Origin of the sequence: Aminobacterium sp. UBA4908, assembly GCF_002398115.1 — a bacterium.
GTDB classification, from domain to species: domain Bacteria; phylum Synergistota; class Synergistia; order Synergistales; family Aminobacteriaceae; genus Aminobacterium; species Aminobacterium mobile.
This window is the reverse complement of the sequence record NZ_DHCG01000004.1, coordinates 193,282-305,793: the sequence shown is the minus strand read 5'-3', so window position 1 is coordinate 305,793 and position 112,512 is coordinate 193,282. Positions and strand designations below refer to the sequence as shown.

94 protein-coding genes (1 of these 94 only partly in view) are annotated in these 112,512 nt (G+C 43.5%); 35 read left to right on the top strand and 59 right to left on the bottom strand.

Annotation, left to right across the window (positions count from 1 at the left end):
* Positions 1 to 91: 91 nt before the first annotated feature.
* The 6 genes from B4J50_RS06010 to B4J50_RS05985 all read right to left on the bottom strand — a co-directional run bounded on the left by B4J50_RS06010 (position 92) and on the right by B4J50_RS05985 (position 9,390).
* The gene (locus B4J50_RS06010; RefSeq protein WP_286847054.1) at positions 92 to 1,285 is read right to left on the bottom strand and encodes a glycine C-acetyltransferase; all 1,194 of its coding nucleotides are present in this window, start codon (positions 1,283 to 1,285) and stop codon (positions 92 to 94) included.
* A gap of 171 nt (positions 1,286 to 1,456) precedes the next feature.
* Positions 1,457 to 2,410: an NAD-dependent epimerase/dehydratase family protein gene (locus B4J50_RS06005; protein WP_286847052.1), complete on the bottom strand. Its 954-nt coding sequence runs from the start codon at positions 2,408 to 2,410 to the stop codon at positions 1,457 to 1,459.
* A gap of 83 nt (positions 2,411 to 2,493) precedes the next feature.
* Positions 2,494 to 3,744 (bottom strand): dicarboxylate/amino acid:cation symporter, encoded by a 1,251-nt coding sequence (locus B4J50_RS06000; protein ID WP_286953989.1) that lies wholly within the window; start codon positions 3,742 to 3,744, stop codon positions 2,494 to 2,496.
* 302 nt (positions 3,745 to 4,046) lie between these two features.
* Positions 4,047 to 5,297 carry a glycerate kinase type-2 family protein gene (locus tag B4J50_RS05995; protein ID WP_286847046.1) on the bottom strand — a complete coding sequence of 417 codons (1,251 nt, stop codon included), beginning with the start codon at positions 5,295 to 5,297 and terminating at the stop codon, positions 4,047 to 4,049.
* 155 nt (positions 5,298 to 5,452) lie between these two features.
* Positions 5,453 to 6,109: a response regulator gene (locus B4J50_RS05990; RefSeq protein WP_286847043.1), complete on the bottom strand. Its 657-nt coding sequence runs from the start codon at positions 6,107 to 6,109 to the stop codon at positions 5,453 to 5,455.
* A gap of 17 nt (positions 6,110 to 6,126) precedes the next feature.
* The gene (locus B4J50_RS05985; protein ID WP_286953987.1) at positions 6,127 to 9,390 is read right to left on the bottom strand and encodes a sensor histidine kinase; all 3,264 of its coding nucleotides are present in this window, start codon (positions 9,388 to 9,390) and stop codon (positions 6,127 to 6,129) included.
* Between the two features lie 343 nt (positions 9,391 to 9,733).
* On the opposite strand from B4J50_RS05985, the gene B4J50_RS05980 reads away from it, so the two are divergent.
* The 3 genes from B4J50_RS05980 to larC all read left to right on the top strand — a co-directional run bounded on the left by B4J50_RS05980 (position 9,734) and on the right by larC (position 13,294).
* Complete coding sequence (locus tag B4J50_RS05980) at positions 9,734 to 10,918, top strand: NAD(P)-dependent malic enzyme (protein WP_286847037.1); 1,185 nt, start codon at positions 9,734 to 9,736, stop codon at positions 10,916 to 10,918.
* A gap of 272 nt (positions 10,919 to 11,190) precedes the next feature.
* Positions 11,191 to 12,018: an ATP-dependent sacrificial sulfur transferase LarE gene (gene larE, locus B4J50_RS05975; RefSeq protein ID WP_156923311.1), complete on the top strand. Its 828-nt coding sequence runs from the start codon at positions 11,191 to 11,193 to the stop codon at positions 12,016 to 12,018.
* Between the two features lie 25 nt (positions 12,019 to 12,043).
* A complete protein-coding gene (gene larC, locus B4J50_RS05970) occupies positions 12,044 to 13,294 on the top strand; it encodes a nickel pincer cofactor biosynthesis protein LarC (RefSeq protein ID WP_286847034.1) in 1,251 nt (416 codons plus the stop codon).
* 97 nt (positions 13,295 to 13,391) lie between these two features.
* Here larC and B4J50_RS05965 read toward each other — a convergent pair whose 3' ends face one another.
* The 3 genes from B4J50_RS05965 to B4J50_RS05955 form a co-directional block, all read right to left on the bottom strand.
* Positions 13,392 to 14,522: an alanine racemase gene (locus B4J50_RS05965; protein ID WP_024821401.1), complete on the bottom strand. Its 1,131-nt coding sequence runs from the start codon at positions 14,520 to 14,522 to the stop codon at positions 13,392 to 13,394.
* Between the two features lie 79 nt (positions 14,523 to 14,601).
* Positions 14,602 to 15,801, bottom strand: a complete 1,200-nt coding sequence (locus B4J50_RS05960; protein WP_286953985.1) for a M20 metallopeptidase family protein — start codon at positions 15,799 to 15,801, stop codon at positions 14,602 to 14,604.
* A 15-nt stretch (positions 15,802 to 15,816) separates the two neighbouring features.
* Positions 15,817 to 16,998, bottom strand: a complete 1,182-nt coding sequence (locus B4J50_RS05955) for a membrane protein (protein WP_024821399.1) — start codon at positions 16,996 to 16,998, stop codon at positions 15,817 to 15,819.
* A 441-nt stretch (positions 16,999 to 17,439) separates the two neighbouring features.
* Between B4J50_RS05955 and B4J50_RS05950 the strand changes: the two genes are divergently transcribed.
* The 3 genes from B4J50_RS05950 to B4J50_RS05940 all read left to right on the top strand — a co-directional run bounded on the left by B4J50_RS05950 (position 17,440) and on the right by B4J50_RS05940 (position 18,420).
* Positions 17,440 to 17,664: a DUF3343 domain-containing protein gene (locus tag B4J50_RS05950; RefSeq protein ID WP_024821398.1), complete on the top strand. Its 225-nt coding sequence runs from the start codon at positions 17,440 to 17,442 to the stop codon at positions 17,662 to 17,664.
* A gap of 75 nt (positions 17,665 to 17,739) precedes the next feature.
* Positions 17,740 to 17,904, top strand: coding sequence for a hypothetical protein (locus B4J50_RS05945; protein ID WP_156923309.1), 165 nt, complete (start codon positions 17,740 to 17,742; stop codon positions 17,902 to 17,904).
* Between the two features lie 120 nt (positions 17,905 to 18,024).
* On the top strand, positions 18,025 to 18,420 hold the full coding sequence (locus B4J50_RS05940) for a hypothetical protein (protein ID WP_024821397.1): 396 nt from the start codon (positions 18,025 to 18,027) through the stop codon (positions 18,418 to 18,420).
* Between the two features lie 62 nt (positions 18,421 to 18,482).
* Here B4J50_RS05940 and B4J50_RS05935 read toward each other — a convergent pair whose 3' ends face one another.
* The 4 genes from B4J50_RS05935 to dnaK form a co-directional block, all read right to left on the bottom strand.
* A complete protein-coding gene (locus B4J50_RS05935) occupies positions 18,483 to 19,829 on the bottom strand; it encodes an FAD-dependent oxidoreductase (RefSeq protein WP_286847028.1) in 1,347 nt (448 codons plus the stop codon).
* 129 nt (positions 19,830 to 19,958) lie between these two features.
* Positions 19,959 to 21,350, bottom strand: a complete 1,392-nt coding sequence (gene pepV / locus B4J50_RS05930) for a dipeptidase PepV (RefSeq protein WP_286847026.1) — start codon at positions 21,348 to 21,350, stop codon at positions 19,959 to 19,961.
* Positions 21,351 to 21,384: 34 nt separating this feature from the next.
* A complete protein-coding gene (locus B4J50_RS05925) occupies positions 21,385 to 22,269 on the bottom strand; it encodes a DUF2156 domain-containing protein (protein WP_024821394.1) in 885 nt (294 codons plus the stop codon).
* Positions 22,270 to 22,405: 136 nt separating this feature from the next.
* Positions 22,406 to 24,295, bottom strand: a complete 1,890-nt coding sequence (gene dnaK, locus B4J50_RS05920) for a molecular chaperone DnaK (RefSeq protein WP_286953984.1) — start codon at positions 24,293 to 24,295, stop codon at positions 22,406 to 22,408.
* 235 nt (positions 24,296 to 24,530) lie between these two features.
* Here dnaK and B4J50_RS05915 point away from each other — a divergent pair, with 235 nt between their 5' ends.
* Positions 24,531 to 25,337: a hypothetical protein gene (locus B4J50_RS05915; protein WP_286847024.1), complete on the top strand. Its 807-nt coding sequence runs from the start codon at positions 24,531 to 24,533 to the stop codon at positions 25,335 to 25,337.
* Here B4J50_RS05915 and B4J50_RS05910 read toward each other — a convergent pair.
* The 9 genes from B4J50_RS05910 to B4J50_RS05870 all read right to left on the bottom strand — a co-directional run bounded on the left by B4J50_RS05910 (position 25,334) and on the right by B4J50_RS05870 (position 37,583).
* Positions 25,334 to 26,131 carry a putative hydro-lyase gene (locus tag B4J50_RS05910; RefSeq protein WP_286847022.1) on the bottom strand — a complete coding sequence of 266 codons (798 nt, stop codon included), beginning with the start codon at positions 26,129 to 26,131 and terminating at the stop codon, positions 25,334 to 25,336. The genes B4J50_RS05915 and B4J50_RS05910 overlap by 4 nt on opposite strands.
* Positions 26,131 to 26,901, bottom strand: coding sequence for a LamB/YcsF family protein (locus B4J50_RS05905; RefSeq protein ID WP_286847020.1), 771 nt, complete (start codon positions 26,899 to 26,901; stop codon positions 26,131 to 26,133). Before B4J50_RS05905 ends, B4J50_RS05910 begins: the two co-directional genes overlap by 1 nt.
* Positions 26,902 to 26,916: 15 nt before the next feature.
* Positions 26,917 to 27,999, bottom strand: a complete 1,083-nt coding sequence (locus tag B4J50_RS05900; RefSeq protein WP_286847019.1) for a biotin-dependent carboxyltransferase family protein — start codon at positions 27,997 to 27,999, stop codon at positions 26,917 to 26,919.
* Positions 27,996 to 28,745 (bottom strand): 5-oxoprolinase subunit PxpB, encoded by a 750-nt coding sequence (gene pxpB, locus B4J50_RS05895; RefSeq protein ID WP_286847017.1) that lies wholly within the window; start codon positions 28,743 to 28,745, stop codon positions 27,996 to 27,998. Before pxpB ends, B4J50_RS05900 begins: the two co-directional genes overlap by 4 nt.
* Positions 28,746 to 28,786: 41 nt before the next feature.
* Positions 28,787 to 29,974, bottom strand: a complete 1,188-nt coding sequence (locus tag B4J50_RS05890; RefSeq protein ID WP_286847130.1) for an NRAMP family divalent metal transporter — start codon at positions 29,972 to 29,974, stop codon at positions 28,787 to 28,789.
* A gap of 226 nt (positions 29,975 to 30,200) precedes the next feature.
* Positions 30,201 to 32,327: a methyl-accepting chemotaxis protein gene (locus B4J50_RS05885; protein ID WP_286847015.1), complete on the bottom strand. Its 2,127-nt coding sequence runs from the start codon at positions 32,325 to 32,327 to the stop codon at positions 30,201 to 30,203.
* Positions 32,328 to 32,451: 124 nt separating this feature from the next.
* Positions 32,452 to 33,138 (bottom strand): HTH domain-containing protein, encoded by a 687-nt coding sequence (locus tag B4J50_RS05880; protein ID WP_286847014.1) that lies wholly within the window; start codon positions 33,136 to 33,138, stop codon positions 32,452 to 32,454.
* A gap of 12 nt (positions 33,139 to 33,150) precedes the next feature.
* Positions 33,151 to 36,285: an AAA family ATPase gene (locus B4J50_RS05875; protein WP_286847012.1), complete on the bottom strand. Its 3,135-nt coding sequence runs from the start codon at positions 36,283 to 36,285 to the stop codon at positions 33,151 to 33,153.
* Positions 36,273 to 37,583, bottom strand: a complete 1,311-nt coding sequence (locus B4J50_RS05870) for a metallophosphoesterase family protein (protein WP_286847010.1) — start codon at positions 37,581 to 37,583, stop codon at positions 36,273 to 36,275. Before B4J50_RS05870 ends, B4J50_RS05875 begins: the two co-directional genes overlap by 13 nt.
* An 85-nt stretch (positions 37,584 to 37,668) precedes the next feature.
* Here B4J50_RS05870 and B4J50_RS05865 point away from each other — a divergent pair, with 85 nt between their 5' ends.
* Positions 37,669 to 38,916 carry an SLC13 family permease gene (locus tag B4J50_RS05865; RefSeq protein ID WP_286847008.1) on the top strand — a complete coding sequence of 416 codons (1,248 nt, stop codon included), beginning with the start codon at positions 37,669 to 37,671 and terminating at the stop codon, positions 38,914 to 38,916.
* Positions 38,910 to 39,884 carry a DUF2284 domain-containing protein gene (locus B4J50_RS05860; RefSeq protein WP_286847006.1) on the top strand — a complete coding sequence of 325 codons (975 nt, stop codon included), beginning with the start codon at positions 38,910 to 38,912 and terminating at the stop codon, positions 39,882 to 39,884. Before B4J50_RS05865 ends, B4J50_RS05860 begins: the two co-directional genes overlap by 7 nt.
* Here the strand turns inward: B4J50_RS05860 and B4J50_RS05855 are convergent.
* A complete protein-coding gene (locus tag B4J50_RS05855; protein ID WP_286847005.1) occupies positions 39,840 to 41,009 on the bottom strand; it encodes an MFS transporter in 1,170 nt (389 codons plus the stop codon). The genes B4J50_RS05860 and B4J50_RS05855 overlap by 45 nt on opposite strands.
* 193 nt (positions 41,010 to 41,202) lie before the next feature.
* On the opposite strand from B4J50_RS05855, the gene B4J50_RS05850 reads away from it, so the two are divergent.
* Genes B4J50_RS05850 through nudC form a run of 7 tightly spaced genes read left to right on the top strand, consistent with a single transcriptional unit; the run spans position 41,203 to position 49,661 of the window.
* Positions 41,203 to 42,828: a sensor domain-containing diguanylate cyclase gene (locus tag B4J50_RS05850; protein WP_024821379.1), complete on the top strand. Its 1,626-nt coding sequence runs from the start codon at positions 41,203 to 41,205 to the stop codon at positions 42,826 to 42,828.
* Between the two features lie 59 nt (positions 42,829 to 42,887).
* Complete coding sequence (locus B4J50_RS05845; RefSeq protein ID WP_024821378.1) at positions 42,888 to 44,225, top strand: MATE family efflux transporter; 1,338 nt, start codon at positions 42,888 to 42,890, stop codon at positions 44,223 to 44,225.
* Between the two features lie 22 nt (positions 44,226 to 44,247).
* Positions 44,248 to 44,718: a MarR family winged helix-turn-helix transcriptional regulator gene (locus tag B4J50_RS05840; protein ID WP_024821377.1), complete on the top strand. Its 471-nt coding sequence runs from the start codon at positions 44,248 to 44,250 to the stop codon at positions 44,716 to 44,718.
* An 8-nt stretch (positions 44,719 to 44,726) separates the two neighbouring features.
* Complete coding sequence (locus tag B4J50_RS05835; protein WP_024821376.1) at positions 44,727 to 46,361, top strand: glucan biosynthesis protein G; 1,635 nt, start codon at positions 44,727 to 44,729, stop codon at positions 46,359 to 46,361.
* Between the two features lie 18 nt (positions 46,362 to 46,379).
* Positions 46,380 to 46,742, top strand: a complete 363-nt coding sequence (locus B4J50_RS05830; protein WP_024821375.1) for a hypothetical protein — start codon at positions 46,380 to 46,382, stop codon at positions 46,740 to 46,742.
* A 19-nt stretch (positions 46,743 to 46,761) separates the two neighbouring features.
* Positions 46,762 to 48,861, top strand: a complete 2,100-nt coding sequence (gene mdoH, locus B4J50_RS05825; protein WP_024821374.1) for a glucans biosynthesis glucosyltransferase MdoH — start codon at positions 46,762 to 46,764, stop codon at positions 48,859 to 48,861.
* Entirely contained in the window at positions 48,828 to 49,661 is an 834-nt protein-coding gene (gene nudC, locus B4J50_RS05820; protein WP_051461083.1) for an NAD(+) diphosphatase, read from the top strand. Before mdoH ends, nudC begins: the two co-directional genes overlap by 34 nt.
* Here the strand turns inward: nudC and B4J50_RS05815 are convergent.
* Positions 49,658 to 50,836 (bottom strand): HD-GYP domain-containing protein, encoded by a 1,179-nt coding sequence (locus B4J50_RS05815; protein WP_024821372.1) that lies wholly within the window; start codon positions 50,834 to 50,836, stop codon positions 49,658 to 49,660. The genes nudC and B4J50_RS05815 overlap by 4 nt on opposite strands.
* A gap of 194 nt (positions 50,837 to 51,030) precedes the next feature.
* On the opposite strand from B4J50_RS05815, the gene tpx reads away from it, so the two are divergent.
* Positions 51,031 to 51,549, top strand: coding sequence for a thiol peroxidase (gene tpx / locus B4J50_RS05810; RefSeq protein WP_024821371.1), 519 nt, complete (start codon positions 51,031 to 51,033; stop codon positions 51,547 to 51,549).
* A gap of 110 nt (positions 51,550 to 51,659) precedes the next feature.
* Here tpx and B4J50_RS05805 read toward each other — a convergent pair whose 3' ends face one another.
* From B4J50_RS05805 to B4J50_RS05795, 3 genes are all read right to left on the bottom strand, one after another.
* Complete coding sequence (locus tag B4J50_RS05805; RefSeq protein ID WP_024821370.1) at positions 51,660 to 52,064, bottom strand: hypothetical protein; 405 nt, start codon at positions 52,062 to 52,064, stop codon at positions 51,660 to 51,662.
* Between the two features lie 12 nt (positions 52,065 to 52,076).
* Positions 52,077 to 52,370, bottom strand: a complete 294-nt coding sequence (locus tag B4J50_RS05800) for a hypothetical protein (RefSeq protein ID WP_024821369.1) — start codon at positions 52,368 to 52,370, stop codon at positions 52,077 to 52,079.
* 173 nt (positions 52,371 to 52,543) lie between these two features.
* Positions 52,544 to 52,975, bottom strand: coding sequence for an FKBP-type peptidyl-prolyl cis-trans isomerase (locus B4J50_RS05795; RefSeq protein WP_024821368.1), 432 nt, complete (start codon positions 52,973 to 52,975; stop codon positions 52,544 to 52,546).
* A 119-nt stretch (positions 52,976 to 53,094) separates the two neighbouring features.
* Here B4J50_RS05795 and deoC point away from each other — a divergent pair, with 119 nt between their 5' ends.
* Positions 53,095 to 53,772: a deoxyribose-phosphate aldolase gene (gene deoC, locus B4J50_RS05790; RefSeq protein ID WP_024821367.1), complete on the top strand. Its 678-nt coding sequence runs from the start codon at positions 53,095 to 53,097 to the stop codon at positions 53,770 to 53,772.
* 25 nt (positions 53,773 to 53,797) lie between these two features.
* Here the strand turns inward: deoC and B4J50_RS05785 are convergent, their stop codons facing one another.
* From B4J50_RS05785 to B4J50_RS05750, 8 genes are all read right to left on the bottom strand, one after another.
* Positions 53,798 to 54,724 carry a dihydrodipicolinate synthase family protein gene (locus tag B4J50_RS05785; protein WP_024821366.1) on the bottom strand — a complete coding sequence of 309 codons (927 nt, stop codon included), beginning with the start codon at positions 54,722 to 54,724 and terminating at the stop codon, positions 53,798 to 53,800.
* Positions 54,725 to 54,822: 98 nt separating this feature from the next.
* The gene (locus tag B4J50_RS05780) at positions 54,823 to 55,980 is read right to left on the bottom strand and encodes a pyridoxal-phosphate-dependent aminotransferase family protein (RefSeq protein ID WP_024821365.1); all 1,158 of its coding nucleotides are present in this window, start codon (positions 55,978 to 55,980) and stop codon (positions 54,823 to 54,825) included.
* A 39-nt stretch (positions 55,981 to 56,019) separates the two neighbouring features.
* Positions 56,020 to 56,769: an IclR family transcriptional regulator gene (locus B4J50_RS05775; RefSeq protein ID WP_024821364.1), complete on the bottom strand. Its 750-nt coding sequence runs from the start codon at positions 56,767 to 56,769 to the stop codon at positions 56,020 to 56,022.
* Between the two features lie 194 nt (positions 56,770 to 56,963).
* On the bottom strand, positions 56,964 to 58,031 hold the full coding sequence (gene buk / locus B4J50_RS05770) for a butyrate kinase (RefSeq protein WP_024821362.1): 1,068 nt from the start codon (positions 58,029 to 58,031) through the stop codon (positions 56,964 to 56,966).
* A 77-nt stretch (positions 58,032 to 58,108) separates the two neighbouring features.
* Complete coding sequence (locus B4J50_RS05765) at positions 58,109 to 59,041, bottom strand: bifunctional enoyl-CoA hydratase/phosphate acetyltransferase (protein WP_024821361.1); 933 nt, start codon at positions 59,039 to 59,041, stop codon at positions 58,109 to 58,111.
* Between the two features lie 49 nt (positions 59,042 to 59,090).
* Positions 59,091 to 59,999: a bifunctional enoyl-CoA hydratase/phosphate acetyltransferase gene (locus tag B4J50_RS05760; protein ID WP_024821360.1), complete on the bottom strand. Its 909-nt coding sequence runs from the start codon at positions 59,997 to 59,999 to the stop codon at positions 59,091 to 59,093.
* The gene (gene buk / locus B4J50_RS05755) at positions 59,996 to 61,090 is read right to left on the bottom strand and encodes a butyrate kinase (RefSeq protein WP_024821359.1); all 1,095 of its coding nucleotides are present in this window, start codon (positions 61,088 to 61,090) and stop codon (positions 59,996 to 59,998) included. Before buk (B4J50_RS05755) ends, B4J50_RS05760 begins: the two co-directional genes overlap by 4 nt.
* Positions 61,091 to 61,144: 54 nt before the next feature.
* On the bottom strand, positions 61,145 to 63,694 hold the full coding sequence (locus tag B4J50_RS05750; RefSeq protein ID WP_286846991.1) for an ABC transporter substrate binding protein: 2,550 nt from the start codon (positions 63,692 to 63,694) through the stop codon (positions 61,145 to 61,147).
* 322 nt (positions 63,695 to 64,016) lie between these two features.
* On the opposite strand from B4J50_RS05750, the gene B4J50_RS05745 reads away from it, so the two are divergent.
* Positions 64,017 to 64,829 (top strand): aminotransferase class IV, encoded by an 813-nt coding sequence (locus B4J50_RS05745; protein WP_286846988.1) that lies wholly within the window; start codon positions 64,017 to 64,019, stop codon positions 64,827 to 64,829.
* Between the two features lie 107 nt (positions 64,830 to 64,936).
* Here B4J50_RS05745 and B4J50_RS05740 read toward each other — a convergent pair whose 3' ends face one another.
* A complete protein-coding gene (locus tag B4J50_RS05740; protein ID WP_286846987.1) occupies positions 64,937 to 65,800 on the bottom strand; it encodes an EamA family transporter in 864 nt (287 codons plus the stop codon).
* 174 nt (positions 65,801 to 65,974) lie between these two features.
* On the opposite strand from B4J50_RS05740, the gene phrB reads away from it, so the two are divergent.
* Positions 65,975 to 67,318, top strand: a complete 1,344-nt coding sequence (gene phrB / locus B4J50_RS05735) for a deoxyribodipyrimidine photo-lyase (protein WP_286846984.1) — start codon at positions 65,975 to 65,977, stop codon at positions 67,316 to 67,318.
* 118 nt (positions 67,319 to 67,436) lie between these two features.
* On the opposite strand, the gene B4J50_RS05730 is transcribed toward phrB, so the two are convergent.
* From B4J50_RS05730 to rsmG, 7 genes are all read right to left on the bottom strand, one after another.
* Positions 67,437 to 68,003, bottom strand: coding sequence for a biotin transporter BioY (locus B4J50_RS05730; protein WP_286846982.1), 567 nt, complete (start codon positions 68,001 to 68,003; stop codon positions 67,437 to 67,439).
* Between the two features lie 102 nt (positions 68,004 to 68,105).
* A complete protein-coding gene (locus tag B4J50_RS05725; RefSeq protein ID WP_024821353.1) occupies positions 68,106 to 68,744 on the bottom strand; it encodes an IMPACT family protein in 639 nt (212 codons plus the stop codon).
* The gene (locus tag B4J50_RS05720; protein ID WP_024821352.1) at positions 68,741 to 69,232 is read right to left on the bottom strand and encodes an HIT family protein; all 492 of its coding nucleotides are present in this window, start codon (positions 69,230 to 69,232) and stop codon (positions 68,741 to 68,743) included. Before B4J50_RS05720 ends, B4J50_RS05725 begins: the two co-directional genes overlap by 4 nt.
* 43 nt (positions 69,233 to 69,275) lie before the next feature.
* A complete protein-coding gene (locus B4J50_RS05715; RefSeq protein WP_024821351.1) occupies positions 69,276 to 69,500 on the bottom strand; it encodes a hypothetical protein in 225 nt (74 codons plus the stop codon).
* 15 nt (positions 69,501 to 69,515) lie between these two features.
* On the bottom strand, positions 69,516 to 70,409 hold the full coding sequence (locus B4J50_RS05710) for a ParB/RepB/Spo0J family partition protein (protein WP_286846978.1): 894 nt from the start codon (positions 70,407 to 70,409) through the stop codon (positions 69,516 to 69,518).
* A complete protein-coding gene (locus tag B4J50_RS05705) occupies positions 70,382 to 71,158 on the bottom strand; it encodes a ParA family protein (protein WP_024821349.1) in 777 nt (258 codons plus the stop codon). Before B4J50_RS05705 ends, B4J50_RS05710 begins: the two co-directional genes overlap by 28 nt.
* Before the next feature lie 4 nt (positions 71,159 to 71,162).
* Positions 71,163 to 71,852, bottom strand: coding sequence for a 16S rRNA (guanine(527)-N(7))-methyltransferase RsmG (gene rsmG, locus B4J50_RS05700; RefSeq protein ID WP_024821348.1), 690 nt, complete (start codon positions 71,850 to 71,852; stop codon positions 71,163 to 71,165).
* Positions 71,853 to 71,948: 96 nt separating this feature from the next.
* Here rsmG and B4J50_RS05695 point away from each other — a divergent pair, with 96 nt between their 5' ends.
* The 8 genes from B4J50_RS05695 (at position 71,949) to mprF (ending at position 84,705) form a co-directional block, all read left to right on the top strand.
* Positions 71,949 to 72,683, top strand: coding sequence for a Rossmann-like domain-containing protein (locus tag B4J50_RS05695; RefSeq protein WP_286846975.1), 735 nt, complete (start codon positions 71,949 to 71,951; stop codon positions 72,681 to 72,683).
* The gene (locus B4J50_RS05690; RefSeq protein WP_024821346.1) at positions 72,680 to 73,486 is read left to right on the top strand and encodes a thermonuclease family protein; all 807 of its coding nucleotides are present in this window, start codon (positions 72,680 to 72,682) and stop codon (positions 73,484 to 73,486) included. The genes B4J50_RS05695 and B4J50_RS05690 overlap by 4 nt, the downstream gene beginning before the upstream one ends.
* 291 nt (positions 73,487 to 73,777) lie before the next feature.
* Positions 73,778 to 77,437, top strand: a complete 3,660-nt coding sequence (locus B4J50_RS05685; protein ID WP_024821345.1) for a hypothetical protein — start codon at positions 73,778 to 73,780, stop codon at positions 77,435 to 77,437.
* Between the two features lie 79 nt (positions 77,438 to 77,516).
* Positions 77,517 to 79,133 carry a PucR family transcriptional regulator gene (locus B4J50_RS05680; RefSeq protein WP_024821344.1) on the top strand — a complete coding sequence of 539 codons (1,617 nt, stop codon included), beginning with the start codon at positions 77,517 to 77,519 and terminating at the stop codon, positions 79,131 to 79,133.
* A gap of 222 nt (positions 79,134 to 79,355) precedes the next feature.
* Positions 79,356 to 80,087 carry a DUF5058 family protein gene (locus B4J50_RS05675; protein ID WP_024821343.1) on the top strand — a complete coding sequence of 244 codons (732 nt, stop codon included), beginning with the start codon at positions 79,356 to 79,358 and terminating at the stop codon, positions 80,085 to 80,087.
* A gap of 17 nt (positions 80,088 to 80,104) precedes the next feature.
* The gene (locus B4J50_RS05670) at positions 80,105 to 80,794 is read left to right on the top strand and encodes a hypothetical protein (protein WP_286846971.1); all 690 of its coding nucleotides are present in this window, start codon (positions 80,105 to 80,107) and stop codon (positions 80,792 to 80,794) included.
* Positions 80,795 to 80,842: 48 nt separating this feature from the next.
* Positions 80,843 to 82,051, top strand: coding sequence for a M20 metallopeptidase family protein (locus B4J50_RS05665; protein WP_286846969.1), 1,209 nt, complete (start codon positions 80,843 to 80,845; stop codon positions 82,049 to 82,051).
* A 110-nt stretch (positions 82,052 to 82,161) separates the two neighbouring features.
* Positions 82,162 to 84,705: a bifunctional lysylphosphatidylglycerol flippase/synthetase MprF gene (gene mprF, locus B4J50_RS05660; RefSeq protein ID WP_024821341.1), complete on the top strand. Its 2,544-nt coding sequence runs from the start codon at positions 82,162 to 82,164 to the stop codon at positions 84,703 to 84,705.
* Here the strand turns inward: mprF and B4J50_RS05655 are convergent.
* The 11 genes from B4J50_RS05655 to B4J50_RS05605 form a co-directional block, all read right to left on the bottom strand.
* A complete protein-coding gene (locus B4J50_RS05655) occupies positions 84,668 to 85,486 on the bottom strand; it encodes a metal ABC transporter permease (RefSeq protein WP_024821340.1) in 819 nt (272 codons plus the stop codon). The two genes, mprF and B4J50_RS05655, sit on opposite strands and share 38 nt — an antisense overlap.
* Positions 85,479 to 86,279 (bottom strand): metal ABC transporter ATP-binding protein, encoded by an 801-nt coding sequence (locus B4J50_RS05650; RefSeq protein WP_024821339.1) that lies wholly within the window; start codon positions 86,277 to 86,279, stop codon positions 85,479 to 85,481. The genes B4J50_RS05655 and B4J50_RS05650 overlap by 8 nt, the downstream gene beginning before the upstream one ends.
* Positions 86,276 to 87,145, bottom strand: coding sequence for a metal ABC transporter solute-binding protein, Zn/Mn family (locus B4J50_RS05645; protein ID WP_024821338.1), 870 nt, complete (start codon positions 87,143 to 87,145; stop codon positions 86,276 to 86,278). The genes B4J50_RS05650 and B4J50_RS05645 overlap by 4 nt, the downstream gene beginning before the upstream one ends.
* Before the next feature lie 114 nt (positions 87,146 to 87,259).
* Positions 87,260 to 87,463 carry a hypothetical protein gene (locus B4J50_RS05640; protein WP_024821337.1) on the bottom strand — a complete coding sequence of 68 codons (204 nt, stop codon included), beginning with the start codon at positions 87,461 to 87,463 and terminating at the stop codon, positions 87,260 to 87,262.
* A 16-nt stretch (positions 87,464 to 87,479) separates the two neighbouring features.
* On the bottom strand, positions 87,480 to 87,965 hold the full coding sequence (locus tag B4J50_RS05635; RefSeq protein WP_024821336.1) for a hypothetical protein: 486 nt from the start codon (positions 87,963 to 87,965) through the stop codon (positions 87,480 to 87,482).
* Position 87,966: 1 nt separating this feature from the next.
* Entirely contained in the window at positions 87,967 to 90,816 is a 2,850-nt protein-coding gene (locus B4J50_RS05630) for a hypothetical protein (RefSeq protein ID WP_024821335.1), read from the bottom strand.
* 11 nt (positions 90,817 to 90,827) lie between these two features.
* Positions 90,828 to 91,661, bottom strand: coding sequence for a hypothetical protein (locus B4J50_RS05625; RefSeq protein ID WP_156923307.1), 834 nt, complete (start codon positions 91,659 to 91,661; stop codon positions 90,828 to 90,830).
* Positions 91,658 to 92,143, bottom strand: a complete 486-nt coding sequence (locus tag B4J50_RS05620) for a hypothetical protein (RefSeq protein WP_024821333.1) — start codon at positions 92,141 to 92,143, stop codon at positions 91,658 to 91,660. Before B4J50_RS05620 ends, B4J50_RS05625 begins: the two co-directional genes overlap by 4 nt.
* Before the next feature lie 94 nt (positions 92,144 to 92,237).
* Positions 92,238 to 92,786, bottom strand: a complete 549-nt coding sequence (locus tag B4J50_RS05615) for a hypothetical protein (RefSeq protein ID WP_024821332.1) — start codon at positions 92,784 to 92,786, stop codon at positions 92,238 to 92,240.
* A gap of 306 nt (positions 92,787 to 93,092) precedes the next feature.
* Positions 93,093 to 93,743 carry a response regulator gene (locus tag B4J50_RS05610; RefSeq protein ID WP_286846962.1) on the bottom strand — a complete coding sequence of 217 codons (651 nt, stop codon included), beginning with the start codon at positions 93,741 to 93,743 and terminating at the stop codon, positions 93,093 to 93,095.
* Complete coding sequence (locus B4J50_RS05605; protein WP_286846960.1) at positions 93,724 to 95,742, bottom strand: PAS domain-containing sensor histidine kinase; 2,019 nt, start codon at positions 95,740 to 95,742, stop codon at positions 93,724 to 93,726. Before B4J50_RS05605 ends, B4J50_RS05610 begins: the two co-directional genes overlap by 20 nt.
* A 266-nt stretch (positions 95,743 to 96,008) precedes the next feature.
* Between B4J50_RS05605 and B4J50_RS05600 the strand changes: the two genes are divergently transcribed.
* Both B4J50_RS05600 and B4J50_RS05595 read left to right on the top strand, forming a co-directional pair.
* Positions 96,009 to 96,920 carry a MurR/RpiR family transcriptional regulator gene (locus B4J50_RS05600; RefSeq protein ID WP_286846959.1) on the top strand — a complete coding sequence of 304 codons (912 nt, stop codon included), beginning with the start codon at positions 96,009 to 96,011 and terminating at the stop codon, positions 96,918 to 96,920.
* Positions 96,921 to 96,977: 57 nt separating this feature from the next.
* Entirely contained in the window at positions 96,978 to 98,780 is a 1,803-nt protein-coding gene (locus tag B4J50_RS05595; RefSeq protein ID WP_286846957.1) for an aldehyde ferredoxin oxidoreductase family protein, read from the top strand.
* A 73-nt stretch (positions 98,781 to 98,853) separates the two neighbouring features.
* Here B4J50_RS05595 and B4J50_RS05590 read toward each other — a convergent pair whose 3' ends face one another.
* The 3 genes from B4J50_RS05590 to B4J50_RS05580 form a co-directional block, all read right to left on the bottom strand.
* Positions 98,854 to 101,031 (bottom strand): methyl-accepting chemotaxis protein, encoded by a 2,178-nt coding sequence (locus tag B4J50_RS05590; RefSeq protein ID WP_286846955.1) that lies wholly within the window; start codon positions 101,029 to 101,031, stop codon positions 98,854 to 98,856.
* A gap of 195 nt (positions 101,032 to 101,226) precedes the next feature.
* Positions 101,227 to 103,281, bottom strand: coding sequence for a methyl-accepting chemotaxis protein (locus B4J50_RS05585; RefSeq protein WP_286846953.1), 2,055 nt, complete (start codon positions 103,279 to 103,281; stop codon positions 101,227 to 101,229).
* A 219-nt stretch (positions 103,282 to 103,500) separates the two neighbouring features.
* Positions 103,501 to 104,190 carry a response regulator gene (locus B4J50_RS05580; RefSeq protein WP_286953981.1) on the bottom strand — a complete coding sequence of 230 codons (690 nt, stop codon included), beginning with the start codon at positions 104,188 to 104,190 and terminating at the stop codon, positions 103,501 to 103,503.
* A 236-nt stretch (positions 104,191 to 104,426) separates the two neighbouring features.
* Here B4J50_RS05580 and B4J50_RS05575 point away from each other — a divergent pair, with 236 nt between their 5' ends.
* A complete protein-coding gene (locus tag B4J50_RS05575; RefSeq protein WP_286847694.1) occupies positions 104,427 to 105,836 on the top strand; it encodes a hypothetical protein in 1,410 nt (469 codons plus the stop codon).
* Between the two features lie 123 nt (positions 105,837 to 105,959).
* Here the strand turns inward: B4J50_RS05575 and B4J50_RS05570 are convergent, their stop codons facing one another.
* Positions 105,960 to 107,870, bottom strand: coding sequence for a S9 family peptidase (locus tag B4J50_RS05570; RefSeq protein ID WP_286953980.1), 1,911 nt, complete (start codon positions 107,868 to 107,870; stop codon positions 105,960 to 105,962).
* A 157-nt stretch (positions 107,871 to 108,027) separates the two neighbouring features.
* Between B4J50_RS05570 and B4J50_RS05565 the strand changes: the two genes are divergently transcribed.
* Positions 108,028 to 108,819 carry an SDR family oxidoreductase gene (locus B4J50_RS05565; RefSeq protein WP_286847696.1) on the top strand — a complete coding sequence of 264 codons (792 nt, stop codon included), beginning with the start codon at positions 108,028 to 108,030 and terminating at the stop codon, positions 108,817 to 108,819.
* A gap of 137 nt (positions 108,820 to 108,956) precedes the next feature.
* On the opposite strand, the gene B4J50_RS05560 is transcribed toward B4J50_RS05565, so the two are convergent.
* On the bottom strand, positions 108,957 to 110,102 hold the full coding sequence (locus B4J50_RS05560) for an aldo/keto reductase (RefSeq protein ID WP_286847697.1): 1,146 nt from the start codon (positions 110,100 to 110,102) through the stop codon (positions 108,957 to 108,959).
* Positions 110,103 to 110,269: 167 nt separating this feature from the next.
* Here B4J50_RS05560 and B4J50_RS05555 point away from each other — a divergent pair, with 167 nt between their 5' ends.
* The 3 genes in view from B4J50_RS05555 to hutI are tightly spaced (at most 25 nt apart) and all read left to right on the top strand, a layout consistent with a single transcriptional unit that may run on beyond the window.
* A complete protein-coding gene (locus B4J50_RS05555; RefSeq protein ID WP_286847698.1) occupies positions 110,270 to 111,022 on the top strand; it encodes an IclR family transcriptional regulator in 753 nt (250 codons plus the stop codon).
* Between the two features lie 25 nt (positions 111,023 to 111,047).
* Entirely contained in the window at positions 111,048 to 111,968 is a 921-nt protein-coding gene (gene ftcD, locus B4J50_RS05550) for a glutamate formimidoyltransferase (protein WP_286847699.1), read from the top strand.
* A protein-coding gene (gene hutI, locus B4J50_RS05545; RefSeq protein ID WP_286847700.1) for an imidazolonepropionase crosses the window boundary here: on the top strand, positions 111,965 to 112,512 show its 5' end (the start). The gene runs 697 nt beyond the window's last position; 548 of the gene's 1,245 nt are visible here — the first part of the coding sequence; its start codon is at positions 111,965 to 111,967; its stop codon lies beyond the right edge, outside the window. The genes ftcD and hutI overlap by 4 nt, the downstream gene beginning before the upstream one ends.

Genomic DNA, 112,512 nt, shown 5'->3' with positions numbered 1-112,512 from the left:
GCGGGCTATGATATCGGCTATAGCTGGGTCTGTCTTTACCAACACTTCCCATGACTTCTCAAACATAGAAACCTCTCCTTTCTCTCTGGTGCTACTTGCGTGATGAAATAATTTTCATTTCCTCGCCTACCATCTGGAATTTCTCCAAAGCAAAATCAAGATCTTCCTGAGTGTGGGCAGCAGAGACCATAACACGAATCCGAGCGGTACCCATGGGGACAGTGGGGAACGTAATAGCTCCTGCAAAAACTCCCTCGTCGAAAAGTCTGGCACTGAAACGCTTTGCGTCCAAGGCCTCGCCGATGATAACAGGAGTAATTGGAGTTTCGCTATGCCCTATATTAAATCCAAGATTTTTCAAACCTTTTTTAAGGTAACGCCCATTCTCCCAAAGACGATTGACTCTCTCTTCGCTGACAGACAGTTCCTCAAGAGCCGCAAGGTTAGCAGCTATATCAGGAACAGTCATAGCGCTGCTGAAAAGATTTGGACGGGCTTTCTGACGCAAATAGTCTATAAGTTCCACACTGCCGGCAACGAAGCCACCGACAACACCGAAAGCTTTGGAGAGGGTTCCCACTTCTACATCAACACGGCCATGGAGATTAAAGTGGTCTACAATTCCTCGACCGCCACGCCCTAATACCCCTTCGCCATGAGCATCGTCCACCATAACCATGGCACCATGCTTTTCGGCTACCTCTACAAGCTGAGGCAGTGGGGCTATATCTCCATCCATGGAAAAGACCCCGTCAGTAATAACAAGTTTCCGGCAATTATGATCGTCATAGAGAGAGAGCTGAGCATCCAAGTCTGATGGGCTCGCATGCTTAAAGCGCACGACTTCAGCGCGACTCAGGCGGCACCCATCAATAATAGAAGCATGGTTCAACTCATCGCTAAAAATCAAATCTTCTTTCCCTACAAGGGGTGGTATGGCAGAAAGATTAGCGCAAAAGCCGGACTGGACCAGCATCGCTGCCTCAGCCCCTTTAAACTGAGCGAGTTTCTTCTCAAGTTCGACGTGAATAGCCAAAGTTCCCGCAATGGTCCGGACAGCTCCAGGACCAACTCCCCACGTATCTACATATTTTTTTACTTTCTCTATGAGAGATGGATCATTACAAAAACCCAAATAGTTGTTAGAACAGCAGGAAAGATATTTTTTACCGCCAATTTCAACCCATGCTCCCTGAGGGCTGGAAATTACAGGAATATTTGTGTAAAGTCCCTCTTGTTTAAGTCGGGCCAATTCTTCTGTAATAAATGTTTTCTTCACAGTCATATCTCTTCCCCCTTTATAAAATTGGAACACTCCTCTTTATTGCCGCCCCCTGTTTTTTCTCATATGGGGAATACATCTCCCATTACAGGGCCCACCATTACTGGCTATACTGGATGAAATTACTATGGGGCGACTAACAGCCTTGTGACACAAAAAATAAATCCCAAATTTTTATTTTTTAAGCAGTTTTTCTTTCAGGTGCTTTAACATATCCTCTGTCATTTTATCGAGGTCATACTGAGGATTGAATCCCCACTCCTCTTTTGCCGCACGTACATCCAGAGAATTGGGCCACGACTCAGCAATAGCCTGTCGTACCGGATCTACTTTATAGCCCATAGTGAAATTGGGCATGAATTTTCGAATGGAGGCCGCAATTTCTTCCGGCTCAAAACTCATGGCGGAAATGTTGAAAGCATTGCGGTGCTTTAACTTCGCGCCATCAGCTTCCATGAGCTGAACCACAGCATTGATGGCATCTGGCATGTACATCATATCCATATATGTTCCTGCCGCGATAAAAGAATCATAATGACCATCTGTAATAGCCTTATAATAGATATCCACTGCATAATCAGTCGTACCACCGCCGGGCTCTGTTTCATAAGAGATGAGTCCTGGGAAACGAACACCTCGAGTATCAAGGCCATATTTCAGATGGTAGTAATCGCACAACAGCTCTCCTGTTACCTTTGTAATCCCATACATAGTGGCTGGGCGCTGGATCGTATCCTGGGGAGTATGGTCTAAAGGCGTTCCTGGACCAAAAGCCGCGATAGAACTTGGGAAAAATATGGCCGTTCTCTTCTCTCGCGCCACTTCAAGAACATTAAAAAGTCCACCTGCATTGATCTGCCAAGCGAGCTGGGGCTTCATTTCACCCACAGCTGAAAGCAAACCCGCCAGATGCATAATTGTATCGATATTATATTTTTCAACAAGCCCTGCAATAGTTTGGCTTTCTCGAACATCAAGTATTTCGAAAGGGCCATCGCCTAGCTTTTCTACGCCAGTTGTCTTTACATCAGAACCAATAACATGGTCAGCACCATATCCCTTACGAAGTTTTTTTACCAATTCTGTTCCTATCTGACCTAAACAACCTGTAACTAAAATATTTTTCACTACCCATGCCCCCTTCACAATTTACTGCGGAAAACATTTTTCCAAAAATATGGAGGACCTCCGAAGAGGTCCTCCTCTTTATGCTAATGTGTATAAGCCTCTGACGTCGTAGTTGTTGACGTCGTAGTTGTTGACGACGTAGTTGTTGACGACGTTGATGTTGATGAGCTGCCTGTCATTTTGTCTACAATCAAAGCGATGGCTCCGTCACCTGTAATATTACATGCTGTGCCAAAGCTATCTTGGGCCAAATAGAGAGCGATCATGAGGGTCAGCATATTAGGATCGAAATGCAACATGGACTCCAACACACCAAGGGCTGCCATAACAGCTCCGCCAGGTACGCCAGGAGCTGCGACCATGGTGATACCCAGCATAATGATAAAAGGAAACATGGAAGCAAAAGAGAACTGCATTCCGTGAAGCATCATAACGGCAATGGCACAACTCGTAAGGGTAATAGTGCTGCCCGACAAGTGGATAGTGGCGCACAAGGGAATAACAAACTGTGCTACCCGGGGAGAGACCTTATTTTCTAGTGTCTGACGCAGGGTTACAGGGATTGTAGCAGCAGAAGACTGAGTTCCTATAGCTGTAAGGTACGCTGGAATCATATTTCTAATAGCTTTAAAGGGATTTACTTTCGCTACTGCTCCAGCAACAGTGTACTGGAAAAGAATAATCGCAAAATGAAGAGCAATGATAACGACATACACTTTCAAGAACACCGACATAATCATCTGAACTTCACCAGCATGGGTCATGTTAGCAAAAATACCACAAATATGGACTGGGAGCAGGGGGATGATAACAGCACTGATCAGTTTCTCTACTATCGACTGAAATTCGTGCATAACGCTGTTGAGGCTTTTGCTATTGATAACGGCCATTCCGATGCCAAGAATAAAGGCAATGAGCAAGGCACTCATAACACCCATCAGAGGTGGCATATCGATTTTGAAGTACGGTGCCAACAACGCCTCCTCAGGATTTGTCGCTGAAGCCAACATGCTGCCTTCCTGTATAATTCTAGGGAAAATCGCCGTATCTACTGTATATGCAACAGTCCCTGAAATAAGGGTAGAAACATACGCAATCACCACCGTAAGGAAGAGGATCTTCCCTGCGTTGTTTCCGAGATCTCCAATGCCTGGGGCCACAAATCCGACGATAATGAGAGGAATAACAAAACCGAGGAAGTTCCCAAAAATACCATTAAAAGTAGCTAGACTTCTAACTACTACTTCCGGCATATAAGCCCCAAACACTATTCCTAAAACAATTGCAATAATGAGACGTGGAAGAAGACCGAGCTTTTTTTTCTTTTCTTGCATTCGACTGCACCCTCCTTCGTTATTGTACTGCCAACATCACATTTTAGGTACAGCCACCATAGAGTACTATCAGCAAATAGCTGAAAATACATCCTTTAAACGCTACAAAGGATGATGTTTCTCAGTAAATCAGGAAGATCAAGATGATACTTTAGACCTAGATATCATTGTAGGGTCTCTATAGTTACATGTTTTAAATTATAAATTTTTCTCTTAAAAAACCTGGGAACATTTCTACAAGAAAACATTTTATCAAAAAAAGGATGAAACAAAAGAGGGGAAATACGTACCTGGTCAGCCCGTTACAGCTTCTTTACGAGCAACACTGTAAGATCGTTCACATTCGTGCCAGTTGGACCTGTTTTTATGAGGCTGTTCGCCATGTGTAAGGCGTGGTAGGCATTGTTGTTTTCAAGTAGGGTGTAGGGATCTGCTCCTCTATGATATATTTTTTCAACTGTCTTCCCATCCACTATACCTCCAGCAGCATCAGTAGGCCCATCGGTGCCATCAGATCCAACAGAAATAAGAGCAACGCCAGGCATATTCTGTATCTCCAAAGCCGCAGCCAAAGCCAGTTCTTGGTTACGGCCCCCTTTCCCCTTCCCTTTCAAGTGAACAATTGTCTCTCCACCCAATATAATGGCGCAAGGAGGCTCAAGCGGACGAGAATAGGCTCTTTCTTCTCTCGCTATCGAAGCTAAAAAAGTCCCCGCTTCTCTTGCTTCGCAGTTAAGTGTTGTCGTCAAAATAAAAGTTTTATATCCGAGATCATGAGCCTTCTCCGCAGCCTTTTCACAGAGGGTTTTTACGCTCCCTGAAATAAATGTTTCTACATTGCTTACTTTTTTCGGCGTCTCCTCTTCAAGGATCTTAAAGAAACAAGGTTTCATGGAGAGATTGTAACGAGAAACAATTTCTAAAGCTTGTCTAGACGTAGTGGCATCAGGATAAGCCGGACCAGAAGCGATGCTATCGAGGCGATCTCCTAAAACATCAGAAAGGACAATAGAGTAAATATGAGCTGGAGCTACCCATTGGGCAAATTGCCCACCTTTTACAGCGGAAAGACGTTTACGAATTGCATTTATTTCCACAATATTGGCGCCACAACGGAGCATTTGATCTGTAATTTCTATAAAATCTTCAAGGGTTACTCCTTCTTTAGGTTTCTCAAAAAGAGCGGAACCACCTCCAGAAACAAGAAAGAGTACCTGATGGTCTGCAGAAAGGTTTTTGGTAATTTTCAGCGCTTCTGATGTAGCCTTTAAAGAATTTTCATCTGGCAGAGGGTGCCCCGCTTCCCAAATAGAGAGGTTAGCAAGAGGGCCACGGCTGTGATGATACTTTGTAATGACGATACCTCTTTCTATCTGATCCCCTACCTCATCTACAGCGGCTTTTGCCATGCGCCAGGCAGCCTTCCCTATAGAAACAAGAATAATTCGCCCCTTACAAGGTTTCTTCCGAAGCTGCTCCCGTACCGCACGCTCTGGTAAAACAGCGTCGATAGCATACTGAACAATATTTTTCGCGTCTCTGTGAAGAGTCATAACCGAACCCCTTGTCGCAAATGGACACGACTCCCTATAATGAAATTTTCTTTCCCAAATGCTCCTGCCTTCGCTTCGGATCTGTACTCTTCTTGTCCTTCGGAAGTTTCTCTGTATAACATCCTTCGCTTCACCCTTCCCCTCACAAGCTTTAACTACTGTTGATCTGAGGAAATAAGACCTTCTCTAATAGCATATTTCACTAAATCTGCTATGGTCTCAAAGCCAAGTTTTCGCATGATGTTTTGCCGATGGGTGCCGATGGTTTTTACGCTCAGGTGGAGAAGATCTGCTATCTCTCTATTGGTCTTCCCCTCTGCTAGATGTATTAATACCTCCCGCTCTCTGGCTGTAAGTTTTTCCTCTCCCGGAGACGTTCCCTGCTGTACAAAATGCACGTACATGCGCGCTACTATTTTCGATACGCTTGGTCCAAGGTATATTCGTCCTTCATAGACTGTCCTTATGGCTTCAACCAACTCGGTAGAGGCACAATCTTTTAGAAGAAACGCTTTCGCTCCTGCCCGAAGCATTTCAGAAATAAAGTTGCGATCTGCATACATAGAAAGAGCTACCACTTTCGTTTCAGGAGCCCGAATCTGAAGCTCTTCTGTTGCCTCGATTCCATCCATTCCAGGCATTTTTATGTCCATAACTACAATATCAGGGCGAAACGACTCTGCCAAAGCCACTGCTTCAAAACCATCCCCAGCTTCGGCAACAACAGAAATATCTGGTTGCCGTTCAATGAGAAGACGTAATCCTTCCCGCACTATTTGATGATCATCGGCAAGTAAGATGCGAATTGTCATGCCGTACACTCCTCTCGTTATTTAAAGGAATTAACTGGCACAAATATAGTTATACGGACGCCTTTCCCTTCCTTCGAGGTGATGACCAAGTGCCCACCCAGAGAACAAAGGCGCTCTCTCAAGCTGAAGAGACCAAAAGTTTGTTTTTTAGAGATCCCGTCATCAATTGAGTGAGCATCGAATCCTTTTCCCGAATCAGACACCGTGAGACAAATGGTTCCGGCAGAACAAGACGTTTTAACATGAGCCTGCCGAACTCCGGAATGCTTCACTACATTCATAAGAAGCTCTCGTAGTGCCCTGAAAAGAAAGGCTTTTAAGTCATCATTCATTTTTTCGGGAAGGCCGCGGTTTTCGTACGATACCTGGAGGCCATAGTTTTCTTCCATCTTTTCAGCAAGCCATTCCACAGAGGCTGGAAAACCTAAACGGTAGAGCACTGGTGAACCTAACTCAAAGGTCAACGTTCTCGTACTTTGAATAGAGCCCTCAAGTGTTTGTAAAATACCATTAATATCATCTTTTATCTGCCTCTCTTCTACACACTCTGAGAGTAAGGCAAGTCGAATCTTTGTTAAAGCCAGATTTTGACCGATAGAATCATGTACCTCTTCTGCAATACGTCGACGTTCTTTCTCCTCTGCCATAGAAAGGGCTGAAGCTAAGCCCCTTAATTGATCGCGATATGCCTCCTCCTGCAAACGAGCCTTTTCAAGTTTCGTATTAATACAACGAAGCTGTTCATTATTTTTTTCCGTAACAAGCCGCAACCTTCGTTCCGTCTCCTTCTCTTGTCGGTTCTTGAGATATTTCTGTACAAACCAGAAGAGAATAACGGTCAGAAACATATATCCAACATAGGCCAACGGAGTCTTCCACGGCGGCGGAACTACATACAAAAGCAATGATGTTCCCTCTTTGTTCCAAACATCATTATTATTTGAACCCATAACTTTAAACGTATACCTTCCAGGAGGAAGATTGGTGTAATGAGCATAATGTCGATTCCCTGCCGAAACCCAGTCCATATCAAAACCTTCCAGTTTATAGCGGTACTGATTCGACTCAGGATGGGTGTAGTCAAGAGCTGAAAAATCTATGGAAAGGAAGTTATCTCTATAGCTGAGGATAGCCCACGGCTTCCCATCTTTCGTACGGTAGGGCTGAAGCGGTTTATTCATAACCAATACTCTGTTGATGACAATAGGAGGAATGTGGGAGTTTTCCCAGACATCAGTGGGGAAAAAGCTGTTACAGCCATTAATGCCCCCAAAATACATGCGGCCGAAAGAATCTTTAAAAGTAGCAGTTGCGTTAAATTCCTTTGCCTGGAGCCCATCCCCCAGATTGTAATTTCGAACAGCGCCTGTCTTAATATCATATTGGGAAAGACCGTTTCCAGTGCTGATCCACAAATTTTTATAATTATCTTCCAAGATTCCTCGAATGGAGTCGCTCACAAAGCCATCTTTTGATGTGAGGAGGGAAAAGGTCTCATACTTCCTATCGAAACGACAGAGTCCCTCAGCTGTCGCTATCCAAAAAGTCCTGTCACGGTCTTCATAAATAGAAAAAACTCTATTCCCCGGAAAGCTTTGAGAATTGGTGGGATCATAGAAATAGTGTTTTACACTGTTATTTTGAAGATCAATGCAATAAAAACCATTGCTTACAGTCCCTATCCACAAGGTCTTTTGGCTATCTTCAAATAAGCAGGAAATAAGATCTTTCTTTAAAACATCTGCTATGGGAGACGACCATGGGATAGAATAAAAAAGACCTTCTTCCTGAAGGAAACGATACAAACCTTCCATTGTGCCAACCCAGAAAGTACCGTTTGAATCTTCCAATATGGAAGTTATTTTGTTACTTCCACTAAGAGAGGATTCAGAAAGCTGATTCAGAAAGAGAGTAAAGTCTTGATTTGATCTGTTGAAACGACAAAGGCCATTATCTGTTCCAACCCACATTGTTCCCTCTCTATCGCGGAAAAAGGCAAGCACTCGATCGCTGGATACGCTTTGAGAATTATCTGGATTATGGCGATAATGCTGAACGGTTCCATTATTCATGATAACCTTGATCCCATTTCCATAGGTACCTACCCATAAAGAATCGTACCCCTCTTTATAGACCGCATACACATTATCACCCGACACTTGACGGATAAGAAAAGACTTGCCATTGTATCGTTGGAAGGGGCGCTTCAGATGAAATTTCTCTACCCCTCCGGAATGGGTGCCCAGCCACACGATACCTGTAAGATCTCCCAGAAAGATCGTATCTTTTCTATCGCCATAAATGGCCCGGATCTTATTATCCCGCAAGGAATGAGGGTTGTCTCTTTCTATCTGATAGGTCAGGACCTGCTTCGTTCCTCGGTCATACCGAAGAAGTCCCCCTCCATCTGTGACAATCCACAGGTCTTCAAAGATATCTTGATATAAACCCGTAATGGTACTTGAAGAAACAACTCTGTTGTTTTCATCTACAAGAGGAATATACTCAAACCATTTTTCCCGCGTGTGGAGGAGATAGAGTTGACCAGACTCCGTCCCAATCCAGAGATTCCCCTTTCGCCCATCAGTAATAGCCGTAATGGCAACGTAGGGAAAGACAGTCGGTCGATAGGTCTGGAAAATATCATTCCCTTTATACTCACTCAGCCCTCCATCAGTCCCTACCCACAACGTTCCTGTTGTATCAACAAAAAAAGCAGTGATCTTATTCCCGCCCAGCCCTGATTCATCGTCACTTTTAAAGATACTCCACGTGTTGTTTGAAGGATTGAAACGTGCAAGCCCCTTTTGGAATGTTCCTACCCAAATATTTCCTTTTTTGTCTCCAATTACTTTAGAGATCAGGTCTATAGGAGGAAACGTTTTCGAGTTAGGTGGATAATGATACACACGAAAAGTTTCGGTAACAGGATCAAAACGATTCAGCCCACCACCGAAAGTTCCCACCCATAAAAAACCCTCTGCATCTTCATATAAAGACGTTACAATATTGTTCGACAGGGATGTAGTGGAAAAGGGCTCATGTCGAAACACCCGAAATGTATAACCATCGTAGCGGTTCAACCCACCATCAGTTCCAAACCACATGTATCCACGGTGGTCTTTCAAAATGGCATTCACGGTGGTCTGTGATAAGCCTTTCTCCAAGGAAAGATGCTCAAACACAATTTCATCCCGTCCCGAAGCAAAAGCTGGAATGTGTGCGAGAATAAGAATGAAAGAGCACAGAAGTATAATTTTTCTTTTGTTGCCGACCACCATGTCACCTCCGTAAAAGCTCTTTCGATAATTGTATCACGGAGATTTTAAAGACAAAAAGGAGCCCGGGGAAACAGAGGATGTTCCTGTAACTTAACTGATCGGGTAATGGCTGTTAATCCTTTTCGGGGAGATCTACAGGAACGTTTAGAAAAAGCAAACCCTCCTGTAGAGGGATGCTCACGAATTACAGCAAATATCAAGAAAGATTACGGGAAATCCTGTCCCATTAACCCGAGACGAAAAGGTGGTTGGACAAGTAGAATATTGAGATGGGGAGATCATCGACACTATTCGTCGAGTTTTGTAACTTTCTCTCACAAAGAACACCTACAAGGAGGACACAATGAGAAAAGAAGAAATCTATGCACAAGCACTGGAAGCACATCGTCGGACGAGAGGAAAAGTAGCAATCACGAGCAAACTTCCCGTGGAAAGTATGGCCGATCTATCCATTGCCTACACTCCTGGCGTTGCGGAACCTTGCAACGAAATTAAACGGAATCCCGACGCTGTTTATGAAGTAACCTCCAAAGGAAATATGGTTGCCGTTGTTACCGATGGGTCTGCAGTTTTAGGGCTGGGAAATATTGGGCCAGAAGCAGCTCTTCCCGTTATGGAGGGCAAAGCCGTGCTCTTCAAGCGATTTGCCGGAGTTGACGCTTTCCCCATCTGCATTAAATCTCAAGATCCTGATGAGATAGTACAAACAACAGCTCTTATCACTTCTTCTTTTGGCGGCATAAACCTCGAGGATATTTCAGCTCCACGCTGTTTTGAAATTGAACGGCGTCTTAAAGAAATATGTGACATCCCTGTTTTCCATGATGATCAGCATGGTACCGCTGTTATTGTTCTTGCAGGTATCATCAATGCCTTGAAGATAGTGAAGAAAAAGATAGAGGACGTAAAGATCGTAATGAGTGGTGCTGGAGCAGCGGGAATCGCTATCTGCCGGTTCCTTCTCTCTGCTGGAGCGCAAAATGTTATTCTCTGCGATCGCGGCGGTGCTATTTACGAAGGACGACCCAATAATATGAACTGGGCCAAAGAAGAAATCGCTCAGCACACAAACCCTTCAAAAGAGAAAGGGAATCTGGCTGATGTCCTTAAAAATGCCGATATTTTCCTTGGTATCTCCGCTCCTGGCGTTATTACCACTGAGATGGTAAAAACCATGGCTCAAGATTCTATTATCTTCGCTATGGCCAACCCCACTCCCGAAATCTATCCCGACGAGGCCAAAGCCGGAGGAGCCGCTATTATAGCCACAGGACGCAGTGATTTCCCCAACCAAATCAACAACTGCCTCGGATTCCCCGGTATTTTCCGTGGCGCTCTTGACGTTCGAGCAAAGGAGATTAACGAGGAAATGAAACTGGCTGCCAGTCATGCCATAGCAGCCCTTATTTCTGATGATGAACTTTCTCCAGAACGCATTATTCCTGAAGCTCTGGACCCTCGCGTCGCCTCCGCTGTAGCGGAAGCAGTTGCCCGAGCCGCGAGAAAAACAGGAGTTGCTAGAATCTAAAATTCATAACACAGGGTATTCTTAAAGCGAGAGAAAGACGATGGAATCGTCGCCTCAGATTGCAGACAAAGCTCCTTGGAAAAGTTTTTCTGAGGGGCTTTGTCTGCTTTTATAAAGAGCTGACGAAGCCTCTCCCTCATTAATTCGATATTTCGGCCATAGATCCCCCCTTAACATCCCTAGGCGACGAGGAAGAGTTTTTATCTATTCTCCCCTTTTAGATTTTTTTCATTTCTGGATGGTACAATCATGAAATGTAATTGAGAGAGCAGGTGAGAGATTTGAGTCGTGATGTTATAAGCAAATACCTAAAAAAGGACATTTTGGAGAAACTGGAGAAGAGTCGTTGTTGTGTCATCTCATTTTCAGGGGGAATTGATAGCTCAGTTCTTGTGGGCATTATGGCGTCTCTCATCCCCCCACAAAAAATACACGCCGTTATGTTCAGGTCCTTCCTCCATTTTGCGGAAGAAATGGAACGAGGCATTCAATATTGTCACAGTCTCGGGGTCACGCTAAAGCCTCTCCCAGGCCCAGAACTTTATATAGAAGAGGTTATGAAAAACAGCGCGGAGCGATGCGGGTACTGTAAAAAAGCCCGTGCCACAGAACTTTTAGACGTAGCCCGCTCTCTTAAAGCAGACCTTATCCTTGAAGGTTCCAACGCCGATGACCTGAAAGATCCTTCCCGTTTGGGAACAAAAGTCTTACAGGGCATACCCCAGATATTCTCGCCTTTAGCGCAATCAAACATAACGAAACAAAAAGTACGCGAACTCGCTAGGGATTTAAGAATATCATGGTGGAACGAGGAACCAACAGCTTGTCTGGCCACAAGATTTCCGGAAGGGCATGAACTGCAAGCTTGGGAATGTGCCCAGGTAGCTAAGGGGGAATGGAATCTACGAAAGGCAGGATTTCGCCAAGTTCGAATACGAGTTTTTAAAGATATAGCCTGCCTACAGGTTCCACTGCCTCAACTTGAGCAGATTTTGTCCAAAAGGGAAGAGGTTATAGGGATAATAAGAGATGCAGGTTTTAAACAAATCTTACTCGATCTGGAAGGATACGAGTGGGGGCGAAAATGGATTGTAGAATGAACAGAATAGGAAGGATGGACAGCCAATGAAAATTCTTTACTTAGACTGCTTCTCCGGCATTTCAGGAGACATGTTTCTCGGAGCTCTTCTCGACCTCGGCCTAGATAGAGACGAGTTTTTGAGGAAGATGAGCACACTGCACATTCCTCATGGACATTATCACGACCATGGGCATGAACATGTCCACCATCAGGGCGAAGGGTATAACATTCTCGTTTCTGATGTAGTTCGGAAAGGGTTTTCCGGCATCAGCGTGAAGATAGAAAGTAGCGAAGATCACCCCCATCGAGGTCTCATGGACATATGGGAGATTATCGATAAAAGCAGTCTTTCCCAAGAAGTAAAAGACAAGAGTAAAAAGGCTTTTCTCCTTTTGGCCACAGCGGAAGGGAAGGTTCACGGCCTTCCGCCAGAAAAGGTACACTTTCACGAGGTAGGGGCTGTCGACTCCATTATGGATATAGTGGGGGCCTGTGTACTTATAGAGATGCTCTCTCCAGATAAAATTGTATGTTCTCCTCTTAACGTTGGGAGTGGCACCGTGGAATGTGCACATGGAATCCTTCCTGTGCCAGCTCCAGCAACGGAACAGCTTTTGGCGGGCATTCCTATTTATTCTGCGGGAAGTCCTATGGAGCGAGTTACACCCACGGGAGCTCTGCTCGTAAAAATGTTTGCCCACGAATTTGGGAACATACCTGAGGGAATTATTCTTCGCAGTGGACGAGGCCTTGGAGAACGGGAAAGTGATCTTCCTAACTTCCTGCGAGCCATTCTTCTTGAAAGAGAGAACGAAGGAAAATCTTCCACCGCTACTAAGGAAGAACCTTTTTTACGAGATGAGGGGATCGTGTTAGAAACAAATATCGATGACATGAATCCCCAATATTACGAGCCAGTAATGGAGCGTCTTTTCTCTGCTGGGGCTATGGATGTATGGCTTGATCCTATTATCATGAAGAAAGGCCGCCCCGCTATTCGGCTTTGCTGCCTCGTGTCGGAGAATATGGAAGAGAAGGCTGCCGAAATAATCCTCAAAGGAACAACAACCTTAGGACTTCGTCGATATAAAGTGGATCGAATAAAGCTACATCATCACATTACTCCAATTGAGACAACTTTTGGCCTTGTCCGCATTAAAGAAGCTTGGTGGGGAAAGGAGCGCCTTCGTGTCAATCCTGAATACGATGACCTGAAGCGCATCTCCAGGGAGACCGGCATTCCTCTCAATAAATTGCGAGAAGAAATACTGCGCCAGATAGACAAAAACATCTAAAACCAGGAAAGCTCTTCTTTTTGATGAATGAAGTGCACCCCAAAAGCCGGACAGGAATCCAGCATTTGGGGTGTACTTCGTTTGAAGACGGGCTTTTTTATCGTGACATTCCCCTTGCTAAAATTTTGAACTCTTCTTGCACCTCTCCATTTCTGACCCCATACATAACCGAATATAAATTACATGTAGGGCAAGCGTGGTTAGGAATAATCTCAACCTTATCTCCAATATGAAAAGACATATCTTGAGGCGGGGCGAAAAGGCCGTGCTCATCAGATAAACTATAAAGATAAACAGATGACCGCTCTTTAAGAACACCAAACCCCCTACTTCGTGTTATGCCATGACGCTGTACAAAGTAAGTGAGGGCTTTCGTACCACTGTCAAGAACCACTCTGTCAGGTGACGGGCAACTTATAACTGTCGCCAAGACCGAAAGGGCACAGTGTTGATATGAACCAATAACCTGCGCTTGGTCTCCATCCATAAAGATATAGGTACCTGGACGAATTTCTGTAACACCAGGTACAATATCTGAAACCAAGAGGGACGGAGTAGAGCCGACACTTAATTCCTCTACAGCAATGCCTTCTCTTCTTAATAACGTCGCTGTTTCGATCACATCTTGTTGGCTTTTTAAAGAGATGGCTCTGATTTCTGCCAAATCATTCGCTTCATAGCTATGACCATCGTGGGTAAAAAGACCCCTCAGCCTCACGGAATCCCGATAAAGAATAAGACGTGCCAGTTCCAAAACTTCTTCTCCAGGAGCTACGCCTGTTCGATGATCTCCTGTATCTATATCGATCATGACATCCAAAGGACGGGCTTCTCCATCAAAGGCTTCAGCCAACATTTTTATGTGTTCCGCGCTATCCACACCCACAGCAATCCGAACTCTTCGGCTTAAGGCAAGAAGCCGTTCCATTTTAATATCACCAACAATTTCGTTGGCTACAAAAATGTCATTAATGCCAGCAGAGGCCATAACCTCCGCTTCTCCGAGCTTTGCCACAGTAATTCCTTGCGCCCCAGCCATTACCTGTTTTTTAGCCAGATCGGGAGTTCTATGGGTTTTCACATGAGGCCGAAGCTTCACTCCCGATATGTTAGCTTTTTCCTGCATCCATCGGATATTTCTCTCCATCACATTAAGATCTACCAAGAGAGAAGGAGTATCGAGATCTGCAACCTGGCAGCCTCTATAAGGTTCCCGTAGAGACTTCATAATCTTTCTCCACCTCTATTCTGTTCTTGATTATGCCGCTATGGTTAAATGTACCATAATCAAGAATTTTTTGCCTTACTTAGCACGATGATGCCTGGAAGAAGTGAAAGGCAAAAGAAGAAAGGAGAATCACACCATCCTTCAACACATCCTCGTTAACTTGAAACTGGGGTGAGTGATGTTGTGCGTCACTCCCTTTTGCTGGATCTCCCATACCTAGAAAGCAAAAGACCCCAGGCACCTTCTGCTGATAAAAGCTAAAATCTTCAGATCCCATAACAATGGCAACTTCTTCATAACTCTCTTCTCCCTTTACCTTTTTCACGACGTCAAGAAGCATGTCTGCCATAGCATCATTATTCACCGTCACAGGGTATACGGGAGTAAAGGCGACCTTCGCCTCACAACGAAGGGCTGAAGCTATGCCGCCCGCAATTCGCCGAAGCCGCCCTTCCATACTATCTCGAATAACAGGACTGGTTGTGCGTATATTCCCCTGGATATGAGCCGTTTCGGGAATAATATTAGGAGCTGTTCCCGACTCCAGCTTCCCGACACTTACTACCACTGTCTCAAGAGGGTCAATCTCCCTGCTCACGATCGTCTGGACAGTGGATATCATCGTAGCGGCAGCAATGGTGGGATCTACTGCTTCGTGAGGTCTGGAACCATGACCACCTCGCCCCTTCACATAAATATCCCAAATATCCGCAGAAGCCATCATAGCCCCTTTTCGAAAACCAACCTTCCCCATCTGTAAGGGACTCCAGACATGAAGACCTCCAATAGCATCTACGCCATCAAGGGCCCCTTCTTCAATAAGCTGCTTGGCACCAGATCGGACTCCTGATTCTTCTGCAGGCTGAAATATGAGCCGGACTCGACCAGGGATTTGCTCTTTCAAGGAGGCCAATATATGGGCGACACCCAAAAGAATGGCAGCATGAGCATCATGACCACAGGCATGCATTACTCCATCACAAGTAGATCTCCATGGTACATCCACATCCTCCTGGAGGGGAAGGGCATCAATATCTGCACGAAGAGCGAGGGTAGGCCCATCCGCTTTTCCCGTTATATCCGCCACTACCCCGCTCTCTGTTCCGCCAAAACCTCGACGAATATTTTCATATCCAAGAGATCGAAGATTTTCTTCTATTTTTTTAGATGTTTCTACTTCTTTCCAGGGAAGTTCCGGATAAGCATGGAAATCCCGTCGCAGTTCTATTACTTTTTGTTCTATTTCCTCGGCACACACAGCAATTTGAGCATAAATCATAAAACAAGCACCTTCTTATATGAATTTGACTAAAAATCCAGCTAAAAATACAGAAGCGATCGTAACGGTTGTAAACCCAGAGACTAGCATTTTAGGAAGGATCCCCGTCAAAATAAAATCTCTTTCCTCTGATGTCTCCCCTACCGCATTCGCTACTTCTTGAGAGACGATAAAAGTACCCGGGAAACCAAAAAGGCAACAAACACCTATAGCAAGGCTCATCTCCCAAGAATAACCAAAGATCTTGGCAGAAAGAAAGGCCACTGCTACTATTCCTACAACCGATATAGCAAAGGCTACTACAATAGGTATTATAAGAGAAGCCACCATTTGAGGGGTTGCTTTGTTGAGGCTCATAAAGATAGGAACCAAAAGAGCAAAAAGAGCCAACCCCGTGGAATTTGCCTTATCAAGAATCTTATGTTCAAGAAACCCTATCTCATAAAAAATAATGCCGAAAATAAGAGCCATAACAAACTGATTGATTACTCCACCAAGAACCTTTGCAAACCAAACTGCGAGCCACCCTACTAACATGGCTTTCATAAGAAGGATAAAAGGCGTACGAAGATCTTTTGGCGTTGCGGGGAACAATCTCCATGTGGGCTGTTCTGGATCACTTTTCACTTGAGCATGCAGATTTGCCTGTCCTTGCTCTCCTTTTCGGAAAATATCTCGCAAACGTCGTCCTTCTCTGGAAAGACAAATAGAAGCTATAGGAAGACCAACAAAATTCTGAAGAACCAACAAAAGGGTCACAAAAACCAGTACAGACTCCAATCCCTTGGCTTTTGCCGCCTCACTCATAATAAGAGTAGCTACAACCCCTCCGGAGATGGGCCCCGCTGCCGTAAGAGCATATTGTTTACCAATAATAGGAGCTGCTAAAAAGAACAAGGCAATAGCTGCTGCTACAATGGCAGCCAACGCGATAAGAACAGTTTTCCACTCATCTTTTAAATCTCTCAATTTCATTAACGTTCCCATATGAACCATGAGCATGGGAATGAGAGCTAAAGAGAACTTTACAATGACTGCATCCTCAAAAAGAGTGGTGGGAATCCCCAACCAAAACCCAACCATGAAGACAATGCCTGATACAAAGAGCATGGAACATATAGCTTTTGTTTTTTGGGCGACAACGTCTCCCACCGCATATACCAGTGCTATGACTAAAAGAGCACTCACCGCATCCATAATTGTACCTCCTCTAAATAAATGCTAAAAAAATATTGATTTCAAAGCCCTATCCCTCTCCTCCTTTCTCGGGCTATAAAAATAAAAAAAGGCCAGGACCCCTTTTCTGGGGGTCCTGGCCTAAGCGCCAAAAGAAGACCTGCGCCGGTCGGCTCAGAAAGCCCCCCCGCGTCGATACCAAAAAGCAAAAAAGAAAAAGGAAAAAACAAAACTGATAAATAAAGACAAATTCATAAAAGACTCCGCCTCTTTCTGAAAATTTACCCTTTCATACCATGATTTTTACCTATCGTCAAGGAATTCTGATCAAATGTATCATTAGACAACAATAATATCATTTTTAATCCATAACAACGCGAGAAATTGTACAATAAATTTTTCTCTAAAGAAGATATACTCTCTATGTATCATTCTATTTTGGGGAGGTGTCTGAGAAAAATCATGAAATGCTTGGCTACTTTCCATGTCACAAGTATGGCACTTATGTTCGAGAAGATCTGTAGGAAAGAAGGACTGGATGTAAAAATAATTCCCGTTCCGCGGCAACTTTCGGCAAGCTGTGGATTAGCATGTAGCTATCCCTGCGATAAAGAAGAGAGCATTCGTCATATTATAGAGAAAAAAAAGATAGATGTTGCCAGCTTTCACCAAATAGAGGAGACATAGGCTCTCTCCAACATCAATATACCCATGTTACATATAGCCCCCCCCCAATGGAGGCGGCAGAGGCAGGGGGCGAATTTGGAGAGAGTGTTTACGTTATGGACAATGTCCGATACCTTGGCAATGCGAGCATCTATTGATGGCGGATCTGTAAAAAACTGTGGTGATAAGGTGGAGGGCTTATTGGCATGGAGGTTGTGGAAGCTCTTCATTCCAGAAGGGGGAACTCTGGCGTGGCCGTAAAAAATGACGCTGTCTTAAAATAAGTAAATATGCGTAACAAAACCATGTAGTTTTCTACGATCTCTAAACTCCCTGGGGGTTTTATACTCCTATTAAAAAGCAAGGAGGAGGCATTTAGAGATGAAGAAAATAGTTGTTCTTGCCGGGTTGATAGCTGTTATGGCAACAGGAATTGCTTGGGCTCATGGAGGCTGGGGGGACCGACACGGATTTGATGGGTACTCCTGTAGGGGGACTATGTACGGGCATCACTTTATGGAAGGCAACATGAGAGAAGGCACTCGATGGATATCTCCTAACGGAAATCGCCCGAACGCTGCCAATATCCCCCAAGAAATACAAAACAAGTGGAATGAAATGAGAAGGTCCCATCTTCAACTCCAGCTCGAACTATCTGAGCCTCAAGTCGATCGGAACAAAGCAACAGCTCTTCATGAAAAAATTCTTTCTCTCCGCCAAGAATTGACTCGTTGGACGTTCGAACAGCAACTGAATAGAGTCAACCCATCTAAATAGTTTTTTGAAGTGCACCTCCAAATGCTGGATTCTATGTCCACCTTTCGGGGTGCACTTCTTTACTAAAGGAACTGACGAGCTGCTATCTGAATAGGATCCCAGGGAAGAGAAAAAGGGGGAGCATATCCCAGATCAAGGTTTACAAGTTCACGGGCAGTCATACCGACAGAAAGAGCCGCAGCTACTACATCGATTCGCTTTGCTGAACCATGGGTACCAACAATTTGCGCTCCTAGAATCCGCCCTCCGGGAACTTCCGCGATCATCTTCACATTAATAGTTCCTGGCTCTGGATAATATCCAGCTCGAACATGACTTCTAATTGTTACTGTTTCATAGCGCATCCCCAGGTCTTCCAGTTCTTTTTCTGAAAGGCCTGTTCGAGCCACTTCTAGATCGCAATGCTTGCTCACGGCTGTCCCCACTACCCCAGGGAAACGTTCACGTTCTCCCCCCATATTCATGCCAGCCACTCGACCAGTTTTATTAGCTACAGATCCGAGGGGAACCCAAAAAGGGCGGTTCGCTACTCTATGCCACGTTTGTGAGCAGTCACCAGCTGCCCATACACCCTCCTCTTCCGTCTGCAGAAACTCGTCTACTCGAATAGAATCTTTGTACCCAAGAGGTAACCCTGCTTCCTTCGCCAATTTTGAATTCGGTCGAACTCCCAGGCCAAGGACCACTAAATCAGCAGGGATAGTTCGCTGATCGGTAATTACAGCTTTGATATTTCCCTTTTCTCGCTCCACTCCTTTCATGGTTTCGCCAAGATAGAGAGTGGTTCCTACATAACGAATAGCTTCAGCTATGAGATCCGCCATATCCATATCGAAAGTATTCATAACCTGGTACGAGCGGTCTACAAGGCAGACATTCATTTGTCTGATACAAAAAGCTTCCGCCATTTCAAGGCCTATATACCCGCCACCCACTACCACCACATTTCGAGGTCCTTTCTCTTCTATGTAACGCTGAAGATTGAGACCGTCTTCAAGAACGCTGAGGGCAAAAACGCCCTTTCCCTCTAAATCAGGGATGGGCGGGAGGATGGGCTGAGTTCCAGTGGCAAAAAGAAGCTGATCGTATGTATCTGTAAATATCTCTCCCGTTTGATGGTTAAGAACCGAGATGGCGCGGTTATGAAAATCCACAGAGAGAACCTCATGTGAAATCCGAGCCTGAATATTCTGCTTCTGCATAAACTCTTTAGGAGTACGAACAATAAGTTTTTGCTCATTATCAACAAGACCCGCCACGTAGTAAGGTATACCGCAAGCTGAATAAGATGTATGAGGGGATCGTTCGTAGACAAGAATTTCTGCGTGAGGACGGCGTTTCCTCACTTGTCCTGCAGCTGACATTCCAGCTGCATCGCCCCCAATAATGACAATCCTCTCTCGCTTCATCAGGGCTACCTCCTTCAGCACCGCCAACAAAGTGATCCGCTCATATAGGACCTAGCATAGTGCCAGAGAGTCAAGTCGCCTCTCCCTACCGTCGTCATAACTCGGTTCCCCGTTCAAACTTTCTTTACATCACCGTGCTAGTTCCACCATAGCATGGGCCATGATTTTTACGTTTTTCATGAGGTCTTCTATGGACCAACACTCATTCTCCTCATGGATAGTATACTTTTGCCCTGGGAAAATAGGGCCAAAGGCCACCACATTAGGCACGGATTTGGCATACGTCCCTCCACCAATAGCTAAAAGATCAGGATTTAAACCTGTCTGTTCTTTGTAAACCTTCTGGAGAGTGCGAATCAGGGGAGACTCTGGGTCCATATACAAGGGAGCTGCATGTCGAACATCTGTAACGGCTATTCCCTCTTTTTCCAAAGCTTCTCTCAATGGGTCAAGAACGAGAGAATCTTTTTTTGTCACTGGGTAACGGATATTTAAAGTAAAATGGACATCAGACTCATTCCCGTCTATTGTGCCTAAGCACAGGGTAAGAGCTCCAGATATATCATCATTCATGGCTATTCCCAGCGATGTTCCATCAGTTTCCATTCCTATAAGGGATGAAAGGGCGTGAATAAACTGTTTTTGACTCTTCATGAGGTCCATGGATGAAAGAATATCCACAAGACAGAGAATGGCATTGACACCAAGGTGAGGCGTGCTTCCATGGGCGGGAACTCCTTGCACCTCAATAGTAATTGTTCCCTTTACTCCATCCTCTACTATTTTAAAGCCACTCCGCTCCGGCCCATTCCATGCATCCACTATTGAAGCAATTCGTCTCCTCTCTTCTGCAGAAGCGCGAATAACGACTTGAGCCGTAGCCGCTACTACATTAGGAGCAACCCCTCCCTTAAAGGAAACAATTTTTACAGGACCGTCACCAGAGAAGGGAAAATGACACGTTAAGGTTAGAACCCCTTTTTCCGCGTAAATAATAGGATACTCTGCGTCAGGAGTAAATCCGGCTGCCGGCAGTTCCTCTGTTTGTATATAACGAGCCATACACTGGCTTCCCGACTCTTCATTCGTTCCAAAAATTATACGAATCCGTCGTTTCAGTGAGATATTGAGATCTTTAATAGCCTTTAATGCGAAAAGAGCACCAATAGTAGGCCCCTTATCGTCAAGAACCCCTCGTCCCCAAATAATGCCATTTTGAATCTCTCCTCCAAAAGGAGGATACTTCCATCCTGTCCCCTCAGGAACTACATCAAGATGCCCCAATATGGCGACGATCTCCTTCCCATCGCCCCATTCCCCGTACCCGGCCATATTATCCACGTTTTTAACACGAAAACCGAGCTGAGACGCTACATTCAATGCATGATCAAGTGCCAGTTTCACATTTCTCCCAAAGGGGGCACCCTCTTCAGGAACCCCTGCAACACTGGGAATACGCACCGATTCCTGTACTGCGGCTATGAGTTCATCTTTAAGCCCATCTATTGCCTTATCGAGCATATATAGTCCCTCCTAAGGTATATTGTGTAAAAAACTATCTATCCCATGTAACAATAAATTTTTTAAGAAAATATACTGGATTATACGATATCTTAGCCTTTCGGATCCCCTCAATTCCCATATCTTGCTCTCTATTCACCCACGTAAAAGAATGAGCAGACCTTTCCAAAAACATTTGATTGATAGCTTGGTAAACCCCCTTATAATCTGTTAGTCCTTTTTCAAAATGAATAATTACTGTGTCTTCTCCACTACTTTCAGCCACAGTATAAGCTACCATTTGCCCATCTACTTTAAGAACTCCTCCCATAATGTTGGGCATAACCTGCCACTGCTCCAGAATGCGATGAACAGCTTCGCTTTCAGCCTTTAAGCCCGGGGAGTCATCACAATTTCTCCACTTACACCATTTTTCCTGCATTTCTAAGATATAGGGGATATTTTTTGAAGTAATAGGTTCATAGGTATATGCGTAACTTCGCAAAAATTGCTGCAAGAGATTTTTCTTCTTATGGAAGCGGTTCCCAGAAAGAGAGATGAGTTCCGAAACACGATAGATATATTCCCACTCGCTTCGTTCCTCTTCTATTTTTACACTATCTCCTAACTCCTTTTGCCATTGAAGAGCCAACATTTCTGGAACCCTGTAAAAAACTGCCCCCGCCGGGAAATAGCTCTCTAACACTTTCCGCCAATCTTTATTTTTCCAAAGCCCAATAGGTGCCCAAAGAGCGGGAGAGGGAGACATTGTCCGGAGCCAACAAAGATCCTCATCAAAGGCCCACTCAAAATCCCTTTCATCAGCCCAGGCCCAAATGTTGATAAAACTGTAATCTGATGCTCTCTGACACGATTTGGAAAAGAGATCGATATAGTCATCACGACAATTCAGGGATAAAGGAACAAAGCTTAACGCCAAAACTCTCACCTCTTTTGTGCTTTTATAGCCCTCTAACTCTATAACACCTATGTATTATACCGTTAATAGTAGTAAGAGATGAAAAGGGCCGAAACTAAGAGTTCCGGCCCTTTCTACTTTCAATATCCTCAATATGTCAGCTTTCGTTTTTTTCATCTGGATCAATAAACTCGGCGTCTACCACATCTTCTTTCGATGAACCTTTTTCTTCTCCTCCGCTCGTACCAGGAGTCTTAGCAGCCATAACAGTTTGAAACGTCTGTTGAAGTTCTGATATGGATACTCGCAAATTTTCAAGAGTGGCATCGCTATTTTTAGCAAGGGCCTTTGCTTCCTCAAGAGCGTTACGAACCCTGACTTTCTGTGTCTCTTCAAGCATACTTTCCTTCTCTTTCAAAGTCTTCTCCAACTGATAAGAAAGAGATTCTAGTTCGTTACGAGCATCGGCCTTTTCCCGCTTCTTTCGATCTTCCGCTGAATGTTCCTGAGCTTCTTGAACCATTCGCTCTACCTCTTTTTTATCGAGGTTCGTGGACCCAGCAATAGTGATCTGCTGTTCTTTACTAGTATCCTTATCTCGAGCTGAGACTTTTAATATTCCATTTGCGTCTACGTCGAAAGTTACTTCAATTTGAGGAATACCACGAGGAGCTTTACGGATACCTTCAAGCTTAAAGTTCCCCAGAATTCTATTATCTGCTGCCATCTCTCGCTCGCCTTGCAAAACAACAACATCCACAGCAGGTTGATTATCTTCAGCGGTGGTAAAAATTTCTGTTTTCTTATATGGGATCGTAGTATTTTTCTCTATAAGCTTCGTCATAACTCCCCCCATAGTCTCCACGCCAAGAGAGAGAGGAATTATGTCCAACAAAAGAACATCTTTCATTTCTCCCTTTAAAATACCCGCCTGGATAGCAGCTCCCATGGCCACAACTTCATCAGGGTTCACTGACATATTGGGATTTCTACCTCCAGTAAAATTCCGCACAAGGTCCTGTACTGCAGGTATTCGAGTAGCTCCCCCTACCATCACTACTTCATCTATATCAGCCTGTTGTAATTTAGCCGATGACAATGCATCTTCCATGGGCTTGAGACAGCGTTTTACAAGATGCTCCGTCAACTGATCGAATTTGGCTCTGGTAATAGTCATAGTAAGATGTTTAGGGCCCGTATCATCAGCAGTAATAAAAGGAAGATTCACCTCTGTTGAGGTACGACCAGACAGTTCACACTTAGCTTTTTCTGCCGCCTCATATAATCGCTGCAAAGCTTGCCTGTCCTTCCGTAAATCAATACCATTTTCTTTTTTAAACTCATCGGCAATATAATCTACTAATACTTTATCGAAATCGTCCCCACCTAAATGAGTGTCACCTGAAGTGGCCAATACCTCCACCACCCCTTCTCCTATATCCAGAATTGACACATCGAAGGTTCCACCGCCAAGATCGAAGACAAGAATCTTCTGCTCCTTGTTTTTATCTAAACCATAAGCAAGAGCAGCGGCTGTAGGTTCATTAATAATACGCAGCACGTTTAACCCAGCAATAAGGGCTGCATCTCTTGTAGCCTGGCGTTGGGCATCATTAAAATATGCAGGAATTGTAATAACCACATCAGTAATGCTCTCTCCCAAATAAGAGCTCGCATCATTTACGAGTTTCCTTAATACCTGGGCGCTAATCTCTTCTGGCGCATATTCTTTTCCCCATACCTCAAAACGCACAGCTCGATTGGGCCCTTCTTTCACTTTATAGGGGACAATCTTCATTTCCGACGTTACTTCGTCGTACGTACGCCCAATAAAACGTTTTACAGAGTAAAGAGTTCCATCAGGATTTAAGGTTGCCTGGCGCTTTGCCATAGTACCAACTAAACGCTCTCCGTCTTTGGTAAAAGCCACAACAGATGGTGTCGTTCGACCACCTTCAGCATTGGCAATAATAGAAGGCATACCACCCTCTATGATAGCTATAACGGAGTTTGTAGTTCCAAGATCAATACCAACTGCTTTTCTCATTTCTCACCCCTCCAATCGCACTGACCTTTAGTGACCAATAAAATTATACTGTTTGAGGGTTATATGTCAATATTGGTCAAATCGCTTATTCTTTGTTTTTTTACGTTCAGCCATAGGGATCCCCATATCTCATGCAAACTTTTATTTTTTGTGTATAATAACTTCATATTTCAATGAAGTATATCTTTTCTGCCCTTTGTTTTTTATATTACCAAAAATAGGAAGAGGTGACTGCATGAGACGAACTTTTAAAGAGACCTTTTTCTTGGTAAAGAAAAGTCATGGTTTTCGATGTAATGTTTTATGTAAAATGAGGCTCTTGAGAAAAGAAGATATTTCCCTCGCTTTGAGCCTCCATAAAAAGATCGCAAAAGAAATTGGTGACGAGAACATTTTTTGTGCTGAACACACTATTGAAGAAAGTATATTAGGACAAGGTTTTGTTATTGGAATTTTTGCAGAAGAAGTTCTTATCGCCATGCGAGCAGTTTCTTTTGATTCTAAATATGTGGAAGAAGCCCTGGCAGATCTCCGCCTTCCCGATAAGGAACGGAATCGTATTGCTGTTATGGACTTTTGCATAACAGAGAAAGCTTTTCGAGGGAATTACATTCAACACTTCACGTTCTTAAAAGCGGAAAACCTCCTCTACCCTTATCGCTACCATCTTCATACTACTATTTCCCCTCTCAATAATTACAGTTTAAGAAATATGCTGCGATCTGGATTTCTTGTAGTGGATCTCAAAGAAAAATATGGAGGATATCTTCGCTTCATCCTCCACAAAGACCTTCAAGCTCTTCCAAAGGTATGCATTCACGAGCACATAGAAGTTCCTATAGAAGACTATGATAGCCAACTGGCCCTTCTCTCTATGGGATATTATGGGTACGCCCTCAAAAAGAACCATACGGGATATTCTGTTCTTTATGGGACAAGAAGCTCTTCCACGAGGCATTTAGGAAAGAGTGGGGAAGAACTCGTTCATCTGGTCCAGAAAAAAGCAAAGGTCCTTCGAAGAATTCTTCCCCATGATTTTTAGAAGATAGCGTAATTGGAATCTTTTACAGATGCAATAAACATATGTCCTGGTGCGTGAGTAATGGCAAAGGGCGGTTTGCTCGCCATTAATGCAGCTTGGGGAGTCACGCCACATGCCCAGAATACGGGAACTTCTTCCTCATGAATAGGTACGGAATCTCCAAAATCAGGTTTCCCAATGTCGCTGATTCCAATGACTTTAGGGTCGCCGATGTGGACAGGAGAACCGTGCACCGCTGGAAATCGTCCTGTCGTAAGAACGGCTTTAGGCACTAAAGAATAAGGGATAGGTCGCATACTCACAACCATAGGACCAGAAAGAGCCCCAGAAGGAATGCATTGGATATTCGTTACATACATGGGAACATTTCGTCCCATTTCAATATGACGAATTGGGACATCAGCATCAAGAAGAGCGCTTTCAAAGGTAAAAGAGCAGCCAAGCAGGAACCCGACAAGATCATCCCGCCAGTATTTCATTACATCAGTAGGCTCATCAATGCACCTACCATGTTCCCATACTTTATATTTAGGCAAATCCGTTCGCAAATCTGCGCCAGGAGCTATAAGCTTGGGCTCAGGATCTCCCGGTTCCGTTACATCGAGGAGCGGACAAGGTTTAGGGTTACGTTGAGCAAAAACGAGGAAATCATATGCCCAATCCTTGGGCAAAACTACTAAGTTTGCCTGCACGTAGCCTCTAGCCATGCCCGGAGTCGGGGAAGCATACTCCCCCGACCGAATAAGCCTTCGAGCCTCTCCAGGGGACATGAGGGCAAAATCAGCACCTTTCATTATTCCAACACCTCCTTAAGACAGGAAACTGTTACCCCCGCTTGTGAAAGGGCTTCACGAATAGCCCGTGCCATTGATACTGCGCCAGGTGTATCGCCATGGAGACAGATGGAATGGGGCCTCAAATGTATTTCTGCGCCATTTATGGTCTCAATCGTGCCTTCTCTGACCATCTTAATAACTCGATCTGCCGCCAGATGTACATCATGAATTACAGCTCCAGGCTGTTTTCTTGGTACAAGAGAACCATCTTCTTGGTAGGCCCGGTCAGCAAAGGCTTCCGCTGCAAATAAAACCCCAGCCTCTAGCGCTGCTTTCTCAAAACAGGAGCCGGCCAGCCCTAAAAGAATGAGATGATCTCCACCATCTTTTACTGCTGAAACAATAGCTTCGGCCAACCTTTGATCTTTTGCCGCTTGATTATACATAGCACCATGAGGTTTCACATGCTGTAAAGACACCCTGTGGGCTCGGCAGACAGCTGAGAGCGCTCCGATCTGATAAAGGCAGTAACTATAGACCTCATCAGGGGAGCAGCTCATATTTCTCCGCCCAAACCCTAAAAGATCAGGATAGCCTGGATGAGCCCCTATAGCCACTCCTTTTTCCATTGCACTTTTAACAGTTTTAACCATGACTTCAGGGTCTCCTGCATGAAAGCCACAAGCCACATTCGCTGAAGTAATACTTGCCATTACATCGCCATCATGCCCTAATACATATGTTCCGAAACTTTCTCCAAGGTCACTATTTAAATCTACTTTGAACATTCCATTGAGCCCCCTTTAATCGAGACGTTCCCAATGAACAGTATGGCCGGTTCCATCGATAGAGAGACGCCACATTCCAGAGCGAGGAGTATCTTCAAGAATCGTTGAAGTTGTTTGAGTTGAAGAAGCGATAGGCGTAATCCAAGTCGCGACAAGCTGATGGATTCCATCTAAAAGAGAGCGTTCTTTGCGAGTTGCGGCAACGGCATCCTCAAAAGATATTTTCTGAAACCGAACTTTTTGGCCAGGCAATCGCTGAGCTAATGCGCCGATATCAGGAGTACAAAGAACAGCAATTTTAGTATACCCCCCTGTAGTTTGGCGATCAGCAAGCATAGCTATAGGCTGTCCATGGCCAGGTATTTGAATGGTCCCAAGAGGAATTGCATCAGAAATAATATCCGCTGCCCCGCTGTGTTCAATAACAGGTCCCTCTAGTCGATAGCCCATACGATCAGCAGAGTCAGAAATAGTGTAGGTCTGAGAGAGAAAAGTCTCAATCCCACGATCAGTAAAGGCGTCATCCTGAGGCCCCATAACCACTCTAAGAGGTTGATCCAGCTGTCGGCCAGGCAAAAACGAGGCCGGACAGGAAAAACCAATAAAGCGCTCCCAAAGAACATGAGGTTCTCCGGTAGAAAAAGTGTCGCCTTTTTTCAAGGCTCGGCCTTCCAGGCCGCCAAGATGGGCTCGAAGATAGGTAGAGCGGCTCCCCATAATTACAGGGACATCAATTCCTCCTGAGAAAATGAGATAAGCCCTGCACCCATTTCCCTTAACACCGGAAAAAGAGAGGTGGTCCCCTTCTTTCACTTCTACCACAACATTACACGGGAAACACTCCCCATTTACGGAAAAATCGAGATCTGCCCCGGTAACCACTGCGGTTCCACACCCATCTACTACAGATAAAGTTGGGCCAAGAACTGTCACTTCAAGCCCAGCTGCCCCTTCATCATTACCTACCATAATATTTCCACTTCTGAGAGCAAAAAGATCCATGGCTCCGGCAACAGGCATCCCCTTGCCCTGAAACCCCCACCGGCCCTCATCTTGAACTGTGGTAAGCATGCCAGGCTGCATAACCTTCAGCTTCATGCCGGCATCTCCCCTTTTTCGTGAAATTCTAAGGTATAGTTTCCATGAAAAATCTTTTCTTCTATGCTGCGGTACTCCTCAGGAGAAATCGGGTGGAAACGAATCCAGAAGCCTGCATCTACTAATGTAGGTGACTCACGGTTCGCATCGAACATGGGGAGCGGAGTTCGTCCTATAAGCTGCCATCCGCCTGGACTGTCGATAGGGTATATCCCCGTCTGCTTACCTGCAATACCTACACTACCAGCAGGGATGCGTTCCCGCGGTTCAGAGAGGCGAGGAGTGGCTATTGTCTCATCCATGCCTCCAAGATATGAAAACCCCGGCGTAAACCCCAGCATATAGCAATAGTAGTCAGGAGCGCTGTGACGTTTAATGACCTCTTCCTCCGCCAGACCAGTATGTTTCACAACGTTTTGAAGGTCCGGGCCAAATTCGCCACCGTAACAGACAGGAATAACAATAACTTTCCCCTTTTCAGAACTGAGCCCTACGTCAGTCGTAGAAGCCAAACGTTCTAAAAGAGAACGGAATCGAGATGGTTCCGCCTTAACAGGATCAAAATACACGGCAAGAGACCGATAGGTCGGAACAAGCTCCTGAATACCTGAAATATTTTTAGCTTCCAAGACATGCCTTAAAGCCTGAACCCTGGCATTTACATCAAGAGAAATAGAATTACCAAACTCAACAACGATACAACTGTCTCCTGCGCAAAGAAGCTTGGGCCATTCTTGTTCTGTCAAAACGAGATTCACCTCCAAAACATCTGGCAACAGATATATTTTTAAGAGAAAATAGTGAATATTTTAGTAAAAGACGTAATGCCCATCCATAAAGTGAAGGCTGCCACTATGTACCCCGCAACAGTTAACCATACAGGGTGATGATAATCTCCTACAACATCTTTTTTATAAGCTGCCAAAAGTACAGATACAAGGGAAAGGGGCAATATAAGACCATTGATGGATCCCGCAAAAATAAGGAGCTTCACCGGTTGACCAACGGTTATAAAAATTGTTGTAGAAATAATGATAAACCCGATCATCCACCAACGAAGTCGGGTTTCTACCGTTTTGAAAAGAGTACGGAGAAAAGAAATAGAGGTGTAGGATGCCCCAATAACCGATGTTATTCCTGCAGCCCAAATAACGATTCCGAAAATCTTGTAGCCAAGTTCTCCAGCACCAAGCCGAAAAGCTGATGCAGGAGGGTTCGCTGGGTCAAGAGTATGTCCCATAGTTATAACACCTAGCACCGCAAGAAAAAGAAGGATTCGCATAATCCCCGTAATACCTATGGCTTGAGAGGCTCCCCGAGTAATGGAATCAAGATTGTCTCTCCCTACAATACCTGCATCGATAATACGGTGAGCTCCGGCAAAGGTAATATATCCACCTACTGTCCCACCTATAAGAGTGAGAACAATCATCCAATCAATTTTAGAGGGGAGTATGGTCTCTTTAAGAGCTGATCCTACAGGGGGGTGCGTATTAAAAACCATATATAAAACTAAAGCTATCATCATAAAACCAAGTATCTTAGTGAAAGAGTCCATAGCCTTGCCAAGCTCTTTTCGCGAGAAAATAAGGATGGCTATGACAGCACTTACAATAGCTCCTACAGGTAAAGGAACTTGAGCCAATACATTAAGTCCCAGCGCAGCCCCGCCCATATTGCCAATGTTGAAAACAAGGCCACCTAAAGCCACAGCAAAAGCCAAAAAGTATCCTAAGCCAGGAAGGACCTTGTTGGCTACATCCTGAGCTCGCATACCGGATACAGCTAATATTCGCCAAATATTAATTTGAACAATAAAGCAAAGGATAAGGGAAAGCAGAATGGCGAAAGCAAAAGAGGCGCCCAGCTTTTCTGTAAAAACAGCTGACTGAGTTAAAAAGCCAGGTCCTATGGCAGAAGTGGCCATCAGGAAGGCAGCTCCGAGTAACACACTTAATGTTCCTTTCTTGTCCATTGTCCTTCCTTTTTCTAGCGTCGTTTTTAAAGGTTCACTCACAAAAACCACCTCCATAGATAATTTAACCTTATAATACCATAGTAAAAAGGCTGTTTTTATAAATTATTTCGTGTATACGGATAAAAAACAATAATCAGTCTTATCTGATCCACAAAAAGGGCCTCTCGAGGGTTTCCCCTGAGAGGCCCTTTTATAGTTTAAGCAGAGAAAAATTCTCTTAAAGTCAGGCTTGTATCAAAGCCCTTTTCTGCTCTTCATCTTCCTGAAGTTTAAAGGTAGCTACGACCTTCTCCATGGCTTGGCTAAGCTGTACCAATTCTTCTGAAGAACGGGCTATCGATTCAGTAACCTTCGCCTGGTCATCCATAGATTGGGATATCTGATTCATTTGATCAGCCATCTCCTGGCCAGAACGAGCAACACTATCCATACCTGCCGTCATCTCTTGAGCACTCGCTGATTGCTCTTCCATGGTAGCAGCAATGCTCTGAACGTGGTCAGAAACAACCGCAACACTTTCCACAACTTTTTCTATTATTGAACGGGTATCTTTAGCCACTGCTACAAGTTGTACCATATGTTCTTCCGCATTATTCTGATCTACCAAAGCTGCCTGGCTTCTCCCGCTAATTTCCTCAATAACACTATTGACCTCATCAGCGGCCTTTGCCGATTCTTCCGCTAATTTCCGCACTTCTTCTGCAACAACAGCAAAACCCCGACCTGCATCTCCTGCTCTCGCTGCCTCTATAGCAGCATTTAATGCCAAGAGATTTGTCTGATCAGCAATAGATGTAATAGCGTTGACGAAACCTGAAATTTTCTCCACAGAGTCTGCCAGAAGGCGAATGGCTTTTCCTACCTTCCCACCAGCATCGGAAGTTTCACCAATAAGGTTGCTCATTTTTCCTACCGCTTCTCCACCACGATGAGCCGCCTCTGTAATATCTGCGGCGTTTTCGCCAGCTTCAGCAGCAGCTTTAGCCCCAGATTGCGCAGCTGCCGCTACCTCCTGAATACCGGCATTTGCCTGTTGCAGCGCTGCCGCGGAATCCTGGGTTTTAAGGCCAGCCTGGCGGGACAACTCTGTAACTTGCTCAATAGCCGCGGCCGACTCCTCTGAAGCTGCGCTCATATCTTCAGCTTTCTCGAGGACAGCTTGAGAGCTATGGAGAATAGATCCCGCCACTTGTGAAATACTGTCTATCATCCCATTAATAGACTCTACAAGTGCTTTAATCTCTGCCACTTGTGACCTTGATTGGAGGCGGACAGTCAAATCGTTATTCTCTGATATATAGCGAGCTTTCATAGCTACGTTTTTCAGGGGCTCCGTCATCTTTCGTACAGACAAAAATGTTATCAGCAGCGCAGCAGCTAAGATGAGAACTGTGGTAATAGCCACTGTTCTTTTTATCTCTTCTACAGAGGAAAAAGCCTCTGATTTCCATGCCTGAGTGCCTAAAATCATGCCATTTGGAAGGGTCTTATAGGAGACAGAAATAACGTCTCCCCGTAAATCGGAAATAAACCGCCCCACTGGCTCTCTCTGTATTTGTTCCCAATATTGGGAGTAATGACCCTCTTCTATTTGATCAAGCCTTTCGCCAATAAACTCGTCTACCGGATGGTAGAGAAAGTGCCCTGCTTCGTTGAGGAGCCAGACATATCCGCTATCGTAAATTTTTTGAGCTCTGAGCTTCTCCGGTATAAAGTTTGCATCGAAATCCATACCTACAACCGCTACAATTTTCCCATCTTTAAAGACAGGCTCCGAAAGAGTCATGAGGTACATTCCGTTTGTCTTTTGCGGGTCACTCCAAACGGTATCTCGCCGATCTAAGACCTTCCAAAACCAAGCTGACTCAACGTTATTACGATCAAGTAACTGTTCTGCAGAATTGAAGTCATCTTGGATCATTTGAAAAGACGAGCGACCATCTTGCCGGGAAAGCGTCAGGTCATAAAGAGCGCCTTTCCCAAAAATTTCTGGGTTCAAGGTAATAAAAACCTGCCGAACTGACGAGAAATCCTGCCCTAGATAATCAAGTATGGGAAGAATTTTTGTCTTGAAATCAGACCAATTTGACGTAATTTCGTCTTGTCGAAGTGTGTCGAAGCGAGCCGACACATCATTTCGAATGTCTGTGACTACTTGAGAATATCTTGTGAAAATTCCATTAATATTCTCCGCATTCTCTCCGGCTACAGAGAGTTCGTAGTTAATAGACATACGAGTCAATCCCTGACCACTAATTTTCGTGGAGATGAAGGCCACTACACCTACGGCCACAATGAGAGAGCACAAAACAAGCACCGCTATACGAGTGCCTAACCTGTTAAAATGCACCTTTGTTCCTCCTTAAGAATTCCTATGATTAAAAAGACAACGAGTTACGATTGAACCAGATAGAGGAATGAAATGCAATTTTTGACTTTTATGTCCGAGTTTTGTCCTTTTTGTTTTTATGCTTTCAATGGATAGAAAGATAACAACGAGTGGGTCGGCCTTGCGACCGATATTGATTCACGCTCACCGCCTCTCCCATGCGGCATAAATATTCAAGGTATCGCCAAACGGTAGATCTTGCTAACCCTGCTTTCTCGGCGATCTCAGAGGCTGAAGCAAAAGAGAGCGATTCTCTAAGGACACTTCGAACTAGATCGAGAGTTTTCTGATGCAATCCTTTCGGCAACCCTTGATTGGAAAATTGAGAAGAGACCCGGACCCGTTTTATTCTGTCTGCAATAGACTGAGGCCATTGAGGAGGGGCACTTTCTAAAAGAGAATAATAACATCGAAATCGAATTAAACTTTCCCGATAGCGTTCACACTTAAAAGGCTTCACAATATAATCGAAGACTCCCGACCGGAAAGCACGAGCGATGAATTTCCCATCGTTTTGCTTAGAGACAACAAGAATGTCAAACTCAGGCCGCACTGAATAAAGAAAATCAAGGATCTCTTCAAAACGCTCTTCTTCTCCAAAGGGCTCTGCAATTACAAGCTGAACGGAATGGCACCTGAGTAGTTTTTCTAGCTCGCACAAAGACCTGGCATGCCCTGCCAACTTAAAACCTTGAACAGAGACAATAATATTGCAAGATTGCGGGAGATCAACTAGATCAGGGTCGTAGAGAACAATCTGAATGTTTTTCATATTATTTTTAAATTATATCAAACATTGCAATCTCCCTTCTGCTAAACTGAACACTTTCACAAAATTGTTCTTTTGTCCATCAAGCTCGTGAAAAATTCTAATCAACTCCTTGCGACAGGAAAACAGAAGAATCTGCGTTTTACACGCTGCATCTAAAAGAGCTTTTGCAGCCCCCAACTGCCTCTTTTCGTCAAAACGGACAAGCACATCATCCAGAATAAGGGGAAGAGGCTCTGAACGCTTACCATAAAGATCCGAAAGGGCTAAACGAAGGGCAAGATATACTTGATCGGCCAGACCATTGCTCCATATTTCTTCCGTTTTCCGCCATTTTTTTTCTTCCTCCAATTCTATGGAAAAGCCACCTTGTCCTGACAAAGAAGAGATGAGAGAGTATCGTCCATGAGTCATAAGCTGAAGAGAATCGCTGGCTTTTCGTATAACTTCCGGTTGCCGCTCTTTCTCGTGTTTCCGTCTCGTCTGCTCCACGATGTATCGACAAAGAACTGTAGACATCCATTTTTTGAGATTTTGCTTACTCTGTTCTATAAAACATTCTTTTTGGAAAAGAATGGCACTTAATTCTTTATCCTTCTCGAGCTTCTGCATACGACTTTTTATGGTACCAAGCTCTTCATTCAACTCCTCAAGTAACAAAGAAAGAGTACGCTCTTTTTCCTTCGACTCCATATAAAGGGTATGAGATTCTGCCGGCGTCCTCTCTTCAAGTTCTTTTATGAGAAGGGGCAGATTCCCCTCCCCACCAGCTATAGTAAGTAAAGAGAGGCAATAATTTTCTATGGCATATTTTAATTTCTGAGATTCCTGCCATCGAATACCTTTTTGATAAAAAACCTCTTCATTACACGCATCAGCTTCCCTTAAGAGAGTTTCCTTTCTTGAAATATACTGTTGTAGCTCCTCTTCCGCACTTTTGCGACGTCTGGAACATTGCTCCTTGTTTTCGTGCAATCTGCTGAATTTCTCCTGAAGATTCATGCTTTCATCCAATTTGGATGAAAGAAAATCTATTGTTGGGACTATCTCTCTGTAAGTTGAAATTTCGTTTTTCTCTGGAGCAATTCCCAGGCAAAGTTCTTTTATTTCTATAAGGCGACTTTCAAGGTATGAAGCAGCAAAAGAAAGCTTTTTTTCTGCCTCTTTTATGCGATCGCCATGTTGCCGAAGCTGTTTCACACGCCCTTCAAATTCGACAAAGTGACAGAGTTCCAGAGAAGGAGGGAGTTTTGAGCTTTCTACAAGCTCTTGCCAAGCCTCTTTTATTCCTTCTTGAAGCACTAAAAAACCTTTAAGCGCCTTCTCTCCCTCGTCATAAAGAAGCTGCCTCCGTTCCCTCGCCTTTTGGGCCGCCTCCCAATCAGCAACACATTGATCTTTTTGCTTTAAACAGTCTAGATAGCTGTCTATAAGGGCTTCTATATTCTCAAGTTGAGCGTATGATTCCAAAGGTTCTTTTATATGGAGGTTTTGGAGAATACCGTTTAAAATCTCCTTGCTTTCCTCCCACTCTTCCTGAAGTTTCAAGCGATACGATCTCTTTTCTTTTTCCTTCACATTTCTATCATAGCAATTCCCCAAGAACGCTGCCGTTCCTAAAAAACAAAGAGCTCCACCTATAATCATTTCGAAAGGAACTTTCTCCCCAAACCCTTTCCATAAAAAAGCTACTCCTAAAAAAAGCATAACCCCCGTAACAACAGCGCTTAACACCCATTGTTTTGAAACTGGCTGGGAAGAGCGCGATGATGTCTGAAGCTCTTGCAAAGCAAGACGGGCTTGATTACAGCATAAAAAGGTTTGCCGTAAATGTCCGCGTTCCTCTCGAAGAGTTTCCTCTGAAAAGGGGGGGGTACTCAAACAAGCCTCTTCTGTCTTTTTATAGAGCTCTCTTTCTGTATCCGCCGCTTTCTCCATTTCAAGCCGAGCCTGAATGAGAGCTTCTTGTCGAGCTGCTATTTGAGATCGAATTTCCTCTTGACGGTTTTGCAAATCGTGAGCATATTTACATACATTAAAAGAAAGATCTATATTATAAAGATGTTCCAAGGACCACCCCTGATAGAGGTTACTGAGTTCTTTTTCCAGCTCATGTCTCATGCTGGCAATTTCTCCTTCTAGAGTACGTAATGCCTCCTCTTCTCTCTCTATTCTTCCCCGGTTTTGAACTGCGGATCTGATCTCTCCTTTTTTCTCTAGAACTCCTCTAAAAGGCTTTCTTTCCAGAGATTGAAGAACTTCAAGAAAGTGCTCTTCCTCATTTTGAAGCTCTCTGCACTCTTGCTCTTTATTCTTGATTTCTTCTGTTATAGCGGCAAGACGCGTTAGTCCGTCTTTTGGAAAAGACGAAAATTCACCAAGGGCATGAAGTTTTTTCTGAGACTCCCCCATCTCTATCCATGGAGCCCTTGCTTTTTCAATCCATTCGTAAAGAGAGAGTGTGGAGCGTTTTTCTTCCAATTCTTTTCGCACAGATTCTATGCGCTTCTCTTGGTCTCTCAACATTGTTTGCATTTTAATGAACTCAAACTTTTGTTGTTGCAACACCTTGATTTCTTCATCTATTTGACGCAACTTTTGCAAAAGGCCATTGATTATCGCTGAATTTCTGCTTCGAGCTTCTGGGTGGTAGAGTTTTTTCTGTTTGGAAGAGAGCGTTTCTACCAAGCATGGAAGAGAAGCTGTGCCCAACCCTGCCCCAGCCGCAAAGAAACGACTTTGAATTGTTTGGTCGTTAAGAGTTTTGATCTGTTGCATATCTTCAAGACCAACTGCAAAAACCCTCTCATATGTTTCTCTGTCAAGATAACCGAGAAGAGCATCTACATTTATCTCTTCGCCTTGTCCAGAAACATTGATTTTCCGCCCATTCATTTCAAAGGCAAGAGAGACTCCATTTGTAGTCTCCACTATGAGCTGGCCTTGTTGTGCTCTCCCGTCCGGAGGGAGATAAAAATTACGATTGGAGCGGCCATGAGGGAAGTTGAAAAGGCAGTAACGGAAAAAATTCATCAGCGTGGTTTTGCCACTTTCGTTCTCCCCGACGATGAGAGACAATCCTGGAGAGAAAGAACCTCCTACCTCCCTCAAAAGACCAAATTGACGAATGTAGAACTCTACGAACCGCACGGATCGTCTTCCTCCCCCATAAGGCCATCTGCGCCTATTATTTCCACTTCTTTTACAATATCGGCTACATCTTTTATAGTAAAAGTTTCTAAAAGGAACTCAAGGTCTCGACGACGCCAGCGAGAAGACCCCAAAGCTCCGTCAATAGTTTCAAAAAGCTCTTCTTTGTTGGATATATGAGAAGTTACGTATTCCACTTCTCTTAAAAAGTCCCCTACAAAAGTTTGGGTTTTTTTGAGATTATCCAGATTATAGTCAGGATTGCTTTCATCAATACATCCTTCAATCCATACAAAATCAGAACGCTCTTCTTCGCAGTTCAGTTCCGCGGTAAGATCATCAAGATATCCATCTCTGGTTAAAGAGCGGTGGAGAGGGCTTCGCCCCTTAATAGCAACTCGCACTATAAGGCCTCTCTCTTCCGCTGCTTCTCTTAGCTCAGATTTCAGCATATCGAAAGCGTTCAATATGTCTTGGTCTGTTCTGAAAGAAGATATATCTAGAGAAGTGTTCTTCCACCGAACAATATCTGTGGGACAAAAAAGAGATGAGATATGTCCTTGTTCTGAAACACGTACTACACTGCATCCATGAGGTCCAGTTTCCTTTATGCTGCGTCCTTGAATAGTACCAGAATAGACAACCCAAGGGGCTCCTTTTTCTAAAATCATGGGACGGTGGATATGGCCGAGAGCCCAATAATCCATCCCTGATTTTTTTAAATCGTCAAGAGAGCAGGGAGCATAGTTTTCATGCCCCTCTATTCCGCCTACATTACAATGGAGCATCGCAAGACAAAGTCCATGTTCTCGATCTTCTTGAGAAGGGATCATTTGAACTGCTATATTATCAGCTACATCCCTCACCGGATAACTGTAGCCCCATATAGAACCAACCCTTTCTCCTCCCCTGGCCAAAAGGGGAAAGATACCTACCGAACTTTCAAAACAGAAGACCTTGTCTGGTAGTTTTAGATCAGCACTTTCACCTAAGAGTGGATCGTGGTTTCCGTGAGTTACATATACGTAGACCCCGGCTTCACTGAGACGAACAAGCTGGCGCTGCAATTCCAGCTGGGCCCTAAGGCTTCGATCTGCGTCATTGTAAAGGTCCCCTGCTATAAGCACACAATCTACTTCTTCTTGAAGTGCCAGATCTACCACTTTTTCAAAAGCCTGAAAGGCTGCTTCCCGCAACCTTTCAGCAACAAATGCTGAATAGCGAGAAACTCCTCTAAAAGGACTATCTAGATGAAGATCTGCACAATGCAGGAAACGGAACTCTCTTTGAAGCCTCATTTTTTTCTCCCTTCATATACATTATTTGCTTGGAAGCATATGCCCTTTATAGAACATAGACAATTCCATTCAATCTGATAGACTCATGTTTATGGTCGATATTTCTGTAGCTAAAGGTTTCATCTATATTATATTTATAATCGTCTATTTAGGGATGGTTGCCGGCCGTCTTCCCCGTTTAGCTCTTGACCGCACCGGCATTGTTCTTCTTGGGGCTATTACGCTGTTTGTTGGTGTCGAGAAGTTAGGCATGGCGAGTCTTCTCGACATAGATTCTTCCACTATCTTACTTCTTTTCGGCTTTATGGTTATATCTGCCCAGTTCAGACAGAGCGGCTTTTATACTCTAGTAACACAATTTGCGGCCTCGCTTCCCCTTTCCCCTCTCCAGTTCCTGGCCCTTGTCATAATCTTATCTGCAACCCTCTCCTCACTGCTCTCTAATGATATTGTCTGCTTGGCCATGACTCCTATTTTAGGACAAGGATGTGTGAAGAAAAAACTTTACCCTTTACCCTTTCTTCTTGCCTTAGCTTGTTCTTCGAATATAGGTTCGGCTCTTACTCTTATAGGGAACCCCCAAAACATGCTTATAGGGCAACAACTTCATCTCTCTTTTTCTCGCTATTTTCTTTTTTCCCTTGTACCAGTCACACTCTCACTGATAGCTCTATGGGCTATCATAGCCTATATTTTTAGAAACAACTGGCATTGCCACGTAGAGAAGATGCCGACAATGCCGGAGATCCCTTTTGATCTGTGGCAAACAGCAAAAGGAATGGGAGTCCTTGCAGGTGTCGTGTCTCTTTTCCTTTTTTCACCCTTCCCGCGAGATATGATAGCAATAGGAGCTGCCGGTATTTTACTTATAAGCAGGACGATGACATCTCAAAAGATGCTCGCTCTCATCGATTGGCAATTGATTCTTCTTTTTATCGGCCTCTTCATTGTCAACGGAGCCTTTGCTCGGGCAGGAGGACTCACTTCCATCGAGAGCATCCTCCACGTCATGGGGATATCGATAGGGAAAGATTTTTGGCTTTTTACAATTACTGTCGTCTTGTCTAATCTCGTCTCTAACGTTCCAGCAACTATGTTGCTATTGCCTATGGCCCAAGGAGCTCTTGCAGGCCCTATTCTTGCGTTGAGCAGTACTTTTGCAGGGAACCTCATCGTCGTCGGCAGCATTGCAAATATCATCGTAGTAAATGGAGCCCGAAATTTAGGCCTCTTCATCTCTTGGGAAGAACATGCCCGGGTAGGGATTCCTGTAACGCTCACATCTCTTCTGATTTGCTGGATCTGGATAAAAATAGGGGGATGGCTGTGGTAAAAATAGCATTCGCAACAGTGGCCCCTTCCCTCGATTTTCTCGGGAAACATCTCATTACACAGGTATTGGAAGAAGAAGGGGCCTTTATTATCAATCTAGGAGAAAAATTCAAAGAATGTCATTTGCTTTCTTTTCTGAAAGCAAATACGCCAGATGTTCTTGCTTTCTCATGCCCAGACGAAGAATGCTTGAGTGAATTGTTCTCTCTTCTTTCCATTGCTTCAGTTCGAAATATACCTGTTATTTGCGGAGGAAGCGCCCTTTCTACCCATCATGCCGCCAACTTTCGCAAAAAGCTACATTATCCCCTCATCTACTATAGTCACGGACCTGGCGACGTTTCCTCAGTACTTCGCTGCGCGCTCAAAAAAGGGATCCCACCAGAACCTTCTCACGGGGAAGGGATACCGTTGCCTCTTTCCCCCGAAGAGGAACAGCTTGTTCACTGTCTTGGTCTTCGGGTTCTCTCTGCATCTTTTGAAGATATTGTGATAAAGGAAGGGACTCGACAGTGGTGCGGGGACTGTCCTGGGAATTTAAACCGCACCTGTCCATTGAGCAGTGGCTATTTTTCCCAAAAAACAATTCTTGAAAGTCATCAATATATCCAGCGTTACAAAAAAGTTTTTCTTATTTGCTCGCCGATCCTCAAAAAAGAGGAGCGGGGAAACAAGAGAGACCATCGAAAAACCTTATGGCTAGGGCTTAAAGAGCTAGAAAAGCTTTGGGAAAAAAGACTTGGAGAAACCATTATTTTTAAACTTCCAATTCGCTGTCCTCTCTGTGCTGAAGAACAGTGTCTTATGCCCCAAGCTCGATGCCATCTGCCAGAACTCCAATTTCCTATGCACGAAGAATACAACATCGATATGATGGAGACTGCTCGTACGATTGCTGGAGACAGTATGACCATGGAAATGTACTCACTTGTTCTTGCGGATCCTCTTCCAAACAAAAATATACACTAATACTGAAGCCACACAGGCAAAAAGGGAAAAACCGCGGAAAGCCCAGGAGACATTCGTCAAAGCAGAGGCATATCCTATATAAATAGGCAAAAGAGTCCAGCTTATATCCATGGCAAAATAGACCATGGAAGAAGCATGCCCCCTGAAATATTCGGGGATCATATCGCCAATAAGAGCCAGATGGGTAGGGTACCCATACCCCACCGCCACACCATAAAGAAATCCCCAAAGGGCTATAGAGCTATTACTTCCAGCAAAAGATGCTCCCATAAGTGCTCCACCCATAAGCCCAATAGCCGGGGCAGCTATCACCATGCGCGAAACTTTCTTATAAAGGCCCCCTCCAAAAAGTCGTACAATAACTGCGCCAGAAGAGATAGCCATCAAAAAGATGGAAGAGTTCAGCCCTCGTCCAATAGCTAAACTTGAGGCGTAGGCAATAGAGGAGTCTGTCAGTCCAAGAAAGAGACAAGAAATAAGTAAATATTTTATAGGCGTTTCCTTGAAAAGAGAAAGATAAGAAACATGATGATTCCCTTCACTGACAATATTCTTCTCTACAGGAGGCAAAAAAGAAGCTACGCACATAGAAACAAGAGAAGCTAAAGACGCCATAAAAAGATAGTATGTGCTATGCCCTCCTTTAATAAAAAACTCCGCCAGAGGAATAATGGAAAAAGAAGTCAAAACACCGCCAATACTTGTTATGGAAAAAGCTGGGCCTCGAATAGCAGCAGGAATAACAAGGGTTTGATAGGTTGTAGTCGCTACCACAAACACACTAAATCCAGCACCCATAAAAAAACGAAGTCCCCAAAGAGCATGGGGAGTCAAGGGGATACAAGCAAAAAGGCAAGCCCCTGCGAAACAGACACTTCCGGCAAAAAGCATGGTCTTCCGAATTCCAAATTGGGAAAGAAACCACCCCGCAGTGGGCCTAGTCATAGTTGCAGCTAAATAAAACGCGCTCATAACCCACCCAATGCTCTGGGGCTGAAATCCCCTCTGAAGGAGAAACGGGGGGAGCATAAAGAAAACATGAGAATAAGCAAAAATTGAAAAATATGTAAGAAGTATGAGAATAATATTTTTTTTATATCGAGAAAAATCGGCATCAAAAAACACTTCTTCGCCCCCTTCTTCAACAACATTACGTCTCTCCTACGTCTTTGTAAAGATTCTGCAGCGACACTCCCTCCAAACATTAAAATAAAATTGAAAGGAGAGACTCCCGCCCCTTCTCGAACCTCCTCTATTTAGGTACAATTCTTTATAGATATAATAAAATGACCTATATCGACTATAGGAGTGTGATCTTTTGCCTATTCGACCAGAGAGAACTCTTCGTTGGGAACAGTTCAAAAAAGTATTACGCCATTTTATATGGATTCTTCCCGTGCTTTTTACTGTGGTTTGGTTCATAGGTCGAATCTACGCTTTGGAAGTATCCCAACATAACGAATTGCTCGCCAGTCTAGAACAGCAATTTTGTGCTTCTCGTCTTGAAATAGTTCATCAAAATATAAATATGGTCGCTCAAGACCTCCTCTTCCTGGCTCAAGCATGCGAGAATAGTGCAGAACATGGTGATGAGCTATCTGAAACTCAGATGCGCGCCCTCGAAAGCCTTTTCCTTACCTTTGCCAAAAGCAAAGATATCTACAACCAAATTTGCTTATTAGATACGTCAAGTCGCAAAAAAATTTTTATTCAACATAACAATGGATCGCCCATAGTAGCACGGCCCACTGCAGATTCGCAAGATACTTTCAATCTCGACTATTTCCAATCCACTATGGAACTGCGAAAAGGGCAAATATATGTTTTTCCTCCAGACACAGAGGGAGAGCCCCATCATGTTCTTGTCGAGCCAATTCTTCGCCTTGCCACTCCTGTTTTTGCCCATGAAGGGAACAGGATCGGCGTCCTCATTTTCCATTATTCAACTGAGGATCTTCTCACTCTTTTGAGAGCCTCTTCTTCCATGAGTACTATTATGTTACTCAATCACCACGGAGATTGGTTACAAAAGACAAACCCTTTTATAGAAGAAGCCATCAAGCAGCATAAAAATTTCTCTGAAATCTTTCCGCAAGAAGCCTCTTTCATATATTCCCAAGAGCGCGGGCAGCTTAAAACACCACGAGGCCTTTTTACATTTACAACAATACGTCCCTTTGATTTAAACAAGACACTCAATGCATCTTCCGACTATTTCTGGAAAATTGTTTCCATGGTCCCTCTGTTCTCTCTTCAAGAGCAAGATTTGCATATAAAAACTCGTTTTCAAACTGTAACTATTATTATTATTTTCATACTGCTTATTAGTAGCATTTTATTCATTGTAGAGTATGAACGCCGGAAAAAAATTCTCGCTGATCTACAAAAGAAGAGTAAGGAACTGGAAGAAGTGAACATTGCTCTCAACTCTGCCGTTCAAAAAACAGCACATGACGCCATGATCGATCCTCTCACGGAACTTTGGAATCGTCGTTACATGGTCAAAAGACTTAGAGAAGAAGAGTTTCGCATCCAACACACCGCAGGTAGCGCTTGTATTGCAGTTATTGATTTAGGAAACTTCAAAAAAGTTAACGATACATACGGGCACGATAGGGGAGACCGAACTTTGGCAGAAATTGCGGCCCTTCTTCGGAAAGGTCTTCGTCAGACTGACTACGTAGCTCGGTCGGGAGGAGACGAATTTCTCATCTATTTTGCTGATCTCCCCTTAAAAAAGGCCGGGAAAATTATGGATCGCCTTTACACAAAAATTGTACAGAGAAGTGCCGCTAGCGCCGGTTTCCCTGTCTTTCCAGACTATGGCGTTGCTCATTGTCCTTCTGATGCTCCAACTCTGGAAGAAACAGTAAAAGTGGCTGACGCCAGAATGTACGAGTTTAAAGCGCGTCGAAAAAAAGAAATGGCTGATAGCGAAAGATAGTTGCATATGCAACGTTTTCTGTCTATACTATTTCCTTGCTTTTATATGGAGGGATATGTATGGATAGATATGCTTTACTTGCAAATGAAAAGGTTGGACGCCTTCTGTGGAAGCTTTCCTTACCTGCTATTGTAGGAATGTTGGTTCAAGCTTCTTATAACATAGTAGATGCTATTTTTATAGGACGAGGTGTGGGAGCTCTGGGACTCGCAGGTACAGCTATCGTTTTTCCCATTCAGCTTCTAGCCTCATCTCTTGCTGTTACTATCGGAACTGGAGGGGCTTCTCTTATTTCTCGGAGCTTAGGTGCTAAAAAATTTCGTCGAGCTTACAAAGCTTTAGGAAATATGATTTTTCTCTCTCTCTTTTTCAGCACAACCCTTTTAGTAAGCGGCCTTTTACTACAAGAAAAGTTACTGCGAATATTCGGAGCTAGTGAGACAATTCTGCCTTACGCCAGGGAGTATTTACAAATTATTCTCCTCGGATTCCCTTTTGTAGGTTTTGGAATGGCCGCAAATCATGCGGCTCGTTCTGAAGGAAATGCTAGGGTAGCCATGATCAGCATGATTATTTCTGCTATTTTAAATATGGTTCTTGACCCCCTGTTTATATTTGTATTTCACATGGGAATTCGTGGCGCCGCCATAGCTACCGTTATTGCACAAATCGCTATGGCGTGCTGGATGATATATTACTTTTTCTTCTCGCAAAAAAGCTCTCTTGTCATCGCATTGAAATACTTCTTTCCACAATTGGCATATATGAAAGCCATAATAAGTGTCGGGGCATCTGACTTCGTTCGCATGGCTGCCGGCAGTGCCATTATTGTATTTCTCAACAACAGCTTGATATATTATGGTAGCGATATTTCCGTAGCTGTTTACGGCATTTTAAATCGTGCCATGTCTTTTTCATTTATGCCTATTGTCGGCATTGCACAAGGACTTCAACCTATTCTCGGTTTTAATTACGGAGCTGGCCATTTCGACAGGGCCAGAAAAGTAGTGCAGTTAGCCGTTATTGCAGCAAGTATTATGGCTTCAGCTACTTTTCTCATCGGTATTTTGTTTCCTCAAGAAATTATCGGACTTTTTACTACAGATCCTGATCTTCTGAGAGAGGCAAGCAACGCTCTGCGAATCGTTATTTTGGCTTCTTTTTTAGTAGGATTCCAAATCACAGGCTCATCAATGTTTCAGGCATTGGGAAAAGCTAAGGCGTCCCTTATTCTTTCCCTCAGCAGACAGGTTCTCTTCCTTCTTCCTCTTCTTATGATTCTGCCGCATTTTTTCCATTTAAAAGGGATATGGATTTCTTTTCCCGTATCTGATATTCTCTCTTTTCTTATAACAGCCAGACTTTTTTTCCGACAATATCAGATACTTAAACCATGAAGAAAGACGGTGTGCTATTAATATGACCAGCAATGACGCTCCTCCACAACTTGGCAGGTGGCTTTCGTGTCTCTATCGGCAAATGCAGTGTCTTCTAGATCGAGCCTTTGAACCAGTAGGGCTTGGAAGTGGAAACTATGCTTTTCTCCTCGTTCTCAAGAAACAAAATGGACAAACACAAGAAGCTCTTAGAGGAACTCTTCGTTTCGATAAAGGGACAACTGCCAGGGCTCTTAAAAAATTAGAGTATCTCGGTTTTATAGAACGTCATCGTTGTAAAGATGACGCACGAGCCAATCAAGTTTTCCTCACTTCTCGAGGGGAAAATGTGCTACCATTCGTGGAAAAGGTCTTAAAAGAATTAAGTTCTCAAATTCAAGAGGGTTTGAGTCCAGAAGAAAGAGCAACCGCTTTTTATCTTATTTCCCGCATGGCATCTAATGCTTTGTTGTTGAAGAATGATGAACTTAGCGTTCTGTTTAATAAGGAGTGATGATCTCTATGAAAGCATGGAAGTTCAGAAATATCCGATTCGGATATATTGCTTTATATACACTGTTGTTCTGCGTTCTTTTTTTTCCATACTCTCTCTTTGCCGCATCGTCTTCCCCAGGAGAAAATTTTGGATTTTTGGCTGTGGCAAAACAAGCACAGGACCTCGCCTCCAGACCATATATAGACCCACAAGGAACCGTTCCGGAAATACTCGCAAAGCTCTCTTACGATGAATGGCGCGATATTCGTTTTATTCCTGAAAAGGCTCTTTGGAAGGGCGAGAAACGATCATTCTCCGTGCAATTTTTCCATCTTGGAATGATCTACAACCGAGCTGTGCATGTTCACATAGTGGATCGGGGAAAAGTAGAAGATTTTTCTTTCTCCGCAGATTTATTCGATTACGGGAAGAATGTTTTGAATAAGAAATCTCTTCCTTCGGACCTCGGTTTTGCCGGCTTCAGAATTCATTACCCTATCAATACAAGAGAGTACTCCGACGAAGTTGCTGTTTTCCTTGGGGCCAGTTATTTCCGAGCTGTGGCTCGCAACCAGCAGTACGGTCTTTCTGCGCGAGGACTGGCTGTTGACACAGCTCTTCCTTCAGGTGAGGAGTTCCCTTGGTTTAAAGAGTTCTGGCTCGTAAAACCTGCCGCTAATGCACAATCCATGGTTATTTACGCTCTTCTCGATAGTCCTAGCTGTACAGGAGCCTATAAATTTACAATTACCCCTGGAGACGAAACAACCATGGATGTGATCTGCACTGTATTTAAACGCAAAGACACGCTAAAACTAGGGATCGCTCCTCTCACTAGTATGTTCTTCTATGGAGAGACTTCTAATGGGCGACCAGGTGATTTCAGACCAGAAGTTCATGATTCTGATGGGCTTCTGGTAGCAACAGATGATGGCCGATGGATATGGCGCCCTCTCATAAATCCAAACCGCCTCTTGATCTCTGAATATAAAGGATATGGTGTTAAGGGATTCGGCCTTATGCAGCGTGATGTAAACTTCGATCATTACCAAGACCTTGAAGCCTGGTATGAGAAACGGCCAAGCCTCTGGATTATTCCCGGCGAGGAATGGAAAAAAGGGCATATAGAGCTTATAGAAATTCCTACCGACAGCGAAATAAACGATAATATCGTAGCTTTCTGGGTTCCAGAAATGAAAATCGGAAACTCCGATACAAAAGAACAAAGTGGAAAGAAAGGAGAGCTCCCTATTCCGCTCACATTTACATACACCATGAAATGGGAGTACCCTTCCTCTCTTTTGAAGATAGAGAAACCTGCCCTAGCTGCTCATACACGTTCAGCTACAGAAAAAGCAGAGGGAGTATATCGTTTTATTATTGATTTTGAAGGCGAGGAACTTAATAAAATATCGGCTGAAACTGGCCTGGCCAGCGATATTAAAATAGAAGGGGACGGAACTCTACTGGGAAAGCAGCTTTTGAAAAATCCAGAAACAGGTGGATGGAGATTGAGCTTCCAAATAGCTGTTCCCATCGACAAGTTAAAAAGTGTGGTACCAGACCGCAAGCCTGTTGTCAAACTTTCAGCTTTCCTTAAAAAAGGGGAAAATATCCCTGAACCTCTTACAGAAATCTGGACCTATGACTTTCGTCCCTAGGTAAGGAGGGGAAATCCTATGCCAACACTACAACAAAAAAACATGGAAACATGGCAAGTTGTGCGAGACAGAGTATTACTTTATGTTCGCGCTATGGATCTGCCTCCTTTTGAGGGGCTTGAGATTGCGTTGGAGTCTTTAAAACAAGCAAACACCTACAGCATAGAAGAGGCTATGAATAGCTTGGCTTATACAATCGAGAAACGAGGGCTCAACAAAGGTGTTCTTGATGCGCAGGGAGAGCATATAGCCTCTATTCCTTCTATGAACAGAGGCGTTATGGTTTCAAAAAATTTCGATCGAACGCCATGGCTTACAGCCCTTAAAATTTTTATTCATCGATGGACACGAGACCTTTTCGGGCCATCGAGAACACGTTAATTCAAGGAGAAAAGTATGGATGAACGTTCAAGAGAATAGAGAGATCAAATGGACACGTTCTGCAAGCTGGCGAAGGATTATTCTCCTTAGCCTTATTATAGTCCCTACCATTACAGCCAGCCGTTACATGGCGGGAGTCTTGCCCTATAAAGGTGAAACCCCCTTAGAAATAGGGCTCGTGGTGGTATTTGCCATCCTTTTTGCTTGGATATCCATAGGCTTTTGGACAGCTATGCTGGGATTTCTTGTGCTTTTAAAACAGAAAAAGAGCTTTTCATTAACATCAGATATTAAGAACACTCCTTTGGATATAAAAGATCCAGAGGCAAAAACTGCTATTTTAGTGCCCATTTACAATGAAGATGTTCATCGGGTTATGGCTGGCGTACGCACAACATTACAGACCCTTCGAAACACTGGACAAGATCAGAATTTCCATATTTTTATTCTGAGCGATACCACAGACCCTGACGTTTGGGTTCATGAGGAAACTGCCTGGTATGAGCTTTGTCGTGAAGAAGAGGCTTTTGGGTCTGTCTTTTATCGTCACAGAAAAAGCAACGTGAAAAGGAAAAGTGGAAACGTAGCAGATTTTTGTCGCAGATGGGGGAAGAGTTATCGATACATGATTGTTTTCGATGCAGACAGTATCATGTCAGGCGTTACCATGGTTCGTATGGTGCAAATTATGGAACAGCGACCTGATATAGGAATTTTACAGACGCCTCCAGCGGCAGTAAACCGGCAATCCCTTATATCCAGAGTTCAACAATTCGCAAACCGAGCCTACGGCCCTATCTTCGCTGCCGGCCTTCACTTTTGGGTTCTTGGAGATGCCCAGTACTGGGGCCATAACGCTATTATTCGCGTGGAACCTTTTATGGAGCATTGTCAACTTCCTCGTCTTCCCGGGAAAGGCCCTCTCAGCGGGGATATTTTGAGTCATGATTTCGTAGAGGCAGCTCTTATGCGCCGTGCAGGATATGGCGTATGGCTTGCTTACGATATGGAAGGAAGTTATGAAGAAACCCCGCCTACTCTCCTTGATGAACTGAAACGGGACCGACGGTGGTGCCAGGGGAATTTACAGCATCTTCGACTTATTTTTACAAGAGGGCTTTTCCCTGTTCATCGGGCTCTTTTTATAAACGGCGTTATGTCTTATGGTTCTGCGTTCCTGTGGCTGTTGTTCCTCGTCTTAAGTTCTATAGAAGCAATAACAGAGGTCATCATTGAACCACAATATTTCCCTTCTGCCGAACTGGCCCTCTTCCCCGAATGGCCCGTCTGGTATCCTCATTGGGCTATCACACTTTTAGGATCTACAGTCCTTATCCTTTTTCTTCCCAAAGTATTGACCATCCTGTACATTACCTTTGTGGAAAAAAAAGCGCACCAATTTGGCGGATTTATTCGACTCTGTTTCAGTGTTCTTATAGAAATTGTACTTTCTACCCTTTTGGCACCTATCCGCATGATTTTCCACAGCCGTTTCGTAGTAATGACTCTGGCAGGACGAGCCACTGGCTGGGGGACTCAAACACGAGACGATCGCGGAACAACGTGGGGAGATGCTTTTCAATACCATATAGGTCAAACTCTTTTAGCCGCTTTGTGGGGCACTTTGCTGTACGAATTCAACCCCTCTTTTTTTTGGTGGATGTCTCCTATTTTAGGAGCCTTGTTCTTCTCAGTCCCAATATCGGCGCTCACGAGCCGGGTCAGTATTGGGAAAGCATTAAAACGTAATGGCATATTGCTTACTCCAGAGGAAAAAAACCTTCCGCTGGAATTGAAAATACTCGACGAAAAAATGGAAGCCCCTTTATCGTATACTCCGTTTCCTCTTCCTCGAGAACAGGGGTTTGTTCGTGCTGTAGTGGACCCTACTGTTCTGGCACTCCATACATCTTTAATTCTTCGTCACAGGATCGCATCTCCTTCCATACGTCGTCGGCGGGAAGACATTCAGGAGAAGGCGCTGCTTTACGGTCCCGAAAGTTTAACTCAAAAGGAAAAGATGGAACTTCTGCGAGATCCCGAACAGCTCAAAGAACTTCATCAGAGGGTATGGCGTATCCCCGAATGGGAACGAGCTGCTCAGTGGGGACTCGAATAGGGAAAGGGCTGAAATTTTCTATGAAGCAAGAATCATTTATGTTCATTTTTCGGAAAGACCATCTGCTGCTGAAAGAAAATCCTTCCTCTTCTTTCTTTTCTGTTGCTGAAAGCACTCAACTAGCCTTACCTTATATACGGCAGGGAAGCGTAGGATCTCCTAAGGGAGAAGGTCACTTCTGGGGGGAAGTGTCAGAAGATACGTATCCTCCTGCTGGAGCAAAATTTGTCTCTCTTCGAAGCCTCTACGATCTTTTAGGAGAGAGAGGTTTTAACGTAGCTGGACAAGCATACCAAATCATGAACTGGAGACGGACAACTCAATTTTGTGCTTCTTGTGGTTCAGTACTGCGAGAACATGTTATAGATAGAGCCTTAGAGTGTCCTGTTTGCCATACAATAACCTATCCGCCTGTTACACCTGTAATCGCCGTAGCCATAGAAAAAGATGGACATCTTCTTTTGGCGCGCAGCCCTCATTTCCCTCCCAACCGTTACAGTATTCTTGCTGGTTTTGTAGAACCAGGAGAACAACTTGAGGAAGCTGTTGCCAGAGAGGTAAAAGAGGAAGTAGGGTTAGAAATTCAAGATATAACTTATTTTGGGAGTCAGCCTTGGCCGTTCCCCCATACTCTTATGGTAGGTTTTACTGCTTCGTGGAAGGCAGGCAATATACAAATTGACGAGAAAGAGATTGAGGCTGCCGACTGGTATTCTCCTTATTCCATGCCGGAAATACCACCTCGTGCCAGCATTTCTCGCCGTCTTATTGATAACTATCTTGAGCATACGAGAGATTAGTGAAATTCGCGCAGAATCACCGAGTCTTTTCGCTTCCCTACATCATCAAGCGCGGAACGAACAAAGAGGTGAGGAGCTGAAGAGAGATCCAAAACCACGTGCTCCTCATATCGCTCCCCTTCTTCGTCTGTTTTAAGCAAGACACGGGGACGGAGAATACTTTTCTCTCCTGCCGCAATAACAATACCCATTCGATTGTCCGAAAGTTGCACTACTGTACCTGGCGGATAAATCCCAACAGCCCCTAAAAAAGCCGACACTACAGCTTTGTCAAAATGATACTCGGCATTCTCTATAATAATAGAAATAGCGCGATGAAGAGGCACAGATTCTTTATATATCCTTACTGTAGTTAATGCATCGAAGACATCTGCTACTGCGGCAATACGAGCAGGAAGAGGAATATGAGCCCCACAGAGATGATACGGATAGCCGGTTCCATCCACTCTTTCATGGTGACCCTCTATAACTGCAAGAATATCTTTGTCATCCACTCCAAGTTGCTTTGCAATACTTGCTCCATAAATAGGATGTTTTTTTACCTCATCGAATTCCTTTTCTGTGAGCCTAGAGGGCTTGTTTAAAATAGAAAGAGGAAGCCTAGCTTTTCCTAAATCATGGAGAAGACCACCAGTTGTAACTGCCTCTACCAACGAATTGTTTTCAGGAGCAAGGCGATAGGCTAAAAAACCACCGAGAAGCGCTACGTTAAAGGAATGAACAAAAGTATATTGATCCTGTTCTCGAACATTACTGAGAGAAAGAAGTATTCTGGGGTTGTTTGTAATCGTCAGCGCCAAGAGGCGCCCTATTCTAAGGAGAGGAACGAGACATACCTGAGATACTTCTCCAGAAGCAATAGCACTGAAATTTCTTCGAATTTCTTGAATCGTCTGGAGAGTAAGGCGGCGATCTACAGGATTTGAAGGGACCTCCATAGCATCCAGTACTTCAAAAATTTCACTGAGTATGAACTCTACATCCTCTCGGACAGTAACGTATCGAACTCCTTGATCTGCTAAAGAATGGGCAAGAGACAAACGGGAGTCTCCCATTTTAGAAAGACTCGTTCCTTTGGGGAGCAATAAAGCTCCCTTCTGTGAAAGAACATCTTCCATGATCATTCCACTGCAGCAAGGAATATCCCACACAGGAATTTTTCGTGCTAGATTCATAAAAACGCCCCCGATTTAAAAAAGCATCGATCCCTTCTCCACAAAAATTTTTTACTCTCTATTATATTTTGATTATATTTATTTTACTCATTTTCAGTTTAAATACTACTACACTTTTTAATTAAAAGAAAAGAGCTTCATTTTTATGATAAAATAAATATACTGGTATAAAGTATATGGAGGTGAAGATAAACATGGAAAGAACCGGAATCGTTACAATGAAAGGAAATCCTTTGACCCTCATAGGGCCGGCACTCTCCTTAGGAGATGCGGCTCCAGATTTTACCGTCTTTGATCAGGGTTTAGCTCCAAAAACTTTAAAAGATTTTCAAGGAAAAATTAAAGTCATATCCGTTACACCTTCTCTTGATACTCCGGTTTGCGACCTTCAGATCCATTGGTTCAATGAAGATGCAGCAAAACAGCCAGATAATGTGGTTGTATTAAATATCTCCATGGATCTCCCTTTCGCGCTAAAACGTTTTTGCGCTACTAAAGGAATTGACAGAGCTATTGCTCTTTCAGATTATCGCGATGCCTCTTTCGGAACAAATTGGGGAGTATTGTTGAAAGAGCTCCGCCTTCTTGCCAGAGCTGTTTTTGTTGTAGATAAGGATGATACTATTCGCTACGTAGAAATCGTTCCAGAGGCCACCAACGAACCCAACTATGAAAAAGCAATAAAGGCGCTTGAGCAACTCACAAGAAAGTAAAAGCTATATACTCCCTTCATGTGTTGAAAAGAGGAGCTTGCACAGATATTTAATCACAATAATAAGGCCGAAGCATGGGAAAACTTCGGCCTTATTATTTTTTTACTGAGTTAGTTCTCCTTAACTTCTTCGATCGTCTCCACTGAGATATACATCTTCCCACTACCCGAAGAGGAGCGCAGTTTTCCTTCTATACGGACAGGAGTATCTTCCTGTCTTGCCAAAACCCATCTCTGAATAGCTGGGTCAAAGGCTCGCATGAGAAGGAAATCGCGGCGAATACTGCCATCCTCCCATGGCGTTTCCTGTTTTACGGAAAAAACAAGATATTTTCCTACGCGGCTTTCTTGGAAGCTTTCTCCCTCTACAAAGTGAAGTTTTCCTGATATCTTTACTAAATTTTCCACCATTGCTACCGTCCAACTCCTTTTTCCTGGCTTCGTATGGAGAACATATATACCACGAACAGGACGCTCCGCCAAGGTATATGGCAAACCACGAAAAAAGGGAGGCACAGAACCCTCCCTTTAAATTTCCTCTATTTTACGAACATGGACGTACATCTCTCCGCTACCTAACGACGAACGAACATCTCCTTCTACCCGCAAAGGCGTGCCCTCTTCACGACTTAAAACCCATTCTCGCAACTCGGGATGATACGCCCGCATAAGCAGAAAATCGCGCCGGGTGCTCCCATCACTCCACGGGGTCTCTTGTCTCACTGCAAAGGACACATATTTCCCTAACCTGTTCTCGAGAACCTTATCCCCCTGTACATGATGCAGAGTCCCGGCCACCGTAACGATGTTCTCCGTCAGCATATGCACATCACTCCTTGTGGCTGTGGATTTTTGAGAGTTTTTATATCTCTCGTTCTTACTTTACACTGGAATATGTTTTGTAACAAGTGCCTTAAAGGTTGACCTTTTCTAGAAAAGTTCCTTTGTGAAAGAAAACCTCCGAAAGGATCTATTTCTCTTCGGAGGTTTTCTTTTTACTCGTGGATTTCAACTATGGTTATATCGAAAATAAGAGTTTTTCCCGCCAACGGGTGATTCGCATCGAGAAGCATCCCTTTTTCCGATACATCTGCAACTAAAGCATTGAAAGTATTACCGTCTGGAGTTTGAACTTGCAGTACTTCTCCAACCTTTGGGTTGAGGTCATCTGGAATATGTTCGGCAGGTACTTCCATGGTCAGTTCCATTTCGTACTCGCCATAAGCTTTTTGGGGGGGAACGTTTATTGTCTTCTCTTCCCCAACGGTCATGCCTAAAACTGCTTTATCAAAACCATCAATAACCTGGCCAGATCCTACTTTAAATTTTAGCGGCTCCCTGCCTTCAGAGGCATCAAAAACTGTTCCATCTTCAAGGGTTCCCTTATAATGAACCGATATAGTGTCTCCATTTTTTATTTGAACCATGAGGCCCTCCTTTTGTAGCCCCTCTTTTCGAAGAGCGTGGGATCATTCTACCCTTTAAATTCTTCTTTTTAAAGGTGGTAATATAGTAAATAACCTTAAAAGAATCAGGAGGTGCCATTATGAAACTCTATTCCTCCCTCGAAAAGTGCATTGATAATACGTTATTAAAGCAGACGGCAACTCTGCCAGAAATTATTTCCTTCGTCGAAAAAAGCGTACCTTATGGTTTTAGAAGCCTGGTCATTCCTCCCTTTGCTCTGGGAAAAGCTATATCCAGAGTTGAAGGGCGTTCCTGCCATTTTTCCGCTGTAGTAGGCTTTCCCCTTGGATATATCCCCACCCTGTTAAAATGTCGGGAGATAGAAGCATATCGTAATATGGGGTCGGCTATTACTGATTTTGATGTTGTTCTTAATATAAATTTAGTGAAATCAAAGGCCTGGAACTCTCTATACACTGAAATGCAAGAACTCTCCTCCGTCACTGAAGGGAAAATATTGAAACTTATTATCGAAACTCCCCTCCTCACCCAAGAAGAAATAGAGCACGTCTGTCTTCTATCTATGGAATTCGAAGGGATTGATTTTATAAAGACCGGAACAGGCTTTGCCGGCAAACCTACCACTATCGACGAAGTCTCCTGCATTTCCAAGACCTTAAAAGGATTGAAGGGTATTAAAGTTTCAGGTGGCGTAAAAAAACTTGAACACGTAAATAATTTTCTAGCAGCAGGAGCCACTATCTTCGGATCCAGTTCTGGCATAGAAATTATGGAAGAGGCCAAACGACAAAAATAAAGGCAGGCCTCTTCCCTCTCCAATCCTAGGAAATCCCGAGATATTCTTCTCCTGTGATAGCTTTATAAGCAGCGATAGTTTTCTCATAAATTGCCCGGATTTCTTTTTTCGCTCCCTCTGATGCATTGAGGATGGGGAATCGGGCACTTCCACCAAAAAATCCTGCTATATCCATAGCAGCTTTCATGCCGCCTATACCAAAACGAGACGTTACTGCCGCATTGAGGTCGAGAAGAGCCAGCTGTAATTTCCGTGCTTTTTCTATTTCTCCAGCTTTCCATGCGTTATAGATAGTTACACAGTAATTAGGAACAACGTTGGCCACAGCAAGAGTTCCCCCTACGCCACCAAGCATAAGAGTCGCTAACAGGAAACTTCCGGAACCGGCAAAAACAGAGAAGTTCTCAGGAGCTTTTGCCACAACTTCAGCAATTTGAGTAATATTCCCCGAGCTATCTTTTATGCCTGTGATATTAGGATGATAGGCAAGTTTTACGGTTAAAGAAGAAGGGATGTTAATCCCTGTGTTTCGAGGCATGTTATAGATCATGACAGGAAGAGGAGATGCATCAGCTATTGCCGTAAAAAACTTTTCAAGTGCTTCAAAAGTCATATCGCTTTTATAGTAGGATGGCGAGACAATAAGAACTGCGCTAGCTCCTGCATCTGCACATCTTTTTGTGAGCTCAATAGTTTCCCTTAAAGACTCACAGCCTGTTCCTGCTATTACTTTTTTATGTGGAGAAAGTCTTTTCCTGGCTTCTGCAACTAAAGATACTTTTTCGTCTTGGGAGAGAAGAACGAACTCTCCGTTGCTGCCAAGGATAACAAGACCTTCTAACGACGTGGCATTAAACTTCTCTATATTTTCCTGAAAACGTGCCAGATCAATGCGTTCATCATCTCCAAAAGCTGTTGCTATTGGGGCAAAAATTCCTTCCATTCCAGCCATACCTGCGTTCCTCCCATCCATATAAGAAAAGGGAGCTCTATGCAGAGCAAACCCCTCTTTCCCGTGCTAAGAACGAGAACATCCTGAAGAGAAAGAGTTTAATGCTCATCTACAAGCCCTTGTTGTAGAACGCTCAACCCCGTACCAGGTTCTACATTCATACCACATCGCATGGCAGCCCTTTCAACAGATGCTACTGCCGAGACGAGAGTATGTTTATCTATATTGCCCATATGTCCCATTCGAAAACCTTTTCCTGCATATTCGCCAAGGCAACCAGCTGTTTGAGTTCCTTCCTCAGCAAGGATTTTTCGGAACTGTAAATCATCTACATTGGCGTCTTGAGGATAGAGATATACAGAGAGAGTGGGTGCTCGGAACAATTTTTCTGCTGCCACAGTAAAACCTATGGCCTCAAGAGCCCCATCTGCAAAAGCAGCCTGACGAAGATGTCGAGCGTAACGTTCAACAATCCCTTCTTCTTTAATAATCTGCAGAGATTCTTTCAACGCCCAGATCAGATTAATTGCCGGCGTTCCCCAATATTTGGAGGGATCGTGCATTACAGGAAGCCATTTTTCGAAGTCTATATAGGATTCGGGAATGGGATTTAAGGATTTTCTTTTCTCCACAGCCTCTCTACTTGCCCAAAGGATGGCAAGGCCGGGAGCAACGCCAAAAGCCTTCTGCGAACAGGAAAGCAACACATCAATCCCCATAGGGTCCACATATTGCGCTGCTCCAGCAGTAGCAGCAACGCCATCAACAACATAGAGAGCCCCATGAGCTTTTACTACTTTACCAATTGCTTCTATGGGAGCTACTACCCCTGTGGCAGTTTCTACGTGAGTAACTGTCACAACATCGTATTTTTTCTCTACCAACTTTTTCTCTACATCATCCGCTGTAACAGACGTACCCCAAGGAGCTGAAAGGACATCTACATTAAGCCTTTTTCGCTGACACATCTCAATGAATCTGTCGCCAAAAAAACCATTCGAGCAAATCAACACATGGTCCCCCTGTTTTGTAATGTTGGCTATAGCCATTTCCATGGCTAATGTTCCAGAACCAGCAATTACAAATACTTCACCACTACATTTCCAAAGCTCTTTCAGATCGGCCAGAACTTCCTTATAATCCTGAACAAAGAAGGGATCTCCAAAAGCAACTGTTTCCCGACCCATTTGGTCTTGAATAGACCGAACAACAGGCGTTGGCCCTGGGATCATAACCAGTTTAGGTGTTCGAAGCATACCCTACTCCTCCTTTAGCCATAAAGGGCTTCTTTAGTTTTATGTGTTTTGGTTCCTCTCTTTTTCATAGCGTATTAAAGCCTCGCTAATAAACTTTGCCGTCTGACAAACCTCTTCTCCATACTGAGAGATCACCTGAAAATCTAAACGATATACTGGAGCTGAAATACTAATCGCACCTACAGGGTCTCCATGAGCATCCATAATTGCAGCCCCTACGCAACGAAGACCTTTTTCGTTTTCTTCATCATCAATGGCATATCCTCGATTTTGAATTTTTTGCAATTCAGAGAAAAGGCCAGGAGTCGCCTCTTCTCCAAGAAATTGAATAACTTCTTCTTTAGGAAGACAGGAAAGTATCGCTTGTCCTGCTGAAAGGCGGGTTAAAGACCCTTTCACTCCTACTCTCGAATGCATACGAACTTGGTAAGGACTTTCAAGTTTATCGAGGTAAAATAACTCCCCTTTTTCGAAGATAAAGAGATGAACGGTCTCTTTCGTTCCTCTATTCAGCTTCTCTAAAAAAGGCCTGGCTACCTCGGCAAAAGCTACTTGAGAACGATAGGCATCAGCTAAAAATAATGTAGCCGGTCCCATTTCATACGAACCTTCTCGTTCAATCACCATGCGCTGGACTGCGAGACTGTCGAGAATTCGATATACAGTAGCTTTCGGGAGATTCACACCTCGAGCTATCTCTGTAACACCCATAGGCCTCTTTTCATGGGCCATAAAAAAAAGGAGAGTAAAAGCTCTATCTATAACTCGAATTTGACTCTGGTTTTTCATTATTTGTTTCACTCCATGGATTTTTCATCTATTATACGAAACCAAAATAATCATAACATTCTCTCTTTTTTTTGCAAATAAAACTTCGCCAGATCTTTATGAAAAGACGAACACAGCCCCTCGGAAAGACTTTTCCGAGGGGCTGTGTCTGCAATCTAAGGCCCTCATGAATGGGGCCCTTTTTCTCTTCATATTTAACGATATTCTCTCGGTTTTTCCTGACCTGTAAGGACACGAAGCGTTCCTTCTGCTAATGCTCTTAGCTCATCCTCTCCAGGGTAGACAAAAACTGGAGCAATGAAAGAAACCCTTTTTCGGATTTTTTCCACAAGGCTTTCACTATACGCAAGGCCTCCTGTGAGGATAATTCCATCTACCAAACCTTTCAACACCGCAGACGAGGCCCCTATTTCTTTTGCAATCTGATAGGCTAGGGCTTCAAAAATAAGAGCCGCTTTTGCGTCTCCGGCCTCGATCATTTGTAAAACTTCTCTCAAATCATTCGTACCAAGATAGGCGACAATTCCGCCTTCCCCTACTAAACGCCTTAAAAGACCATTCAAATCATATTGACCGCTAAAGGCAAGGTGTACAAGAGTCCCTGCAGGTAAAGAGCCAGATCGTTCCGGGGTAAATGGTCCTTCTCCGTCAAGAGCATTATTCACATCTATGACTCGCCCATGATCGTGAGCTCCTACAGATATACCTCCACCCATATGGGCTACTATAAAAGAGCATTCCTTATACTCTTTCCCTAGTTCTGAAGAAGCATGACGCGCAACCGCCTTCTGATTAAGCGCATGGAAGAGAGAGCGACGCTCTATTTCTGGCAATCCAGAAAGGCGTGCTTCGGGAATCATCTCATCTACAACAACTGGATCTACAGTATAAGCCTTCCCACATCCACTTTCCTGAGCCAGCCTAAAAGCCAGGGGGGCTCCAAGATTACAGGCATGAGAACCGTATCGACATGATCGAAGATCATCAAGCATTACATCGTTTATTATATAAGTACCGCCAGGAATGGGTTTCAAAAGGCCGCCTCTTCCCACTATAGCATCAAGAGAAGATGGGTCTGTATTATGTACTTCCAATATTTTTTTAATTTCTATAAAACGGAATTCTTCCTGAGCTGAAATGGAGGGGAACTGTCGGATCTGATGGATCGGGTACCTTTGTGCATCATCCCAAACCTGAGATGTGTCATCGAAAAGAGCTATTTTAGTACTCGTAGAGCCTGGGTTTATGGCAAGTATCCTCACGATTGCTCCTCCTTCTCTTTTGTAGAGAGGGCTTTAAAAGCCCTCTCTACATGAGGTATATTTAATTGTATTAGGGGTTATTCTTCGAAGGATGAAAGAACAACAGCTGCGGCTATGGAAAGAAGTTTGGCTCTCGGCGAATCAGCACGACTCGTCAAGATAACTGGTGCTGCCGCTCCGAGAATTAAACCAGCTGTTTCGTTTTTCGAGAAATAGACAAGAGCTTTGACCATCATGTTACCAGCTTCAATATCTGGAACCAGAAGGATATCGGCATGCCCCGCCACTGGAGATATTATTCCCTTCGTGCGAGCAGACTCTTCACTTACTGCGTTATCAAGAGCGAAAGGACCGTCAACAATACAATTTTTAATCTGACCACGACGATTCATCTGAGTCAATGCCGCAGCATCAATAGTACAAGGCATGTCAGGATTAACCACTTCCACAGCTGCCAATACTGCTGCCTTAGGTTCTGCAACTCCAAAAGCTCGAGCAAAATTCACTGTATTTTGAAGAATATCTGCCTTGCCCTGCAGATCAGGATACATATTAAAAGCTGCGTCTGCAATAAAGAAAACTCTATCGTATCCTTCTACAGAGTGAAAATAGCAGTGGGAGATGGTATTTTTCCCCTTTCGTAGCCCCACCTCTTTGTTCAACATTCCGCGAAGGAAATGGTTGGTATGGAGCTGCCCTTTCATATAGATATCAGCTTTGCCGGAAGAAACTTTTTCTACGGCAGTCAAGCCCATAAATGCCTCTCCTTTAACCTCGTCCACTATTTCATAATGAGCTAAATCGATATTAGCTTCTTTCGCTGCCTCCTCTATCTTTTCCTTGTGTCCAACCAATATGGCTTCAGCAAAACCAGCAATTCTGGCCTCTTCAATGGCAGAGAGAAGACCTGCGTCTTCCGCCATTGCAACAGAAAGCTTTTTGGGCCCTTTTTCCGAACCAATTTTCTTTGCATACTCAAGTAGTTGAGTCAGAGAGCGAATCTGTTCCATGAGAATTAAAGACCTCCTTGATAGAATTGATAGAATTTAAAATAAAAAACTAATCTTTACTCGCTACCACAGCTCCAAGGGCTATAGAAAGCAATTTTGTTTCCATAGAATCGAAACGACTAGTGAGCACTATTGGTTTTTTAGCTCCAAGGATAACACCCGCCCCCCGCCCCCCAGTCATATACAACAGTACTTTACCTATCATGTTACCCGCCTCTATGGAAGGGACTAAAAGCATGTCAGCATGTCCTGCTACAGGCGAATCAATACCTTTAATCTGCGCTGCCTCTATACTTACAGCATTATCAAGAGCAAAAGGCCCATCGAGAGTACATCCAGTAATCTGACCTCGGCGGTTCATTTGGGTAAGAGCCGCAGCATGGAGAGTGGCAGGCATATCAGGATTAACCACCTCTACAGCGCCTAGAGCTGCAATGAGGGGATTACTAACACCAATTTTATGGTAACACTTTACCGCATTTTCTACGATAGCAACTTTAGCATTCAAATCTGGGTACATATTCATACCCCCATCAGAGATACCAATGACTCTTTTCTGGAGAAGAGGTATCTCAAAAAGGAAAAGGTGGGAAAGAAGAGATCCAGTTCGAAGCCCCCACTCCTTGTTCAAAACAGCATGAAGCAACGTCGCAGTTTTTATGAGCCCCTTCATCAAAAGGTCCGCATCTCCTGATGAAACCATCTGGACAGCTTTTTCCGTTGCGGAATAATCATCTTTCTCTTCGATAAGAGAAAGTCCCGCAAGATCGAAACCATGTTCTTCTGCTTTAGCACGAATGTTTTTAGGGTTACCGATAAGGAGTCCATTAATCAATCCTAACTTGTGGGCTTCACATACTGCCCCAAGAACATCGTCGCCGTAGGGGCAGGCTACGGCAAGGTTCATACGTCGCCCCTTTTTACACATATCGATCAGAAAATCGAGGTTGTGCATCATTCTATTTTCCCTCCCACAAGACTTTGTTCGTATATTTTAGCTTTTTCTTCTCCCCTAAGAACCCGAAGGGCTCCATCGGCCAAAGCTTTCATCTCGTCTTCGCCAGGATAGACTAAAACTGGTGCTATCCATTGAACACGGTTCTGTATCAAAGCAACAAAATCACTATCGTAAGCAACGCCTCCTGTAATCAGTATAGCGTCTACTTTACCGGCCATAACTGTAGCCTGAGCAGCAATTTCTTTTGCAAATTGATAGGCCATCGCTTCATAAGCCAGCTTCGCCTTGGCATCTCCCGACCCTATTCTTTTCTTTACTTCCCTCATGTCACTCGTCCCTAGATAGGCCATAAGACCACCTTTTCCTACGAGCTTACGGAGCATGTCTTTAAGGCTATACTGGCCACTAAAACAAAGGCGTACAAGATCTACTGCAGGCAATCCCCCTGCTCGCTCTGGAGAAAATGGGCCAAAATCGTTACCGCTGTTAAGATCTATCATACGCCCTTGGCAATGGGCACAAACAGTAGAGCCGCCACCGATATGAGCCACTACAAAGTTCACCTTATCCCAAGGCTTACCAAGATCTCGCGCAGCTAATCGCACAGTAGCTTTCACGTTTAAAGCATGAGCTAAAGATATTTTAGGCAATTCAGGAAGACCTGTAATCCTCGCTACTTCATCCATTTCATCTACAGCTACAGGGTCCACAATAAAGGCGGGGATATGAAGAGGATTTGCTATAGCATCTGCAAGAATTCCACCAAGGTTTGAAGCATGTTCCCAAGGCTTTCCCAGCTTAAGTCTACTTAACAAAGCGTCACTCATAGTATATGTTCCTCCAGGGATGGGGTCTACAAGACCTCCTCGACCCACTACTGCACTAAGAGAATGGAAAAATGCGCCATGAGCTGTTGCCGCTTCTTGAATCGTTGCCAAGCGAAATTCAAATTGATCGACGATATGGTCGTACTTGGCCAGTATTTCGAGGTCATGATGAACGGTTTCCCTCCACTGTTCCTCATCGTCGTGAAACCAAGCAATCTTTGTGCTTGTAGAACCAGGATTAATAGCCAACACTTGGAAAAACACGCAAGTACCCCCCTTCAGACAAGTGAACGTGCGCCTTCTTTTCGTCGAACCACATTATACATGAATAGAAGAACGTAATACGTTGTCCCATATAGTATTTCCATGTCGCGCAAAAACATCTATGCATGTATCTACAACCTGAGGATCGAACCAATCTCCACGGTGCTCTTGAATCTCTCGCAAAGCTGCATCTACCCCCAACGCGGGGCGGTATGGACGGAAAGAAGACATTGCTTCCACTACATCCGCCACTGAAATAATTCTGGCTTCAAGGCGTATTTCATCCCCTTTTAATCCACAAGGATACCCTGATCCATCAAAACGCTCATGATGTTGTCGCACAATATCGGCAATCGGCCATGGAAAACAAATAGAAGAAAGAATATCGGCTCCATAGTGAGCATGTTCTTTTATAATGGCAAATTCAGCCGCATTGAGGCTACCGGGTTTACTGAGAATAGATGATGGTATGGGGATTTTTCCTATATCGTGCACAAGAGCCGCATAATAAATAGTGTCAACTTGGAAAGAAGATAAATGCAGGGCTCTCCCTATAAACCGAGCTAAAATAGCTACATTCTGTTGATGTCCTACGGTGTAAGGATCTTTAATTTCCAGTAATCGTCCCATTAGATGAAAAGTTTCCTGAAATGTCTTTTCTAACAATAAAATATTATCGCGAAATAATTGATTTGTCTTCCTACGCGATAAAGCAGCTCCAAGCAATAAAGCGACGATTTCAAGAAGGTTTTTTACAGAATTTTTTGCCTCTCCCTCCCAACAGGATGCACACGTCAAACATCCTGCAACTTCATCTTCACAAAGAATGGGGAGCATATACACCGATTCCTTAGGATAGGGTTTAAAAATTCTATTTTTGTCAAAAGAAGACCAATAAAATGGATACTCTTCACCAAAACAAAGCATGGTCTGAGACGAAAGGACTCGTTTTAAAGGCTCTACTTCATCGAAAGTCAATGGAAAAGATTCTCCACCCCCCTCTTTTGCATCCCTATGCCGCACATAGGCTATTCCTCTGTCAAAAACAGATGTATCGAAGAAAAAAAACGCCATATAGCGAGTTTTTGTAATCTGCCAAACTTCATGAAGAACGGCAAGAACCGTTTGCTCAAAAGGATCTTCACTCACAAGATGAGCTGATGTAGATGCCACTATTTCCTTCATTCGTAAGTGTTCTCGAACGGCTTCTTCTCTTTTTTTTGATGCGGTATTATCTGAATAGATGCCGTAACACCCTCGATAGAGTCCATCTACTACCAAAGGGTATGTAGAAATAAGAACTGGCAGAGGAACCCCATTTTTTCTCACTCTATACGTCTCTTTTTCACTTATAACGCCACCTCTGACTGTTACTGCTGAAAGCTCCCTGGCATTTTTTAAAAGATCAGGACTATCGGTAAGCAAAAGATCGGCATCTTGCCCTAAAACTTCCTTTAGTTTATATCCAAACATTCTGAGAAAAACCCTGTTAGCCCTCACAATCCTTCCTTTACAATCTGTAAGGATTGTGCCATGAGGAGCGTTTTCAAAAAGCTTCTCAAGAAGTTCCGTTTCAGAACGAAGAGCCTCCATTTCTATTTTAAGCTGCCTATCATTCCAAAAAAGGGCGAGGGCGAGGATAAAAAGGATTGTCGTAATGGCTGCACTTATAGCAATAACTCTGCGATACTTGTATAAAAAACTTTGAGGTTCGTTCACAAAAACAGCGAGGTATGGAACATCTCGTAAAGAAAGGGAACGCGACTCCAGCGAAGGGTAGTTAACCATAAAAATTGGAGAATCCTCACGAATCGGTATATCAGAAGGAGGCGTGCCTTCCAATGCTTGTATAGCCAAAGCAGCTGCTCCACGGCCATGCTCTTTAGCCTGTAAGACACTGCCAGCCAAGGCACCTGCCTCTATCATAATATCCCAAAAGCTAAATATAGGAGAATCGGTAGCTTGCTGAATAAAGGATATAACCTCTGTAGGAGACATATATTCTTCCTCTCCATTGCTGGAAAATTGCAATAGAAGAACGATGGTCTGAGATGGAAGAGATTTTAGGGCTTTCTCTAATTCCTTGTGCGAAAACCCTAAAAGATCAATTTCTTCCAGTTCAACTGAGAAGGGAATTATACTCTGACGAAAAAGAGAGATAATACTCATAGCAGTGGGAGACAAGTCGCTAATAACAGCAATGTGTCTCGTATAAGGATAGAATCTTAAAGCCAAACGCAGCGTTCCTTCTATGTCAACTCGCTCTATAATTCCAGTCGTGTTTGCCCCTATTTCATCGGGAGAAAAATTACGGCTATTCACCCCACAGAAAATAAAAGGTATTTCCCCGAAAAGTCTTTTGCCAGAGTGAGCGAGGAAAGAAAAAGCTTCATCATCACAGCATAAGATGGCATCGAGAGGAATATTCTGATACTTAAGCCGAAGAGTATTTTCAAAGTGTGCTATATATTTGCCCGGAACGGAGCGTTTTGCATCAAGATATTCTACAAAAATTCTTGTTGTACTATTCCATTGAGAAAAAGTTTTCATAATTCCATCGGTTAAACCATCAGACCAAGGATAGCCTTCATGGTAAGAATGCAAAACGAGTAGCGTTGGAACATGAGAGATTGAAGTTTTTCCATAGATGGGCAAGGGGAAAAGGAACAACAAAAACAATGACACTATAAGAAAGCATCTTTCACAGTGTCTTGGCCATTTTTGCACTATTTTTATAAACATGAAATCATTGCAAAAGCGCCAGAAGAACAGGACAAAGCAGCCCCCTTTAGATCTTTATTTTAATATCATACCATTCTTATCTGTTAGAAGAAAAACTGATGCATCATATTTCCTTTCACGTTATACTAGCCATCGCAGCTAGCGAAAATATGAAGAGGTGAACAATGCTATGAACCTATGTTATATGAATGGAAAATATCTCCCTTTAGAGGAAGCGACCCTCCCTGTTACAGACCTTATTATTCAACGAGGTGTAGGCGTTTTTGAAACAATTTGTACTCACTCTCGGCGCCCTTTAATGCTTCGATCTCATCTTGAGCGCCTTGAAGGTTCCGCTATTTCTTCGTCAATGGTTATGCCTCTCTCTCTAGACCATATTGCAGAGATAATAAGAGAAGGTATCGCAAAAATGGACTCAGAAGTCCTTATTCGTCCATATATAACTGGAGGCGACTCTTTCGGAGAGAATCAGCTTTTCAATTCTCCTCGTTTCTTTGTACTTTTTGAGACTGTTGAAAAACCAAACCAGGAAATATATGAAAAAGGAGTCACTCTTCACCCCATTAACGCTGAACGATATCTTCCCAGCGCTAAGAGTATTAATTACATGCTCTCCTTTACAGGGCAAAAAGCAGCTAAAGGGACCTTCGAAATACTTTATTGTCCAGAAGGAGAAATAGTAGAGGGGGCTCACAGCACCTTTTTTCTTGTAAAAAATAACCGAATTATTACGGCCCCTACGACTCGCGTTCTTTCAGGAACAACTCGAAAAATTATTTTAGAAATAGCCCGGAAAGAACAAATAGAAGTGGAGGAAAGGTGTCCTCTCCTCACGGAACTTTCAGAAGCTGACGAAGCTTTTATTACTGGAACTGTAAAAGAGGTTGTACCTGTTGTACGCGTGGGAGATCAAGTTATTGGGAATGGTAAGCCTGGGGAAATAACCCGACGTCTCCACACCCTCTATCTCACAAATATAGAGAAATGGTTAGATTAAGGGATAAAACACTGTAAGAAGGTAAATAAAACCCAGTCGAGTAAATTTGATTGGGTTTTATTTACTAACATGTAAGGGAAAGAAAAGAGTTTCTCCTCTATTTTTTCTCAAAAAGAAAAAAGAAACCACGCCCCGACGAACATGAGTAAAACACCTGTAATGCGTTGGCGTATCTTTTCCTTGAAAACAATCACTGACAACAATAACGTAACCACCATGCTCAACATAGATAAAGGTTCAGCAATGCTCACTTCTACGCTTTGGAAAGCAATAAGCAAACAAAGATAAGCGTAAGCATTTATAAATCCACTGGCTAAAGAAACCCACGGACGACAATGAAACAACGAGAACACTTCTTTAAATGCCCCTGTAATAACCAGCCAAACTCCGAGATATAAAGTCACAAAGAAATAAAGGAAAAAAGAATAAAGAACAGGAGATGTTGTTGATACATTTCCTTTATCAATTACCCGTCCAATAGCCAAAAGGAGAGAGGACACCATCATCATCTGGCAAGGTCTATCGACAAACAAGGCTTTTAATGATTGATAGATGTTCTTTTGACGATTGAGGAAGGTTGCCCCATAAAGCAAAAAAAACAATCCTACCCCCTTCATGACAGATAATGATTCTGATAGAAAAACAACTGAAAGAAGAAGAAGAAAAAGTATGTTGAAATTATAGAGAGGAGAAACAAGAGATACTTCTCCTTCTGCTAAAGCCTTAATATAGAGGAGAAAAGCAAAGGAATAAATAACGCTGCTTCCTGCTACATATTTCAAAAAACTCCAATCCACACTTTCTGACATGAGAATAAAACAAACGAAAGGGGAAAGAAAAAGAGTGGCCAATCCAACAAAAAGCATCAAAGCTGCCGAAGGATTAGCATCGTTTCCTAACATCTTTACTACAATTCGTTCAAAACCAAGCAATATGATACGGCCTAATAAAGCCATGTAAGAAATCCACATCTATAATCCCACCCTTATAAAAATCCGTTTACCCTACCCTTTATACTGGCTAGAAGCAATAATGATATATTTTTCATTATACATATTTTCAAAAGATAAATGACTATTATTTCCCAGGAAATAAATGGGGACGACTTTTAGGAAAGAGAGGACTGAATCGGCGTGGAAAAAAGAATGCGTATTATAAGAGAAGGAGAGCTTGGGGAAGGTCCAGTAGTATATTGGATGAATAGAGACCAACGAGCTCGAGACAACTGGGCCTTGCTCGCTGCCCAAAAATACGCCCTCGAACAAAGGAAGCCTCTGCATGTACTATTCTGCTTAACCCCATCCTATCTTCATGCAAACAAAACAATGTATTCATTCATGATTCACGGGCTTGAACGTGTTAGAGACGAACTTGCTTCTTATAACATCCCCTTATGCATACTATCAGGTGCAGCTCCTCTTTCCCTACCACAGACATTAGAAGACATTAAAGCCGCTGCGCTATTTACAGACTTTAACCCCCTTCGCATTAAGAAAGAATGGATTTATCAAATAACGGAACAAATCCATATCCCTTTCTATGAAGTGGATGCTCATAATATTATTCCTTGTTGGACAGCCTCCCCTAAAAGGGAATATACTGCCAGGGCATTCCGATCTAAAATTAATAAGTTACTTCCCTCTTTTCTTACAAACATTCCTCCTCTTTTGTTTCATCCTTACTCACAAACTATAGAGACAGACCCCTTTCAGGCTGTAGTTGAAAAAGTATTTCCTCATTTTAATAATATTCCATCCCTACAATGGACTCCTGGGACAACGTACGGGATGAAGAAACTTGAATTTTTTCTACAGACAAAAATATCTCAATATAGTACACAAAAAAATAACCCCACTGTAGATTGCTTATCCGGCCTCTCCCCCTATCTGCATTTTGGGCATATTTCTCCTCAACGAGTAGCTTATGAAGTCATATCTTATAAGGGGGAGGAAGAAATAGACACTCAATCACGAGAAGACTTTTTGGAAGAACTTATTGTTCGAAGAGAATTAGCCGATAATTTTTGTTTTTATACAGATAACTATGACACATTCGATGCATTCCCTGATTGGGCAAAAAACACATTGAACAAACACCGTTTCGATCCTCGCCCATATTTTTACTCCTTAGAATTACTTGAACAGGGAGAAACACATGATCCTCTCTGGAATGCGGCTCAGAAAGACATGTGCATTCATGGGAAACTTCACAGTTGGCTTCGAATGTATTGGGCGAAAAAAATCCTTGAATGGTCCCCCTCTCCAGAAGAAGCCTTGAAAAGAGCAATCTACTTAAACGACCATTACGAAATAGATGGACGAGACCCCAATGGATATACAGGCATAGCATGGTCTATAGGCGGCGTTCATGATAGACCTTGGCCCGAAAGGCCTATCTTTGGGAAAATTCGCTATATGAATGAAAAAGGCGCGTATCGAAAGTTTCACGTGAAACATTATATCGATAGTGTTACGATTTTAAATCCATGATTGGTCAAATAAAATCAAACCCTATTCCCCCTTATTTTGCCAGTCAAGTGCGGACATTATAAAAAGGGAGGCCCCCTAAAAATTTTTTAAGGGCCTCCCTTTTCCTTGACTTTTTAAGTTATATTGTTATAAATCCAGATTTTTGAAGAAGAGGAACAATTCTCCACGCAAAAAATGTAGCTCCTATTCCTTTTATAATATCAGAAAGAAGAAAAGGCATAACTCCTATCTTAAATACACCGAACCAACTCACAGCTTTTCCTGCTATTAAATTAAGATTTACATATAGGCCAACCATTCCCATACAGTAAATTACAAAGAGACCAACAAAAGCAGCTATCCCATATAGAAAAATATTCTCCTTAGGAATATCTATTTTCCAAACAATGCTTCCAGCTACCCACGAAGCAATAACAAAGCCCACTAAGTAACCAATCGTAGGAGACAAAAAAATTTGCACGCCTCCTCCGCCAGCAAAAAACGGGAGGCCAAGAACACCAAGCAAAAAATAGAGAAGTTGAGATAAAGCGCCATTTTTAGGCCCCAAAAGCATTCCTGCTAACAAAACCACAAAAACATGCAATGTCATAGGTACAATTGGAAAAGGAATGCGTATTTGCGCACTCACTGCCGTTAAAACAGAAAAGAGAGAAACAATCGCCATGCTACGAACAGAAAATCTCACAAAAAAGCACCTCCCTATGTTAACCAGACTATTATATAGGTTAACATAGGGAGGTGTAAAGCCCCTTCTCCTTAATATTAAAGAGTATATAGGTATTGACTATTACTGATCTTTGGACGTTTCTTCCCATCCCCATTTTTTTATCATACCGGAAGCCTCTTCTTCTGATAAATAAGATTCTACAGAAGGAACAGAAGAAAGGGGGACAAAAAAAGATAGAGTAATCGTTTCAGCATAGGCAGGAAGCATACTTTCTTCTGAAACATCGCGATTTTTTAACTGATAGACTATTGTTTTATAAAGAGAGTAAGGAAATTCTACATATCCTCTTTTGCCCATTCGACCCTCTTTTTTCCCTGCTTTTTCAAGTGCTTGGGTTGTTGCATTCCCATACGCCTCAATAAGGCCTCGAACGCCTAATTTAATACCTCCAAAATAGCGCGTTATGACAACAGTCGTAAAAGTTAAGTTCGCTCGTTGAATTGCTCCTAATATAGGTTTCCCAGCTGTACCTGAAGGCTCTCCTGCATCTGAACAATATTCTATAATAGGATCAATTCCTACCCTATAGGCCCAACAGTTATGGGTTGCTTGTTTATGTTTTTGAGATACATCTGAAATAAACTGGCGGGCTATCTCCTCACTTCTGGAAACACTTACGTGGGCAATGAAAAGAGAACGTTTTATTTTTAGTTCGTACGTTACATTGTTTAAAGGTTCATAAAAAAAATCAGAAATCATTCAAGGCTCCATGCATCTTTTATTTTGCAATATGTCTGTTCAAGACTTTCTGGGATCACTCTAGTCTCAGCTAAAACTGGCATAAAGTTAGTATCTCCATTCCATCGAGGAACTATATGCAAATGCAAATGGCCGTCAAAACCAGCCCCTCCAACTCGGCCTAAATTTACTCCGAGATTAAATCCTTGTGGTGCCATAACTTTTTTTAAAACTTTTAAACAATGACCAGCCAAGCGATGCATCTCCAACAATTCTTCATCAAGAAGATTTTCATATAACGCTGTATGTCGATACGGAGCAACCATTAAATGTCCAGGATTGTAAGGGAATGCATTACACATTACAAAACATCTTTCTCCCCTAAACAAAATTAAACGGTCCTCATCTCGGTCTTCTTTGGGAAAGTCACAAAAGATACAATGCTCTTCTTTTTCTTCTGTCGAACTTGAGATATAAGCCATACGCCATGGGGCAAAAATACTTTCCACGATGCCACACCTCCGCTATATGTTTCACGTGAAACATTAATAATTATCTCTTTCTTTTATTTTTACGCCATATCTGTTTTAAATAAAGCCATCCTTGCCATAAACCAATAATGGCACCTAATAATGTACACCCTATAATAACCGTATCGGGGTATCCTCTAGAAAAAAGCCACCGCCCGATCCAATAGCCCAAGAATATATAACCTGCTATAAGAAGGGCTGTTGAAATAACCTTTCCAAATAATAAAAGGTCCTCTAGTCCCTTCAATATAAAACGCCTCCCCTATTTCCCGGGAAATAATTGGACAGCTGATTCTTGAAGAAGAGAACCCAATTTTTCTATCTGTTCCATGGATAAACCACGAATAGAAAGACGTAATGCGTCCCCATCTCCCGAAATCCGTGCCTGAAGACCATATTGTTTTGCAAGGTGTTCGAACACAGCTGGACATTTCTGTTTACAAGAAGTCTTTTCCTTAGATTCCTCCCAAGAGCCCTCCTTAAATCGCTTCACAAGCAATTCCAATTGCCGAACAGAAAGATGCTCTTTCTGTACTCGCCGTGCAAGTACCAGCATATGTCCCTCAGATTGAAGGCCAAGCAATGTTCGAGCATGGCCCTCTGTAATATCTTCTTCTTCAAGCATTTTTTGAATAGAAGAAGGTAATTGCAATAAACGCAATTTATTTGTTAGAAGGGTGCGACTCCATCCTATTCGTTCAGCAACTTCTTCTTGAGTAAGAGAAAATATGTCAATAAGTTCTCGAATAGCTCTAGCTATTTCTAAGGGTGAAAGGTCTTCCCGCTGGATATTTTCAATAAGAGAGATCTCCTGTACTTCCTGATCTGTCCCATTAAAAAAACATACTGGGACTTCGTTAAGGCCTGCTATCTGAGCCGCTCTCCAGCGTCGCTCTCCAGCTACAATGTTATACATTTCCCCCACTTTACGAACCACTAACGGTTGGATCACTCCATGGGTTCGAATGGATTCCGCCAGCGCCTGCAAATTCTTTTCATCCATACTTTTACGTGGCTGTTTATCATTTGGTTGAAGAAGAGAGAGAGGAAGTGTTTGTACTTCCCGCTCATCGTTATGGATGGACGATACATTCTTAGCCCCTGGCAAGAGGGCTCCTAACCCCCGTCCTAGTGCTCTGCCTTTGCTTCCAGCCATCTTTTTGCAACCTCCCTGGAAAAGGTAGAATACGCTTGGGCTCCAGAACAGTTGGGTTCGTAGTATGCAATGGGCATCGCATGACTTGGAGCCTCAGAAAGCTTAATGTTTCGAGGAACAACCGTAGAAAAAACTACCTCCCCGAACTGTTTCTTCACTTCCTCTACCACATCATTCGCTAAACGAGTACGGGAATCATACATTGTAAGGAGCACTCCATCTATATTCAAATCAGGATTCAGACAATCTCGAATAAGCCCGATGGTACGGGCTAATTGACCAACGCCTTCCAAGGCATAATACTCACATTGTATAGGAACTATCAGCTTGTTCGCCGCAACAAGAGCGTTAATAGTAAGCATGCCAAGGGAAGGTGGGCAGTCGATAATAGCCACATCAAAATCTTTTAGGAGAGACATGTGACGGCGTAAACACGTCTCTCGACTAATAATGGAGGCCAATTCTACCTCAGCTCCTGCTAAATCGATAGTTGCTGGCAACAGAGTTACGCCTTCCCAAGGGGTAGGGGATAATGCTTCATGAATAGAGACTCCCCCTAAAAGAACATCATAAAGGCTCGTCTTTATAGTGTCTGGCTCCACTCCTAATCCGCTTGTGCAGTTTCCCTGCGGATCCATATCCACTGCCAGAACAGAATAGCCAAGGCTTCCTAATTCTGCCGCAAGATTGATGCACGTGGTAGTTTTCCCAACTCCACCTTTCTGGTTGGTAATAGCTATAGATAGCACAGTGTCACCTCCACCAAAATTTTTTTTCTGCCATTCCAGATCTCCGTGGAAACTCTTTAGGGCACGGTAATACTTTTTCCCATTTAAGAAGATAGTGTTCTTTTTTGTTAATGCTATACGGAGAAATGTCTGTTGCAGAAAGCCCTAATCGCAAAAACTTCCCCTCTAAAGGGGCTATCTCTTCCTTGTAAAGAGGCCCCTTAAAAGCAAGCACCCCCCCTCCTTTTGCTACAAAAGGAGATAGATATTCCAAAAGGACCCCTGTTCCTGTTACTGCCCGAGCGCCAGCTAACATATAACGTTCCCTCTGTTCTCTTGCATACTCTTCGGCCCTGGCACAAACAATATCCACATTGGTTAACCTCAAAAGTTGTACAAGCTCTTCAAGGGCTTTGCACTTCTTCCGCACACTATCAAGAAGAGTTACGTGTATATCGGGCCTACATATAGCCCATACTATCCCAGGGAGCCCTCCACCAGTCCCCACATCAATAACCTTCCCTTGATCAGGGAGAAAAGGAAGAGAAAAAAGACAGTCAAGAACATGTTCGTCCCATAGGGTTTCAGGATCCTGCGGTCCTGTCAATCGCACCCGACCAGAAAAAGAAACAAGACCCGCAATATAGCGATCCAAAGCTGGCCGGAAAGGTTGAACCATACAAAGAATCTCTTCAATATTTAATTGGACTGGCAATCAGCCAACCTCCTCTAATATCAAATAATATTCATTCATTATTTTTGTTATCATAACCCTTAAAGGGAAGTTTTCCAAACAGATGGAGGGACGCTTATGCGCTTTTTTGAAAAACTTATTTCTCTAGCCAAAGAACAGAAAGATGCTCCTGTTCGAGAAATAATTCTTGGATGGCACGCAAGTATTGTTAGTTTTGAAGATGGAAGATGGGGGCTCGGCATGGTTCCCCCTGGAGAAAAAATCCCACTATCCTCCAGAGAAGAACACACCCAAAGGCTCCTTGCCTCTACTGCTCATGATCTCGTATCTCTTTTTGCATCCCCTTACCCTCAAGAATTCGCAGCTGCCTCTGCTGCCGCTGCAGCACTCTTGCCTCCAGAAGGACCTTCTCTTCCTCTCGATACCATAGCAGGAATTCCAGCCGGCGATAACGTTGCAGTTATGGGATACGATCGAACACTTACTCCTTTCCTGCGAGATTGGGGATGGTCTATGGTGATCCTTGATGACGAAAGAGAGGCTCCTGATATTTTCCCTGAAGATGAAACCCCTCAAAAATTACCTTTATGCAAGTGGTGTTGGCTCTCTTCAGACACTCTTCGAAACAGGTGGTTTACTTTCATTCAACCATATATCTCCCAAATGAAAGGAGTTTTTCTTCGAGGCCCAGGCCTTCCATGGCTTCCCCATCTCTTCAAAACAGCAGGGGTAACACACCTTATTCTGCCCTCTATAAATAAATACGAAATCTCTTCCATTACATCTTTTATTGCAGCAGGTGGAAATCCTTGGCTCTGTCGACATATTACGTGGCGGGTGCATATCTTATGAATGTTAAAAAAAGAACGCAACGCTTTTTTGTGTTATGGCTTCTTTTTGTTGTTCTTATCTCCATCTTCGTTATTTCTTCACAAGCTTCCTGCACGTCTTTCTTTTGCCCTGTCTCTGTGAGGAAAGTTATTGACGGAGATACTATTTCTGTGTCTCTCCCCGACGGAACAGAAAAACGGGTGCGCTATCTTCTCATAGATACACCAGAACTCCACCACCCCCATCGTGGAGAAGAGGAACTAGGGGAGGAAGCCCTTCAGATGAATACACAACTGCTCCAAATGGGACAAATCCTCTTAGAGTTTGACGTTGAAAAACGGGATTGTTACCAACGTCTTCTTGCCTATATTTGGTGCATTACGAAAGAAGGAACATTTTTAGTCAATGAAGAGCTCGTACGCCAGGGTGTAGCAATGCCTTCTACCATTCCTCCTAATGTTAAGTATGTATCCCGAATTCAAAATGCTTTTCGAGACGCTTGCGAGAGGGAAGCGGGCCTTTGGAGACTAGCTCGTCATCGTCGTTTCACTGCGAAACAGATATGGGAGTTCCTTCCTTTCCTGAGAGGACATTTTGTCTCTTTTTCTGCAACAATTCAAGATGTAAAAGAAACGCCTTTACGTTATATTTTCCGTGATGGACGCCTCTCACTTATCATATATAAAAGCGAAAAAGATCTTTTTCCTTTAAATAGTATAAAAAAAGGGACTCACATAGAGGGGGTAGGGAAGGTGATTTCAGGAAATAGCGGAGGTGAAATTATTCTAAATAGCCCATTACAGCTGTTTACTCTTGTCTACTAATGGGAAAGAGCCTAGTGGCTTTATAAATGATTTCCACATCTGGACAAGTTATCCACAATCCTTATAATGCACGGGGTAAGTGGGACTAAATCCACGACTTCTCCACTGGGTTATCCACTTATCCACATATCCACGCCCTTTAAAAAGGCTCTATATGTGTGTAGTTTTAAACTGAATAATTAAAATTATCAAACGAGTATTCTTTACACGTCTTCCCGATGACAAAATCTTCAAGAGAGAGTATCGTGAACTTTATATATATGTGAACTAAGAAAGGGTAAGAGGTGGGCAATGAAAAGATCCATTTATTTTGTTTTACTATTCGTCCTCATTTGTTCGATAGGAGGTATCTTTTTCCTCCCCTTCGTTAAAATTGATCTCGGGACTGCATCGCTTCGAGCAGCTTTGGAAAAAATCTTGGAAACAGCGACTTCTTATTCTATAGAAATAGGAGACATTCATGGGAACCCCCTTGGAGGGTTTACAATAAATGATGTTGTTATATCTAACGGTCAGGCTATTGTTGGACAGGTTAGCACTCTTTCTATTCGGCCCTCTCTATTATCTCTTGCAACAGACCACCCGAGATTAAAGAGACTTCGTCTAGAAAAATTCTCTCTTTCCATAGACCACTTTCTATCTTTTAAAAAAGAGGAAGCTAGGAGATGGAACCTACCTCAAGATATTGTTATGGATATCATCGTATCCCAAGGGAAAATTACCAGCTCTTCTTTAGGTATTGTAGATATTGGGAGAGGCAAAATATCAGTAAATAACCAACACATTACAGTAGACGGGCGGGTGAAAATAAATAACGCCCCTCTCTGGATCAATATGGAAGGGCAAGTAGGGGAGAGAATTTCTGTTAAATATATGAATTTTAAAATAGCTGAAGGGACTATCCAACTTTCTGGATATGTATGCCCGGAAATAGGGCTTGCCGGCAAAATAGAGAATGTGAATCTCTCAAAATTCATGCTCGCTTTCCCTCCGGCTAAGAAGACTATTGATCGTCCTTTAGAAGGGACCGTTTCTTCCAGCATTATTCTTCGCGGCCGTTGGCCATCCCTTGTTGCGGAAGGGCAGCTTTCCGTGGAGAAGGGGCACATTTGGGGATTCGACGTTTCGCAGGGAACAACTCGTTGGGCATGGGATGGCAAGACGTTAAGTTTTCTTGACATAAATGGATTGTTCTTTGGAAGCAACGTACAGGGAAATATCGTTATCTCTCCTCAAAAAATGGTTCAGATAGACGTAACGGGACATGAGTTAAAAACAGCTGAATGGTATGGCGTTTTCCCCTGGCTTCGTTTTGCACAAGGAACTCTCGATACCCTCCGCGTAGAGTTGGCAATACATAATGGGAAGAGAGAAGGAGTCACCACCTTTACTAGCACGTCTGCTGTCCTTTCCGGCTTCCCTCTAGAAAAGCTGACTGGGAAACTTTTTTTCTCTCCAGAGCACCTCATAACTGTAGATGCTTCGGGGTTGTGGCATGCTACTCCAGTAAAAGGGAAGGGCACTATTACTATTAAAGAAAAAGGGGCGAACCTTGATCTCGCATTCGATGTGCCGAAACTTTCTCTCAAAAATATACAAAAAATAACGCCGGAATTTCAAGCTCTTCTCCTCGAAGGGGATGTATCTGCTGCTGTTTCTCTTCAAGGTCTTTCTACTTCACCAGAAATTCAGGGAGAGATCCGATCTAAACGGATTCGAATAAAAGGTAATATCCTGGAAAGTTTTGCCCTAGATTTCATACAAAAGGGAAATATTACTACTATTCCCTCTTTCGCTGCTCTTTTTCAGAAAACATCTATTAAAGGAGGGGGGGAGATACAACACCTCTTCGCAAAAGAAGAACCCATTTGCAACATAAGAGGAAACATGAACAACCTGTCCACTGCTGCTCTTGAGACTCTTCTACCAGATATAAAGCCTCTTCATGCTTCAGGATCTCTATCGGCAACATGGCAAATTTCAGGTTCTCTTAAAGATCCTATTTTTACTATAAATGCAAAAGGGGAGAACAATAAAATTTTTGAAAAGGTTCCTCTTCAAGACCTTGAAATGTCGGGAAAGTATAGAAAAAATCTATTTTCGCTAGACGCAATCAGAGGAAGGATATGGGGAGGGCTTTTTCTGCTTTCCGGTACCTTTGACATAGCTCAACCTGGAATAGCTCTCAATATAACAGGGGATATACGTCACATGAAAGTAAACAAAATGGGTCCTACCTTGGCAGGCTGGCAAAAAATGGATGGGGAAGTAAATGGAACTTTCAACATCCTTGGCACCTCGAGGGCTCCTTTATTAACAGCCATCATAGAAGGAGAGAACATGACGCTTTCTGGCCTTCTTTTCGATAAAGTTACAGCGAAAATAGAAGGGACGCCAACAGAGTTACAAATAGAAACTGTTACGGCCATGCTAGCGGGGTCATTATTGGAAGGGGCAGGTACATTTTCTGTGGGGAAAGGGTTAAATATGAACATTACCATCCCTCCCACAAATCTCCAGGCAATAGTGTCACAATGGCTTTCTCAATCACCTGTAGATGGGAACATCGCTGGTGAGATTTCTATTTCTGGCCCCCTACAACGGCCATCTATCTCGGCTACAGGCACATCTCAACATATTCGTATTGGCGGACTTGTTCTGAGTGACGTCTCATTAAAAGCCCAACCCCAAAAAGACGGAGCTTTTGTTTTTTCCCTCGATGGAATATATAAAAATGTTCCTGTAACCATTCTAGGCGGAGGAGACCTTGCTAAAGACGGATGGGAAATTTCTTTAACGACAGGAGAAAAAGGCATTCCCCTTGAACTTCTCGCTGCCAATGGAAATGGGAAAGGACGCTTTTCTGGCTTCCTTAACGCTTCATGGAAAGGGAAAGTTAGCGAAAAAGGCCTTCGTGGCAGTGGGCTTATCTCTTCTTCAGAGATGAAACTATACGGCTTTACTCTTTCCAGAATTCAGCTTCCTATTGAAACAAGTTCTGATGGGAAATTTTTAATTACAGATGGGGAGGTTCAAGCATACGGAGGGGAAGGTACAATCTCTGGGAGTTTCGATCCTCAAAAGTTTAGGTGGGACGCAAATGTTATAGTAGAAGGGCTTGACTTGGAAAAAGCCTCTATAGACTGGCTACCACCAGAAGGGAAACTCTCCGGGGAAGGGACCCTCAAACTTGATGCTTCTGGCACAATGGGGCAGTTAAAGTTTGTTTTCGGAAGTGGCTCTCTCTATATAAAAGAAGGGGCCATAGAAGGATTCCCTCTTGTTAAGAAAGTAAGCGGCACAGATAAAATTGGTTATCGTTCGATCATGGCTAATTTCAATCTCGACGGAAGAAGCCTTTATCTCCTTCCAGGAAGCAGGATTTCCGCTTTTCCTAATGATCCTGTTTATCGCTATTTAAACGCAAGCGGCTCTCTTGGATTTGGAGATAAAACCGTTTCGCTAAAATGCATGGGAGACATTAATTTGAAAGCTTTAAATGCCCTCCTTGGCGGTATCAAGGGACTCATAAGCGTGGGAGACAATATTACAGACCCCCTGTTGCTTCAAAAGTTCCTATCTGGACTTTTAGGCGGGTATTACTCTGTACGAGATTTTCGTGAGGCTAGTTTTACACTTGAAGGGACATGGGACAATCTTAAAATGTACGATTTAAAAGTCTCTCAGCCTGTTCAAAAATCGCCTATACCGACAGACAGCTCCTTCACACGGGAGAAAAGAGACGATGAAATTGACGATATAACCATTAAGCTATCTTTTCCGACTGGAGAGGGGAAAGATAGCTCGCTCAGCCCGGGAGAACAAGTAAAAAAACAACTTATGGAAAACCTGTTAAAACAAATAATAAAACCAGAAGAAATTGAAGAGATCTCGCCAAGCCCTAGTAAAGAAAACGATGCTGGAGCATCTTCTTCTAATGGCGGGCTATAAAAGAACAGAGAAAAGAGACGTTGTTAACCAGATCGCATGAGAGAACAGAGAAAAGAGACATTGAAGGGAGTTTTTATACATGACCATTACTGTACGCCAAATGCTTCGAATCCCAGAGTTGAGACGAATGAAAATTGTTGCTGGAGAAAGTGGCCTTGATACGAATCTTGTATCTACGGTCACTGTTCTTGATGCTCCAGATATAGAGAGATGGGTTCATGGAGGAGAATTTGTCATTACCTCTGGATATATTTTCAAAGATGATCCTACAGCCCTGGTGCAAGTAATCGAGAATCTAAGTAAGGGAGGAATGGCTGCCATTGGCATAAAGTTGGAACGCTTTTTGAAAACTCTCCCAACTGAAGTAATAGAAGCAGCAAACAAGCTTCGTTTCCCCATTATTAATGTACCTATTGATTTTGCTTTTAGCGATATTATTAATCCGGTACTCTCTAATGTAGTAAACGCACAAGCTCAGGAGCTGCGTTTCTCCGAGAAAGTTAGTCAATCTTTCTACGAGCTTATTATGAACGGAGAAAGTATCGACGAAATACTCGACAACCTTCAGTACTTTATTCATGTAGATTTAGCTTTTGTCGATACGGTATTTGGACAAAATTATTACTGTGCCCAATCTGAGGACTTTGTCGACCGTATCCGGAGAACAAGTTTACCCCAACTTGTGCGTGAGATCCCTAATCGACAAGCAGTTATTGGAGATAAAACATACGGGTATCTTTTCTTCGATGTAGAGGACTTAGGGACCCTTCCTAAAAGTTGGGACATCTCTATTTCTCATGCTATTACAGCTATTTTAATTTGCACTCAAAAACGGATCGCTAAAAGTGAAGCTGAGAAACGATATCGTGATGAATTTGTCCAGGACATCCTTTTAAAAAATGTCCGGTTTGAGAAGGAGGTCTGGAATCGTGCTCAACTTTTCGACTGGGATTTACGCGGCCCTCAGGCTGTAATGGTAGTCGATATAGATAACTACAAGCATCAGTTTGAGACAGCTCGGCAAATTGACGAAGCAGTAGCTACTCTTGATGAGGTAAAACAGCGGATTTATAACATTTCTACCTCTATCACAAAAAAGGATTTTCCTAACGTTCCCTACGCAGAGATGAGCGATTCCATAGCTTATATCATTCCATCATCTCTACGTGACTACGATGAATTTAAAAAGAAACTATTAAGAACGCTTACGTCAATCCAAGAAGAAGTTTCGAAAAAAACACATTTTACCGTTACTATTGGTGTAGGAAATACAAAAGATAGTATATTTGCTTGCCACCAAAGTTATGAAGAGGCGCAAAAAGCTCTGGAAATGATACGAACAACCTGTGGCGGCGGACATGCTATTTTCTGGAGAGATCTTGGCGTCTATAAGCTTCTCGGCAACCTCTATAACACAAAAGAAGCCGTGGCTTTCTATTACGACTATATAGGGAAACTTATCGAACACGACAAAAAGAAAAAGAATCAACTCGTTGAAACCCTCGAGACTATTGTACGTTGCAACTGGCAGTTGAAAGCCGCAGCTCAAGACCTTTCACTCCATTACAACACATTGAAATATCGTTACAGAAAAATTTGCGAGCTCATAGACCTCAATACGAATGATAGTGAAGATCGCCTCAATGTGGCTCTTTCATTAAAATTGTATCTTATGGACAAATATCTAGATAAATAATTGTCTTTTAGTTTCTATAAAAACTAAAAAAGAAACGAAATCGTCCCTTAGGAACATAAACTTGAACCTTATATTGTTTTTGAGGGACGATGTTTATTGCCTCCATTACAGATACAATTTCTTGTGAAAGTTGCGACTATGTTTTGTTTCGTGTGAGCGCGCACACAAACGAATATGCAAAAAACGCTGTTGTCGTTGGAATACTGTGGAGGTGTTTTTGTTATGCCAGAGGCTGTTCTTCAAATAGCAAATAGTTGGCTCATTTGGGGCATTGCTATTGCTATCATAGTCATCGTTCTAATACAATCTCTTTTGTATATCCGCCTTTCTTTCAGAGCTGCAGATCAGATTGGATTTCCCCGCGAAAAATGCGTCCGCGGCCTTCGAGCTGGCGCTATTTCTGCCATTGGGCCGTCCATAGCTATTTTTATTGTTATGGTAGGTATGATGTCTGTTGTTGGCGGGCCTATTACATGGCTGCGGCTTTCCATTATCGGAGCCGCTCCCACTGAGTTAACAGCGGCTACTATTGGAGCCGAAGCGCTTGGCGTTAAGTTTGGGTCGGCAGATTACGACTTAACCGCTTTGGCCACATCGTGGTGGACCATGACCATTAATGGTACAGGTTGGCTTATCTGTGCCGCTCTCTTCACTCATAAGCTAGAGGGTATGCGAGAGAAAATGGGGGGCGGAGATCCTGTATGGCTTGCTATTATGTCTGGTGGCGCTATGTTAGGGTGTTTTGGATTTCTCAATTCTCGAAATATAGTTTCTGGACTTCGAGAACTTCAGTCTGGCCTGGCTGGTGGCGGTGGCCCCCTCTATGCTGCTATCGGAGGGTTGCTCGGCATGGTTCTTATGATGCATTTAGCAAAAAAACTTACTTGGCTCCGTGAATATACCCTTGGTATCGCCATGCTCATAGGAATGGCTGTAGCTGTTATTCTCGTCTAGCTAAAGGAGGCTCTATTATGGTCAGTCATGAAGAATTCGACAAAATATGGAAAAAGCCAGCTGTAAAGATAGGAGTTATAACTATCATAGTTCCTATGCTGATGTGTTTTTTACCTAACGTATATTTATTCCTTCGGTTTGGGGCTTTTCCGCCTCTCTCCGTAGCACTTAAAGCCTGGGCTATGATTGCTACCATTTTTGGGGCATTTTACATAGTGGAGTTGGTGTCTTATTACCCTATATTGGGTCTTACAGGTACCTATATTACCTTCCTCACAGGTAACATGGGAAATCTCCGCGTCCCTTGCTCCGCCGTCGCACAGGAAGTTGTCGGCGTCAAGCCAGGGACACAAGAAGCTGAAATTGTTTCAACCCTTGGTCTCACTGGCTCAGTGGTAACGAACCTTTTTTTCACTACATTAGCGGCGGTAGCTGGAGCAACATTGCTTGCTATCTTCCCGGAACCTATAGCTATTGCTTTTAAGCAGTACACTGTAGCGGCTATTTTTGGTGCAGTTTTTGGCCAATTTACATTAAAATATCCAGCCCTTGCAGCAGCCGGACTAGGTATCCCCTTGCTCCTGTTCATTGGAGGGCCCGCTATCGGCCTATCTTTTTTAGCGGAGTCATGGATTGTTATCATTGGTTCTGTTTTTGGCACTATCGGCTTTGGGCGCTTGCTCTATAAGAAAGGGCTTTTACATTAAATTTTACATTTCAGATCACATCACACAGGATAAGAGGGGGAGTCACTCTTGGAAACAACAAAGAAAGAAGCATTGGCGTTGCAGGAACAGGTTGTAGCTTGGAGACGAGACCTGCATCAAATCCCCGAAACAGAGATGGATACTGTTCAGACCGAAGCATATATCTGTGCTTGTCTGGATGAAATGGGCATTCCCTACAGAAAGGGAGTTGCAGGACATGGAGTTGTTGCCGTACTTAAAGGGAGCAAGCCAGGAAAAGTATTCGCCCTTCGCGCTGATTGCGACGGTCTTCCCATAAAGGAAGAAACAGGCCTTCCCTTTGCTTCTAAGAACGGGTGCATGCACGCTTGCGGTCACGACGTACATACAGCTATGGCCCTTGGAGCCGCGAAAATCCTTGCTGATAACAAAGATCATTTGGAAGGATCTGTAAAGTTTATTTTTCAGCCAGGAGAAGAAGGTTGTAAAGTAGGGTATGGTGGCGCCAAACGCATGATAGATGATGGCGCTTTAGAGGACCCACGTCCTGACGTTATAGTAGCTCTTCATACCGGTTCTCTTTGGAATGAAGATCTTAAACCAGGCGATATTGGATATCGTTCAGGAAGCTTTATGGCATGCATGGATCGATTTGAGATTGTAGTGAAGGGGAAAGGAAGTCACGGTGCGTATCCTCATGGTTCTATCGACCCAATCAGCATTGCTTGTCATATCGTAACTGAACTTCAGACAATCGTAAGTCGCGAGATGAATCCTGTAGAACCAGCCGTTATCTCTATTGGGGAAATTCATGCCGGCTCCGCTTTTAATATTATTCCTGGAGAATGCCGTATTAGTGGAACTGTAAGAGCTCTTACCAACGACACCCGGAAAGTTTTAGCAGACCGGATTGAAACTATTGCCCAAACAGTCGCTCAGGGGATGCGAGGAGAGATTGAATTCCGATATGGTTGGGAAGGGCCTTCTCCTGTTGTAAACGACCCTGACGTAACAGAGGAACTTCGTCAGGCTGCCGTAGCTGTTCTTGGAGAGGCGCACGTAAAAGAGATCAAAAATCCCTCTATGGGAGGAGAAGACATTGCCTTCTTCCTTGAAGAAGTTCCTGGCACTTTCTTTTTCCACCCGAGTTGCAATGAGGAAAAAGGACAGATTTACCCTCACCATAACTCGCGCTTCGCAGTAGATGAGGACGTGCTATGGATTGGCTCTGCTGTCATGTCAACCATGGCTATAAACTGGCTTAAGAAACATAAATAAACTTCTACAGACAAATTACAGGGGCGGGCAAAAAAGCTATTCTGCCTGCCCCTGTTTTCTTTTTCTGCTATAAAATTATTGAAGATCCATAGCAGAAAGGGGTTCGAAAAATGGGCCTAAAAAAGAAACATATAACTCTTTTTTTGAGTTTCGCTCTTTTTACATCTGCACTTTGGGTTATCCACAGAGAGTTAGGTCATTTTTCTTATTTCGATATTCGCAGAGCCATTACGGCCATCCCTTCGCAACGAATTCTGCTCTCCTTTTTCTGTTCTATTGTCAGCTATCTTCTTCTTACTGGAAACGATTTGCTTGCTTTGCTTCATATCGGGAGACGGATTCCTTATGGGAAAACAATTTTTGCCTCCTTTTTAAGCTATGCTATTAGTTACAATGTGGGTTTTTCCATGTTCTCAAGCGGATCCATCCGTTACCGCCTTTATTCACCTTTAGGACTCTCTCTTTTCGATGTCGGGCAAATCACCGCTTTTTGCGGCATGAGTTTTTGGATTGGAGCGTTAGCTCTTGGTGGGGGAGCGTTCCTCCTGGAACCACCAACTCTTTTTGTTACATTGGGAATACATTGGAGTGCTCGTACTGTAGGGATACTTTGCCTCTCTCTTCTTTCCGGGATATTTCTTTTAAGTTTTTGGGGGAAGACTATCACATTGGCAGGTCATACTATAAAATTTCCTTCAACACGTCTTCTAAGCAGCCAACTTGTTTTAGCCACTTTCGACTGGCTCTCCGCGTCTTTAGTTCTGTTCCTTCTTCTTCCTTCCTCTCCAGATATGAACTATCTATCTTTTCTCGGACTTTTTGTCATATGTGAGTTATCAGGAGGGATGAGCCAGGTTCCTGGCGGGTTAGGCGTCTTTGATTCCCTTTTTCTTGTACTCCTGTCGCCTCATTATTCATCTCCTACCCTCATGGGGGCTCTCTTGATATACCGACTTATTTACTATATTCTTCCTCTCCTTATCGCAACTTTTAGCCTTATGTTTTTAGAAGCATCAGTACTATTAAAAGGGAAACCCATGGCAACCTCTATTTTTTCTGCCGTCAGTCCTTCAATACCCATTATATTTTCTATCCTGACTTTTATAAGCGGTCTCATTCTTTTGGCATCAGGAGCTACCCCTGGTATAGAAAATCGACTCCTTTTTTTAAAGAAAATTTTCCCTCTTGCACTCCTTGAAACCTCTCATTTCTTGGGAAGCATTACTGGCCTTTTTTTGCTCTTCCTCTCAAGAGGGTTAGCGTTGCGATTACGAGAAGCCCATACTGGTGTTGTATTGCTCCTTATCAGTGGGGTAGCATTCTCTCTCTTTAAAGGTGCCGACTATGAAGAGGCTATTGTTCTTCTCATCGTGGCCATCTCTCTTGCTCCTGCTAGAAAAATTTTTTATAGACGATCCCGTTTTATGGAACAGCCCTTTAGTTTTACGTGGTTCCTTCTCATCACTACAGCAGTGGCGAGTATTGTATGGTTAGGGTTATTTTCTTTCAGACATGTTCCTTATAGTCATGAACTTTGGTGGCAGGTAGCCTTTGAAAAAGACGCCCCGCGGTTCTTAAGAATGTTTCTGGGGGTAACGATCCTAACGTTATGTTTCTCCCTCTGGAGATTAAGTCGACCAGCCCATGTAAAACCCTCAACGCTTACTGCTGAAGATCTCTCTCTAGCCCGTATGCTCGTCTCCCTCTCTCCAGAAGCCTCTTCTGCTCTTGCATTGACAGGGGATAAATATTTCCTTTTTAGCTCCAACAAAAATGCCATGATAATGTACCAAGTACGAGAATCTCATTGGATCGCAATGGGAGACCCTATAGGGGATGTGGATGACGGTAAAGAACTCATATGGCTCTTTACAGAAATGGCCGACAGATATGGTGGTCAGGTAGCCTTTTATGAAGTAGGAGAAACATTTATAGATACGTATATCGAATTAGGTTTTTCTCTTATTAAAATTGGGGAAAAAGCCCTCGTTTCTCTGGAAGACTTTTCCCTTGAGGGGAGCCATTTCAAAAGTCAAAGACATACTATTTCGCAAAAAGAGAAGGAGGGTGTGATTTTCAAAATCTATCCGCCTCAGGATGTACCGTCCATCCTTTCACAATTAAAAGAGGTGTCTGATGGGTGGCTTTCTACAAAAAACACGAAAGAAAAAGGGTTCTCCTTAGGTTTTTTCTCCGAATCCTATATTGCTTCCTGTCCGGTAGCTGTTTTAATTCAAGACAATACTATTATAGCTTTTGCCAACGTATGGGAAGGTGCGAACAAGAAAACGCTTTCTATAGACTTAATGCGGTACAGACCCGATACATCTCCAGGACTTATGGATTACCTGTTTTTAAAACTCATTCTTTTTGGGAAAGACAACGGTTTTAAATGGTTCGACTTGGGCATGGCTCCGCTTTCAGGGCTCAGAGATCATCGTTTAGCCCCTCTTTGGAATCGGCTTGGTCATCTAATCTACCGTCATGGAGAACATTTTTATAACTTTCAAGGGATAAGACAATATAAAGATAAATATCGCCCTATCTGGGTTCCTCAATACCTTGCTTTCTCCCCGAAAGGGCCCCTCACAGGTTTTCTATTAGATCTATCTCTCCTCATTTCCGGAGGCTTCCGCGGGCTATGGGGGAAATAAGAAATGCCAAGACATACCCGACAGCTGCTACGCATATAATCACAGCGCCTGCTGTTACATTGAAACGGAAAGAGAGCCATAACCCTATCGTAGAAAAGAGCAGGCTCAAGACAAAAGCAATGCCCATCATAGAAAAGAGGGAATGAGCCCACTGTTCCGCTATAGAGGGGGGAATCGTCAAAAGAGCTATAACGAGGATAAGCCCAACCACCCGAATTAAGAGAACAACAGCTACGGAAATAAGGATAATTGTAACGAAGTGCAAAAGAACCACAGGCACTCCTCGAGTCTTTGCGAACTCCGGCTCATAGGCGAAGGCGAGAATTTCTCGGTGAAAAGGAATACCTAAGAGAAGAGAAATGGCAACCAGACTACCCATAGACCATAAATCACCTCGTGATACCGTCAAAATGCTTCCAAACAAATAGCTCATAAGATCAGAGCCGTATCCAGGTGTTATATCTATAAAGATAACCCCTGCAGCCATACCGACAGCCCAAAGGACACCGATAATCGAGTCGGATCGAGAGGGCTTATGGAGGGTAACCCATGCCATTATAAGGGCCATGACAAGAGAAAAGCCAATAGCTCCCAAGCGAGGTGATATGCCTAGAAAAAAAGCAAGGCCCACACCGCCGTACGCAGCGTGAGCAACCCCTCCAGCAATAATAACCTGGCGACGAACAACAACAAGAGTTCCCATCATACCGCAAAGTACGCTGGCAAGAAGAGCCGCCCCAAAAGCGTTTTTCATAAATTCAAACTGTAACATATCAATCATGAGAAGAGAGCTCCTTTGAAGCATGGTCGTGGCGAGCGAGCACACGATGAGGAACGCCATGAGCAACGAGCTCTACCGGACACTGTCCTCCATATTCCATAGCCAACATTTCTTCTGTAATCTCACCAGCATTGTGGTAATACACATCGCTACAAACACAAGCCACTGCCGTAGCACCACTGGCTATAACAGATAGGTCATGACTTACCACTAAAATAGTGAGACTCCCAGCCAGAGAAGCCAATTCTTCATAGAGAACACCTCTCGCTTCTGGGTCAATGCTCGCCATTGGTTCATCCATTAAAAGAATCTGGGGTCGAGAAGCGAGAGCTCGTGCAATAAAAACTCTTTGGCGTTGCCCTTGAGATAATTCTCCCATTTTGGCACAACTCTGATCTGCCATACCTAAGCGAGCGAGAGCTTCCATAGCAATTTCATGATCTTCCTGAGAGAAAAGAAATCCCTTTCTGCCTCCCCCGAGACGCCCCATTAACACTACATCAAGAACACTTATAGGAAAATCTCGGCTACGGCCGGTATCTTGAGGGACATACCCAACGCATCCCGTGGAGTGGCCAGGCGTTCTCCCTAAAACCTGTATTTCTCCATACGTAGGCTTTACAAGGCCGAGAATTAACTTAAGCAAGGTTGTTTTTCCTCCGCCATTAGGGCCAATAATAACTAGGAACTCACCTCGTGGCACAAGAAAAGACACGTTATCCAAAACCTTGTCACCATTTTCGTAATGAAAAGAAACGTTCTTAAAAGAAATCACATAATTATTGTCACTCATCGTAAACTTTCCCCTATAACTTGAGCTGTGTGTAGCATTCCTTCCGCCCAATTGATAGGTAGAGGGTCTATAACAACAATAGAAGCCCCAACCTCACGAGCAAGACTTTCCGCTATCTTTTTAGAGAACTGAGGAGAAACAAAAATAGTAGAGAGTCCTTCTTCTTTCATTTTCTGAATAAGAGCGGCGAGATCTGCCGCTTTCGGCTCTTTGCCTTCTATTTCCATAGCAATCTGTTCCAGGTCGTATTCTCGAGCAAAATAAGCCCAGGAAGGATGAACAACAACAAATTTATTCTTTGTTTTTCCCTGAAATTCTCCTCGAATTAATTGATCTAACTGGTCTATTTGGGAACAGAAAATGCTATAGTTGCGATTATACTCTGATGTATGGGCAGGGTCCAAGGCAACAAAACCATCTCGTATCGCTGCTGCCTGAATCTTTACGAGGGATGGAGATAACCAAATATGCGGATCCACAAGCTCATGATCATGACCGCTATGATGGTCACTTCCAACAAGTCGCTCTATGTCCTTTTGTGTTTTTACTATTCGCAGAGAGGAGCTCAATGACTGAAGCCGCGGAAGCAACGCTTCTTCAAAGGGAAGACCTACCGCAAAATAAATAGCACCGTCAGATAAAAGCTTCATTTGAGAAGGGCGCGGCTCGTAGGTATGCGGATCGTTTCCAGGACGGATAAGTACCTGAACAACAGCATGCTCGCCAGCTATTTGCTGAACAAAATAGGCTTGTGGTGGAATGGAAACAGCTACATGGATTTTCTCATCCCCACGAAGAGGCCCAACGAATATAAGACCTAAAAAACACGCAAAAAACATGCTTGCGATTTTCCATCGAAGCATCATAAGCATCACCTCATTACGACCTACGAATATACTGTTTATTTTACAACAGAAATGAGGTGAGGCGAGGCTTCCTTTTATATGCATATGCTGTAAAGGAAGCCTCTAGTCGTTCTTTTATTCTGGATAGGGTCGGTCTTCACTATGGATTCTTTTTTTATCCAAGCAGTGTCCTCGACCTCGGAGCTTCTGTTCTTCACGATAAATATCTTCAAGGACTTTCAGGTAGCGAATTTCCCATTCTCTTTGATCCATGTTCTTCCTTGTGGATTCTCGAGAAAGATAATCTCGCTCCTTTCGCAGAGAATATAGATCCCCCATGTTTATAAGCCCTCCTTTACGTTTCCCGGACCGAGAGACGAATTCGAATCTGTCCCAAATTCCGGGCCGCTTCATTTCCTGCCTTAAGAAGGACAACTCCATTCCCTTGTACCCCATATATCCCCCAAATTCCCGAAAGAAGCTCTACTTCCTGTGCTCCAAGTTCCACAAAACCTGCAGATTGTCCTCGAACAGGGGCATCAAGTTTCAGAAAAAGCTGTACCCCTTCAGGGAGAATCCCTTCTATCTGACCAACAATTTTCCGTGGGGTAGTTCCTGTAGCTGTAACAATATAAGTTAGCGGAGACGTCTCGCCTTCATTACCAATATAGCTGTTAAGCGAGAGAGGATTCTGAAGAATAGAGATGGCATTTTCCTCTGGAACTTCTATAGAAATTTGTATTGTAGCCACAGTTCGATCTACTCCTTCCACAGGGCCACAAGCGAGAAGGAAGGCAGCAATAAACCCCAAAGTAAACATTCTCCAGACCATCATCTTCACCTCACTTTCCTTCCCGGCCCATTACAATCTTGCCTTCTTCAAGAAAACGAATGGTTCTCTTTCTTGGGAGAACCTTGGCTTCAAAGCTTCCCACTTCCCCCGGCTTAAACTCGAAAACCTGCTCTGTTTGTTCTAGATGATAAGATGAAGGAATATTTATATCGTAAATCTTTAAAGTCCACTTCCCTGGGCGTAACCCTTCGAACAAGAATTTTCCCCACTCATCTGTAAGTCTTCGATGAACCTCTTCGCCATTCTTCATTTCTACCAAGACACTTTGAAGCCCCCCTGCCTGTAATGCCCCATCGTTGCCGAGAGTATCCCCTACGAGGTATCCTTTTTCTCCTTCTAGCGTAGCCGTTCCATCTTTCCCAGCTTCAGGATCTACAAGGACTACAGCACCATTGAGCGTTGCTCCATCAGTTATTCCTATATCCATAGAAGTAATCTCTCCATACCCCGCTATCTCCACTATAATCGGGGTCTTCACATCTGGAACTCGGCTACCACCGAGAGAAGCTCGATCTATCTTCAAAAGGTAGGGGCCTGGCGTTAACGACGGGAAAAGAAACACTCCTTTGACATCAGTAACCGCGGTCTGCTCTTCGATGGCCAGAACAACATTAGGAACTCCTCTTTTTTCATCTCCTACGTTTTCATAAATGAGGCCCTGCAGAACACCCACATTTTTCTTCTTAGCCATTTTTATATCGAGAGGAATAACGTACATAATGGAGTATGAAGTCTCCATTTCTCCACTGTTGTCGTTACGTTGAATTCGGAAACGTAGAATGCTTTCATCAGCGAAAGTCTGCTCCGCCATGAATTCGTATTGCTCACTGTTGTCTACAAAATCATTATCATCATAAGAATAGCGAGTATACCAGCACGAAAGCCTTAAACTGGGAGTTGCATCCCATATAATACTTATCCCTCTGTTTGTCGATGCTCTTAAAAGATAACTATCTTCAAGCACCCTATTATCACCAAAGCCTCCATACAGAGAGACATATAAATCTGGAGTTAACTGATAACTTAATGAAACATTGTAATTCCATGCGTGGGTGCTCTCTCCTCTCAGGAGATCATCCTGATCGGCGTAACGAGCCTCTACCGAATAGCTGTACTTCTCCATATTTCTCCCCACTCGCACCCACCAAGATTTTTCATAAAAATCATATTCTGCGGGAAGAAGGTTGTCTTTCATAGAAAAATCATCATATCCCAATGAAATATACCAACCATCTGAAAGTTCATAGTCCATATAGGTTTGGAACAGCTCTTCAATAATCTGTGTTGTATTATTTTCGCTACGCATATTTAGATTGTTTTTATATTCGTACCACGACACATTCCATTGCAAGCGATCGCTTAAAGGAAACCCAAGAGAGGCACTTGTATAGTCGTAATCGTGATAGTACCCCCAATAGTCGGTACCCGCCCTCACTCTTGTAATGGAGTAGGGCATATTTTTACCCATGCGGCCTCTCAAATAAATACGATATGCTTCATCATCATCAAGCGCTCTCTCCCTATCGGTATCGCAGAATCCATACTCCAATTCGAGAAGCGTATGCTCCCATGGTCGATACTCGGCGCTCACGCTCCACAGCTTGTCTTCTGTAGAAGGTTTATTTTTATAAGCATCTCGCCTTTTCTGAAGCATATTCAAACGTATCTCAAGATTCTCTTGCATCTTCTGACTTATGTAGAACCCGAACTCTTTCTTATCAGGGTACCCCCAGCGGCTCTTCATGTAGTGACCTCCACCGCCTAAGCCAAGCCTTTCCGGTTCATATGAAAAACCTATGCCTCTACCATAGGAAGAGGACGAGGTCAGGCGAGAGAGGGGATACCCCTGATCTCCGAGAAAAAGAGAAAATGTATCGGTAAAATAGGTGAGCCAATACTCTTCTACGTCACCATAAAGTCCTTTGTCATCTGTATCAGGGCCCCTGAAAAGGAAATCTACACCCTTGGTACGTTCTTCATCGAGATACCCGTACCCGCTCCATTCGATATTGGCTCCATCTCCTCCCGAATTGCCCATAACGCTGAAAGCAAGTTCTGTTGGCAAGACATGGAAAATATCCAACTCTCCGCCACCCTTTGGGATAACATCAAGATCTACTGTTAGAACTGCTGATTCTGGCCCTTTATCACCAGTTGTAGTAGCCCGCACTTCCACAAAATGGAAACGAGATGTACTTTCGGCAAAAATTTTCCCCTTTAATTTTAAATTTGCACTCTCTCCTGCTTCGAGAGCCACATCTGTGGGAGTAACAGTTGCGGGGAAGCGAGGGTCGCGATCGGGTAAATCTATATGGATCTCCCGAGATGTATTTGCCTTATTTAAAACTTGAAGGTCCACCTCGTAACTCTGCCCTGCAATAATGGCAACAGGCTTTCTAACGAGAATAAGGTCAAGACCTTCTACAGTTAAAACAGAGACTGTAAAAATTTCTTCATCATAGACGCCGTAATCTCGGCGATTTTTTACAGAATAAATAACATCGTAGTCATTCGCTTTTGTAGAAGCTGGGACCTGGAAGGCCACAACACGAGATATGCTGCCACGTGCCGGAATGGAAAAGCGCCCTGGCGGCACTAAAGGTTGCCAGCCCTCAGGAAGTTTAATTTCTTCAATAAACGTCTCTTCTCTAGTCTGAAAACTTGTGATAAGAACACTCACGCTAATAATGCGCCCTGGCTTTGTACTAATTTGCAAAGGGGAACGGGCCCTAACCTCTACGCCATATCCCTTTCCTTGAGCCCATGCGAAACTGGAGAATAGGCAAAGCAGCAAACAAACTATGCCTATTGCCAGTCTTTGCTCTCTGCCTCTCATCATGCCCACCCCCCCTATTTTACGACCAGGGCATACTGAGCACCAAAAGCTTCGTCTTCTCCACCATCCGCTACAAGCAAAACCTTATAATCCCCAGGCTTAATCCCTTTGAGAGGAATTTCAAACCGACATGAGGAACCAGGATAAATCCATCGCCGTCCACCTTCAAATTTTCCCGCCTGATTCCCCTGTTGATCGTATAGTTCTGCCCATACAACAGGGCGAATAACGCGTTCCCCTGTATTTTCAATATCAAGATCAAGAACAGGCATGCCTTCTACCGTTCTTAATCTCTTATCTATAAACTGAATTTCCTGTACTCCAGATGTACCTACATCAGTGATCATTTGAATGGCATATTTAAAAACGGTAGTAACGTTGTAAGCCATATCTTCCTTTGACCCATCCGGAACCTGTAAACGTTCCTGTCCTATAGGCTCTACTATAATGAGGCTCCAATAGGTTCCACGAAGACTTTCTTCCTTGGGAGTACAAATAACATATTCAAAAGTACCGATGCTATCTGGAGGAATAATAAGCTGTCGTGGACTGAGAGCCATCCAAAGAGCATTGGATCGATTATGACTCCCTGGGGACGGATATTCGTTCCGTCCATCAGCATAACAATGGTAATCATTCTGATTAATAGAAACCTGCACAGATTCTTCTTTGCTATAATTTCTTATGGCTATTTGTCCCCGCACTTCCTGGCCGGGGGATACATTGAAACGATAGGTAAGATCTCCCACTATATCTATATTGGCAAAGCACTGCCCTCCACCACTTGGTAATGCTAACAGGGCCATAACACAGACACAAAGGGTTTTCATTATTATTTTTCTCATCATAAATCCACCACCGTAAAAGCAATGTGTGGAGCATAAATCCCTTTCGGTGTTTCTGGTGATATTCCGGAAACCTTAAACTGCACTGTTATATGACTACGATCTCCCGCTCCTGTAAAAAACAACGTCCCCGCAGGATCAACAAGTTGATAGGATGTACCGCCACGTATCCATCCAGCCCCCATACCGTTCCCTGTCCGACGAATCCATATTTGAATTCCCTCAGGCAATGTAGCTCCTTCTATGAGCTTGACCTCCACATTCCACATATCATCTTGCCCCTTAGCATTAACAATACCCAATGAGGCTATAGAAGGATCACTCTCGCGCGAACCTCGCCCACTAGAAGCTGATGCCCCTATAACGAGGGACGACCAGCCACTTAAAGCGATGAGCTCCATCGCTTCCGAGCGCTCACTCAAAGGAGAAAAAATTACGAGAAAGACGAGAAGAACAATTCTCGATGTTACTGTAGTCCCACTCATTTTTCGTCTCCTCCTTGACTAAAAAGGGCAGCGCCCTCATGGAACGCCGCCCTCGTCCCTCGGATACCTCTTATGCAGATATCCTCTCTCCTTCTTATACGTCCTGAATGAGAAGGGTTAGGACTCTAACTCCGGAGCCTTTCTGAGCATCAGCGCCGGCGCAAAGTTTCAATCCGCCCTTGCCCCAAGCTCCGCAAATCTTGGAAATCCCGGTCACGAGATCCACATAATCTGTGGAAAGCTCGGTCCAGTTAGGTGTTCCAACAGCACTGGTTCCATAAGGAGCTCTCAGTTTTGCCCACAGTGTTACGTGCTCGGGCATATTGACGTCGATCTTGCCAACAATCTTTCTCTCATCAGTACCTGTAGCAACGACGGCGTACCAAATGCACTCCTCATCACACCATCCATCGCAGCAGCCGATGTAGGTGGCCATGCAGATCTCGTCCTGCCGAATCTGCAGGCAGTTAATGGGAATAACTCTCCAATTGATTTTCAGCGTATCCCACGGTGAACATCCCGAGGGGTTACAACGTGAAAAACCAGCCTCCTCCATGGTCATGGGGGCTTCCTCGGCAAACACAGCACCAGCCGCAAAAACGACCATGGCTGCTACTGCAAACAGAAGAAACAATCTTTTCATCTTTTCTTCCTCCCTTTTCTGCAGATACCCTATTTCTTTCGTGCCCCTTATTTCTCCCTTAACGCCAGAAAGTTCATGCTTATCAGGTAAACCCGCATACGGCGGGCATAGTCATAACCCCCTCTCTAGCGATATTGCTTGAGCCGGATAGCTCGCATTAAGGGTACTGAATTTTTGGAAAGTATTAAATCAGGATAGGGCTGAGAAGAAGGAGGAGATTCCCTTACAAAATTTTTTGTTTTTCTGGAAAAAGGGGGGAGAAATACTTAGAAAAGGATCAGGAAAACACTTAAAGCTTTTTTAAAGTCAGTCTATAGAGGTAATGCCGCTCTTTATGGCATATTTTGTCAGCTCTGCCACAGATCGAAGGCCTAGTTTACGCATAATGTTGTATTTATGAGTTTCTATTGTCTTTACACTTACGTGAAGACTCTTCGCTATATCTCGATTCCCTTTGCCTTCTGCGATTTGTTGCAAAACCTCTCTTTCTCGAAGACTTAAAACATGACCAGACGATACGCATTCTTTATCCTCGTTTAAAAAATCAAGGTACTCTTCCACAACAACTTTTGAAATGCTCGGACTCAAATATACTTTCCCTGCGACTATGGCCCGAATTGCCTCTGCCAGTTCTCGAAAAGCACATTCTTTTAGCAGAAATCCGGAAGCTCCTGCCCTCAGCATTTCCGTCACAAACTTTCTATCGGCATGCATAGAAAGAGCTAAGACTTTTACTCCCGGCTGCTCTTTTTTGAGGCGGCATGTAGCTTCAATTCCATTCAATTCTGGCATAATAACATCCATAACGAGCACATCCGGACAATGAGCAACAGACATTTCTATAGCTTGCCGTCCTGTTTCCGCCTCGCCTACAACTTCCATATCATTTTGGGTGTTTAAAAGAGTTCGCAAACCATCTCGAAGAATTTGATGGTCATCAGCCAACAGAATCTTCACTTTTTTCAATAAAGTCACCGGCCCTTTCTTCTTCGTTTTCTACTGGAACAAAAAGGGTGACATTCGTTCCTTGCCCTGGTGACGATTCAATTTGCATAAAACCTCCAATGTAGTTTACTCGTTCCTGGATATTCAAGAGCCCGAAGTTACTCGGATCTCTCCCTAACTCTCGAAGAGAAGAGAGATCAAAGCCGACGCCATTATCCCGTACTTCTAAAGCGACAGTCCAACGGTCAAAACGAGAAAGGCATACAGACACCTCAGATGTTCGAGCATGTTTCACTACATTCATTAAAAGTTCCCGCAAAGCTCGGAAAAGGAAGATTTTAATGTCCATAGCTATATCATCCGACATTAACAAATCTTTAAAGACAATACATAACCCGTGCTCATCTCCCATTTTCTCTATAAGCCACTCTACCGCAGAATGGAAACTCAACTCGTAGAGCATAGGGGGACTCAAATCAAAAATAAGAGTCCTCATTTCCACGATGGAACGATCTAAAAGAGCAAGGATTTCCTGAAAAATCTCTTTTGAACTTGAAGAATAGGAGTTATAGCTACTCAGCATTTCTAACTTTATTCTGATAAGGGCCAAATTTTGTCCTACTCCATCATGAAGATCTGTCGCTATACGTCGGCGCTCTCGTTCTTCTGCAACATATAGTTCCGATGTTAAAAACTGCAACTGATGTTGGTTAAGCCGTATCTGCTCTTCTAATTTTTTTCGGGCAGTAATGTCATTCCAGCTAAGAACACAATATTTTAAACACCCGTCCCTTTCGCGAATAGGGACAGCTGTCACCTCGCCCCATATTTCTTCCCCATCTTTACGAATAGAGAGCTTTTCTTTTCTTGTCATCCCTTCATGTATTGCCAGCCGAAGCTCCCCCATGTTTAGCCAATAGTCGCTCCGCCACCATGGATAAGGGGCTGGGCGCTCTAAAACATCTTCTGAAGAGTAACCAAATACACGTTCAAAGGCCTCATTAACGTATTGAATTCTCGTGTCGGGACCAACTACAAAAATAGGGTTGGGGTTTTGAGCTAAAATACGTCTAGAAAAGGCTTCACTATCGCGAAGAGCTTCCTCAGCCTGCTTCCTCTCTGTGCTATCGCGAGCAATAGAAAGAATGGCAGGTTTACCTCGAAGGCAAAAAAGATGGGCACATATCTCTACAGGGATAAAGGTTCTATCTTTTTTTCTCAGTTGTGTCTGGAATACTACCTGCCCTTTCTGGAATAGAGAAGAGATAACATGGCTTATTCCCTCTCGTCTCAACTCGCCCTCAATGGCCAAGGGGGAAAGGGAGAGCAACTCCTCGCGACTATAACCTAGCATTCGACAAGCTCCCTCATTCACTTCCAAAAAAAGACCTGGTGTATTTTTATTTACTATTTCATGAAAGAAAGCAGCATCTCCCATCGTATTAAAAAGCTCCGTCAACGTTGAAAGACGCTCAGCAAGTTTTCTTTCCCGATTTGAACGAGCTGTCACATCTACACCTGAACAAAGAATACCCGATAGCCCTGAAGCGAAAGAAACGGTCGTACAACTCCATAAAATAGTAGCCGTCTCACCGTCCCTTCCCCGCATTTTTGTCTCACAAGAGACAGATGCGCCCTTCATGCCTGCAAAAACATGGAGAGACGAAAGAAGTCTCTGTCGCGTCTCTATATTAGGATACAACAAGGAGAGCCAGCGACGGGATCCCTGAACAGCTTCAAATGTGTACCCCGATACTCGTTCCAAAGTCTTATTCCATAAAATAACCCTGCCTTCCTCATCAAAAAGGCACAATAACATATCGGGATGGTTAAAAAAACTATCGAAGCAGATCGACTTATATAAAAGTGCTCCTTGGGAACAAAAGTCTTTTTCGGGGAGTTTATAAACTCGATCTCCCCTTTTCTCCACATCTGGATTATTTCCCAGCGGAAGAGCGATCTGCCGGGGGTTCGCGTCGGTAAACCCCCCTCCCCACTCTCTCTCTTTCATCTTCGCTCACTCCACAGGAAGCCATACTAAAATTACTTATATTAAATTACCCTTTACGCATTTACCTTTAAAAACAGTACATTATTAAATAACAAGAAACAATAATTAAAAAATAAGAATATGTTAGAATATTTTTATGATACCTGAAGGGGTCTTTTTTTTCAATATCGATGACGTAGTTTCATTAATTGACAAATGATTCACTTCTTTTTATGCTGTTTATACAATTCTTTTTGTCGGAAATGATTCTACAAAGGAGATCTTATATGTTGAGAGAGCAGATTGCAGCAAAAATAAATGAATTATCCCCAGGGCAACGCAAAGTAGCTTACTTTATTTTGGAAAAGCCACGAGAGGCTGCTTTTTTAACAGCATCTCAACTTGGGACCCAGGTAGGAGTTAGTGAGGCCACTGTAATACGTTTTGCTCATACGTTAGGGTTATCTGGCTATCAAGAACTGCATCAAGCAATCAGCCACATGCTTATAGATCATCTTACGACCCTTGAACGTATGGAGAAGTATCGGACATCTGGAGAAAAGAGTCTCTTCGACACCGCTATAGGAAAGGATATTAACTCCATGAGACTTGTTCAATCTCGTCTCGATGAGAAAGTAATCCGCAACTTAGCTGCTCTTTTTACCCAAGCTCCTGCTATCTATATCGCAGGGTATCGAAGTTCCTATACTCTTGCTTATTACCTTTCCTTTTACCTATCATGGATCCTCCCAAACATCAAATTAATGCCCCTTGATATGCCTTACGAGCTCTTGGTGAATGCTCCCCCAGAGAGCGTTGTGACTGGTATCAGTTTTCCACGGTATTCCACATGGACCCTTAAGGTCCTTCGCTACGCTCGTGGAAATAACCTACAGACTGTAGCTATAACTGACGAATATACAAGCCCTTTAGCTACATATGCCCTTCATGTTGTAACCATACCTTATACACCTATTTCATTTATTGATTCCTTTGCTGCGCCAATAAGCGTTTTGAATTGCATTATACTCAGTATCGCTCAAGAACTAGGAGATACACTTTCATCCCGTCTCGAAATTCTTGAACGATATTGGGAAGAGAACAACCTATATGTGCCACCTACTTTAAAAAAAAGGGGGGAAATCTATATCGGGGAAAATAGAATTGTAAATATCGCAAAGGAAGAGGAGAGAGAGTAGAGAAAAGATTATAAGAGAGGAGAGAAACTAAAGAGAAGAGAGAAGGAGGGATTGTAAATGGGGAGCCGCATGGGCACCATTTTGCGAATAGATCTGTCTTCTCACAAGATATCGAAAGAACCGGTGGATGAAAAGCTTCTTCGCGCATATATAGGTGGACGTGGATACGGTTCAAGAATTCTTTTCAATGAAAATCCTCCCAACATAGATCCCCTCAGCCCTGAAAATCGCCTTTTATTTGTGACTGGCCCCTTAACCGGCCGAGGAGTACCTGCTGCCGGACGATATATGGTGGTCACTAAAAGCCCTCTAACAGGCTATATCGCATCAAGTAACTCTGGCGGCTATTGGGGAGCAGAACTTGCAAAAGCTGGCTGGTTTATGATCATAGTTGAAGGGAAAGCAAATCATCCTGTATATATCCATATTTATGACCAGAACGTCGAAATACGAGATAGCAGTCATCTTTGGGGGCTTAACACCCATGAAACTACCGACCGAATTTTAGAGGAGATAAAAGATACGAAGGCAAGAGTACTCTGCATCGGACCAGCAGGGGAAATTCTTTCCCCTCTAGCATCTATCATGAACGAGAAAAATAGGGCTGCTGGTCGAAGCGGTGTTGGAGCAGTCATGGGGTCTAAGAATCTGAAAGCAATAGTGGTACGAGGTACATCTCGACCTTACGTAGCTCAATCCGAAGAACTTTCAGCAGTTTTGAAAGAAAGATTGGAGAAATTAAAGAAACACCCAGTAACAAGCCAGGGACTTCCTGCATATGGCACTGCCATTCTAGTCAATATAATCAACCAGACTGGAGCGTATCCCCACCGAAATTGGCAGGGATCTTATATGGAAGATGCAGACAAGCAATCTGGAGAAACTCTCGCCGAGAAATATCTTACGGGAAATTACCACTGTTTCGGTTGTCCTATTGGCTGCGGACGGATAACAAAAGTAAAAGAAAAGGCTGGGGAAGGGCCAGAATATGAGACTATTTTCGCCTTTGGAACTTGCTGCGGGATAGCGTCTATTGAACCTATTATTCAAGCTAGCTATATTTGTAATGAATATGGGCTCGACACTATTAGTACCGGAGTCACTATAGCTGCTGCCATGGAGCTTTACGAAAAAAAGTTCATTAAAAAAGAGGAACTTGAGGGGGGACCAGAGCTTCTGTTCGGGAATGAAGAAGCCATAACGTATTGGACAGAGAAAATGGGGAAAGGAGAGGGGCTTGGCAAAAAACTAAATCAGGGGTCTTGGCGTCTTTGTACCATGTACGGACATCCTGAACTCTCCATGACTGTAAAAAAGCAGGAAATGCCCGCTTACGATGCCCGTGGTATTCAAGGGATTGGTCTTACATACGCAGTAAGCAACCGGGGAGCATGTCATGTAAGAGGGTACCTTATTTCTCCAGAAATTCTCGGAGCGCCAGAAAAGCTTGACCCAGACGATATCTCTCAAAAACCCATGTGGGGGAAAATTTTTCATGATCTTACAGCTGCCATTGATTCTTCCGGAATGTGTCTCTTTACATCTTTTGCTCTAGACGCGGCAGATTATGCTGCATTTTTAAAAGCTGGAACAGGATTTGACTACACCGCTGACGAGATCATGACCTGTGGTGAAAGAATTTGGAACCTTGAAAGACTTTTTAATCTCAGGGAAGGGCTTAACCCTAGTAAAGAAGATACATTGCCACCCCGCCTTCTCAAAGAGCCTATTCCTGAAGGCCCTGGGAAAGGAAAGTTGAGCAGGGTTCCAGAAATGCTTCCTGAATACTATCGCTTAAGAGGATGGGATGAAAAGGGTATCCCAACGGAAGAAACACGAAGAAGACTCGATCTCCTTTAGCTCATGGAGAGGAAATAAAGAAAGGCTAAAGAAGCGAGGGGAGCAGCTGCTCCCCTCGCGCTCTCTTCATCTATTATGCAGGAAGAAGCCCCGCCCGCTCTTCTGACTCTTCAAGTTTTTCAGGTCCTTCCATGTCCTTCATATCTTCCATCTCTTTTTTCAGCTTAAACTGCGCTACAGATTTCTGCATTTCTCCGCTCAGCTGAACCAACTCTTCTGCCGCTTCAGAAATAGACTGAGAAACTCGTCCCTGTTCATCCATAGATTGGGTAATAGAGCCGACCTGATCGGCTATTTCCTGGCTTGTTCGCGCTACATTATCCATACCAGCTGTCATCTCCTGAGCACTTGCAGATTGCTCTTCCATGGTAGCAGCAATAGTCTGAACGCTTTCTGTAACGACCGCTATTTTTTCTACAACATCGTCAATCACTGCCTTTGTTTCAGCAGCTTTATCAACAAGAACACGCACTTTTTCTTCTGAACCCTTTTGATCGGAGATAGCCGCCTTCGTTCTATTAGCGATTTCTGAAATAACGTCGCTTACCTGAGATGCAGCACGACTTGATTCCTCCGCAAGTTTTCGAACTTCTTCAGCCACAACAGCAAAACCCCGCCCCGCATCTCCCGCCCTAGCCGCTTCAATAGCAGCATTAAGAGCCAAAAGGTTCGTCTGATCTGCTATCTGAGTAATGGTGTTGACAAATCCTGTAATTCCCTCTACAGACCCCGAGAGCTCGCCAATTGCCGATCCTACTTTTTCGCCGGCTTTTGCTACTTCGTTAATCAAAGAGGCAATATCATCAACAGCCTTCCCTCCGCGATCAGCTACCTCTGAAATCTGGGAAGCACTTTCCCCTGCTTCTGCAGCTGTCTTCGCTCCCGCCTGAGCGCTGGCAGCCACTTCTTGAACACCGGCATTGGCCTGTTCCACTGCTGCCGCTGAATCCTGCGTATTTTGGCTAACTTTATCCGCAAGGGCAGCTACCTGTTGAGCCGCAGCGGAACCTTGTTCTGCTGAGGTACTTAAATGTTCCGCCTTATTTAGAACCTCTTCTGCATTATCCCGAATGGCGAGGACCACATGCCCCACACTATTTATAAGCGTATTAAAAGCACCTACCAGTTCCTGAATTTCCATAATGGAGGAAGAGGTATCCATCTGGACAGAAAGGTCACCCGTAGAACCTATTTCTTTCGCTTTAGACACCACATGAGTAAGAGGATTCGAAATGCTTCGTGAAAAGAAGAAGACAACTATAACAGCTACGGCTACTGCCGCCAGAACTCCAATCAAAATAGCTTTTCGAAGAACAGGAATTGCTGCTAACGCCTCGTCTTTAGGAGCAGTGATACCAAGAATAAAGCCATTTTCCAAAGCGCGATAGGCCGTAGATACAGATTTGCCTTTCATTTCATGTAAAAAGGTGCCTTCTGGATTGGCGAGCATCCCTTTAACGTAATCTGCGAGAAGCCCTCCCTCTATTTCAGAGGCTGTAGGCCCATTAAAGGAGTACTCTGGGTGATACATAAAACGAAGATCTCTGTTGAGGAGGAAAGCATACCCCGTATCGTAGAATTTCACGTCCTTTAATGTATTCTGGACAAAGGAATAATCAAAAACCATGCCGATAACCGCTATAGTTTTACCCTCTATCTCTACAGGCATCGAATAGGGGATTTTTTCCTCTACATCGTTGGTAATAACGTCACCCCAAACTGGCTGTTTTGTATCGAGAGGACGCCAGAACCATGATGTCTGCTGTGTTTTCCTATTAAGAAGATCTTGTGCGGTATATACTGTTTTATCGGAGAAAGTGAAGATTGAATCGGCATTTTCCCTAGAGAAGGAAACCATGTGCACTTGATCTGAATCGAATTCCTCAGGGTTAAAACAGATAAAAATTTCCCTCGTTTCCTTTACCTGGCTTCCCAGTTCCGAAATGAATTGAACGTTAGTGGCAGCAAACTGAGCTACATAAGCTTCCATTCCGAGAGCCTTAGCCATTACAGGCTTGAAACGAGTTCGAACAGTCGCATTAAGGGCCAACAAGAGGCCATTAAATCGACCGAAAGTATTATCCAAAGCACTGGCGATCCGTTCCGCTTCGGCATTTTCGTATTCAACAGCCGCTTTTTCAAGAGCCTGAGAGCTTTTTTGAACAGCGAAAAAGCCCACGCCAACCACAGCAACAAGAATCAGAGCAACGACAATAGCTGTAACTCGAGTGCCAAGTCTGTTAAAACCCATAGAATCCACATCCCCCTTGAAGAAAAATTACAAGATTCATTGTACATACAGTTTAATCTAGAACAATTAAATCTCAAGCCTTGACGTTCTTTTTTTATTTTTCAAAAAAAGAACCCCAATCCCAGAGAGCTCTGCATCTCTCCGAGATCGGGGTTTCCTCGTTTATGTATGGGAGGTCGAAATCCCTTGATCGTGTTATTTCAAAGGAACGAGGCCTGTTGTATTGTCTTTTCCTTCTGTCTCCGTTCCCACTACAAATTTGGAGATGAGACGAAGCAAATCACTTGCGGACCGAGACATGTTTTGAGATTCCAACGCTATACCCTCTGCGGCTTTTGTCGTATCTCCAGAGGCATTTTTTATGTTGCTCATAGATTGCACTACTTCCACTGTAGCATCGGTAACTGTCTGAATTGCGCTCGTCATTTCCTCACTGGAAGCTGCCTGTTCTTCTGAGACAGCCGCAATGCTCTGAACGGATTCAGATACTCTCGCCACGGCCGACACTGCTTCCTTCAGCTTCTCTTGGGCAGACAAAGCTTGATCCATAGTTTTTCCAAGAGTCTTCTCACTCTCCTGTGCTGCCAAAATGGAGTGCTGAGAACTTGCTTGAAGTCCCTTAATAAGAGATTGAACTTTCTGTGCGGCCAAAGCTGATTCTTCCGCTAATTTTCGAACTTCTTCAGCGACAACGGCAAAACCACGTCCCGCTTCGCCAGCTCGGGCTGCTTCTATAGCAGCGTTAAGGGCTAGGAGATTCGTCTGATCGGCTATGGAGGTAATAGTGGCAACAAAACCTGAGATATCGTCCACAGAACGTGCAAGATCAAGGATCGTTTCTGCCCCTTTTTGGGATTCTTTTACAGCAAAAGAGATGCCTTCTATCATCCGATCCACATCCTCTACTGCCGTTTCCGTTATATTCACCGCTTTCGATGATCCTTCCGCCCCGTCAGTAGCCGATTTCGCAGCCGCCTGAGCACCAGCAGCTACTTCCTGAATAGAAGCATTCGTCTCTTGCAACGCAGACGAACTGTTTTCACTTCTCTCCAAAACCTGGTCGATGGAACCGGCAACTTCCTCCATGGAAGCAACTGTTTCTTCCGAGAGAGATGCAAGTGTTTCTGCTCGTTGAGAGGTTTCTACGGCTTCATGGCGAACAGAAACAATAAGTTCCCGAAGACGATCCACCATTTCGTTGAGATGGTGAGAGATACGAGCAATCTCGTCTTTACCCCTTGTATTAAAACGAGCAGTTAAGTCCCCTTTGGCAATACAATTTGTCGCTGTTTCCATATGACGAATAGAGCGAGACAATCCTCGAGCAATGGTAAAGACAAGAAGAGCCACAACAAAAACTGCTATTACAGATACTGCCAAGAGCATCCACGTCAAAGAATGGATAATATGTGCAATAACTAACACTGGGAAAAAAATAGCTAGAGGCAGCCCATGTTTTGAAGGAGCGTAAAAAACCATTTTCTCTTCATTGCCGTAACTGTAGGTCGCCGAACCGGTTTCACCTGCAATCATTTTTTGAGCCACAATCTTCAGAGCATCAGGGAATTTACTATCTTGGCTCATGTTTACTTTCATAATATCTTCCGTATGAGGAGATGCAATAACAGTTCCCTTGCGATCAAGCAAAAAAGCTTCTCCCGTACCATAAACCTTCAACGAAGCAACCATTTCTGTCAGGGCTTCAAGATTAACGTCCTCTCCAACTACTCCGAGAAGGGATCCCGATTCACTGTAGATAGGAGTCGCTATAGATAAAACCAAATCTCCTGAAATAGAATCCACATATGGATCTGTAATGATCATCTTTTTAGCCGATACAGCCTGTTGATACCACGGACGAGTCCGAGCATCAAAACTCTCTGGCTCCCTCCATCCTGTCCCATCAGAGAAGCGACCATCTTCTTCCCGTCCCATAAATATGTTGGTGATTCCTTCTTTTTTATTTTGCTGTGTCAGACGTGAAAGGAAGGCCTCCACGGCATCTTCATCCGTAACATGATGATACAGCCAGTTATAACGTACTGATTCTGCTACCGAATCGAGAATGCCTGTTAAACGATCAAAATAGCTATCAATAAGTCCTGATCCCTTTTGTGCCGTTTCCATGCCAGTTTTGCTGATAGTGTCTACTAAAATAGCAGTCCCTCGATAGTACGTAATGCCAGTCATTATTGCAATTACAACCAAAATAGCAGCAAGCATACCCCAAAGTCTGGCTTTAATGGTCACGTTGTCTGTTCCCCTCCTTATGATCCCAAAGAATATTAAAAATGATGGCGTAATTCCTATAAATCCTCGTATAATCAATCTATAAGTCTAAGGATTTAAAGAATCCAGGCAAGAAAAAAACTAAATATTTTTCATATTATCCTTTTATTTCATAAGGGTAGGGATTACATTTTTGAATTTATATAAAAAATATAACCTTTTTTTGAAAATAAAAACATGCTACTTGAGGTATTTAAATTTTTTTAGAGGACGTCCTGTCGGGCGATATTCTAACGTTGAAACGACGCTGCCTATTTTGAGAAGATAGTCGAGATACCGCCACGTAGTCGTACGAGAGAAGCCTGTGGCAAGTGCTATGTCGCCGATAGTCAAAGGGACATCGACTGTGGACAGAACATCTACCATATGGTCAAGAGTTTCTTGCTGAATGCTAATGGGAAGATGATTACACAGATTCTTCTCTCCACGCAGAGGGAAAAGATCATCAATATCCTTTTGGGTACATAAAGGAGGAAGAGTCTGGAAGAAAAGTTGCCTGTCCCTAGAACCATGAAGAGATTGCCTAAAACGTTCAAAAGAAAAAGGCTTGAGAATATAATCGAAAGCACCTAAGCTTAAGGCATGTTGAATGGAAACTCTACCTGGGAGAGAAGAAACAACTATAATAGCTGTCATTGGAGAGATACGATGAATTCGCCCCACCGTTTCCGCCATATCTGAAGCGAGACCTGCAGGCTCTACGAAAATAACGTCTATCTTCTTTTTTTGCAGAAGGAGACAGAGCTGCGGCAGGGTAGAAGCTATTCCCACAACAACAAATCCTGGAACTGCAGAGATATATCGCTCCATTACAGAAACAGTCATAAGATCTTGATCAGCAATAAGAATATGAATGGGCTCTTCTTTCATTCTATTGTAGACAATCCTCACTTTTCGTTTTCATCTTCAATATTTCATTCTAAGGCTATATAGAAAAAGTATATACGACCAACTTCCCATTTCCTCTTTGTTTACAGTATTTTTATTATAACTTTTTACTATAATTTTTTATATCCTTTCACAAAAATATGGACGCAAACAAGCTATTCAGGTACCATAAGGCAAAATATTAAATTTAATAAGGCTTGAAGGGCGTGAGTGTTATTATGCACGAACTGTTCGAAAAAATGTCTTTTCTTCTTCATGGCGGCATTCTCGATATGCTTGCCGACCAAATGTCAAAGACATCTCCACAGGCCGTAATCCTTGAACCACGAGGAGAGGATCTCTCTGTTCTCGAAGCCATAGGCATCACCCCACCAAACTTGATCATTTCCGGAGAGAGGTATTCGTTGGAACAAACGTTCTATGGAACTCCTTCTCTTTCTATGACGCCATTAAATCTCTCTTTAATGAATAATAAATGGGGGTGGGGAATTCCTTTGAAGGGAAAGGAATGGACCTTCTATTTCCTTTTTAGTCACCGCCCTTCTCAGCAATTTCTCAATAACTTACCTGCTATTGAAGGACTGATAAAGCTCTGGCAAGATTTCAACGGTCGGGAAGCAATGGAACAACGCTTATCTCGCCTTGCCTACATGATCCTTGCCACAAAAAATACCCTTTCTTCAATTTTTGAACCGATGCCCCTCGACTACTTTGCCGCCTTTCTAAGCGATGTAATACGAGAGAGTCTGTTTCCCGCAGATTTGGCAATCATTCATGACGATGGAGAAAAACTTACCTCTCTGGAGGGAGATATTTTCAATCTTCCCAAGCGGGACGCAAATCTGTTTACTCGCCTTTTTACCCCTTCACCTATACCTATTGATTCTGATCACGCTGAGATATTCGGAGAGGAACGATATTCCAGACTTGCCCATAAATGGTCTGTGCTTTTACCTATTCCCAGCATGAAGCAAAAATTATATTGCCTTCTGAAGTGGAATCATTCCTTAGAAAAAGAAGACCTGAACTTCCTGGAACTTCTAGGTAACGTAGCTTCTAAAGCGCTCTCTATATCGTGCCTCCATGAAGAACGCGACGCAGCCTTGAAAGAATTATCGGAACAGGCTTATGCATTGCAAGCTCTTCATCAAGCTACTCTTCAACTTATGGAACAACCTGATATACATCATCTTTGTAAGGCCATCTTGGATATGTTCTGTGAAATATCCAGAAGCCGCCAAGGTCTTCTTATGCTGTGGGACATGGAGGAACAAAGCTATACCCTTCGCGGAATATATTGTCATGGCAAAATAAAAACACCTACTCGGTCCATAAAACTTCCTTTTTTCTCCATGGACAAAGGAAGTATGCCTTCCTCTTTTTCTTTAGAGATGGCAAGATCTTATTTTCATTATCTCAAAGTACCTGCGCTTTTAAACTTCCCTGAAATAATAGGAGCTCAGTGGGTCATTCCTCTCATTCATAAAAAGACAAAACTCCTAGGATTTGTCGCGTTATGGGAAAAAGAAGAGGGGAATGAATCCGTTCATATCTCCCTTTTCGAGACTCTTGGGCAAACAGCCTCCGCTGCTATTTGCTGCTTTTACAACAAATCTTTTCCATTTTAGATATTCTTCCTTAAAATAGCAAAACGTAAGGAGGTAATAAAACGATAAGAGACTGTCTTTATAAAAGGCAGCCTCTTATCGTTATCAAAAGACTTGATTTCTTATGTTCAGACTTATTTGTTTTTACTCCATACGGCCCCTCAAATGAATAGCTAAAAATCTTTCCATGGCTCGATAGAACTCAAATCGGTTTTCTTCGTTTCGGAAACCATGTCCTTCATTGTCTTTCACTATATACTCCACATAAATGTTCCGCTTGCGGAGAGCCTCCACTATTTGATCAGATTCTGTTTTTTTCACCCGAGGATCATTTGCTCCTTGAGCAACTAAAAGAGGTGATCGTATTTGATCGGCATGAAAAACAGGTGATGCCGCCTGAAGCAGAGCTTTATCCTTCTCCGGGTGGCCAATCTGTTCATACATCATTTGTCGGCCTAACTCCCAATATGGCGGTATAGTGTCGAGAAGCGTAAAGAGGTTGGAGGGCCCCACATAATCCACGCCACAAGCATACACATCCGGAGTAAAAGCCAAGCCTGCAAGGACTGCGTATCCTCCATAAGAAGCACCGTAAATACCCACTTTTTTCGGATCTGCTACACCCTGGCCTATAAGCCATTTCACCCCATCGGTAATATCGTCCTGCATAGCACGTCCCCACTGCTGAAAACCAGCCGTCCAAAATTGTTTCCCATATCCAGTAGAACCTCTAAAATTCATAGATAGTACGGCATATCCTCTATTGGCAAAAAACTGAGCCTCCGGACTAAATCCCCATGAATCTCGAGCCCATGGGCCACCGTGAGGGAGAATAATTACAGGGAGGTTTTTAGGCTCAACTCCTACTGGTATCGTGAGATATCCATGGATAAGAAGGCCGTCCCGTGCCTTGTAGCGAACCGGCCTCATGGCTGCCATCTCTTCTTCCTTCAACCAAGGACTTAAATCTGCCAGTTTTTCGAAAGCTCCACTTTCCATATCGTAAAAATAGTAGGCTCCCAGAGTGCGGTCGCTTCCTGCATAGACAAGCATTCTCTTTTCATCTCGACTCATACTTACTACAACAACCTCATAGCTCGGAAGTTTCTTTTCAAGAGTTATTTGTAATTGTTCTCGATCAGGATCAAAAAAAACATAGTGTGCTTTATCCGTAGTAAAGCGAACACCCGTAACAATCTTTCGTTTCTTTGATTGAAGAAGCCTATACACATCTACGTCAGGATGTTCGTATACTCGCTCAAGAAAAGCTCCTGTTGTCGGATCGTAACGATAGATAGCACTTTTATCACGGTTTAAATTTGATGCCACGTAAAGGTGTTGATCATCAAAAGTAAAAAAGAGAGGGTCAATAGAGTCCTTAAAATTTGTCGTAACCACTGTTCTAAAAGGATCTTCCTCCTTTTCACGATAAAGAAGGCTTGTATTCACTCCATCAGTTTTTACAGCCACACGAAGTTTCCCTTTATGGTCCGTAAGCCACCCTGCTATGTCTCCAGGGTTTTCAGCCACTAAATCTATCGTGCCGGTCTTCACATTTATGCGGTAGACATCGAAAACCCTGGGATCTCTTTTATTCATGGCAATAAGCATTTCGTCATCTACATCTTCAAGATCGTCCACCACTGAAACTCTTACCTTGGGGAAAGGTGTGAGCTCCCGCCGATTTGCGCCAGATATGTCTACGGAGAAAAGATGATAATTTTCATCGCCACCTGAATCCTTCATATAGATAATCTGATTATTCCCTTTCCAAAAATAACCTGCTATATCTCGATTTCTTTCATCTGTGAGACGTACAGGCTCTTCTACGCCCCCTATCTTTTGCACAAACACATTAAGCCTTCTTTGCCACGGCTGCATAAAAGCTAAATATTGCCCATCTGGAGAGATGGAAAAAGCAACTTTTTCAGGATTTTTAAAAAAATCTTCGAGGGGAATAATGCGTGGCAAGGCCGAAGCGCTAGCAGTGCTCCAAAACAGAAGGACAATAGCTAACCCAGCCACAACGACTATAAAAAGGACCTGTTTCGACATAGCATTCTCTTCCTTTCATTTGCGATTATAGTTTTGAGTTTATCACGAATTTTTGCGCTTTTAATCCGATAAAATGCCGAAAACCACAACTTCCCCCTTGATTCAAAGCTGAATATACAGAATACTATTCATAAAACCAGCAGAGGGAGGAGAGTACATGGATTTAGGAATAAAAGGGAAAGTAACCCTTATCATGGCATCAAGCACTGGCCTGGGGAAAGCCATAGCTCGTCGTTTCCTCATGGAAGGAGCTATTGTAATGATGGCAAGCAGAAATGAAGACAAACTTTTACGGACAGTGGAGGAACTTTCCGATGAAATTGGAGTCACTCCCTATTACAAAGTATGCGATATTGCGCAACCGGGGCAAATTAAAGCGCTTGTACGAACTGCCGCGGAAACGCTTGGCCCTATTTCTATTTTAGTCAATAACGCGGGAGGCCCTCCGGCAGGAACTTTCGAATCATTTGACGATGAAGCATGGCAAAAAGCTTTCGAACTCAACTTATTAAGCTATGTCCGCACTATTCGAGAGGTATTGCCTTTCATGAAGGTTCAAAAATGGGGACGAATTGTTAACTCCACATCTTCATCGGTAAAGCAGGTTATAGAAAATCTAATCCTCTCAAACACATTCAGACTTGGAGTCATTGGTCTAACAAAAACCCTCTCGCAAGAACTTGCGCCATACAACATTCTCGTCAATGCTATTGGACCTGGCCGATTTGACACTCAACGTATCCGGCAACTCGATCAGGCTTTAGCATCGAAACGAGGGATTTCAGTGGAAGAAGTGAATAGGGAAGCCCTCGCTCAAATTCCATTAGGCCGATATGGTGATCCTGACGAATACGGCCGATTAGCCGTGTTTCTCTGTTCAGAAGCGAATAGTTATATTACAGGTCAAACAATTCTTGCCGATGGCGGCATGGTAAAAGCTGTTCTTTAGACGAGTAAAAATTTGCTCGCAATAAAAACCAAGGGGCTGCCATTTATGACAGATAGAGCCCCTCTGTGGAACTTTCTCAGAGGGGCTCTATCTATAATCTGTAATCCCGCTAGAGGGAATTGGATCTCTTCTTCTCCTTAACTTTGCCCCCCATTTTTTTCAAAAAGCTCCACAATATCTTTTAGATGTTTACGAATCGAGATATTTTGAGGGCATACTTTTTCACAGGCACCGCATCCTACGCAGAGACTTGCTCTCTCGTGCTCTTTCACGAAGACAAAATACGTGTCTTTGGCCATTTTTTCGTCATCAAACATAAAAGCTATATTATAGCGATTGAAACATTCGGGAATATTGACCCCCTGAGGGCAAGGCATGCAGTAACGACAGTTCGTACAGTTTACTTTCATTCGTTTTTTATATTCGTCCCTCACTCTTTCCACAATCTGAAGATCGTGAGGAGATAAGGTTTCAGGCAGGGCTTTTTTTGCTGCCGCAATATTTTCTTCCACTTGCTCCATGGAATTCATACCACTCAAAACTACCGACACTTCCGAATGATTCCATACCCAACGAAGCCCCCAAGACGCAGGGCTCATAGATTCATCCCCTTCCTTCCATATATTCTGAATAGGAGCTGGGACATTGAGTGCAAGTTTACCACCCCGAAGGGGCTCCATAACAACAACGCCAAGCCCTCTGGAGGCAGCCTCTTTCAACCCCTTTGTTCCCGCCTGATAATTCTCGTCAAGATAGTTATACTGGATCTGACAAAAATCCCATTTCCACGCATTCAAAATCTCTTCAAAGAGTTCATAATCTCCGTGAAAGGAGAAACCTGCATAACGAATCCGGCCATCTGCAAGGGCTCTCTCGAGAAAAGAAAAAACATCATGTCTTACTACATTCTCCCAACGTTCTTTATTGAGGGAATGGATAAGATAGAAATCAATATGATCGGTCTGAAGACGCTGAAGCTGTCTATTTAGGAACATATCCATATCTTCCGGTTTTTCTACAAGCCATGAGGGAAGTTTTGTAGCTAAGAATATTTTCTCTCTGTAGCCGCCAGCAAGAGCTCTCCCTACAAAAGGCTCGCTTTCCTCATTGTGATATGTCCATGCTGTATCGATGTAATTAACTCCATGATCAATGGCATAACGAAGAATTTTCGTAGCCACAGGCTCGTCAATATTTCCTTCTGATGTTACAGGCAAGCGCATGCAACCGAAACCGAGAATAGACAAATTCTCATCCATACCAGGCATTTTTCTATAAAGCATCCTTTTTCCCCCTTTCACTCTTCCTTTTCGTATTTACGATACCATCCCCAGTATACCAAAGAGAAACAAAATGTTTCCTTCCAACTATTTGACATATTTTCTTTCTTGGAGTACTTTGTGAATAGGTAGAAATGGGACAGAGTGTCTCATTCTGAAAGGAGAGCCTTATGAATATTCTATCTCCTCGAGAAGATACTGTGCAACGCATCGCACGTATCATGGAAGCAATTTGCACTGCCGACGATTTATTGAGTCTGAGGGAAATAGAAGAACAGACTGGTATTCCCCGGGCTACAGTTCATCGCTTCCTTCATTCACTCAAAAGAGCGGATTGGGTCTATCAAGACCCTGCAACAGAAAAATTTCGCACTGGAATTCGCTTCTTTCTTCTCTTTGATCGCCACGCCTACTACGATGAACTTGTCCAAATTTGTTATCCTCACATGAAAAAACTTCTCGCTCAAACAGGACGGACTATTCTTCTCTCCGTACTTGATGGAACTGTGGGAAGGTGCATCCTCTCTGCGGAACCGGCCACCGCTCTTAAATTTGTAGCACATAAGGGGATGAATATTCCTTTATATGCTGGGGCCACCGGGAAAATTCTTCTTGCTTATGCCAAACCTGAAATTCAAGAGCGGGTTCTAGCTCAAAAATTAGTCCCTTTTACAGAAAAAACAAAAACAGATCCTCACATTTTACAGAGAGAGATAGAGCAAATTCAAAAACAAGCCTACGCTTTCAGTCAAGAAGAATGGATGACCAACGCTGGGGATCTTAGTGTTCCCATTTTTGACCATAGAGGGCAGTTTGTCTGTCAACTTGGAATAGCTGGCCTATCGTCAAGTTTTGAAGGAGAGGTAGAAAATCTCCTCATTCTTCTCAAAGAAGCTGTCAGTGCTATATCACCTAAATTATGAGAAAAAATCAGGGAGGGATAAGCCCATGTCACAGTTAATAGAGTGTGTGCCCAACTTTAGTGAAGGGCGGAGACAAGATGTAATGGAGGCTATTCTGGCCCCATTGAAAAGTAAAAAGGGATGTTATCTTCTTGATTCCCGCGCCGACGTAGATCACAACCGTTTGGTGGTAAGTCTCGCTGGCCGCCCAGACGCCATCTGTGATGCAGTTCTAAAGGCCGCTAAAATAGCCCGAGACCACATAGACCTTAACGTTCATCATGGGGCTCATCCCCGTATAGGCGCCATAGATGTTATACCATTCACCCCCATATCTGGCATTTCCATGGAGGAATGCGTTGAACTCGCCCATTCTTTTGGGGAGTACTATTACAACGAATTGGGCATCCCAGTCTATTTTTATGAAGAAGCTGCGCTGAAGCCGGAACGAAGGCGTCTGGAAGTGATCCGGAAGGGACAATATGAATCTCTTAAAGCGGATGTAAAAAACCCCGACCGTCATCCCGATATAGGGAAACCTGAGCTTCATCCTACTGCAGGAGCCACTGTTATTGGAGCACGAAAGTTCCTCGTAGCCTTCAATGTCAATCTGAATACCACAGATGTAGAAATTGCAAAATCTATCGCAAGACATCTCAGAGCTTCTTCCGGAGGATTCACAAGCGTCAAAGCCATTGGGCTTGCATTAGAAGAAAAGGGGCTCGTACAGGTGAGTATGAACCTTGTAGATTACGAGAGCACGGCTATGTACCGAGTTTTGGAACTCATTAAGGCAGAAGCTGCCCGATGGGGAGTAACAGTAAATGGCACTGAAGTATATGGCATGGTTCCTTCTGCTGCAATCCTAGAGAGCTCCGCTTATTACATGCAAATCGACGACTTTAAACGAGATCAGGTTTTAGAAATCAAGCTCCTTGAACTTATGGGAAAGGAGGGAGACGCATGATATCTGCTCTCTTCAGAAATGCAGTTATCTACAGCCCTGTAGATAGCCCAGTCCCTCTTTCCGGCGTTACGCAGGGACACGTAACAAGCTATAAAAAAGGGGCTCTTTTCTGTAAGAATGGAATCATCGAAAAAGTAGGGGAGGAAGAAGATGTTCTTCGCCAACTCTCTTCAGACGAGGTTGACATGGAGATAAATTGTGAGGGAAGTTGCCTCATTCCCGGCTTCGTAGATCCCCATACACATATCTGCTTTGCAAATCGTCGGGAACAGGAGTTCTCTCTTCGCATCGCCGGGACTCCCTATCTTGAAATTCTTAAAGCCGGAGGCGGCATTCTTTCTTCTGTACATGCTGTGGAAAAAGCCAGCGAAGATGAACTCTTTGAATCGACCCTCACCCACGTATTGTCCGCCCTGGAGCTAGGAACCACCACCATTGAAATCAAAAGTGGCTACGGCCTCGCTACGGAGACAGAACTCAAAATGCTTCGGGTTATCCAACGAATACGAAAAGAGACACCTCTTGACGTCGCTATTACCTTTAT

Coding starts and splice junctions, on each gene's coding strand:
- B4J50_RS06010 (WP_286847054.1), bottom strand. CDS start 1,285: ATGACTGTGAAGAAAACATTTATTACAGAAGAATTGGCCCGACTTAAA.
- B4J50_RS06000 (WP_286953989.1), bottom strand. CDS start 3,744: ATGCAAGAAAAGAAAAAAAAGCTCGGTCTTCTTCCACGTCTCATTATT.
- B4J50_RS05995 (WP_286847046.1), bottom strand. CDS start 5,297: ATGACTCTTCACAGAGACGCGAAAAATATTGTTCAGTATGCTATCGAC.
- B4J50_RS05990 (WP_286847043.1), bottom strand. CDS start 6,109: ATGACAATTCGCATCTTACTTGCCGATGATCATCAAATAGTGCGGGAA.
- B4J50_RS05985 (WP_286953987.1), bottom strand. CDS start 9,390: ATGGTGGTCGGCAACAAAAGAAAAATTATACTTCTGTGCTCTTTCATT.
- B4J50_RS05980 (WP_286847037.1), top strand. CDS start 9,734: ATGAGAAAAGAAGAAATCTATGCACAAGCACTGGAAGCACATCGTCGG.
- larC (WP_286847034.1), top strand. CDS start 12,044: ATGAAAATTCTTTACTTAGACTGCTTCTCCGGCATTTCAGGAGACATG.
- B4J50_RS05965 (WP_024821401.1), bottom strand. CDS start 14,522: ATGAAGTCTCTACGGGAACCTTATAGAGGCTGCCAGGTTGCAGATCTC.
- B4J50_RS05960 (WP_286953985.1), bottom strand. CDS start 15,801: ATGATTTATGCTCAAATTGCTGTGTGTGCCGAGGAAATAGAACAAAAA.
- B4J50_RS05955 (WP_024821399.1), bottom strand. CDS start 16,998: ATGGATGCGGTGAGTGCTCTTTTAGTCATAGCACTGGTATATGCGGTG.
- B4J50_RS05950 (WP_024821398.1), top strand. CDS start 17,440: ATGAAATGCTTGGCTACTTTCCATGTCACAAGTATGGCACTTATGTTC.
- B4J50_RS05940 (WP_024821397.1), top strand. CDS start 18,025: ATGAAGAAAATAGTTGTTCTTGCCGGGTTGATAGCTGTTATGGCAACA.
- B4J50_RS05935 (WP_286847028.1), bottom strand. CDS start 19,829: ATGAAGCGAGAGAGGATTGTCATTATTGGGGGCGATGCAGCTGGAATG.
- pepV (WP_286847026.1), bottom strand. CDS start 21,350: ATGCTCGATAAGGCAATAGATGGGCTTAAAGATGAACTCATAGCCGCA.
- dnaK (WP_286953984.1), bottom strand. CDS start 24,295: ATGAGAAAAGCAGTTGGTATTGATCTTGGAACTACAAACTCCGTTATA.
- B4J50_RS05915 (WP_286847024.1), top strand. CDS start 24,531: ATGAGACGAACTTTTAAAGAGACCTTTTTCTTGGTAAAGAAAAGTCAT.
- B4J50_RS05910 (WP_286847022.1), bottom strand. CDS start 26,131: ATGAAAGGTGCTGATTTTGCCCTCATGTCCCCTGGAGAGGCTCGAAGG.
- B4J50_RS05905 (WP_286847020.1), bottom strand. CDS start 26,901: ATGTTCAAAGTAGATTTAAATAGTGACCTTGGAGAAAGTTTCGGAACA.
- B4J50_RS05900 (WP_286847019.1), bottom strand. CDS start 27,999: ATGAAGCTGAAGGTTATGCAGCCTGGCATGCTTACCACAGTTCAAGAT.
- B4J50_RS05890 (WP_286847130.1), bottom strand. CDS start 29,974: ATGGACAAGAAAGGAACATTAAGTGTGTTACTCGGAGCTGCCTTCCTG.
- B4J50_RS05880 (WP_286847014.1), bottom strand. CDS start 33,138: ATGAAAAACATTCAGATTGTTCTCTACGACCCTGATCTAGTTGATCTC.
- B4J50_RS05870 (WP_286847010.1), bottom strand. CDS start 37,583: ATGAGGCTTCAAAGAGAGTTCCGTTTCCTGCATTGTGCAGATCTTCAT.
- B4J50_RS05865 (WP_286847008.1), top strand. CDS start 37,669: ATGTTTATGGTCGATATTTCTGTAGCTAAAGGTTTCATCTATATTATA.
- B4J50_RS05845 (WP_024821378.1), top strand. CDS start 42,888: ATGGATAGATATGCTTTACTTGCAAATGAAAAGGTTGGACGCCTTCTG.
- B4J50_RS05840 (WP_024821377.1), top strand. CDS start 44,248: ATGACCAGCAATGACGCTCCTCCACAACTTGGCAGGTGGCTTTCGTGT.
- B4J50_RS05835 (WP_024821376.1), top strand. CDS start 44,727: ATGAAAGCATGGAAGTTCAGAAATATCCGATTCGGATATATTGCTTTA.
- B4J50_RS05830 (WP_024821375.1), top strand. CDS start 46,380: ATGCCAACACTACAACAAAAAAACATGGAAACATGGCAAGTTGTGCGA.
- mdoH (WP_024821374.1), top strand. CDS start 46,762: ATGAACGTTCAAGAGAATAGAGAGATCAAATGGACACGTTCTGCAAGC.
- nudC (WP_051461083.1), top strand. CDS start 48,828: ATGGGAACGAGCTGCTCAGTGGGGACTCGAATAGGGAAAGGGCTGAAA.
- B4J50_RS05815 (WP_024821372.1), bottom strand. CDS start 50,836: ATGAATCTAGCACGAAAAATTCCTGTGTGGGATATTCCTTGCTGCAGT.
- tpx (WP_024821371.1), top strand. CDS start 51,031: ATGGAAAGAACCGGAATCGTTACAATGAAAGGAAATCCTTTGACCCTC.
- B4J50_RS05800 (WP_024821369.1), bottom strand. CDS start 52,370: ATGCTGACGGAGAACATCGTTACGGTGGCCGGGACTCTGCATCATGTA.
- B4J50_RS05795 (WP_024821368.1), bottom strand. CDS start 52,975: ATGGTTCAAATAAAAAATGGAGACACTATATCGGTTCATTATAAGGGA.
- deoC (WP_024821367.1), top strand. CDS start 53,095: ATGAAACTCTATTCCTCCCTCGAAAAGTGCATTGATAATACGTTATTA.
- B4J50_RS05785 (WP_024821366.1), bottom strand. CDS start 54,724: ATGGCTGGAATGGAAGGAATTTTTGCCCCAATAGCAACAGCTTTTGGA.
- B4J50_RS05780 (WP_024821365.1), bottom strand. CDS start 55,980: ATGCTTCGAACACCTAAACTGGTTATGATCCCAGGGCCAACGCCTGTT.
- B4J50_RS05775 (WP_024821364.1), bottom strand. CDS start 56,769: ATGAAAAACCAGAGTCAAATTCGAGTTATAGATAGAGCTTTTACTCTC.
- B4J50_RS05765 (WP_024821361.1), bottom strand. CDS start 59,041: ATGGAACAGATTCGCTCTCTGACTCAACTACTTGAGTATGCAAAGAAA.
- B4J50_RS05760 (WP_024821360.1), bottom strand. CDS start 59,999: ATGATGCACAACCTCGATTTTCTGATCGATATGTGTAAAAAGGGGCGA.
- B4J50_RS05745 (WP_286846988.1), top strand. CDS start 64,017: ATGAATGGAAAATATCTCCCTTTAGAGGAAGCGACCCTCCCTGTTACA.
- B4J50_RS05740 (WP_286846987.1), bottom strand. CDS start 65,800: ATGTGGATTTCTTACATGGCTTTATTAGGCCGTATCATATTGCTTGGT.
- phrB (WP_286846984.1), top strand. CDS start 65,975: ATGCGTATTATAAGAGAAGGAGAGCTTGGGGAAGGTCCAGTAGTATAT.
- B4J50_RS05725 (WP_024821353.1), bottom strand. CDS start 68,744: ATGATTTCTGATTTTTTTTATGAACCTTTAAACAATGTAACGTACGAA.
- B4J50_RS05710 (WP_286846978.1), bottom strand. CDS start 70,409: ATGGCTGGAAGCAAAGGCAGAGCACTAGGACGGGGGTTAGGAGCCCTC.
- B4J50_RS05695 (WP_286846975.1), top strand. CDS start 71,949: ATGCGCTTTTTTGAAAAACTTATTTCTCTAGCCAAAGAACAGAAAGAT.
- B4J50_RS05690 (WP_024821346.1), top strand. CDS start 72,680: ATGAATGTTAAAAAAAGAACGCAACGCTTTTTTGTGTTATGGCTTCTT.
- B4J50_RS05685 (WP_024821345.1), top strand. CDS start 73,778: ATGAAAAGATCCATTTATTTTGTTTTACTATTCGTCCTCATTTGTTCG.
- B4J50_RS05680 (WP_024821344.1), top strand. CDS start 77,517: ATGACCATTACTGTACGCCAAATGCTTCGAATCCCAGAGTTGAGACGA.
- B4J50_RS05675 (WP_024821343.1), top strand. CDS start 79,356: ATGCCAGAGGCTGTTCTTCAAATAGCAAATAGTTGGCTCATTTGGGGC.
- B4J50_RS05670 (WP_286846971.1), top strand. CDS start 80,105: ATGGTCAGTCATGAAGAATTCGACAAAATATGGAAAAAGCCAGCTGTA.
- mprF (WP_024821341.1), top strand. CDS start 82,162: ATGGGCCTAAAAAAGAAACATATAACTCTTTTTTTGAGTTTCGCTCTT.
- B4J50_RS05655 (WP_024821340.1), bottom strand. CDS start 85,486: ATGATTGATATGTTACAGTTTGAATTTATGAAAAACGCTTTTGGGGCG.
- B4J50_RS05650 (WP_024821339.1), bottom strand. CDS start 86,279: ATGAGTGACAATAATTATGTGATTTCTTTTAAGAACGTTTCTTTTCAT.
- B4J50_RS05645 (WP_024821338.1), bottom strand. CDS start 87,145: ATGATGCTTCGATGGAAAATCGCAAGCATGTTTTTTGCGTGTTTTTTA.
- B4J50_RS05640 (WP_024821337.1), bottom strand. CDS start 87,463: ATGGGGGATCTATATTCTCTGCGAAAGGAGCGAGATTATCTTTCTCGA.
- B4J50_RS05630 (WP_024821335.1), bottom strand. CDS start 90,816: ATGATGAGAGGCAGAGAGCAAAGACTGGCAATAGGCATAGTTTGTTTG.
- B4J50_RS05625 (WP_156923307.1), bottom strand. CDS start 91,661: ATGATGAGAAAAATAATAATGAAAACCCTTTGTGTCTGTGTTATGGCC.
- B4J50_RS05620 (WP_024821333.1), bottom strand. CDS start 92,143: ATGAGTGGGACTACAGTAACATCGAGAATTGTTCTTCTCGTCTTTCTC.
- B4J50_RS05615 (WP_024821332.1), bottom strand. CDS start 92,786: ATGAAAAGATTGTTTCTTCTGTTTGCAGTAGCAGCCATGGTCGTTTTT.
- B4J50_RS05605 (WP_286846960.1), bottom strand. CDS start 95,742: ATGAAAGAGAGAGAGTGGGGAGGGGGGTTTACCGACGCGAACCCCCGG.
- B4J50_RS05600 (WP_286846959.1), top strand. CDS start 96,009: ATGTTGAGAGAGCAGATTGCAGCAAAAATAAATGAATTATCCCCAGGG.
- B4J50_RS05595 (WP_286846957.1), top strand. CDS start 96,978: ATGGGGAGCCGCATGGGCACCATTTTGCGAATAGATCTGTCTTCTCAC.
- B4J50_RS05590 (WP_286846955.1), bottom strand. CDS start 101,031: ATGGGTTTTAACAGACTTGGCACTCGAGTTACAGCTATTGTCGTTGCT.
- B4J50_RS05580 (WP_286953981.1), bottom strand. CDS start 104,190: ATGAAAGAAGAGCCCATTCATATTCTTATTGCTGATCAAGATCTTATG.
- B4J50_RS05575 (WP_286847694.1), top strand. CDS start 104,427: ATGCACGAACTGTTCGAAAAAATGTCTTTTCTTCTTCATGGCGGCATT.
- B4J50_RS05570 (WP_286953980.1), bottom strand. CDS start 107,870: ATGTCGAAACAGGTCCTTTTTATAGTCGTTGTGGCTGGGTTAGCTATT.
- B4J50_RS05565 (WP_286847696.1), top strand. CDS start 108,028: ATGGATTTAGGAATAAAAGGGAAAGTAACCCTTATCATGGCATCAAGC.
- B4J50_RS05560 (WP_286847697.1), bottom strand. CDS start 110,102: ATGCTTTATAGAAAAATGCCTGGTATGGATGAGAATTTGTCTATTCTC.
- B4J50_RS05555 (WP_286847698.1), top strand. CDS start 110,270: ATGAATATTCTATCTCCTCGAGAAGATACTGTGCAACGCATCGCACGT.
- ftcD (WP_286847699.1), top strand. CDS start 111,048: ATGTCACAGTTAATAGAGTGTGTGCCCAACTTTAGTGAAGGGCGGAGA.